Raw genomic sequence first — 112562 nt, forward strand, 5'->3', positions numbered from 1 at the left:
TGCCGACGACGCCGTGCTTGCGCAGCATCTCGGTGATGGTGAGCACCAGGTCGGTGGCGGTGGTGCCGGTGGGCAGCTCGCCGGTGAGCTTGAAGCCGACCACGCGCGGGATCAGCATGGAGACCGGCTGGCCGAGCATGGCGGCCTCGGCCTCGATGCCGCCGACGCCCCAGCCGAGCACACCGAGGCCGTTGACCATGGTGGTGTGCGAGTCGGTGCCGACCAGGGTGTCCGGGTAGGCCTGGCCGTTGCGGACCATCACCGTGCGGGCCAGGTGCTCGATGTTGACCTGGTGGACGATGCCGGTGCCCGGGGGGACGACCTTGAACTCGTCGAAGGCGGTCTGGCCCCAGCGCAGGAACTGGTAACGCTCCTTGTTGCGGCCGTACTCCAGCTCCACGTTCTGCGCGAAGGAGTCCGGGGTGCCGAACTTGTCGGCGATGACCGAGTGGTCGATGACCAGCTCGGCGGGGGCCAGCGGGTTGATCTTCGCCGGGTCGCCGCCGAGCTCCTTGACGGCCTCACGCATGGTGGCGAGGTCGACGACGCAGGGGACGCCGGTGAAGTCCTGCATGATCACGCGGGCCGGCGTGAACTGGATCTCCTGGCTGGGCTGGGCCTGGGAGTCCCAGTTGCCCAGGGCGCGGATGTGGTCGGCGGTGATATTGGCGCCGTCCTCGGTGCGGAGCAGGTTCTCCAGCAGCACCTTCAGGCTGTAGGGAAGGCGTGAAGAGCCCTCGACCTTGTCCAGCCGGAAGATCTCGTACGACTCGTCGCCCACTTGCAGCGTGCTGCGAGCGTCGAAGCTGTTCGCCGACACGACAGTCTCCTTCATGTGCATGAATGCGCGTACTACGGCAATGCTGCCGTCCCAAGGTCACGCCGATGCGTTAAGGTTCGCCTAAGTTAGGTGTGCCTTAGTGGCGCGACAGCGGTACGCCCTCTCGGCAGATATCTCGATGTCGAGATAACTCTAGTACATGGGCGCGGCCTGGTCATGCCCCGATAGGCCGTCCGGTGCACCGAAAATACTGAAAGCTGATCCCGCCGGCCTGCTAGCCTTCCAGCGGCCGTGCGAGAGATTGAGGAGGTGGTACCCGTGAACGTATCGACGTGGGTGCTCTCCTCCGGGGTCACGGTCGGGCGATAGGTCGTCCGGGAGCGCCGTTCCGTGCACTCCCGAAAGGCACGACCATGCACTTCACTTCTGAACAGCACCTCGACGACGGTGTCCTCGAGCGTGAGTTCACCCTCGGCGAGATCCCCGGCATCGTGTGGACGCCCGCATCCGCCTCCCCGTCCGCACCGGTGCCGCTGATCCTGCTCGGCCACCCCCCGCTCGGACTGCGCACGATGTACCCCCGGCTGGCGGGGCGGGCCCGGCGCGCCGCGGCGGATGGCTTCGCCGCGGCCACCATTGAGCTCCCCGGCAGCGGTGACCGGCCCCGTTGGGCCGCCCTCGAGCAGGCCCGCGCCGACCTGCGCCGGGCCATGGCGGCCGGCGAGCCGGTCGGCGACGAGATCATCGACGCCCTCGTCCTCCCGCTCGTCGACAAGTCGGTCCCGGAATGGCAGGCCGCCTTGGACGCCCTGCTGTCGCTGCCCGGGATCGGCGGCCCGGTCGGGTACTCGGGGGGAGTGATCTCCATCGGTATCCGGCTGGCGGTGGCCGAGCCGCGCATCGTGGCCGCCGGCTTCTTCGCCGGGAGTCTGGTGCCCGCCGCCATGTTCGAGGAGGCCCGCCGGGTCACCATTCCGCTGCACGTCCTGCTGCAGTGGGACGACGAGGGGAACGACCGGCAGGCGGCCCTGGACCTGTTCGACGCCTTTGGCTCCCAGGAGAAGACGCTGCACGCCAATATGGGCGGGCACACGGGCGTCCCGGGGTTCGCGGCGGAGGACGCGGCCGGGTTCTTCGCCCGGCATCTGCGCTAGCCAGGCCGCATATGCCGCTGCGGCCCCGCACACAGCTGTGTGCGGGGCCGCAGCGGTCCGGGGTTACGCGTGGGGAACGAGGTTCTCCTCGGTGCCCATGTGGTTGGCGGTGGTGTCCATGTACATGGTGGTCTCACCGTCGGACCAGCGGACCACGACGTCATCGGTGCGGCCGTTGGCGGTGAAGTTACCGGTGGTCATCACCGTGTTGTGGGTCCAGAGGGAGTTGGCGTCCTGGATACGGGCCTCATTGCCGAGGCCGGCGGTGGTGGTGCCGACGTAGTTGTCGAGCTCACCGTCCGACCACTGCACCATCAGGTCCCACTTCTGGTTGCCGGAGAACTCGCCGGCGGTGAGCAGAGTGGCGTGCTGCCAGGTGGTGTTGGAGTCCTTGAGCTTGTTCTCCTGGCCGAAGGAGCCGGCGCCCACATTGGTGTAGAGGGTGAGCTCACCGTCGGACCAGCGCACCATCAGGTCGGTGACGTACTGGGCGGCGTTGAAGCGGCCGGCCGCGATCTGGGTGGCGTGCTTCCAGGTCTCGTTGGGGCCGATCATCTGGGTACCGGACACATTGAGACCGTTGGAGCCGACGTCTCCGAAGAGGGTGACCTCGCCATCGGACCAGCGCACCATCAGGTCGAACTGGCTGGAGCCGGTGAAGTCGCCCGCGGTCATGGTCTCGGCGTGGGTCCAGGTCGAGTTGGCGGCCATCAGCCGGCGCTCACCGGTGAAGTGGCCCTTGCCGTCGCTGTAGTACATGGTGACCTCGCCGTCGGACCACACCACGATCATGTCGCTGTGGCCATTGCCGTTGAAGTCACCGGAAGCCATCAGCTTGGCGTGCTTCCAGGTGTCACCGCCGCCCATGGAGTACGGGAGGGAGGGCTGCTCATAGCTGCTGCCGTGGTTGACATGCTGGTTGGCCTTGGCCTCCTCGTAGAGGCGGAAGAACCAGTCGCCGTGCATGGGGCTGTAGGTCAGCCAGTCGTCGTCGGCGTCATCGCCGCCGCCGAAGTAGCCGCCGACATTGCCGATGATCTCGCCGGTGCCCGCGGTCCAGTCGACCTTGGAGAACCAGGGACCGCCCGAGACGCCGCCCCACATGCCGTGGCACAGGGCCTGGATCTGGTAGAAGCCGGGCAGCGCCGAGGTCTGGACCGGGCAGCGGACCGCGTGGTCCTCCGGATTGTGCGACGAGGGGTAGCCGACCATCCAGGCGCTGTTGTTGTAAGCCGGGGTGCGCACCAGGGTGTTGGCGCCCACCACGTCCTGGGCGTTCTTGCCGTTGGCGGAGACCTCAAGCCGGCCGAACGCGAAGTCCAGGTCGGAGATCTTCTCCTTGGTGTTGTGGACATACCGGTTGTCGTAGAACCAGTCGCCGACCCGGTAGAAACCATAGGTCTGCTTGTCCAGCGAGTACTCGCTGCGGTACCAGGGGACGAAGACAGCCTTGCCGCCGCTGCAGTGTCCCGCGGTGAGAACCAGGTTGTGCCCCGGGCTCTGCACCACGCTGGCCGAGCACTTGTGGGACTTCATCTCACCCGTGGTCGGGTCCTGCTTGTAACTGAAGATGGTGCCCACGGACTTCAGGCCCAGGATGTGCTCCGCGGTCGGCATGCTGTCGGCGGCCACCCCCTTGCCCTTGGGCGCCGCCCGCCGGGCCTTGGCGCTCGGCTTGACGGCGGGCCCGGCCGGGTCCACCGCCGCGGCCATGCGCTGTGGGGTCCAGAACCGGATGGCGTCCGCGTCGCTGAAGTTCTTGTCGGCGGGGCCGGGTTGAGGGGCGGCCTTGCTGCTGCTCGCGGTGGGGGCGGGCTTCTTGGGGGCCGGAGCCGTGCCCGGCTTGGTGCCGACCGGTGCTGTGGCCGGATGCGTCGCACCGGGCTTGGGCTTGCCGCCGTCCGCATGCGCGAACGCGGCTCCGCTCGTCAGGAACACCGCGGCGCCGATCGCCGAGACGGCGACACGGCGTATTCGTGTGCGTGAGGTTCGCAAGGAAGTCCTTCTTGCCGATGAGGAGTTGTCCCTTGGGCCTGGAGCGGCCGGGGGGACGGAATGAAGCGGGCGGGGCGCGCAGGACTGAGCCATGAGGGCGCGCCGCGCCGGAAGGACCACGCCGTGGGGGCGTGGATGTCAGGAGGAGGCGGCGGTCTTCCGCCGCCGGCGTACGGCCAGGCCGGCCGTCGCGAGCACCGCGAGCACGGCGGCGACGATGCCGCCGATGATCCAGGGGCTGGTGCCGCCGTCCGGGACGGGATCGCCGGTCACCTGGAACTGCCGGGTGGTGGTTTCCTTGCCGTGATGGCTGACCACGGTCATCGGATACCGGCCGGGCTTGAGGTCGTCGCGGAGCCTGGTGTGCCCGCCGTAGAGCGTGGCCCCGTCGTCGCATTTGCAGCCGGGGTCGTCCGCGCCCTGCTTCAGGGTCAACGGGTGCTCAAAGGCAGGGGACTTGACAGTGAGGGTGTCCTCGTCCGGGTCCGGCTGGCGATCGGTGAACACCACGACGGCCTCGGCGCCCGGGCGCACGGTGGCGGAGGTGTCACCGCCCGGGGCCGCGCCCTTCCGGCCGATGACAAACCGGCCGATGTCCGCCGAACCCTTGGCGGCCAGGGTGAGCGAGGCGGTGGCCAGGGTCTGGCCATGGCTGGTCGCGGTGACCTGGTACGTCCCGGGCCGCACATCGTCCCGGACCTGGTGCTCCGAAGCCGGTCCGGCGACCTGGCCGAACTGGGCGCCGCCCTTTTTCACCGGGGTGAGCGTGATCGGTTTGACCAGGGCGGACGAGCTGACGGTCACCTCGTCCGTACCGGCCGGCGCACCGTCGAGGGTGAACCAGACCTTGCCGCCCACCTCGATCCTGGGCAGCGGGCCGTAGTACGTCAGGCGCGGGGCGGATACGGAGGCGGAGGCGGACGGGGTGGGGCCGTCGGCGTTCTGCCGGGCAGCGCCCATGGCGACGCCGCCGGCGCCCGTGATCAGCATCAAGGCTCCGGCGGACGCGGTCAGGCACCTGGCCCACCGGCGCACCGGTCGTCCTCTCCCCCGCATGGTCTCTCCCCCGTCCCGCGATGGCTGGTCAGGCCATCACCCCCATCGCTCCCGGCGCCGCCGGGGTTGCTGGAACCACGGCCGGCGGGAGCGCTAGGGGGGAGCATGGCAAGAAGTAGGAGCGGAATCAACACATCCGGTTGTACTGAGCGCAAGGAGGAACGCGCAAATACGGTCAAGGCGGCCGTAGTTGGTTCACCGCACCGTGACCGAGGTGAACAAGGTCACGAAGATCGCGGACCTTTTTCAGACATCGCGCCGGTCCACCAGCACCACCGCGACCAGGACCGCCACCAGCGGCCATAGCGCGTACACCGTCCAGGACCCATCGATGGTGGCCCGGTGCAGGACCGACGGGTAGGAGGGCATGGTGTCCACCAGCCGCCGCCAGGCCGAGTACGGCATGGCATGGGTGATATCGGCCGACCAGCGGTGCCGCTCGGTGAACAGGGCGGGCAGCAGCAACAGGACGAAGGCCGAGGTGACCATGGTGGTGGCGCTGTGCCGGATGACCGCCCCCAGGCCCAGGCCGGCCAGCGCGGACAGCGGGGAGAGCAGCACCGACGCCGCCAGCACCCGCACCGCCCCGGGGGAGCCGAGCGAGGCATCGGCATGCCGCCCGGCGAGGATGAAGCCGCTGGCCAGGTAGGAGGCGGCGACGACCAGCAGGCCGAACACGGTGAACACCACGGTGACCACGGCCGTCTTGGCCAGCACCACCGAGCGGCGGTCGGGGACGGCCGCGAAGGTGGTCCGGATCAGCCCGGTGCCGTACTCCCCGACCAGGGTGATGGCCCCCATGCTGCCGGTGACCAGCATCAGCACCATGCCGGCCTGGTTGGTGAAGGAGTCCCGCAGCCCCCACATCCAGGCGTCGGCCCGCATCGCCGGGGAGTAGTGCGGCCAGTTGTTGTAGTCGGCCAGCGCGGCACTGGCGTTCATTCCGACCAGGGCCAGCCCGCCCAGCAGAAAGGCCCAGCGGATGGAGCGCAGCGACCAGAGCTTGAGCCACTCGGCACTCAGCAGATCGCGGAACCGGGCAGCGGGCTCCCGGGTGGTGGGCAGGGCGAGCAGGGTCATCGGGATTCTCCGGCGAGGAATTCGGCGCGGTCGGCGGTGAGCTCCATAAAGGCGCGCTCCAGCGAGGCGGCCTGGGTGGCCAGTTCATGGAGCAGCACCCGGTGCTGGAAGGCGAGTTCGCCGATCCGGCCGGCGGGCAGCCCGGTGACGGTGAGGGTCTGCCCGTCCTCCTGGCGCACCGTGGCGCCCTCGGCGGCCAGCAGCGGGGCCAGCCGCTCGGTGTCGGGGGTGCGCACGGTCACGCTCAGCCGGCTGCCCCGGGCGGAGAAGTCCGCCAGGCTCTCGTCGGCGATCAGTTCACCCCGGCCGATGACCACCAGATGGTCAGCGGTGTTCTCCATCTCGCTCATCAGATGGCTGGAGACAAACACGGTGCGCCCCTCGGCGGCCAGCCGCCGGAACAGGCCGCGCACCCACAACACCCCTTCCGGGTCGAGGCCGTTGAGCGGCTCGTCGAAGAGCAGCACCGGCGGGTCACCGAGCAGCGCGGTGGCGATGCCCAGCCGCTGCTTCATCCCCAGGGAGAACCCGCCGATCCGGCGGCGTGCCGCGCCGGCCAGCCCCACCTCCTCCAGCACCCGGGCCACCCGGCCGGCCGGGATGCGGTTGCTGCGGGCCAGCGCCGCCAGATGGGCGGCGGCGCTGCGCCCGCCGTGCACATCATGGGCGTCCAGCAGCGCGCCGACCTGCCGCAATCCGCGCGGCCGGTCCCGGAACACCTGGCCGCCCACCGTGACGGTGCCGCCGGTGGGCGCGTTGAGGCCCAGGATCATGCGCAGGGTGGTGGACTTGCCGGCGCCATTGGGGCCGAGGAACCCGGTGACCTGGCCCGGGCGCACGGTGAAGGTCAGACCATTGACGGCGGTGGTACGGCCGTAGCGTTTGGTCAGCTCTTGGACTTCGATCACGGCACCAACGGTGTCCGGCGGCGGGCCGGTACGGCATCCCACCACCGTGGGCAATCGGGGTGGCCCGGTGTCATCCCCGGGCATACATCCACGGTCCGATGCCCGCTGTTGATCACCCGGCTACCATGCGCCGTTATGCACCTCACGCCGCCCCTTCCCCTGATCAAGCGCGTGCCACCGGGCGCTTGGACGGCTCTCGCCTGGTGCGCCTGCACCGCGCTGACCTATCTGGCACGGGTCCGGCTGCCCGGGGAGTGGGGGGCGGAAGCCCGGCCGGCCGCGCAGCTCTACCGCTGGGACGGTCTGCTGTTCCTGGCGCTGGCCGCCGGTGCGGCGCTGTGGGCCTCGGTCCTGCTGCGACGACGGCCGCTGGCGGGCCTGTGGCTGCTGTTCTTCGCCGCCCTCCTGCTGACCAGCAATCTGGGCGTCGGCGGGTTCCCGCTGCTGCAGTGCCTGCCCGTGGATGTGGCGCTGTGCTTCCTCACCGCGGCCCAGCCGCGACGGACGGGGAACATCGCCGCCGCCACGGCCCTCGGTGTGCCGGCCGGCTATCTGGTGCTGCGGGTGCTGTGCGGCTGGCCCATCGCCCTCTCGAACGAGCTGGTGGTGGTGCTGTGCACCGTGGTGTCCTGGCTGATCGGCAACTCGCTTCGCCAGTCCCAGGAGCACGCCCGGCAGCTGGCCGAGCGCACCGCGGCCCAGGCGGTCACCGCCGAACGGCTGCGCATCGCCCGGGAGTTGCACGACATGGTGGCGCACAGCATAGGGATCATCGCCCTGCAGGCCGGTGCGGCCGGCCGGGTCATCGAGACCCAGCCGGCCCGGGCCCGGCAGGCACTGCGCGAGGTGGAGCTGACCGGCCGGGAGACCCTGTCCGGGCTGCGCCGGATGCTGGGCGCGCTCCGGCAGGCCGAACCGGACGGCGAGCAGGCCCCGTTGCGGCCCATGGCGGGCCTGGCGGATGTGGACCGGCTGGCCGAGAGCACCACGGCCGCCGGGGTCCGGGTCGAGGTGTGCTGGAACGGTGAACGGCGGCCGCTGCCACCGGAGATCGATCTGTCGGCGTTCCGGATCGTCCAGGAGTCGGTCACCAATGTGGTGCGGCACGCGGGCACCGGCTCCTGCCGGGTGTCCATCGACTGCCGGGACGAGGAGGTCGCCATCGAGGTGGTGGACGGCGGCAACCGGCGGCCGTCCACGACGGGTTCCGGGTATGGGCTGACCGGGATGCGCGAGCGGGTGGCCCTGCTGCACGGGGAGTTCTCCGCCGCGCCGTGCCCCGAGGGCGGTTTCCGGGTGGCGGCCCGGCTGCCGGTTCCGGCGGGGGTGCGATGACCATCCGGGTGCTGCTGGCCGACGACCAGACCCTGGTGCGCACCGCGCTCCAGATGGTGATCACCGACACCGAGGACCTGGAGGTGGTCGGGGAGGCCGCCGACGGTGCCGAGGCGGTCCGGCTGGCCGAGACCACCGGGCCGGATGTGGTGGTGATGGACATCCGTATGCCCGGCATGGACGGCATCGAGGCCACCCGGCTGATCGCCCGGGGCCCGGGCTCGGCTCGGGTGCTGATGCTGACCACCTTCGACGATGACGACTATGTCTATGCGGCGCTGCGCGCGGGTGCCAGTGGGTTCCTGGTCAAGGACATGGCCCTGGAGGCCATTCTGGAGGGGGTGCGGGTGGTGGCCGCCGGGGACGGCCTGATCGCCCCGGCCGTCACCGGGCGGCTGATCGCCGAGTTCGCCGACCGTCCCAGGTCCGCCCCCGACCGCCCGGCGCTCACCGGGATCACCCAGCGGGAGCGGGAGGTGCTGGTGCTGGTCGGGCGCGGGCTGACCAACTCCGAGATAGCCGAGGCCCTGTTCATCACCGTGGGCACCGTGAAGACCTATGTGAGCCGGCTGCTGACCAAGCTGGACGCCCGCGACCGGGTGCAACTGGTCATCCTGGCCTATGAGTCGGGGCTGGTGGCGCCGTCGGGCTGACGCTCGCGCCAGGTCCGCAGGACCTCATCGGCATCGAAGGGTCTGAGGTTCAGCGGCGGCCCGGCGGGCGGCATCCGCAGCGCCGCCTCGATCTTCTCGTTGATCTCGGCCAGGATCCGGCGCACCACCCGTTCCGAGGGCGCCCGGTGCGCCGCCTCCAGGGCGTCCTCCGCCTCCTTGCGCAGGGCGAGGGCGGGCGGCAGGAAGGAGATCTGCTCGCGGTGCATCTTCTCCTTGATCCACCAGTCCTCGTGGTAGGGGGTGGCCAGCCCGGGCAGCGGCTTGCCGAAGCCGGCCAGTTCCTTGAAGTCGCCGCGCTGCTCGGCCGCACGGATCTGCCGGTCGGCCCAGGTCTCGAAGTCCATCCCGGGCGGTTTGCGTTCGGTCATCGCGCCAACTCCCTCTCGGTGCTTCGCCAACTCCCTCTCGGTGCTTCCGAGTCCAGTGTGCGCCATGGGCGTCAGGTACCACTGAGGCCGGTGCGGACCAGGTCCAGGATCTCCTCGTCACCCAGGCCGAAGGACCGGGCCTCGGAGACCAGGCGGGCGGCGCCGGCCAGCAGGCGGGCCCGGGCCGGGCCGGTGTCGTCGGCGGTGACCACCGCGCCCCGGCCGCGCCGCAGCTCGATCAGGCCCTCCTCGCGCAGCCGCTGGTAGCCGCGCAGCACGGTGTGCACATTGACGCCAAGCGAGCCGGCCAGGGCGCGGGCGGCGGGCAGCCGTTCGCCGGGCCGTACCGAACCCTCGGCGATGGCCCCGCGCACCGCGGCGGCGATCTGGTCGCCGAGCGGCACCGGGGATCCCTGGTCAAGCCGGATGAGCATGTCAGCCTCCCTGGTCCGCGGGCCGGCCGTCCCGGACGACCAGCGCGTTCAGCAACTGGGCCGCGGTGGCGGCGTCATCGACGGTGATCACGAACTCACTGCCGTTGACCAGCCGGGCCACCAGGGCGTCGCCGGAGCGCAGCACCAGCCCGCTGGCGCCGCCACGTACCCGGTAGCCCCAGCCGCCGAAGCCCTGGAAGACCCGGATGTTCCGGCTGTCGGCCGAGGTGACGCGCTCCAGGGGGATGTGCAGGCGGGGGAAGGGGAGCCAGGCGGGTACCGCGGTGATGCCATGCCGGTCGACGGTGATCCGGGCGCCGGGGGCGGCCGCGATGCAGAGCACCCCGGAGACCAGCGTGATCACCCCCGCGGTCCACCCGGCGGCCGCGGACAGCCCGGCGCCGGCCCCGGCGATGGCGATGCCCAGGACCAGCAAGGGGCGGGAGCCCACCGTCCGGGTCCACACCGCGCTCTCCCGCTCCCCCAGGTCCAGCCGGGGCCGGAGCGCGGCGGCCGGGCCGGCCGGCTTCCGCTCGGCCGGGGCCAGCAGGGTGCCCAGCAGCAGCCCCAGGCCGCCGGCCAGGGCCGAGACCCCCAGGGCCGTTGCCAGCTCCCAGAGGGAGAGCCTCACCTGGTCGGCGGAATCCTTATGGCCCGCGTTGACCAGCACCACCGAGCAGTGCAGGTAGCCGAGGAAGCCGGCCATCAGATAGGCCAGGGCCATCAGGCCGCGCCAGCCGTTCCGGGTCACCTCAATGGCGTAAGCACAGGCACCGAACACCAATCCGGTCACCACAAGCAGGGCCAGGGCCGATATCAGCAGGGTGTTCGCCGAGCTGAAGCCGTCCGCATGCCCGGAGCCACTGAAGTGGGTGGCCAGCCGGTCCGGCAGACGCCCCCGATGGGCGGAGTACACCGCCGAGAACACCGCACAGCCCAGCAGATAGGGCACCACCACCAGCCCCACCCGCAACGGCCGGCCGGCCGTCAGTACGGGCACACCCATGACCCCACCCCCAGTTGTTCGCCTAGTAATAGAACAACTCTAGATCATGGTGAGGCGCGCACAAGATCTCATATCTGAGATACCGTCTGACTCATGACAGACGCCTACCTCGCCCGCATCGGCAAGCTCATCCGTGATGCCCGGCAGCACCGTGGATGGACGCAGTCCCAGCTTGCGGAGGCCCTCGGCACCAGCCAGAGCGCGGTCAACCGCATCGAGCGCGGAAATCAGAACATCAGCCTTGATATGATTGCCCGCATCGGGGAAGCGCTGGACAGCGAGATCGTCTCCCTGGGCTATGCCGGTCCCATGCATCTGAGGGTGGTCGGCGGCCGCCGGCTCTCCGGCTCCATCGACGTCAAGACCAGCAAGAACGCCTGTGTCGCCCTGCTGTGCGCCACCCTCCTCAACGCCGGCCGCACCACCCTGCGCCGGGTGGCCAGGATCGAGGAGGTCTACCGGATCCTGGAGGTGCTCGGCAGCATCGGGGTCCGTGCCCGCTGGATCAACGACGGCAACGACCTGGAGATCGTGCCCCCGGCCGAGCTGGACCTGGCGTCCATGGACACCGAGGCGGCCCGCCGCACCCGCAGCGTCATCATGTTCCTGGGGCCGCTGCTGCACCGCATGGACCGCTTTGGCATCCCCTACGCCGGCGGCTGCGACCTGGGCACCCGGACCGTACAGCCGCATATGACCGCGCTGCGCCACTTCGGCCTGGAGATCGCCGCCACCGACGGCACCTACCACGCCACGGTGGACCGCTCGGTCCGTCCCACCCGCGCCATTGTGCTCACCGAGCGCGGGGACACCGTCACCGAGAACGCGCTGCTGGCCGCCGCCCGGCATGACGGGGTGACCGTCATCCGCAACGCCAGCTCCAACTACATGGTCCAGGACCTGTGTTTCTTCCTGGAGGAGCTGGGCGTGAAGGTTGAGGGCGTGGGCACCACCACCCTCACCGTGCACGGTGTGGCCACCATCGACCGGGATGTGGACTACTCCCCCTCCGAGGACCCGGTGGAGGCGATGAGCCTGCTCGCGGCCGCCGTGATCACCGAGTCCGAACTGACCATCCGCCGGGTGCCGATCGAGTTCATGGAGGTCGAACTCGCGGTGCTGGAGGAGATGGGCCTGGACCATGAGCGCAGCCCCGAGTACCGGGCGAACAACGGCCGTACCCGCCTGCTGGACCTGACCGTGCGGCCCTCCAAACTGCGGGCGCCGATCGACAAGATCCACCCCATGCCGTTCCCCGGCCTCAACATCGACAATGTGCCGTTCTTCGCGGCCATCGCCGCCTTCGCCCAGGGCCAGACCCTCATCCATGACTGGGTCTATGACAACCGTGCCATCTACCTCACCGACCTCAACCGGCTGGGCGCGGACGTCAAACTCCTCGACCCGCACCGGGTGCTGGTCGAGGGCCCGACCCGCTGGCGCTCGGCGGAGATGATGTGCCCGCCGGCGCTGCGGCCGGCGGTGGTGGTGCTGCTGGCGATGATGGCGGCGGAGGGGACCTCGGTGCTGCGCAATGTCTATGTCATCAACCGGGGTTATGAGGATCTGGCGGAGCGGCTGAACTCGGTCGGCGCGCAGATCGAGACCTTCCGCGACATCTGACGAGCGAATGCCGCCGCACCCTGCCCCGGCCCGCGCGCATGCGGGCCGGCGGAGGTGCGGCGGCAACCCGGCCCGCGGCGGACCTCAGTCGCCCGGCTCGGCGACCGGCGGTCCAGCGCTGATGGTGCCCGTCATGCTCGGGTGGATCGCGCAGTGGTAGCCGAACTCCCCGCCCTCCGTGAATCCGAACGAGAAGCTCTGGCCCGGGGCGAGTTCGCCCGAATCCCAGATGCCGGTGTCCGAAGTCGTGGTGTGCGTGGCGGTGTCATTGTTGGTCCAGGTGACCACCTCACCCGGCAGGATGTTCAACACCTGTGGCTGGAAAGAGAAGTTCACCATAGAAACGGCACCCATGAGTCCGCCCCCTTGTCATGCGGAGTCCCGGCCGATTGCCGGTCGGATGGGACATTCCCGCCGTGAGGCTACTTATCCCTAAATTCACCTGAATAGTGGCAAGGTGGGTAACTCTACTTACTCCTGGGGCACATGGTGCTACCGCGCCCCGCCCATCGCACCCCGCAGCGCCCGGACGATCCGTTCGACATCCTCCGGGGTGGTGCGCCAGTTGCTGAACGCGGCCCGCAGCGCGGGCACCCCGGCGTATACGGTGGGGGTGAAGAAGACCTCGTCCGCCAACTCCTCGGCCAGCCGCGCCAGTCGGCCGGCGGAGGGCTCCCGGTCCAGGGTGAAGCAGACCACATTCAGCCGGACCGGGGCCAGCAGCCGCAGACCGTCGGTGTCCTCGACCGCCCGGCCCAGGGTCCGGGCACCGGCCACACAGCGCTCGACGATCTCCCGGTGGCCGTCCCGGCCGTAGGCGCGCAGGGTGAACCAGGCGGCCAGCGCCCGCAGTCGGTGGGAGTTCTCCGGGGTCAGATGGACCAGATCCGGGTTGTCGCCCAGCGGGCCCAGATAGGCGGCGGCATTGCGGAACACCCTGGACTGCAGGTCCTGGCGCCGGGTGAACTGCACCGCGCTGTCATAGGGGACATTGAGCCACTTGTGCAGGTCGATGCAGACCGAGTCGGCCAGGTCCAGGCCGTCGGCCAGGTGGGCGTGGTCCGGGGAGAGCGCGGCGAACGCCCCGAAGGCGCCGTCCACATGCAGCCAGAAGTCATGGCGCTCACGCAGGGCGGCGATGGCGCGCAGGTCGTCGAAGTCGGCGGTGTTGACGGTGCCCGCGTTGGCCACCACCACACAGGGGCCGTCAGCCGCGCGCAGCGCCTTCTCCAGGGCCGCCGGATCAACAGCCTCCCGCCCGGGCAGGGTTGCCACCGGGGTGAGGGCGGACCGGCCCAGGCCCAGTACGGAGAATGCCTTGGACACACTGGAGTGCGCGCTGCCGGACAGCACCCTGACCCGGCCCAGCGCGGCCACCCCGTCCTCGGACACCGAGACGCCCAGCCGCTCGCCCAGCCACTCCCGGGCGATGGCCAGACCCACCGTGTTGGACATGGTGGCGCCGCTGACAAAGGTGCCCCGGTGCCGGGCGGACAGGCCGAAGAGCCGGCGCAGCCAGTCCACCGTCTCCCGCTCCAGATGCTGGCCCGTGCCGTCCAGCGAGGAGTTGGAGTTCTGGTCGGCGGCCGCGGTCAGCCAGTCGCCCGCCAGCGCGGCGGGGGTGGCGCCGCCGGTGACAAATCCCAGATAGCGCGGCCCGGCACCGGCCGACAGCCCCGGCTCCCAGCGTTCACCGAACTCCGCCAGCGCGCCCTGGAGTCCCACACCGTGCTCGGGCAGCGGAACCTCCTCGGGAGCCTTCACCACCGGGACCACCGGGCGGTCGGGCAGCGCGTCCAGAAAGGCCGTGGCCCGCTGCCGGGTGAGCTCCAGCAGGGCGGGCAACCGGTCCAGATCGGCGGCGAGTCGGTGGTGCATGGCGGGCTCCGTTCCTCGGGTACGGAGCGAGGCTAGATCGCCCGGGGGCCGGGCCGACTGGTCCAATCATGAGAAAGTGGACCAGTGCGGATGGGAGACGAACAACTGGCCAGGGCGCTCGGCGCATGGCGCCGCCCGGACGTCCCGCTGGCCACGGCGCTGGCCTCGGCGGTGCGGGGCGCGGTGCTCGACGGCCGGGTGCGCAGCGGGAGCGCGCTGCCCGCGGAGCGCCGGATCGCCGCGGTGCTGGGCGTCAGCCGGGGCACGGTGACCGCCGCGCTGGCCGCGCTGCGCGAGGGCGGCTGGGTGCTCACCCGGCATGGCAGCGCCAGCACCCTCCGGCTGCCGCCCGCGGCGGCAGAGCGGATCGCGCCGCTGTCGGCCGGCGGGGAGGCCGGCTCGATCGACCTGCGCCGCGCGGTGCCCGCCGCGCCCAGGGCCGCCTATCTGGCGGCCACCGCCCGGGCCCTGGAGCGGTCCGCTCCGCTGCTGGCCGAGGCCGGGGAGACCGGGGCGGGCCTGCCCGTCCTGCGGTCCCTGATCGCCCGCCGGTACACCGAGCAGGGCCTGCCCACCCGGCCCGAACAGATCCTGGTGACCTCCGGGGCGCGGCCCGCGCTGGCCCTGCTCTGTGCCCAACTGCGCCCCCGGACGGCGGTGGTGGAGATCCCCACCTACTTCGACGCGCTGGCCCTGCTGCGCGGAGCCGGCGCCCGGCCGGCCGGCTGCCGGGTCACCGGCCGGGGCTGGGACCTGGACCAGCTGGCCGCCGCCTTCGCCGCCGCCGAGGGCCAACTCGCCTACCTCGTTCCCGATTTCCAGAACCCCACCGGCGCCCTGATGACCGCCGCCGCCCGCCGCACCGTCGCCGAACTGGCCGACCGGCACCGGGTCACCCTTGTCGTGGACGAGACCATGCGCGAGCTGGACCTGCGCGACGATCCCCGGCCACTGCCGCGGATCCGCCGGTCGGTGCTCATCGGTTCGGCCGGCAAGGCGGTGTGGAGCGGACTGCGGGTCGGCTGGATCCGGGCCTCGGCGTCCCTGGTCGCGGAGCTCGGCGCCCATCCGCTGTGTGCCCCGCTGTCGGCGGCGCCCATGCAGCAGCTGATCGCCGTGGAGCTGCTCACCGATCCGGGGGCGGTGCTGGAACGGCGCCGGGCGGAACTGCGCCGCCAGCGCGATCACCTCAGCGCCCTACTGGACGGCGACGAACGCTGGCACTTCACCGTGCCGCCGGGCGGGCTGGCCCTATGGCTCCGCCTCACCACCGCGCACGCCGAAACGGTCACCGAACGGGCCCACGCCGAGGGCCTGTCCCTCTCCCCCGGCCCCCGTTTCGCCGCCGACGCCACCCTGGCCCGGCATCTGCGGGTGCCGTTCACCCCGCCGCCGGAGGTGCTGGACCGGATCGCGGAGGTGCTGCGGGGGGCTTGCGGTCCGGTGCCTCGCCGGGAGGCGTAGGTTTCCCGGCAACCGCCGCGCCGGCCGCGGTTGATGTCGTGTGGTGTCCCGCCGGCGAGACACCACACGACATCGACGTCACGGGGACGGAACAGGTGGCAACGGACGTACCCGCAGGCAGATATTTGGCTTGCTGGAGGTGGAAGGTCCATCTCCGACGTGATCAGAGGTGATCGCTATGAGCGAGACGCTGAAGAGCATCGAGACCGCGGACGTCTACGAGCCGCCGCTGCTGGCCGAGGCGGGGGAGTACGCCGAGGTGACCCAGGGCGACGGAGGCTGGATCATTCCCGAAGGCATCGCCAACTACGCCTGGAACTGAGCCGCCCGCCGGTGCCGGCCCGGACCGCTGCGGTCCGGGCCGGCACCGGCCACGCCATCACTCACCCCCACCTTGGAGAAGTCGATGCGCGCCACGCCGGCCTGCTGGTTCGTCGTCCTTCCCGACCGGGATCTGTCCCCCAGCCTCCTCGATCGTCTGCGGACCCTCTCCTTCCGGTCCGAGTTGCGGGTCGTGCCGCACTTCTCCGGCCGGCCGTGGCTGGTCGGTTGCTGGTCCGACGCGGAGATGACCTACTGCGCGGTGGGTGACGTGCGGCTGGCCGTCGCCGGGACCTGCTCCCTGAGCGCCGCCGAACTGGCCGTACGCGCCCGGAAGATCAGCGCCACCGCGCACATCGAGGCGGCGCTGTCGGGTGCCCACGGCTGTTTCCACGTCCTGGCGTCCATGGCGGGCCGGTCGTATGTCCGTGGAAGCTTCTCCGGGCAGCGGCGGGTGTACCGGGCCGAGGCCGGCGGCGGCACGGTGTGCGCCGATCACGCCCGTGTCCTCGCCCGACTGACCGGTGCCGAGGTGGACACCGCGCAGCTGGCGCTGCGGCTCGCGGGTTACACCGTCCCGCATCCGCTCGCTGGTGGTGCGCTGTGGCGCGGGGTGGATGCCGTACCCCCCGGGGAGGCCGTGGAGTTGGCGCCGGAAGGCGGGGCGCGCACCCTGCGGTGGTGGCGCCCGCCCGCGGCCGAGCTGCCGTCGCGGGAGGCGGCGGCCGGGCTGCGGGAGGCGCTGCGGCAGGCAGTCGCGTTGCGGGTCCGGCCGCAGGAGGTGGTCGGCGCGGACCTGTCCGGCGGCATGGACTCGACCTCGCTGTGCTTCCTGGCGGCCGAGGCGGGGGCCCGGCTGGTCGCCGCGACTCTGGACTGGAGCGCGCCCAACAACGAGGACCGCATCCATGCCACCCGGGCCGCCCAACACCTGCCCCATGTCGAACATGTGGTGTTTCCGTCCGCCGGTCTGCCCGCCCACTTCACCGGGCTGGACGAGCGTCTGGACCCTGGCGACGGGCCGTCGCCGGTGCAGCGCGACCAGGTGCAACAGCGGTACCTGGCCGAGGAGATGCTTTCGCGGGGGGCCGGGCTGCGACTGTCCGGACACGGCGGAGATCACATCGTCCAGCCGCCGCCGGCATATGTGCACGGCCTGCTGCGCCGTTCTCCGGCGGCCGGCCTGCGGCACGCGGCCGGGCTGCGCGCGCGATATCGCCGGCCGCTCGGGGCGACCGTGGAAGCGTTGCTCGACCGCCGCTCGCACGCCTCCTGGCTCGCCGATGCGGCGGGCCGGCTACGCACGCCCACGGCCTGGGCGGACTTCGGCTGGGGCGTACAGCCGCGGCTTCCGCTCTGGGCGAGCGACCAGGCCGTGGAACTGTGCCGCGAGCAGCTGCGTACGGCGGCCCGTGACGGCGCCGAGCCGTTGCACCGCGAGCGCGGCAGGCATGCCTGGATCGCCGCCGCGCAGCGGGCGGGCCTGATCGCCGGGCACCTCGGCCACCACGCGGCGCTCGCCGGGCTGCCGCTGCACACTCCGTTCTGCGACGACGCCGTGATCGAGGCCGCGCTCGCCGCCCGCCCGCACGAGGCCGCGAGCCCTTGGTCGTACAAGCCGCTGCTCGCCGCCGCCATGGACGGCCTGGTGCCCGAGCACATCCTGCGCCGGACGACCAAGGACCACTGCGGGCACGAATGGCAGGAGGGCCTGCGTCTGCACCGACACACCCTTGCCGCCTGGGCCGAGGACTCCCGGCTGGTGGCGGCGGGCCTGGCCGACGAGGAGGCGATGCGCCGGGCTCTGCTCTCGCCCGGACTGCTGACCGGCGGGGCGGGCGAACTGGAGGCCACGCTGGCTGCGGAGGCGTGGCTGCGCGACCTCGAACATCAGGAAACCTCAACCACACAAGGGTGCGGCGAGGGGCCCGGCCCGCGCGGTATGAGGAGGCCCTGCGGGCGCGGCGGGAGGTGACGGCCGTCAGCACCCTCTGCGCGGGCCGCTCCTGTCTCCAACGCTCGCTGGCCACCACCCTGTTGTGCCGTATGCGAGGACGCCGGCCCACCTGGTGCAACGGGGTGCGCACCTCGCCCTTCGCGGCGCACGCCTGGGTGGCGGCCGAGGGCAGGCCCGTGGGCGAACCGGACGACACCGCCACCTACCGGGCGATGATCAAGGTACCGAGGCAGGGGCGAACCTGACCTCAGGTTTCGGAAGACAGCCGCAAGCTCAACAGGACCGGAGGTCACGGCAGCACCGCGATCCCGTCCACCTCCACCAGCGCCCCCTCGTCCCACAGCCGGGTCACCCCGATCAGTGCCATCGCCGGATAGTCGCGACCGGCCAACTCCCGCCATACCCGGCCCAGTTCCGCCGCGCGCGCCCGGTACTCCGGCACATCGGTGGTATAGACCGTCACCCGCACCAGATGCCCCGGCTCGCCGCCCGCTGCCCGCAGGGCGGACAGCAGATTGGTCAGGGCCTGCCGGAACTGGTCCACCAGGCCGCCCTCGATCAGCGCGCCGTTGCCGTCCAGGGCGGTCTGGCCGGCCAGGAAGACCAGGCGGCCGCCGGTGGCCGTCACCGCGTGGCTGAAGCCGCGGGGCGGCGGCAGGGCGGCGGGGTTGACGCGTTCCAGGGTCACCGGTACAACTCCTTGGCAATGACGGTGCGTTGGACTTCCGTCGCCCCCTCGTAGATCCGGGTGGCCCGCACCTCCCGGTAGAGGTGTTCCAGCGGGTGTCCGTGCTCCAGGGCGGAGGCACCGTGGATCTGGACGGCCGCGTCCACCACATACTGGGCGGTCTCGGTGGCGAACAGCTTGGCCATCGCGGAGCGGGCGGCACGGGCCGGGTCCCCGGTGTCCTGGGCCTCGGCGGCGGCATAGACCAGCAGGGCGGCGGCCTCGGTGCGGGTGGCCATCTCGGCCAGCTGGTGGGAGACCGCCTGGAGGTCCTTCAAGGCGCCGCCGAAGGCCCGGCGCCGGTCCGCGTGGGCCGTGGCGGCGCGCAGCGCGGCCCGGGCCATGCCGACCGCGAACGCGCCCACGCTGGGCCGGAACAGCTCCAGGGTCCGCATGGCGACACCGAAACCGCCGCCCACCTCGCCGATGACATCCTCGGCGCCCACCGGCACATCGTCGAAGGTCAGCGCGCCGATGGGATGCGGGGCCAGCATGGCCAGCGGCCGGCCGGACAGACCGGGGCGGCCGGCGGGGACCAGGAAGGCGGTGATGCCACGGGCGCCGGCGGCCGGCCCGGTGCGGGCGAAGACCGTGTAGAGGTCGGCGTCCGGCGCGTTGGAGATCCAGGTCTTGCCACCACACAGCAGCCAGCCGTCGCCGGCCGGTTCGGCCCGCAGCGCCAGCGCGGCCGCGTCCGAGCCCGCCCCGGCCTCGCTCAGCGCGAACGCCGCCACGGCCTGTCCGGCCACCACCCGGGGGAGCCAGGTCTTCCGCTGGGACTCGCTGCCCGCCAGCACCAGAGGGTGGGCGCCCAGCCCCTGGAGCGCCAGCGCCGTCTCGGCCTCGGTGCACTCCTGGGCCAGGGACTCGCGCAGCAGGCACAGATCCATGGCGGCCACCGAGCCGGCGGCGGGAAAGACCCGGGCCAGCAGGCCCAGTTCACCGAGGGCGGCGACCAGCGGCCGGTTGACGCGGCCGGGCCGGGCCGTCTCGGCCAGCGGGCGCAGCCGCCGTACGGCCAGCTCGCGCAGTTCCGTCGTCCAGCGGCGCTGCTGCGGATCCAGGGTGAACGCGGGAGCCACCGGCCGTCCTCCTCTGCCCCTCGTCCGCGATATCGCGGTCTGTTGACTGCCGTCACCAACTCGATACGCTGGCAGCGCATCCGTACGGCTGGCAAGACCCCGGTCCCCCATCCCCCTCCCGGCGCGAGGCCCGCCATGGAGCTCATGCCGTCGGCGCATGTCGACACCTTTCCGCGCGACCATCTCCCACCCGCCGGGCAATGGCCCGAGCTGTGCTCGGTGCCGGACTACCCCGCCCGTCTCAACTGCGGTGCGGAACTGCTGCGTTCGACCGCCGGAGACCGCCCCGCCTTCCTGGACCGGGAGGGCGGCCGCTGGTCGTACGGCGAGCTGCGGGCCCGGGCCGGCCGGATCGCCCATACCCTCACCGAGGACCTGGGCGTCGTCCCCGGCAACCGGGTGCTGCTGCGCGGCCCCAACTCCCCCGATCTGGCGGCATGCTGGCTGGCGGTGATGCTGGCCGGCGCGGTGGCGGTGACCGTGCCGGCCGGGCAGCGGGCCCATGAGCTGGCCGCCGTCTGCCGGCTGGCCCAGGCCGGGCACGCGCTGTGCGATATCCGGTCGACCGGGGACCTGGCCAAGGCGGCGGTACCGGGCCTGCGGATGACGGTCTTCGGCGGGGACGCCGGGGACGACCTGCTGCGGCGCGCGGCGGACCGGAACGCCTCATACACCCCGGTGGCCACCTCCGCCGATGACATCGCCCTGATCGCCTTCACCTCCGGAACCACCGGACGCCCCAAGGGATGCATGCACTTCCACCGCGATGTGCTGGCCATCGCCGACACCTTCTCCGCCCATGTCCTGCGGCCCCGGCCCGAGGATGTGTTCGCGGGCAGCCCGCCGCTGGGCTTCACCTTCGGCCTGGGCGGCCTGGTGGTGTTCCCGCTGCGCGCCGGGGCCTCGGCCCTGCTGGCCGACTGGTCGGGGCCCGGCCAACTGCTGGCCGACATCCAACGGCACCGGATCACGGTCCTGTTCACCGCGCCCACCGCCTACCGGGCCATGCTGGAGCTGCTGCCCGGCCATGACCTGTCCTCGCTGCGCCGCTGTGTCTCGGCGGGCGAGCATCTGCCCGCCCCGCTCTGGCACGCCTGGCGGCGGGCGACCGGGCTGGGACTGATCAACGGCATAGGCGCCACCGAGCTGTTGCACATCTTTATCTCCGCCGCGGACGAGGCCGTCCGCCCCGGCACCACCGGCCTGCCGGTGCCCGGATTCCAGGCCCGGGTGCTCGGCCCGGACGGACGGACGGTGCCGGACGGAGAGCCCGGACTGCTGGCGGTGCGCGGCCCGGTGGGCTGCCGCTATCTGGCCGACGAGCGGCAGCGTGAGTACGTCCGGGACGGCTGGAACATCACCGGTGACACCTATGTCCGCGACGCCGAGGGCTACTTCCGCTATGTGGCCCGCGCCGACGACATGATCGTCTCGGCCGGGTACAACATCGCCGGTCCCGAGGTCGAGGAGGCCCTGCTGCGCCACCCGGATGTGCTGGAGGCGGCCGTGGTCGGCGAGCCGGACGAGCGCCGCGGCACCGTGGTGGTGGCCCATCTGGTGCTGCGCGACGGAGTGCCCCGCGACCCGGAAACCGCCGAGGAGATACGCGAGTTCACCAAAAAGGAGATCGCCCCTTACAAGCGCCCTCGCAAGATCGAGTTCCATGACTCCCTGCCCCGCACCCCCACCGGCAAGTTGCAGCGATTCCGGCTGCGCCGGGGCCCTTTACAGTCTCCCCGTGACTGACCACCCTCCGTCCCCGTCCCCCACTCCCCGCTCACTGATCATCACCTTCTATGGCGCCTATGGCCGCGAACCGGCCGGCCCGGTGCCCATCGCCGCCCTGATCCGGCTGCTGGGCACGGTGGGCGTCGACTCCCCCTCGGTGCGCTCGGCCGTCTCCCGGCTCAAGCGCCGCGGGCTGCTGGTCGCGGAGCGCTCCGCGGACGGGGCCGCCGGGTACGGACTTTCCGCCGCCGCCCACCAGTTGCTGGCCGACGGCGACCGGCGCATCTACCACCGACCCACCCCTCGGCCGGGGCACGGCTGGCTGCTGGCGGTCTTCTCGGTCCCCGAACACGAGCGCCACAAGCGGCACTTGCTGCGCTCCCGCCTGTCCCGGCTGGGCTTCGGCACCGCCGCGCCCGGGGTGTGGATCGCCCCCGCCCATCTCCACGACGAGACCCGGCACACCCTGGACCGGCTGCAACTCAGCGGCTATGTGGACCTGTTCAAGGGCCGCCACCTGGGCTTCGAGCCCACCGCGGAATCGGTGGCCCGCTGGTGGGACCTGCCCGCGCTGGCCGCGCTGCACCATGCCTTCCTGGACGTCCACGAGCCCGTACTACGCCGCTGGGCCCGGCGGCGTCCGCGGCCGGCCGAGGACGCCTACCGGGACTACCTGCTGGCGCTGGACTCCTGGCGCCAACTGCCCTACGCCGACCCCGGCCTGCCGCCCGGCCTGCTGCCCCGGCAGTGGCCGGGGGCGCGTTCGGCGCGGGTGTTCGCGGGGCTGCATGGGCGGTTGCGGGAGGCGGGGGCGGAGTTTGTGGCGGGGGTGCTGGCGTAGCGGAGGCCCGCCGGGGCGGGCGCGTCCACCGCGCGTCCGCCTACCTCAGGTACGTACGCTGCCAGTCAGCCGACGTCATGCCTTGCGCGGCGTCCGCGAGCGCGATCGCCGACGGCGTCTTGAGCTTCGCCCGCGTGCTGTCGACCCACTCGCGCGCGTTGCTGTAACCCTGCTCCAGGTACTCGAGCCCCTGGATCACGCACTCCAGTTTGTCCGCGTCATGAGCGACCAGGACCTCGACCGAATCACCGTTCTCGTACTCGTCCACAATGGCCTGAACGCCTGCCGCGACAGCGGGGTGTGCGTCGGATACCTGATCGGCGGTGACTGCCTCGTTCTTGGCTGCGGTGAGGTAGCGCCGGCCGATCCATGGGATATCGCCGACACGGGTTTCCTGTGTGTCATGAAAGGTGCACAGCAAAGCCACCTTCGCCGGATCGGCGCCTTCCATCATGGCCAGGACGGCACCGATGACCGCGGTCCGGAAACTGTGCTCGGCGATGGTCTCCGGGTCTTTGACCCCGGCGATCCACCAGCCCGACCGCTTGGCGCGCTTGAGAGCGCCCATCTCCAAGAGGTAGCCGGCGGAACCCTTGGCGTATTGATCGTCAGTCATCGGCCTGTCCTTTCGAATGGATCAACGGTCGCGACGAGGGGACTGGCTACCGAGTTGCCGGCATGTTGCCGTTCCGCCAGTCGTCCACACGCTTCCGGATGCTCGGGACCATCGGCAACGCGTCAACCTCTCCTGGTTCGAACCAGCGGACATCCGTCGACTCCTCAGAGACCGCCAGTTGCCCGGCTACCGAGCGTGCCAGGAAGCAGATGGAGAACTCCTGGCGCACCTCGCCGTCGTCGTAGGCGAACACATGGTGGGGGTTGGTGTACGTGCCGACGATGCCGACGACCTCGACGTCCATGCCGGTCTCCTCCTTGGTCTCCCGGACGGCGCAGTCGGGCAGTGACTCGCCGATGTGCATCGCTCCACCAGGGAGCGCCCACATGCCGTTGTCGCTTCGGCGTTGGAGCAGGATGCGCCCGGCGTCGTCGACGACGACCACGGAGGCAGCCGGAACAAGGCTGTTCGCGGCCGGGGCGTTGGGATCGTCCTCGTAGTCGCGCCTACCCATCGTGTAGCTCTCCTCCCCAGACCGGAGTTCCCCGGTTCCACAGTTCCTCGACATGCGAGGCGAAGCGGTCGAACATGCCGTCGTCCTGGTGCCGGCGTAGATGCAGTGTGGGGGCGTCGTGCCCCACATGGTGGGTGAGCAGCGGCGTCACGATCATGTCGTCGTCGAAGCGGAACACGGAGAGGTATGCGTGCCCGTCGCTGTATCTGGCGCTGACGCCTGCCTGTCCCTTGATCTTCTCGAGTTCGGCCAGCGTCACGCGGATGCGGGTGGAGAGGGTCAGCGCAACCCCCTCGTCCTGCTCCCGGGCCCGTGTCAGGTCGCTCTCGGGATGGCCGAGCAGAAATCGCACCAGGCATCCCTGCGCGGCCTTGCGGCTCAGTGCCGTTCCAAAGCGTGCCTGCTCGAGCCAGAGAAAGTAGTTCGTGTATCCGGCGAAGGTGAGTTGCTGTTCCGCCTTGGTGATCAGAGAGCGCCACAGCGACGAGGGGCACGCAGAGCGGTACGGGTAGACCGAGACCACTTCGCGGTCCGGGCCGGCCTTGATTGCCTTCTTCACGGCGGCTGGCCACAACACGGCTTCGTCCTCTCCGACCGCTTCACAGATCGCCCAACGGTGCCGGGCGTGAGGCACGCGCCCGGGCTGAGTGATCCAGCGGCCGACCGTCTTGACATCGACGCCGCATTTCTCCGCCAACTGACGGTCGGTCACCCGTGCCTGGGCCATCGCGCGGCGCAGTGCTTCGTTCATGGGTACCCCTGGGACGTTTGGAACGCTTCGCAACGTACTCCGACTCCGTGTCCAACGTCCTAAGAAGGCAGTAGGAACGCCCCTCCCGGGTCGCAAGTGTGGGTTCTTGTCCGAAGAGACCCCCGCGACCGCTGCTGAGGGTGCGGCCCGGGGGCATGGCCAACGCTGACAAGGAGCGCTAGCGATGCACGACCATATCCTCCGGTGGCTCGCGTGGGCGAGAGCGGTCTTCTACCCCGCCACCTGCACCACGGCGCCGGCCCCGGCCGCCCCTTTGGCCTCAACTCCACAACAGCACCCGGCACTCAAGGTCCGGTGCCGGTGCGTGCATACTCCGCTGGTTAGCGGTGGCAGCGGGCCCATGCTGTGGGTGACGGCGCACGGGATCGACATCCGGCCGCGCACGGCACAGAGCAGGGAGGCATGCCGATGAGTGCCGACCGCAGCGCGCTGCCCAAGGCGGGTTCATTCGTGGTGGACGTGCCCCGGAACGTGATCGGGCAAGTGATGGACTACGACCCGGACACGAAATCGCTCCAACTCCGTCCGCCCAAGGGGGGCGTGGAGTGGGATGCCGCTCCGGGTGACGTGCGTCCGGCGACAGACAGGGAGCGGCTCAGCGCCAAGGTGCAGGCAGCCAACGCTGCTGGACGGTGGGGCTGTTGAGTGCGCACACCGTGATCCGGTTCGCAGACTGGGCAATCGGCCCCGACTCGGCACCGGAATCGCCGGCCATCCTGCACATGCTGGAGTGCACGACGTGCGACGCCGTGTCGCTGGTGGCCGAGGACTTCGAGGACGTGCGCTCCTGGGCTTTCCTGCACTCCGGCCGTAACCCGTCGCACACGGGCTACCGCGAGACTGTCCATCGGCTCTGGCGCGCCCGCCTGGTGAGGTGACCGGCACACCGTAGCCGCCTGCTCCGGCCGCTCCTGTGCCAGGCAGGGACGGCCGGCAGCAGGGGCAGGCCCCACCCACCTCGCCCTCGTCCGCCCCCGGCATGGGCTCAGACAATCAACAGCCGGTAGATGTCGGTGACTTCTCCTCTTGAAAGGATCAGGGCAGGGAACGCGCGGGCCTCGCTTGCGTTTTCCTGAAGGGTCCGCCGACGGCATGGGTCCCAGCATGCCCCGGGCCCTGGTCTTTGATGCATCCGAAGTCCCGCGGACAGCAGATGGGTTCGCGTACACCCGCCGATCGGCCTGGCAGCCAACGTTCGGTGCCGACAGGGACCCCGGACCCATCAGCCCTTGGCCGCCGGCCCTGCTGCCGGCGCCTGCCGTACCACCGAGGCCGCCGTCTGCTGTCCGTACCGACCCGGTGCGCGGCCGGTGCCGCCCACGGCGGTCCACCCGTGCACCCGCGCGGCGATCCAGCCGGATCCGCACCGCCGCCAACGGCCGTAGGCCACACGCCGAGCAGGTACGGTGGCTCACCGCACCCAGCCCCACCGCGCCAGCCGAGCGCGCAAGGCCCCTGGGCAGCGATGTTCGAGATCCGCTTCACCCAGGCCGTAGTCCTGCTGGACACCACCGCGGTCAACATCGCGGTGCCCGCACTGACATCGGGCCTGCACACCGGCGTCAACCAGGTCCTCTGGGTGATCAAGGCCTGCCAAGTGATCGCCTTCCAGGACATCCAGCCGGCCATGTCAGGTGCCACCTCTGGGCTGTTCAACACCACCCGTCCGTGCGAGAGCCTCATCGGCGGCGCGCTGGTGGGCGCACTTCTCCAAGTCCGGCTCCGCCATGGCGGCGTGACGGACGCCGTACTCGCCGTCGGCCCACTCGGGACGCTGCCCGTAAGACGGGAACGGACCCGCACGGAGACCGTCATCGCGGCGGAGAAGCTGCCCGAATCACAGCCGGCGAAGTCCTATCTGCGCCCTTCGGAGGTCAGCGGTGGCGACGGTAGTAGGAGACGGTCACGGCGGCGAGCAGCGGACCCCAGAGGACCAGGGGCTGGTAGAGGATGCCGACGATGGTGTGCCAGGACCCGAGCATCGCCGGAGTCTCGTCGGCGTTCCACCAGAACACCAGGTCGCTCCAGAGGAACACGAGGGCCAGCGAGCCGAGGGCGGCGGGGATGACGGCGGCGAGGGGGCGAACACGCCGGCCGCCGATGACCGGGATCCAGCGCGGCACCACCTCGCCCCAGGGCTGGACCAGGCCGAGCGTCAGCAGGGCGAAGGCCTCGGAGACCACGCTGAGCCCGATCACATAGGCCACGCCCCAGCCGGGGATGTGGAAGTCCTGACGGAGCACTTGGTCGCTGTAACCCACCGGAAACCCGAGACCCAGCGCGATCCGCCACAGCCCTGAGGGCACGGTGGTGAGGGCCGCGGCATGCGCGGCTCGAACCGCCCAGCGGGGCGCCGGAGCAGGGGTGTTCGGGAGAGTGGTCATGCGTCCAGGCTTGCCGATGGGCGGCGGCGGCACGTCCTCCTGGAGGGTGGCAAGCCTCCCCCCGACGAGGGAGGTCCGGACCCGTGAGCAGGGCTTCCTGGTGCGGCTCATCGACGGGCGGACCGGCGAGCGGGCAGCTAAGCCCCCCGCCCCGCAGGCGGCCGGCGGCTGCCCGCGCGGTAGGGCGTCGGCCAGGGCGCGCCCGGGCCCTCATAGCCCTGTTCGGCCGCCGCGTGCAGGGTCCAGTGCGGGTCGTAGAGGTGGGGGCGGGCCAGGGCGCACAGATCGGTGCGCCCGGCCAGGATCAGGGAGTTGGCGTCGTCCCAGGAGGAGATGGCGCCCACCGCGATGACCGGGACGCCCGCCCGGTGGCGGATCCGTTCGGCGAAGGGGGTCTGGTAGGAGCGGCCGAAGGCGGGGCGTTCCCAGGGCACCACCTGGCCGGTGGAGACATCGATGGCATCGGCGCCATGGTCGGCGAAGGCCCGGGCGATGGCCACCGCGTCGGCGTCGGTGGTGCCGCCCTCGGCCCAGTCGGTGGCGGAGATCCGCACCGTCATCGGGCGGTCGGCGGGCCAGACGGCCCGTACCGCGTCGAAGACCTCCAGGGGGTAGGCCAGCCGGCCGGCCAGGTCGCCGCCGTAGTGGTCACGGCGGTGGTTGGTGAGGGGGGAGAGGAAGGAGGAGAGAAGGTAGCCGTGGGCGCAGTGCAGCTCCAGCAGGTCGAAGCCGGCCCGGGCGGCGGCCCGGGCGGAGGAGGTGAAGTCCTCGCGGATGGCGGCCAGTTCGCCGGTGGTGGCCTCGCGCGGCACCTGGCTGGTGCCGGGCAGGTAGGGAAGGGGGGAGGGTGCCACCAGGGGCCAGTTGCCCTCGGGCAGCGGCTGGTCGATGCCCTCCCACATCAGGCGGGTGGAGCCCTTACGGCCGGAGTGGCCCAGCTGGATGCCGATGGCCGTGCCCGGCGCCCGGGTGTGGACGAAGCCGGTGATCCGCCGCCAGGCGGCCTCGTGCCCGGCGGTGTACAGCCCGGCGCAGCCGGGGGTGATCCGTCCCTGGGCGCTGACGCAGACCATCTCGGTCATCACCAGCGCGGCGCCGCCCAGCGCCCTGGCGCCCAGGTGCACCAGGTGGAAGTCGTCCGGGGTGCCGTCCATGGCCGAGTACATGTCCATCGGGGAGACCACCACCCGGTTGCGCAGGGTCAGTCCGCGCAGGGGGAAGGGGGTGAACATGGGCGGAGTGCCGGGGGTGATCCCGGCCTCGGTCTCCACCGCGGCCACAAAGCGGGCGTCGCGCAGCCGCAGGTTGTCATGGGTGACCCGGCGGCTGCGGGTGAGCAGGTTGAAGGCGAAGCGGTGCGGTGGCTGGCCGGTGCGGTCGGCGAGGTCCTCGAACCACTCCAGACTGGCCCGGGCGGCCCGTTGGGTGGATTCGACCAGTGGGCGCCGTTCGGCCTCATAGGCCGCCAGTGCCTCGGCCACGTCCGCCGCGCCGTCCAGTTGCCCGGCCAGGGCCAGGGCGTCCTCGACCGCGAGTTTGGTGCCGGAGCCGATGGAGAAGTGCGCGGTGTGCGCGGCGTCGCCCAGCAGCACGGTACGGCCGTGCGACCAGCGCTCGTTGACCACGGTGCGGAAGGCGGTCCAGGCGGAGCGGTTGGCGCGCAGCGGACGGCCGTCCAGGGCCTCGGCGAAGTGGGCGGCGCAGCGCCGAAGCGTTTCGGCTTCGTCGCACCGGTCCAGCCCGGCCCGCCGCCAGACCTCCTCCCGCATCTCCACGATGACCGTGCTGGCCTTGGACTCATAGGGATAGCCATGCAGTTGCATCACCCCGTGCGGGGTCTCGGCGATCTCGAAGCGGAAGGCGTCGAGGGCGAAGTCGGCGGCCAGCCAGATATAACGGCAGCGATGGGTGGTGAGGGAGGGACGGAAGTGGGAGCGGTGGGCCTGGCGGGTGGCGCTGTGCACCCCGTCGGCGGCTATCACCAGGTCATGGTCGCGGGCCAGTTGCGCGGCGGGCGGCGCCTCGGTGCCAAAACGCAGGGTGACGCCCAGTTCGCGGCAGCGGCGGTGGAGGACGGCCAGCAGGGTGCGGCGGCCGATGGCGGCGAAGCCATGGCCGCCGGAGCGCAGCCGGCGGCCGCGGTGGACCACATCGATGGCGTCCCAGCGGATGAACTCCCGGCGCAGTGCGGCATGGACCTGGGGGTCGGCGCTCTCGATGCCGCCCAGGGTCTCGTCGGAGAACACCACGCCGAAGCCGAAGGTGTCCTCGGGGGCGTTGCGCTCCCAGAGGGTGATCTCGCGGCGGGGGGCGCGGCGTTTGAGCAGGGCGGCGGCGTAGAGGCCGCCCGGTCCGCCACCGATCACCGCGATGCGCGTGGTCATCCGGTCACCGGCCTCATCGTCCCTGCCAGCGGGGCGGGCGTCCGGCGGTGAACGCGGCGTGGAACTCGGCGTAGTCGGCGCTGTTCATCAGCAACGCCTGGGTGGCCGCGTCCAGTTCGACGGCCGCGCCCAGCGGCATGTCCAGCTCGGCGGTGAGCAGGGCCTTGGTCTGGGCGTGGGCGAGTGCCGGGCCCTCGGCGAGCCGGCGGGCCAGCGCCCGTGCGGCGGCCGGCACCTGGCCCTCCTCGGTCAACTGGCTGATCAGGCCGATGCGTTCGGCCTCGGCGGCGGGTACCGGCTCGCCGAGCATCAGCAGCCGGGTGGCATGGCCCAGGCCGACCACCCGGGGCAGCAGATAGGCGGCTCCCATGTCGCCGCCGGACAGGCCGACCCGAGTGAACAGGAAGGCGAAGCGGGTGGTGGGGTCGGCGATCCGGAAGTCCGCGGCCAGCGCCAGCACCGCGCCCGCGCCGGCCGCGATGCCCTGGACGGCGGCGATCACCGGGAAGGGGCACTCGCGCAGGGCCCGGACGACCTGTCCGGTCATCCGGTTGAACTCCAGCAGCCGGCCGGTGTCCATGGCCAGGGTGGCGCCGATGATGTCCTCGACGTCCCCGCCGGAGCAGAAGCCCCGCCCCTCGCCGCCCAGCACCAGGGCCCGTACCGAGCCGTCGCGGGCGAGTTCGGGCAGCAGGTCGCGCAGGTCGGCATAGGCGCCGAAGGTGAGGGCGTTGAGTTTCTCCGGGCGGGCGAGGGTGACGGTGGCCACCCCGGAGTCAAGGGTCAGGCGCAGATGCCGCCATTCCCCGGTGGTGGACGCGGAGCCGGTGAACGGGCTCATAAACCTGGCCTCCTTCAGCCGGGCGAGGGCTGGTGCCTGCCCGGCGAAGTTATCACCGCGTCGTGACCGCCGTCACGAGGGCGATATAGCGGCCAACTCCGTTTGCGTGCCCCGTGGTTCACCGGGCCAGCGTCGCCACCAGCAGCGCCTTGATGGTGTGCATCCGGTTCTCGGCCTCGTCGAAGACCACCGAGTGCACCGATTCAAAGACCTCGTCGGTGACCTCCAGCGAGGTCAGGCCATGGCGCTCATGGATCTCCCGGGCCACCGTGGTGCCCAGGTCGTGGAAGGCGGGCAGGCAGTGCAGGAACTTCACGGCGGGGTTGCCGGTGGCCTTGAGCACATCCATGGTCACCGCATAGGGGGCCAGCAGCGCGATCCGGGCGTCCCACACCTCCTTGGGCTCGCCCATGGACACCCAGACATCGGTGGACACGAAGTCCGCGCCGGCCACGCCCTGCCGGACATCGGCGGTGAGGGTGATCCGGCCGCCGCTCCGGGCGGCCAGCCGCTGCGCCTGGGCCACCACCTCGGCGGCGGGCCACAGCTCCTCGGGCGCCACGATCCTTACGTCCATGCCCAGCAGCGCACCGGTGACCAGGTAGGAGTTGCCCATGTTGTAGCGGGCGTCGCCGAGGTAGGCGAGTGCCACATGCTCCAGGGGCTTGGCGGTGTGCTCGGTCATGGTGAGCACATCGGCCAGCATCTGGGTCGGGTGCCATTCGTCGGTGAGGCCGTTGAAGACCGGGACGCCGGCGTGGGCGGCCAGCTCCTCCACCACCTGCTGGCCATGGCCGCGGTACTGGATGGCGTCAAACATCCGGCCGAGCACCCGGGCGGTGTCCTTGACCGACTCCTTGTGGCCCACCTGGGATCCGGCCGGGTCCAGATAGGTGGTGCGCGCGCCCTGGTCGGCGGCGGCGACCTCGAAGGCGCAGCGGGTGCGGGTGGAGGTCTTCTCGAAGACCAGTGCGATATTGCGGCCCTGGAGCCGGGGCTGCTCGCTGCCCGCCCGCTTGGCGGCCTTGAGCTCGGCCGCGAGTTCGACGAGGCCGTGGAACTCCTCGGCGGTCAGGTCCGTTTCCTTCAGCAGGTGCCGGCCCTTGAGGCAGTCAGTGGCCATAACGGTGGACTCCCTGGATTTATATGCAATGAGTGGCAATATTATGCACTCCCGGGTACCGGGTCCCGCTCCACCGGGCAGCTCATACAGCGCGGCCCTCCCCTGCCCCGGCCCAGCTCGCTGCCGGGGATGGTGATCACTTCAATGCCGTTCTTGCGCAGATAGGTGTTGGTGGTGACATTGCGCTCATAGGCGACCACCACCCCCGGCTCTATGGCCAGCACATTGCAGCCGTCGTCCCACTGCTCGCGCTCGGCGGCGTGCACATCCTGGCGGGCGGTCAGCACTCGGATGGAGTCCAGCCCCAGGGCGGCCGCGATGGCGCGGTGCATATGCTCCGGCGGATGGTCGGTGACCTTCAGTTCCCGCCCGCCCACGCCCGGTTCGATGGTGTACGAGCGGAGCATGCCCAGCCCGGCGTACTGGGTGAAGGTGTCCCCGTCCACCATGGTCATCACCGTGTCCAGGTGCATAAAGGCCCGCCGCTTGGGCATGTCCAGGGCCACGATGGTACGGGCCGAGCCGGCGGCGAACAGCCGGTGGGCCAGCATCTCCACCGCCTGCGGGGTGGTCCGTTCGCTCATCCCGATCAGCACCGCGCCCCGCCCGATGACCAGGACATCGCCGCCCTCGATGGTGGACGGATAGGCGGCCTGCCCCTCGGACCAGACCTGGAAGCCGCCCGCGGCGAACAGCGGATGGTGCCGGTAGACCGCCTCGTAGTGCACCGTCTCATGCCAACGGGCGGGCCAGCGCATGGCGTTGACACACACCCCGTCGTATATCCAGGCCGAGGTGTCCCGGGTGAACAGATGGTTGGGCAGCGGGTTGAGCAGGAAGTCGTCCAGGTCCATCACATGGAAGCGGACCGAGACCGGCTCCGGGTGGCGCTCCAGGAACTCCCGCTTGGTCATGCCGCCGATCAGCCAGCCGGCCAGCTCCGCGGCGGGCATCGCCTCGAACGCCGCCCGGATATGGCCGGTGGCCAGCACCCCGTACTCCCGCTCGCAGAAGACCCGCTCCAGCACCAGGTCCCGGGCCCGGGGGACCCCCAGGGTCTCCGTCAGCAGGTCCCGGAACAGATGCACCTCCACCCCGCGCTCGCGCAGCACATCGGCGAAGCCGTCGTGCTCGGCACGGGCGCGGCGCACCCAGAGCACATCGTCGAAGAGGAGAGCGTCCTTGTTGGACGGCGTGAGCCGCTTCAGCTCCAGGTCGGGGCGGTGCAGGATGACGCGGCGCAGCCGCCCGGCCTCGGAATCGACATGGAATCCCATCCCCCCATCCTCACCTGAATCAGTCGTGATCACCCCGTGTACCGGGGCCGAAGGCCAGCGCGGCCACCACGGCCAGGGCGGAGGCGACGGCCGCGACCAGCCAGCCGTGGCGCAGCGCGCCCAGGGACGGGTGGTGCGCCCCGCCGCCCAGGGCGACCAGGACCGCCACCCCCAGGGCCGTGCCGCCCTGCCGGGAGACCATCAGCACACCGGAGCCGCTGGACATCCGGGCCTCCGGCAGCCGTCCGGCGGCGGCGAACATCACCGACTGGTACAGGCCGGTGCCGACGCCGGCGCACAGCAGTCCGGGCAGGAAGGCGGCCGGGTAGTGCGACTGCCCGCCCGCGGCGCACAGCCACCACACCGGGGCGGCCAGGAAGGCCAGTGCGCCCAGCAGGGCGGCACCCCGCTCCCCCAGCGGCCGCACGATGCGGCCGGAGAACACCGAGACCACCAGCACGGTGGCGGGCCAGGGCGCCAGGGCCAGGCCGGCGCGCTGGATCGGGTAGTGCCACACCCCCGTGAACAGCTGGGTCGCGGCCAGCGTCATGGCCCCGAAGGCCAGGAAGTAGGCGAGCAGGCCCAGGCCGGCGGCGGTGAAGCCACGGGTGGCGAACAGGGCGGGGTCGACCACCGGGGCGGCGGTCCGCCGGACGTGGACCGCGCAGAGCACGGCCGCCAGCACTCCGGAGGCAAGCACCCCCAGGGTGGCCGGGGAGCCATAGCCCCAGTCCTCGGCCTCGGCGAAGGCGGTCACCAGGCAGGCGATGGCGGCGAACACCAGGGCCGTGCCGGCCGGATCGAGGGACTGACGCCGGCCGGGGGCGGTACGGGGCAGCAGCCGTACGCCCGCCACCGCGGCCACCAGCACCACCGGCACATTGATCAGGAAGATCCAGCGCCAGTCATGGGCGGCGAGCAGACCGCCGAGCACCGGCCCGGAACCGGCCGCCACCGCGCTCACCGCGGTCCACACCCCCACCGCGGTGGGCCGTTCCCGGTCCGGGAAGGCGGGCAGCGCCAGCGAGAGCGAGGTGGGCACCAGGACGGCCGCGCCCACGCCCTGCACCACCCGGGCGGCGATCAGCCCCGTCAGGCCGGGGGCGGCGGCGCAGCCGGCCGAGGCCAGGCCGAACAGGCACAGGCCGAGCAGGAAGGAGCGGCGGCGGCCGGTCACATCGGCCACCCGGCCGGCCGGGATCAGCAGCGCGGCCAGCACCACCGTGTAGCCGTTGAGCACCCAGGACAGTTCGGCGGTGGGGGCGGAGTGGTACTCCCGGCCGATCATCGGGAAGGCGATATTGACCGCGATGGCGTCCAGCACGGCCAGGAACTGGGCGGCGGAGGCCACCGCGAGCACCAGCCAGCGGCGCGGGTCCGGGGCCGGGGCCGATAGCGCGGGCGCAGCGGGCCGGTTGGAGGAAAGGATCGTCATGACGGTCAAGCATCGGCATGGACGCCGCCGGCCACGAGTGGCAGGAATGACAATGCCCAGTACATTACTGCCATGCCCTCGATAGCCGTGGCGGTCACCGATGGACTGCCGTTCTTCGAACTGGCCATTCCCTGCCATATCTTCGGGGACGACCGGATCGACACTCCCGACGACTGGTACGAGCTCAAGGTCTGCGCCGTGGGGACCGCCCGGGACGGCGAGGCGGGCGCCATGCGCTGGTTCAGCGCCCAGACCCCTTATGGCGCCGAGGAGTTGGTGGCCGCCGACACGGTGCTGGTGCCGGGCGCCGCGGATGTGCGCGGCGACCCGCCCGGGGAACTGATCGAGGCCCTGCGGGCCGCGCACCGGCGGGGCGCGCGGCTGGTGTCGCTGTGCTCCGGCGCCTTTGTGCTGGCCGCCACCGGGCTGCTGGACGGGCGCGCCGCCACCACCCACTGGCGTTACGCCCGGCTGCTGACCGAGCGGTATCCGGCGGTGCGGGTGGATCCTTCGGTGCTCTATGTCGACCACGGCGATGTGGTGACCGGGGCCGGCTCCACCGCGAGCATCGATGTCTGTCTGCACCTCGTGCGCGAGGACTTCGGGATGGAGACGGCCAACGCGGTGGCCCGGCAGCTGGTGGCCCCCGCCCACCGGCCGGGCGGCCAGGCGCAGTTCATCGAGGCCCCGCTGCCGGAGCGGGCCGGTGACTCGCTGGCGCCGCTGCTGCAGTGGGCGACGCGGCGGCTCCAGGAGCCGCTGACGGTGGCGGACCTGGCCCGGCGGGCCCGGATGAGCCCGCGGACGCTGGCCCGCCGGTTCCAGGCGGCCACCGGCACCACGCCCATGCAGTGGCTCCAGGTGCAACGGGTCGCCCGGGCCCGGGAGTTGCTGGAGAGCAGCGATGAGTCGGTGGACCGGGTGGCCGAGTTGTGCGGCCTGGGCACAGCGGCGAACTTCCGGCGGCGGTTCGCGGGGGTGGTGGGGGTGCCGCCGAACGAGTACCGCCGCGCGTTCCGCCGGCGGGCGGGCTGAGGTGACGGCAGCGGGCGGGCAAGAGACCCGCACACCGCCCACCACCCCTACAGCCGGGGGTCGACCGGCTCCGACTCCAGCGCCAGCACCGCGAACACCGCCTCATGCACCCGCCACAGCGGTTCCCCCGCCGCCAGCCGGTCCAGCGCCTCCAGTCCCAGCGCGTACTCCCGCAGCGCCAGCGACCGCTTGTGCCCCAGGTGCCGTACCCGCAGCCGCGCCAGGTTCTCCGGGCGGGTGTACTCCGGGCCGTAGATGATCCGCAGGTACTCCCGGCCCCGGCACTTGACACCCGGCTGCACCAGCCGCCCGTTGGCCGTGCGGACCAGCGCCGCCAGGGGCTTGACCACCATGCCCTCTCCGCCCCCGGCGGTCAGGTCCAGCCACCACCGGATGCCCTCGGCGACCGACGCCTCGTCCTCGGTGTCCACGATCAGCCGGCGGGTGGGCGCCAGCAGACGGTTGATCCACTTGGGCCGGAAGGCGCATATGCCGTTGTTGGTGTCGGCGCGGAGGGCATCCTCCTCGACCATCCGGTCGATCATGGCCAGTTGCCGGTCGTGCGGAAGCGCGGCGAGGCTGCGCCCCTCGGCGGCCAGGATCTGGAACGGCGCCAGCCGGATGCCGTCCAGGCCGTCCGTGCCATGGCCGCCCACCCGGCGCGGCATGCCGGTCTCGGCGCGCTCGCCGGGCCAGCCGTGGGCGGGGTCGCCGACCGGCCAGCAGTACCGGCCGTAGGCCTCGGTGAACGCCCGTGCGTCCACCGCCCGTTCGCGCTGACGGCCCAGCAGCTCGGCGACGTCCACCCCGCGTGCCGCGGCCGTCTCCAGGGCGCCCAGCGCGGCGGGGAAGACCGCGCCGGCGGCGGCACCCACGGCCGCGTACTGGCTGCGCAGCAACCCGGCGGCCTTGAGCGACCACGGCATCAACTCGGCGTCCAGCACTAGCCAGTCGGTGTCCAGTTCCGCCCACAGTCCGGCGGCGTCGACCATGCGGCTCATCCGCTTCAGGATGCGGCCGGTCAGCTCCTGGTCGTCCAGGAACGGCCGCCCGGTACGGGTGTACACCGCGCCCGGCATCCCCGCGGGCGTGTGGAAGCGCTCCCGGGCCACCGTCTCGTCACGGCAGACCAGGACCACCGCCCGGGAACCCATGTGCTTCTCCTGGCAGATGACCTGCCGCACCCCTTCCTCCCGGTAGGCGGCGAACGCCTCCCGGGGGTGCTCCAGATAGCCCTCCTCGGCCGAGGTGGCCACCGGGGCCATGGTGGGCGGCAGATAGAGCACCTGCCGGGGGTCCAGGGCGAAGCGGCTCATCACCTCCAGCGCCGCCGCCGCGTTCTCCTCGCGTACCGCCAGCCGGCCCAGGTGCCGGGTCTCCACCACCCGGCGTCCGGTGACATCGGCCAGGTCCAGCGGGCGTCCCTCGGCACCGCCGGGGGCGGCGGAGAGCAGCGGGCGCACCGGCTCGTACCAGACCCGTTCGGCCGGCACATCCACCAGCTCCCGCTCCGGCCAGCGCAGCGCGGTCAGGCTGCCGCCGAACACGGCGCCGGTGTCCAGGCAGATGGTGTTGTTGAGCCAGCCGGCCTTGGGGGTGGGGGTGTGGCCGTAGACCACCGCGGCGCGGCCCCGGTACTCCTCCGCCCATGGGTAGCGCACCGGCAGGCCGAACTCATCGGTCTCCCCGGTGGTGTCGCCGTAGAGCGCGTGCGAGCGGACCCGGCCGGAGGTGCGGCCGTGGTACTTCTCCGGCAGACCGGCATGGCAGACCACCAGGTCGCCGCCGTCCAGGACATAGTGGCTGACCAGTTCGCGGATGAACGCCTGGACCCGCTCCCGGAACTCCGGTTCCTCGCGCTCCAGTTGTTCAATGGTCTCGGCCAGGCCATGGGTGGGCTGCACCTTGCGGCCGCCGAGGTGACGGCCCAGCTTGTTCTCGTGGTTGCCGGGGACGCACAGCGCGTGCCCGGCGGCGGTCATGCCCATCACCAGGCGCAGCACCCCGGGGCTGTCCGGGCCCCGGTCGACCAGGTCGCCGACGAAGACGGCGGTGCGGCCGTCGGGGTGCGCGGCGTCCACCGGGCGGCCGGCGGTGTCCCGGGTGAGGGTGTAGCCCAGCTTGGCCAGCAGGGTCTCCAGCTCGGAACGGCAGCCGTGGATATCGCCGATGATGTCGAAGGGGCCGGTGAGGTGGCGCAGGTCGTTGAACCGGCGCTCCCGGACCAGCTCGGCCGCCTCGGTCTGGGCCACTCCGCGCAGATGGTGCACCTTGCGGAAGCCCTCGCGCTCCAAGTGCTTGAGCGAGCGGCGCAGTTCGCGCTGGTGGCGCTGGATGACCCGGCGGGGCAGCGCGGCCCGGTCGGGGCGGGAGGCGTTGCGCCGGGCGCAGACCTCCTCGGGAACGTCCAGGACGATGGCGACCGGCAGCACATGGTGTTCGCGGGCCAGACCCACCAGCTGTTTACGTGCCTCGGGCTGGACATTGGTGGCGTCCACCACGGTGAGCCGGCCGGCGGCCAGCCGCTTGCCGACGATGTAGTGCAGGACGTCGAAGGCATCACCGCTGGCGCTCTGGTCGTTGGGGTCATCGCTGACCAGGCCACGGCAGAAGTCGCTGGAGACGGTCTCGGTGGGCTTGAAGTGCCGTGCGGCGAAGGTGGACTTGCCGGATCCGGTGGCGCCGACCAGGACCACCAGGCAGAGGTCGGGTATGCCCAGGACGCGGCGCTCCGGGGGCTCGGTGGTGGTGCTCATGCCGCGTCGGCCTCCTTGGCGTCGGTGGGGTGCTGTGCGGTGAAGACAGCCATCTGGGTGGGCGGGCCCACCTCGGGGTCGTCGGGGCCGACCGGGGTGAACTCCACGGTGTAGCCATGGCGCCGGGCCACCTCGCCGGCCCAGGCACGGAACTCCGCCCGGGTCCACTCGAAGCGGTGGTCGCCGTGCCGGACATGCCCGGCGGGCAACGACTCCCAGCGGACGTTGTACTCGGCATTGGGCGTGGTGACGATGACCGTCCTGGGGCGGGCGGCGCCGAACACCGCGTGTTCCAGGGCGGGCAGCCGGGGCAGGTCCAGGTGCTCGATGACCTCGCTGAGCACGGCCGCGTCATAGCCGGCCAGACGGCGGTCGGTATAGGCGAGCGAGCCCTGGAGCAGCCGGACCCGGGCCGCCTGCCGCTCTCCCATCCGGTCCAGGCGCAGCCGGCGGGCGGCCTCCTTGAGGGCGCGCATGGACACATCCACGCCGACGATCTCGGTGAAGCGGACGTCCTTGAGCAGCTCGGCCGTCAACTGGCCCTGCCCGCAGCCCAGATCGAGCACCCGGGCCGCGCCGGAGGCACGCAGCGCGGCCAGGATGGCCTCGCGCCGGCGGACGGCCAACGGCAGCGGCTTGTCCTCGGTGTCGGTCCGCTCGTCCACCGCGTTGTCGAGTTCACCGGCTTCGGTGTCATCGGCCTCGGCCAGCCGGGCCAGGGCCAGGCGTTCCAGGGCGTCCCTGGTGAGGGACCAGCGGCGGGTGAGGAACCGGCTGGTGATCAGGCGGTGTTCGGGGTGGTTCTCCAGCCAGCCCTCACCATGGCGCAGCAGCTTGTCCACCTCGTCGGCGGCCACCCAGTAGTGCTTGGCGTCATCCAGTACCGGCAGCAGCACATACAGCTGCCGCAGGGCCTCGGCCAGGGTGGACTCCCCCTCCAGCACCAGGGAGACATAGCGGGAGTCGCCCCACTCGGGGAACTTCTCGTCCAGCGCCACCGGCTGAACGGTCAGCTGCCAGCCGAGCGGTGCGAACAGCCGCTCCACCAGCGCCGCCCCGCCCCGGGCCGGCAGCGCGGGCACCTCGATGCGCAACGGCAGGCGGCGGGCGGGCAGTTCGGGCCGGGCATGGCACTGGCCCTTGAGCGCGCTGGAGAATACCCCGGCCAGCGCCACCGCCAGCAGTGAAGAGGCGGCATAGGGGCGGTCGTTGACATACTGGGCGAGCGCCGAGTCGGGCGCTCCCCCGCGGCCCTTGCCCTTGTTCCGCCGCACCAGCGCCACCGGGTCCACCTCCAGCAGCAGAGCCGCCGTGCACCGCTCGGGCGTGGCCTCGGGGTAGAACACATGGGCAGTGCCCTGCGCGGTGGAGAACCGCTGCGCCCGGCCGGGGTGTTTGTGCAGCAGAAAGCCGAGGTCGGTCGCCGGGCGGCCGGAATCACCGGTGGTGGAGATTGTCAAGAACACCCAACCGATTATCGAGCCCTGTTTATCTGCCCTCCTAATGGTTTTCCAGATCGTCTTCCAGCAGCGCCGCCAACTCCCCGATCAGCTCCGGCCCCACCCGGCAGCAGCCGCCGATCAGCCGGGCTCCGGCCGCGCGCCAGACACTCACCCGCGCCGGGTCGAAGGTGGCGCCCCCTCGCCAGTCCCCGGCCCGGGCGTCCCAGCCCTCCCCGCTGTTGGGGTAGACCACCACCGGTTTGCCGGTGACCCGGGCGGCGATCTCCACGGCCCGGTCCGCGTCCCGGGGATCGCAGCAGTTGACGCCCACCGCGATCACCTGGTCGTTCCCGGCGGCCGGGGCGAATGCCTCGGCCAGCGGCTGCCCGGCCCGGGTGTACTCACCGGCGCAGCTGTAGCTCAGCCACACCGGCACCCCGCACCCGTCGACGGCGCGCAGCAGCGCCCGGCCCTCCACCGCGTCCGGCACCGTCTCCAGCGCCAGCACATCGGGCCCGGCCCCGGCCAGCACTTCGATGCGGGGCCGGTGGAAGCGCTCCAATTCCCCCTCACTCAGGCCATATCGGCCCCGGTACTCGCTGCCGTCGGCGAGCATGGCGCCATAGGGCCCGACCGAGGCGGCGACCCAGACCTCCCGGGCGGCCGGGCGGGCCGCCCGCCGGGCCAGCTCCACGCTGGTGCGCAGCAGCGCCGCGGCCGCCTCCCGGTCCAGCCCGCGCCGGGCGAAGCCCTCGAAGGTGGCCTGGTAGCCGGCGGTGATCAACACCTGGGCGCCGGCCCGTACATAGGCGGTATGCGCCTGTTCGATCTGGCCGGGGTCGTCCGACAGCAGCCGGGCCGACCACAGTTCACCGGACAGGTCACAGCCCTGCGCCGCCAGCTGGTTGGACAGCCCGCCGTCCAGCACCAGCGTATGGTCCGCCAGCGCCCGGGCGAGCGGTGTGGCCGGTACGGCCATGGATCAGCCCTCTCCCTCGCTCCGCTGCCCGGCCCCAGCCGGTCAGCCCAGTTGGGACCGCACCTGAGCGGAGATCAGCTCCAGGTGGTCCAGGTCATACAGGTCCAGCAGCTGGAGGTAGATCCGGGAGGAGCCCACCGCGGCATAGCGCCCGATCTTGTCCACCACTTCGGCCGGCGAGCCGGCCAGGCCGTTCTCCCTGAGCTCGGCCACCTCACGGCCGATGGCCGCGGCCCGGCGGGCCACCTCGGCGTCGTTCCTGCCCACGCACACCACCAGGGCGTTGGAGTACACCAGCTCGTCGGCCCGGCGGCCCACCCGCTCGGCCGCCGCCCGCACCCGGCCGAACTGCTGCTCGCTGTCCCCGATGGAGGCGAAGGGCATATTGAACTCATCCGCGAACCGGGCGGCCAGTGCCGGGGTGCGCCTGGTACCCAGCCCGCCGATCAGCACCGGCACCTTGGCCTGGGCGGGCTTGGGCAGTGCCGGGCAGTCGGTGAGCCGGTAGTGGCCGCCCTCGAAGGAGAAGGTCTGACCGGTCTTGGCCGCCCACAGCCCGGTGACGACCTCCAGTTGCTCTTCCAGGCGGGCGAACCGGTCCTTGGGGAAGGGAATGCCATAGGCCCGGTGCTCCTCCTCGAACCAGCCCGCCCCCAGGCCGAGTTCGACCCGGCCGCCGGACATCTGGTCGACCTGGGCGACCTGGAGGGCCAGCACCCCCGGCAGCCGGAAGGTGGCGGCGGTCATCAGGGTGCCCAGCCGGATCCGCCTGGTCTCCCGGGCCAGACCGGCCAGGGTGATCCAGGCGTCGGTCGGACCGGGCAGGCCGTCACCGGAGCCCATGGCCAGATAGTGATCGGACCGGAAGAAGGCGTCAAAGCCCAGATCCTCGGTGGCCTTGGCGACGGTGAGCAGGGTGTCATAGCTCGCCCCCTGCTGGGGTTCGGTGAATACGCGCAGGTCCATGCCTCCATCCTGCACGCTCGAACACCCGTCAACCCGGCAACTGCCGCCCCGTCCTTCTCGCCTCCCCCGGGTGAAAAACCCCGGCCCGCTCCGGACGTCGAGGTATCGGCCAGTGTCCGGCGCGCCGGGAGATCGTTGGCCTCGGCGGAGCCGGACCGCCCGGCCCGCGCACCGGTGTCCGCTGCCGGAGGCGACGATCGCTATGCCGCCCTCCCGCGCCGGGAGGGCCGGGGCCGAGGAGGCCACCATGACCCAGGAAGCCGTGCCCGAAGAGGCGTTGCCCACCCAGGCCGCTTCCGCGCGACAGGGCGCGCCCAAGGGCCTGTTGCAGCAGATGGAGGAGTTGATGGCAGAGCTGAACGCCAATCTGTCGCAGCTCGACGCGGACCTTCAGTCGTCCGCCCAGCCACCCGCCCAGCCGTCCGCCCAGCGGCCGTCTCCGGACCGGCCGGACCCCGCCGCCGGCTGACCGCGCCGCCATCACGCGGCACCTCCCCGTTCTCGCAGGGCGATCCGTCTGAGCAGTCCGCTCACCCGGTCGCTGGTCTCATCGGCCGAGTCGATCGCCTCGATGCACTGCCAGTACAGCCCGTCCTCCTCGCAGGAACAGGCCACTCCCACCAGGGCGATGCCGATCTCGCCCAGCAGCACCCCCAGGTCGGTCAGTGCCTCCCAGGGCTCGCGCACCGTGGAAAGCTGAGCCGCCCGTAAGCCTCCGGCGCCCGGCGCGATCTGGCGCAGCGCGCCGGAGGCCCTGCTCCCGGCCTCGCTCAGCCCCCGGGCCGCCGACCGCACCTCATAGGCGCCATGTGCGGCCAGGTGTCCGCCGACGGCCTGCGCCAACGCCTGTGTCTGCCATGCCTCGGCCACGATCTCCGCCACTCCGGCCGCCCTCGCCAGGGCGAGCCGGGTCGCCTCGATCAAACGCACCGCGTCCATGCCCACTCCCCCATGTTTTCCGTCCGCCCGCTCTCACTACCCAGAGTGATGACTAACCGCCGGAAAAGCCAGGGGAATTCAGAAATCTGTGGATACCAAATCCGCTGTGGACAACTCAATCACTCCGGAGAGTGACGGTGGGATGGATTCCGCTCCTCCGCGGGGTGTTCGCCGGGTACCGGAAACCGCCGCTCATTGCGGTCGATCTTGGCGGACAGCGCGGCCGCCGGGTCGATCCCCAACACCTCGCAGAACTGCAGCAGATAGGCCAGGACGTCGGCGACCTCGTCCCGCACCCGGGCCGCGGCCGCCTCGTCCGTCATCACCCGGGCCGACTCCTCCGGGGTCAACCACTGGAAGATCTCCAGGAGTTCGGACGCCTCCACGCTCAGCGCGGCGGCCAGGTTCTTGGGCGTGTGGTATGGCTGCCAGGAGCGGGCGGCGGCGAACGCGGTCAGCCGCCGCCGCAAGGAGCCCAGGTCGGCGGGCGGTTCGGCGGGCGGTTCGGGGTGTCGGGGATCTTCGCTCATCCTCACAGATCTACCACCACCGCGCCCGGCACCCGCTCCGCCGCCCGCGCCGCCTCCCCGCGCACCGTGCCCACCAGCCGGATATGCCCTCGTTCGCACATCCGCGCCGCCAGCGCCAGCAACTCCCGTGCCTGCTCGCCGTCCAGGCAGCGGTCGAGGTCGTCCGCCAGCACGGTCAGCGCCTGCCGGGCGGGCAGCACCTCGGCCGCCCGGTCCACCGCCAGCACCTCCGGCCCGGTCAGCAGGACCAGGCAATGCGCCAGATAGCGCAGTTCCCCGTCGCCCAGCCGCTCCACCGGCGTGGGGGCACCGGTGCCGCGCGCCAGCAGGGCCCGTACCCGGCCGCCGTCCAGCTCCTGCACGGTCAGCCCCTCGACCGGGCCCCGGCAGCCCGCCGCGGCCGCCGCGACCAGGGCGGCGTGCCGGGTGACGCACTCATGGCGGGTACGGCCCAGCACCGCGGCAACGTTGTCACAGGCATTGCGCAGCCGGGTGTCCGCGGCCTCGGCCGGGGCACGCATCAGCTCCGGCCGGGGATCGCAGACGAAGACCGAGCGCAGCGCGATCACCACCTGCTCGGCGGCCTCCAGAACGAGGCGCTGCCCGGCCGTCTTCCCGGCCACCCGCAGCGGCAGCAGTGCCGTGCCCAGCCGGTCGTCGGGCAACGGCGCGCGGGTGACCGGCACCGCGCCGGCGGTGTGCCAGGCGGCCTCCACCCTGGGCAGTCCCGGGTCGCGCAGCGCCGTGCTGAGCAGGGTGCGCCCGGAGCCGGTCAGCCGCTCCCCCACCACCCGCAGTTCGGGCTCGGCCTGGACGGCCAGGTCCAGGTGCACCGGCCCGGCCGGGCCCTGGACGGTGCAGCCGATCCGGAAGCCCCGGCGGCCCTGGGCGTCCGGCCGGGCCTGCTGCGGCACACAGGCCTCGGGGCCACCCGCCACCGGGGCCAGCGCCGCGCGCAGCGACTCGCCGCCGGCCAGCCGGGCCAGGGTCTGGTACGCCTGCAGGGCACTGGACTTGCCGCTGCCGCTGGCCCCGCGGAACAGCGTCAGCGGGGCCAGCGGGAAGACGGCGTTGCGATGCGATTTAAAGGCGGACAGCCGCAGTTCGGTGACGGCGGGCCGGTGGGGCGGGGCGATGACGGCCATCGGGGCACGGCTGGTGTCCATGCCCGGACGGTAGGCGGCCGCTGGTCAGCCAAACCGTTTCACCGGGTCGCTCTTCCTACGATCGGGGTATGCCGCCGCCACCTGGGTACCTTCCGGGGCGAGCAGGAAGACATTGGTGTCCACCCGGTGCATGCCGCTGCCCAGGCCGAAGACGACCCCGCTGGAGAAGTCCAGGACGCGCTTGGCGACATCGATGTCGGCGCTGGTGAGGTCGAGCAGCACCGGCGTACCCGCGATCAGGTGCTCCGCCACCTCGCGGGCGTCCGCGAAGAACTGCACCCGGAGCACGACCAGTTTGCGCTGCTGCGCGGCCGGCTCCGGTTCACCCTCGGGCAGGGCCCGATGGTTGGCCCAGGACGGCCAGGTGTGGTAACCGCGCAGGGGAACCACCTCGGCCAGTCCCTCCCACTGCTCGTCGGTGGCCTCGGACCTGTTCACCGGATCACCCCTCCGGGGAACGTGCTGGATATGTACATCCCGCGATTTTAGGGAACCGGCTGCCCCCATTCGGCCGAATGACACGCGCCGTGCCCCGTTCGTGCGGAGAGCGGTGCCTTCTTGTGGTCATCGGCTGTGGTCATCGGCTGTGGTCACCGGTTGTGGTCACCGGCTGTGGTGGTCACCGGTTGTGGTCATCGCACCCCCAGCAGCCGCAGTCCCGCCGTGGTCGCCGCCGCCGCCAGGACCGCCACCAGGAAGGAGGCGCGGCGCAGCGCGAGGACGGCGCCGGCCAGCACGCCCGCCGGGCGGGACCAGCCGGCGAAGTCATGGCCGGTGGTGAAGGCGGAGGTGGCCGCCATGGTGCACAGCAGGACGACGCCGGAGCGGGTGAGCAGCGCGCGGGTGCGGTCGGAGAGGGTGAGGCGGCTGTGCAACAGCGGTCCGCACAGGCGCAGTCCATAGGTGCCGAGGGCGAGCAGCAGGATGGCCCAGAGAGTCATGAGCGGTCCGCCGTTCCCGGTGCGGTGGCCGGCCGGGTGCGGGTGACGCCGGCGGCGGCCAGGCCCAACAGGCCCAGGAGTACGGGCAGTCCGGCGGGCAGGAAGGGCACCGCGGCCAGGGCCAGCGCGGCGCCGGTCAGGGCACAGCGGCGGGCGGTGGCCTCGCGCAGGGCGGGCAGGACCAGGGCCAGGAAGACCATGGGTTCGGCCGCGTCCAGGCCCAGCGCCCGGGGATCGCCCACGACCCGGCCGGCCAGCACGCCCACCAGGGTGCCGAGGTTCCAGGTGAGGTAGAGCAGGGCGCCGCAGAGGAGGTAGGCCGCCCGGCGGCGGTGGGGATCGCGCTGGGCCTGGGCGAAGGCGGCCGCCTGGTCCACCAGCAGATGGCTGCCCAACAGCCGGGCCCGCCAGCTGGTTTGCAGGACGTCGGCGACCGACAGCCCGAAGACCAGGAGGCGGGCGTTGAGGATGAGGCCGGCCAGCACGGCGGCGGCCGTGGTGCCGCCGCCGGCCGCGATGCCCAGCATGGTGAACTGGGCTCCGCCCGCGAAGACGGTGGCGGACATGGTCAGCGGCACCCAGGGGGACTGTCCGGAGGTGACGGCGATGGCGCCGAAGGAGGCGCCCACCACCCCTATGGCGAGGCCCACGGCGCCTATGTCCCGGCGGAGTTGGCGGTCCAGCGTATTCCAGAGCGAACGCATGGCCGCTATGGTGAACGGGCCAGTAATCGTTCGTCAAGGAGAACAAGTGGAAGGACACAGCGAACGGGACGCCTCGGCGGCCCGCCCTCCGCTGGATCTGATAGCGGACCGGATCCGGCGTGAACGCCTGCGCACCGGGCTGTCGTTGAGCGAACTGGCCAAGCGGGCCGGGCTGGCCAAGTCCACGCTGTCCCAGCTGGAGTCCGGCACCGGCAATCCCAGTGTGGAGACCCTGTGGGCGCTGGGGGTGGCCCTGGATGTGCCGTTCAGCAGGCTGGTCGATCCGCCGCGGCCGCGGGTGACGGTGCTGCGGTCCGGGGAGGGCGTGACGGTGCCGTCCGAGCGGCCCGGGCACACCGCGACCCTGCTGAGCTCCTGTCCGCCGCACGCCCGGCGGGATCTGTATCTGCTGCGCCTGGAGCCGGGGGCGGCCCGGGAGTCCGAACCGCATATGGCCGGCGCGCTGGAGCATGCCGTGGTGGCCGCCGGGCGGGTGCTGCTGGGGCCGGCCGAGGAGCCGGTGGAGCTGGGCGCGGGGGACTACATCTGCTACCCCGGCGACGTCCGGCATGTGTTCCGGGCGCTGGCGGCGGGGACGGTGCTGTTCCTGGCGATGGAGCATGTCTGAGGGGGCAGGGCTGTTCCGGTGCGGGGTGGTGAGTCCGGCGCGGGGGATGTGAGCCTGGCCACCCCGGGCGCCGACGGGTGCGCCATGCCCATCGGCGACAATGGGGCGGGTCCCGAGCACGGCAGCCGGCCCGCTCCCCACCCGGCAGGAGATCAGCCGCCTTGTCCCAGCGCCAAGCCTCCGTCACCGACGACAGCCGTCCCGACCTCCAGGCCGACTGCGGCAGCTGCTTCGGGCTGTGCTGTGTGGCGCTGCCCTTCGCGGCCTCGGCGGACTTCGCGGTGAACAAGGACGCGGGCACCCCCTGCGCCAACCTCAAGGCCGACTTCAGCTGCGGCATCCACACGCGGCTGCGGCAGAGCGGCTTCTCCGGGTGCACCGTCTTCGACTGCTTCGGGGCCGGCCAGAAGGTCTCCCAGGTCACCTTCGGCGGGCGGGACTGGCGCCGGGAGCCGGGCAGCGCCCGGCAGATGTTCGAGGTCTTCCCGGTGATGCGGCAACTGCACGAGCTGCTGTGGTACGTGTCCGAGGCGCTCACCCTGCCCGCCGCCCGCCCGGTCCACGGCGAGCTGCGCCGGGCCCGTACCGAGATCGACGGCCTCACCCGGGGCAGCGCCGAGTCCCTGGCCGGACTGGACGTACCGGCCCTGCGGGGCCGGGTGAACACCCTGCTGCTGCGCACCAGCGAACTGGTGCGGGAGAAGGTCCCCGGCCGCACGAAGAACCACCGGGGCGCCGACCTGATGGGCGCCCGGCTGGCCGGGGCCAAGCTGCGCGGCGCCAATCTGCGCGGGGCGTATCTGATCGCGGCCGACCTCCGCAAGGCCGATCTTCGGGAGGCGGATGTGATCGGCGCCGACTTCCGGGACGCCGACCTCAGCGGGGCCGATCTGACCGGCAGCATCTTCCTCACCCAGGCGCAGCTCAACGCCGCACGGGGGGATGCCGCCACCCGGCTGCCCGCGGGGCTGGAGCGGCCCGCGCACTGGTGAGCGCGGCCGGAGACCGGCCCTGCCGCCGCTCCGGTGCCGGATCGCCTCGCCGAAGGCCCTGCTCCATCCCTCCGGCGCATCGGCGACGACCGGCCACAGCGAGTGCCGGCCCTCGTCTTTCACTCTCCGTACCCGGCCGGGCGGATCAGGCCCGTTTCATAGGCGAAGATGGCGGCCTGGGTCCGGTCCCGCAGGCCCGACTTGACCAGGATCCGGCCGACATGTGTCTTCACCGTCTGCTCGGCCACCACCAGCCGTTCGGCGATCTCGGCGTTGGTCAGCCCCTGGGCGATCAGCGACAGCACCTCGGTCTCGCGCTCGGTGAGGTTGCCGGTCCGGCCGCGCACCGGGGCGCGCGGGGCGTCGGTCACCCGGGAGAACTCGGCGATCAGCCGCTTGGTGATGTTCGGTGCCAGCAGCGCCTCACCGGCGGCCACCACCCTTACCGCATGGGCGAGTTCCCCGGCCGACGCGTCCTTGAGCAGGAACCCCGAGGCGCCCGCGCGCAGTGCCTCATACACATACTCGTCGACGTCAAAGGTGGTCAGCATCAGCACCTTGACGGTGGAGCCGGCGGGGGCGGTGAGGCGGCGGGTGGCCTCGATGCCGCCCAGCACCGGCATCCTGATGTCCATCAGGACGACATCCGGGGCGAGTTCGGCGACCTTGGCGATGGCGTCGGCCCCGTCCACGGCCTGGCCCACGACCTTGATGCCGGGCTGGGCGTCGAGCAGCACGGTGAAGCCCTCACGGACCATCATCTGGTCGTCGGCGATCAGCACGCGGAGGGTGGTCATGGGGTTACCTCAACCTGGTCGATGGACATGGCACGGCAGGGCCGAGCGGCGCTCGACAACCGGCCCGGGCCCGGCGGTACGGCGAGGCCCCCGGTGGAGGCACCCGCACCGCCACCGGTTCGGCATGCCCGCAGAACCAGGCCCCCTCCCCCCATGGCCCACACCCTAGACACGCCCCACCGGCCGGGATGCCACGGGACCGCCCGAGCGCACCACCGTCCCGCCACCCCTGGGCCGCCGCTGCTCATATCCGTGGAAGGCGGCCCAGCACACCAGCAGCGCCGCCGCGAACACCGGCAGCCAGGCCAGCCGGGCGAGTACCCAGCCGGCGCCGTCCGGCGCGGTGTGCAGACCCGTCAGACTGCGGCCGGCCAGCAGGCCGGTGGCGGTGACGGCCATCATGGCGGTCTGGTGCCAGAGGAAGACGGTCATCGCGGAGAGGTTGACCACCGCCACCGCCGCCCAGGCGGCGGGCCGGGCCAGCAGCCGCCGCAGCGGGCCGAGCAGCAGCAGGGCGCCGCCGCACTGGGCGAGACCGAAGCAGGCCGTGGCCAGGTTGGGCGGGTCCAGGTTGGAGACAGGGGCACCGGGCACACCGACCATGGCGGCCGGGTAGCCGCCCCAGTGGACCAGGACCGCGGTGGCGGCGGCACCGCCGAGGAACAGTGCCCAGCGGACCGTCCGGCCGCGCAGGCCGCCGCGGGCCCAGACCGCGCCCAGGCAGTACGGGACCAGCCAGCCGGCCAGTACGTTCAGCGAGTTCAGCCAACCGGGACCGTGCAGCACAAAACGGTTGAGGTCGACGAGCAGGACCACGGCGAGCGGCCATCCCGGACGCAGCCGGGCCGCCAGCGGGGTGGCCGCCGTGAGCACCGCGAAGACCAGCAGGAACCACAGCGGGGACAGGGCCAGCTTGCCCAGGGTGTGCAGGGTGCGCTGGTCCGCTCCGGCCGCCGTCATCGCGGCCATGGCGGCCGTCCACACCGTCAGCAGCGCGACCACCGGGCGGAACAGCCAGCGCAGCCGGGTGCCGGTCCAGCTCCAGTGGCCGGCCCCCCGGGCGCGGGCGGCGGCCTGGCTCCTGACCCCGACCATCCCGCCCACCATGAAGAACACGGCCAGGGTCTGGAACACCCAGGAGACCGGGGTGAGTTGCGGCAGATAGTGCAACGGGCTCTCGCTGTGCAGGGTGCCGCTGTCCTGGACCAGGGCGGTCACCAGCCAGTGGCCGAGCACCACGCCCGCGATGGCCAGGGCCCGCAGGCCGTCCACGGCCCGGTCGCGGTTGGCGGGGGTGGCCCGTTCCACCCTCCGGACGAAGTCACGCATGATCCCCTCCCAGGGGAGCTCTCCCGGCGACGATCCGGGCGATGTTCTTCAGGGCTGTGGACCCGGGCTTGAGGTAGTCGCTGTGCCCGCCGTCCCCGGCCGGGAAGCGGCGTGCGCCGAAGGCCGGGGACATCGGGTCGGTGCCGAACCCCAGGTCGGTGAAGGGCAGTCGGACGCTGTGGTGCGGTATCCGGCGGACCCAGTCGTGGCTGCCCCGGCCGGCCCAGACGGTGGCACCGGTGTGCAGCGCGGCGGCATCGCGGCAGCCGGTGCCGGGGCTGCCGTACAGCACCACATCGGCCAGGCGGAGGCCGTGCACCGCTCGGGCGCAGACCACGGATCCATAGGAGTGGCAGAGCAGCGAGATGCGGGCGGCGGGCCTGGCCGCCGTCAGCTCCCCCACAAAGGCGTGGAGCCGGCCGGCGGCCGCGTCGGCGCGGGCGGAGGTGATGGCCGCCAGGCTGGGTACGACCGGGGTGCGGTAGCCCAGCCAGGCGATCACGGCGCTCCGTCCGCCGCCGAGTTGCCGCCGCAGGGCGGTGGCACCCGCCCTCAGCCGCCAGTAGTCGTCCACGCTGGTCCCGGAGCCCGGGACCAGCACGGCGATCCGCCCGGCCGCGGCCAGATCGCCGAAGACCTCGGCGGCCGTACCCCCGTCACGGCCGTCGAAGAACAGGAACTGCCGCTCGGCATCGGCGAATCGGCGCAGCGCGGCGGCCCGCCTCGCGTCCCCGTGCCGCCCGGCCGTCCGCCCGGCCGCCTCGATATCACGGCGGGTCGCGGCATAACGCCCGGCCAGGGCGGCCGAGTTGGCGGCGGGCAGCCGCCCGTCCCGCACGGCCGGCGCGGGCGCCGGCACGCCGGCCGCACCGGCCAGGGCCGACACCGGCACCGCCACCGAGGCGGCCACCAGCACGGCGAGCAGGACACGGAATGCGCGAAGCGCCATGGCGGTGGGTTCCTTCCGTGCCGAAGCCGTGTGGTCTCTTCGGCACGGAGGTTATGGATCAGGCGGCGTCGTCCGCGTGCCACTGGGGAGCGAACTTGGGGGTAGCTCTGGGGTATTACGGGGTGGACATCGGGACCCTGGACAACGCGAAGGCGCCGCGCCCGTTGCCGGGCGCGGCGCCTTCCCATGGTGCCGGTGTGGCCTGCTCCGTTGGGCCGCCGATCAGGTCAGGAGCCCTGCGCCACCCGCTTCAGAATCGCCACACACTCCACATGGTGCGTGACCGGGAACAGGTCGAACGCCCGCAGCGTCACCGGCTGGTAGCCCTCGGCCGCGAAGTACTTGAGGTCGCGGGCCAGGGCGGCCGGGTCGCAGGCCACATAGGCGATGCGGCGGGCGCCCAGGGAGGACAGATGGCGGACGGTGTCGCGGCCGGCGCCCGCCCGGGGCGGGTCGAGGACGATGATGTCGGCCTCGGAGATCCGGGTGCGGGGCAGGATCTCCTCGACCTTGCCCTGCTCGATGCGGACCCGGTCGAGGTCGGCCAGGTTGTGGCGGGCGTCCTCGACGGCCCGCTTGTTGGACTCGATGCCCAGCACGGCGCCCTGGTCGCCGACCCGTTCGGCGAGCGCGCCGGCGAACAGGCCGACGCCGCAGTAGAGGTCCAGGGCCATATCGCCCTTGCGGGGCATCAGGCCCTGCATCACGGCTTCGACCAGCATGTCGGCGGCCTTGGGGTGGACCTGCCAGAAGCCGCCCTCGGCGACGCGCCAGGTGCGGCCGGCCGCGCGTTCGCGGACGAAGGGGCGGCCGTGGACACGGTGGATGCGCTGGTCCTTCTCCCCCACGCGGAGGACGGAGACCGGCTTGTCGAGTTCGACGATGGGCAGCCGGCCGCCGGGGCGGGGGGTGAGGACGACCTGGCGGTCGCTGGAGCCGGTGGCGGCGATGGCCTCCACGGAGGCGATCTGCGGCCACTCGCGGCCCTCGATGCCCAGCTCGCTGACCTCGGGGGCGGCGATCAGGCAGTGGTCAATGGGCTGGACCTCGTGGGAGCGGTGCTTGCGCAGGCCCGCGTGGCCCTCGGCGTCGACGGCGTACTGGACCCGGGTGCGCCAGGCGGGGACCTCGCCCTTGGCGACCTTGTCGCCGGGGGCGGGGACGACCGTGCCGTCCCAGCCGGCCTCCTCGGGGGTCAGTCCGGCCAGCCGGCTGAGCTGTTCGGCGATGACGGCGGCCTTGAGGCGGCGCTGGGCGCCGGGGGCCGCGTGCTGCCAGTCACAGCCGCCGCACTTGCCGGGGCCGGAGAAGGGGCAGGGGGCTTCGACGCGGTCCTTGGACGGGTCGAGGATCTCGACGGCGTCGGCGCGCAGGAAGCGGGAGGTTTCCTCGCCCTCGGTCACCCGGGCGACGACGCGCTCGCCGGGCAGGGCGTGACGGACGAACAGCACCCGGCCCGACTCGGTGCGGGCCACACAGTGGCCGCCGTGCGCGACCGGGCCGACCTCGACCTGGTACTCCTGGCCGACCAGCGACTTCGTCGGTTCGGTCTGCATGGGGATGGTGCTCCTGCTGGGGTGAGGGGGCGGCCGGACAACAGCCGCTCAGTCTACGTCCGGACCGGCCCCCACCCCGTCGGCGACTACTTCTTGGCCGCCTTCTCCTTCTTGGGCTGCGTCACCGGACCGCGGCGCACCGAACCCGGCGCGTTCCACTCGGCACGCTTACGGGCCCGGCGGCGGGCCGCCTCCGAGGAGTCCAGCTGCCAGGGGACGGAGGTGACCATCACGCCGGGGGTGAACAGCAGACGGCCCTTCAGGCGCAGGGCGCTCTGGTTGTGCAGCAGGTGCTCGTACCAGTGGCCGACCACATACTCCGGGATGTAGACGCTCACCGCGTCCCGCGGGCTCTCCTTGCGGAGGCTCTTGACGTAGTCGATGATCGGCCGGGTGATCTCGCGGTAGGGCGAGTCCAGCACCTTCAGCGGCACATCGATGCCATGCCGCTCCCACTCCTGCTGCAGCGCCTTGGTCTCCACCGGGTCCACATTGATGCTCAGCGCCTCCACCGGTCCGGAGGAGCGCATCAGCTTGGCGTAGGACAGGGCGCGCAGGGTGGGCTTGTGGACCTTGGAGACCAGGACGATGTTGTGCACCCGGGAGGGGCGCACGGTGTCGTCCGCCTCGCCCTCCTCGGCGGCGATCTCCTCGGCCACCCGGTCGTAGTGGCGCCGGATGAAGGTCATCACGGTGTACCAGCCGACCATGCCCAGCACGGCCAGCCAGGCGCCATGGGTGAACTTGGTGAGCAGCACGATGATCAGGACCAGCACCGAGAACACCATGCCGAAGGCGTTGATGAACCGGGCGCGGTGCATCTTGAGGCGGGCGGCCTTGTCGGTCTCGTTGGCCAGGTGGCGGTTCCAGTGCTTGACCATGCCGCCCTGGCTGAAGGTGAACGACACAAAGACGCCCACGATGTACAGCTGGATCAGCTTGGTGGAGTCCGCTCCGAAGGCATAGACCAGGGCGCCGGCCAGCAGGGCCAGCAGCACAATGCCGTTGGAGAAGGCCAGGCGGTCGCCGCGGGTGTGCAGCTGGCGCGGGAGGAAACGGTCCTGCGCGAGGATCGAGCCCAGCACCGGGAAGCCGTTGTAGGCGGTGTTGGCGGCCAGGAAGAGCACCAGGGCGGTGGCGGCGGCCAGGAAGACAAAGAGGAACGAGCCATGGCCGAAGACCGCGTCGGCGACCTGGGCGATCACCGGGTCCTGGTTGTAGCTCGCGCCGGCCGGCTTGCCGTTGATCAGCAGGTCGGTGGCCGGGTTCTCGGCCATCTTCACCTTGGTGGTCATGGCCAGGATCATGATGCCGATGAACATGGTGACCGCCAGCACACCCATCAGGGAGAGGGTGGCGGCGGCGTTCTTGCTCTTGGGCTTGCGGAAGGCGGGCACGCCGTTGCTGATCGCCTCCACGCCGGTGAGCGCGGCACAGCCGGAGGAGAAGGCGCGCAGCAGCAGGAAGACCAGGGCGAGCCCGGCCAGTCCGGCGTGCTCCGCGGTGATCTTGTAGTCGGCGGTGGGGGCGCGCATCACATCGCCGAAGGCCAGGCCGCGGACGCCGCCCCAGGCCACCATCAGCAGCACGCCGCCCACAAAGGCGTAGGTGGGGATGGCGAAGAGGGTGCCGGACTCCTTGACGCCGCGCAGGTTCATCAGCATCAGCAGGGCGATGATGACCAGCGCCACAAACACCTTGTGCTGGACGGCCCAGGGCATCGCCGAGCCGAGGTTCTCCACACCGGAGGCCACGGACACCGCGACGGTCAGGACATAGTCGACGAGCAGGGCGCTGGCCACCGAGAGCCCGGCGCGGCGGCCGAGGTTGACGGTGGCCACCTCATAGGCGCCACCGCCATTGGGGTAGGCGTGCACGGTCTGCCGGTAGGAGGCGACGACCGTGATCATCAGGGCCACGATGGCCAGGGTGATCCACAGGCTGTAGTGGTAGGCCGACACCCCCGCCACGGACAGGACGAGCAGCACCTCACCGGGCGCGTACGCCACGGAAGAGAGCGGGTCGGATGCGAAGACGGGGAGCGCGATGCGCTTGGAGAGAAGGGTCTCACCAAGTCGGTCGCTGCGCAGCGCCCGCCCGATGAGGATCCGTTTCGGGAGGTCGGTCAGTTTGGACACAACAGAGGATCGTAAGGGTTCCGTATGGAACACGCGTACCCGCCACCACCGGCGGGGTCGAACGGGTACGCGTCCGGACCTCAGCCGTGCAGCCGGACGGGCAGCGTGCGGTGCCCGTTGGAGATGAAGGAGTCCACCGGCTCCAGTTCCCCGGGGTCCACCGCCAGGGCCAGTTCGGGGAAGCGGGCGAACAGGGCGGGCAGCGCCACGGCGGCCTCCAGCCGGGCCAGCGGGGCGCCCAGGCAGAAGTGCACACCGTGTCCAAAGGCCAGGTGGTCCTTGGTGACACGGTTCACATCGAAGCGCTCGGGGTGCGGCCCGTGCAGTCCGGGGTCGCGGCCGGCGGCCGCGTAGGCGGCGAGGATGGCGTCGCCCTTGCGCAGGGTGACCCCGCCGTCGAGTTCGATGTCCTCCACCACGTAGCGCAGCGGCAGGCTGGCCACCGGGGCCTGGAAGCGCAGCGCCTCCTCTATGACGTCGTCCCAGCCGGCCTCTCCGGCCCGCACCAGGGCGAGCTGCCCGGGATGGGTGAGCAGCGCGTGGATGGCGTTGTCCAGCAGGTTGACGGTGGTCTCATGCCCGGCGCTGATCACCAGCAGCAGGGTGTCGGCCAGCTCCTGCTCAGTGAGCGCGGTGTCGCCCTCGTCGTCCCGGGCGGCGATCAGGGCGGAGGTCATGTCGTCGGCGGGGTGCCGCCGCTTGTCCGCGATCAGGGCGCCGAGCAGCTCATAGAGCTCGGCGTAGGTGGTGGTGACCTCCTCGGGGTCGGCGGAGGTGTGGAACAGCGAGTCCACACAGCGGCGCAGCCGCTCGCACAGTTCCTCGTCCCGGAGGCCGAAGAGTTCGCAGATCACCTGGATGGGGATGGGGTAGGCATAGCGCTCCCGGAGGTCCACCACGGCCCCGGCGGGCTCGGCGGCCAGCGAGTCCAGCAGCCCGGCGGCCAGCTCCTCGATGCGCGGGCGCAGCGCGGCGGTGCGGCGGGCGGTGAACGCCTTGGCCACCAGGGAGCGCAGCCGCCGGTGGTCACCGCCGTAGGCGGTGAACATATTGCGCACCGCGACCCAGGTGAACAGCGGCCACTCCGGGGAGATCTCGCCGTTGATCCAGCGGGGCCAGTGCTGCCGGGGGTCCTTGGAGACACGCGGGTCGGTCAGCAGCTTTCTGAGCAGCGGCTGGGTGGTTATCGCCCATGCCACCACGCCGCCAGGGAGTTCCACGGGCGTCGCCGCGCCGCGCTCGCGGAGGCGGGCGGCCTCGCCGTGGATGTCGCGGCCGGTGGGATCGATCCGTACGGCGTCGGGGCGGCTTTCCATCGGTTCTCTCCAGAGGTTGCGGATGCCTGGGGCGGTGCCTGTGCCGGCGTCTGACGGTGTGGCGGTGGTACGGGCGCGGTCACCGGGGGGAAGCGGACGGGCAGGGCGGTCAGGGCGCGGTGGAAGGGGCCGGGGCGCCAGACCAGCCGGGCGGCGGGCACGGCCAGCTCCATGTCGGGCAGCCGGTCCAGCAGCCGTTCCACCGCCACGGCGGCGATCAGCCGGGCGGGGTCCTTGGCCGGGCAGTGGTGCGGCCCGGCGCTCCAGGCGAGGTGGGCGCGGTTGCCGGTGCGCCGGCCGGAGTGCAGGGCGGGGTCGGTGTTGGCGGCGGCGAAGCTGATCACCAGCGGTTCGCCGGCGGCCAGCCGGGCACCCGCGAAGTCCATGTCCTCCAGCGGGTAGTGGACCGCGTAGTTGGCCATCGGCGGGTCCACCCAGAGCACTTCGTCCAGGGCGTCCTCGACCGGCATGCTGCCGCCGGCCAGGTCGCCGGCGAAGCGGTCGTCGGAGAGCAGCAGGCGCAGCGCGTTGGCGATCAGGTTCTGCTGGGGTTCGGTGCCGGCGCCCATGACGACGACCAGCTGGTGGATCATCTCCTCGTCGGTGAGCTGGGCGGGGTGGGCCATCAGCCAGGAGACCATGTCCGCGCCCGGCTGGGCCCTTTTGAGGCTGATGAGTTCGCCGAGGCTGATGGTGATCAGGGCGTTGGCCCGCTCGGCGTCGATGCCGTCGAAGATGGCGGAGAAGCCCTCCACCAGCCGGTCGCCCAGGGCGGGCGGGCAGCCGAAGAGCTGGTTGAACACCAGTAGCGGCAACTGCTTGGCGTAGCCGCCCAGCAGGTCGGCCTCGCCCTGGCCGGCGAACCGGTCGATCAGGGTGTCCGCGCTGCGTTCCACATAGCCGCGCAGCGAGTTGGGGTCGATGCGGTCCAGGCTGTCGGTGACCGCCTGGCGCAGCCGGCGGTGTTCCTCGCCATCGCTGAACAGGCAGTTGGGGCGGTAGGCCATCATCGGCACCACCGGATTGTCCGGGGCCACCCGCCCCTCGGCAAGGGCGCGCCAGCGGCGGGCGTCCTTGCCGAACTTCTCCGGGCTGCGCAGGACTTCGAGGGCGGCCCGGTAGTCGGTGACCAGGGTGGCGTACGCCCCCGGCGCCAACTCCACCGGAGCGAGCGGGCCTTGGGCGCGCAGGCCGCGGTAGACGGCGTGCGGGTCGGCGGCGAACTCCGGTCCGTGCAGCGGGACGGCGCCCCGGTGGGCGGGACAGCCCATGCGGTCGGTCACACGGTCTCCCGGGTCATCAGATGTTCCACCAGCGTGATCAGGGCCTTGGTGGCCGAGATCCGGTCCCTGGCGTCACAGGTGACCAAAGGCGTCTCCGGGAGCAGGTCCAGTGCCTCGCGGATCTCCTCCTCGGGGAAGAGCGGGGCGCCGTCGAAGTGGTTGACGGCCACCGCGTAGGGCAGGCCGTGCTCCTCCAGCAGGCCCATCACATCGAAGGACTGCTCCAGCCGCCGGGTGTCGGCGAGCACCAGGGCACCCAGCGCGCCCTGGGTCATGTCCCGCCACAGCCGGGTGAAGCGCTGCTGGCCGGGCGCGCCGAAGAGGTAGAGCACCAGGCTGTCGCTGAGCGTGATCCGGCCGAAGTCCATGGCGACCGTGGTGGTGGTCTTGCCCTCGATCCCGGACAGGTCGTCGAGGTGCGCGCCCGCCTGGGTCATGGTCTCCTCGGTGCGCAGCGGGCGGATCTCCGACAGCGCGCCGACGAAAGTGGTCTTGCCGACCGCGAAGTGGCCGACGACCAGCACCTTGGCGGCGGTCCGCACGCTCTGCCGTACATAGACGCCGCCGTCGCCGCCGACGCCGCTGTCGACACCACTGCCGGCGACACCACTGCCGGCGACACCGCTGTCGCCGTCACAGACGAGCGCGGAGTCCATCGAGCACCTCCTGCAGGATCTGGGCCTCGGGCAGCTGTGCCGAGGGGATGGGGGCCCTGGTCATCAGGTGGCCGCTGTCCACGAGATCGCCGAGCAGCACCTTGGTGACGCTGACGGGCAGCGCGAGGTGGCCGGCGATCTCGGCCACCGAGAGGGCGCCGCCGAGGCAGAGTTCCATCAGCCGCCGCTTCTCCGGGCTGAGCCCGTCCAGCGGCCGGTCGCCGTACGCCATGACCAGGGTGACCAGATCAAAGGTGTTGCGTGTCGGATGGGCGCGGCCGTCGGTGACGACATACGGCCGGACGAGACCCTGTTCGCGCCTCGGCGTCGCCGGGGTCATGCCGGACTGCCCGGTCCCTGCCACTCCGTGCCCTGCCGCGGCGGGCTGACCAGTTCCTTGCCCAGCCGGTCGACGGTCTTCTGCATCCGGTAGGTGACGGCCTCCATGTCCACGTTCTCGGTGGCCGACACGGCCAGGTAGGCGCCCGGCCCGGCCGCGATCAGGAAGACATAGCCATGCGCGAACTCGATCAGCGTCTGCTGCCAGGGCGTCTCCGTGCGCGCCGGGTGGGTACAGAAGTCGGCGGTGGACCGGCTGATGGACTGCAGACCGGACAGCGCGGCCGCCTGCCGTTCGGCCTCGTCCCGGTCGATCCCCTCGGAGTGCGCGCGCAGCATCCCGTCCGCGGAGAGCAGGATGGCGTGCCGGGCCTCGGGTATCTTCACGACCTCGTCGAGCATCCAGGCAAGCTCTTGGTTGATGTGGTCGTTCACGAGCGGGTGTTCCCTTCGTCTTCTCTGCGTTCTCTGCGGGCGTGGCGAGGGGGGTGGAATTCCGTGTTCCCGGCAGCGTGCCGGCCGCCGGGGGTGCGCCGGGGGACGCCGTCCGTACCGGCGGCGGCCGGGCTGCCGGGCATACCGGTTCCGCTTCCGCGGGCGTCTGCACCCGGGGTGCCCATAAGTCCCCGATCCCCTAGGACGGTTGGGGCCTGCGGGCCCGGGGTGCGCCAGGGGGCGGCGGGTGCGCCGCCGGGTACACCGTCCGCCTCGGGGCTGGCCGGCGCGGCGGGGGATGTCCGGGCCTGCGGACCGGGGGCACGGCGCGGGCCGGCGGGCGCGGCACCGGGAGCGGCGGGGCTGCCTGCGTTGCCTCCGGCGCTGGGGTCAGCGGGGACACCCGGAGCGGGGAATCCGCCCGACCCGGCTTCCGAGCCGCCCGCAACACCCGGCACACCGGGCGGAGTTACGGCATACGGACCAGGAGCACGGCGCGGGGCAGCGGACGCATCACCGGGTACACCGGAAGCGGCCGGGCCGCCGCCGTTGCCTCCGGCGCTGGGGTCAGCCGGGACACCCGGAGCGGGGAACCCGCCCGACCCGGCTTCCGGACCGCCCGCAACACCCGGCACACCGGGCGGAGTTACGGCATACGGACCAGGAGCACGGCGCGGGGCAGCGGGCGCATCACCGGGTACGCCGGAAGCGGCCGGGCCGGGCCGCCCGGGCCTGTGGGAGTCAACGCCCGGATGTCCAGGGCGGCTTGATGCCTGTGGACCGGGCACCGCCTGCCCATGACCGGCGGACGCGCCATCAGGCGATCCGGCAGCGACCGGGCTGCCGGAGGTGTCCTCGGCACCGGTGCCTGCCGGGCTTCCTGGAGCGTGTAAGGCGTCGGGTGCGGCGTCCGAGCCGCCCGCGAGGCCGGGCATGCCGGGGAAGCCTGGGGTACGCGGGCCGGCGGACGGGCGACCAGGGCCGCTGGAAATGGCCGGGCCGCCCGCAATGTCCGAGGTGTTGAAGGTCGTTGGTGCCTGCCGGCCGGGCGTGGCGGGTTCGCCGGCGGCGGTGGTCCGGTCGGCGGCGTCTTCCGGTGACTCCGGGGCCGTCGCGGACCGTTGGCCGGCGGTCTGCCAGGGGTCGGGGGCCGGGCCGCCGGAGTTGTCCGTGGTGGCGGGGGCGTGGAGGGCGGCATCCGAGGCCGGCGTGTGGGGCGCGGTGGAGTCGGTGGCTTCGCGGCCGTTGCCGGCGGTGACGGGAGCTCCGGGCGGAGCCGGCGTGCCGTCGGTGGTGGGCGTGCCGTAGGCCGGGGTCCGGCCCGCGCGGGTGCCCCGGGCGAAGGCGCCCATGCGGCGGGCGGTCTCCTCGGGGGTGCGCTGGGGGGTGGCCTCGGGCGGCAGCGGCTGGGCGGTCTGTGGGCGCGGGGCCTGACGGGCGGGCTGCCGGCGGCGGCGCTTGGGCAGGCCGCCGGCGGTGGTTCCGGTGGGGTTCTGCGGCGGCTGGGCGGCGGGGGTGGCCGGCGTGACGGGGGCGTCGTACCGGGCGTCATCCGGGTGGGAGGGGACGGCGGGGTACCCCGTGTCGTCCCGGTGGCGCGCGGGCGGGTAGGGAGCGGATTCGGCGGCGCCGGCCCGGGACGGGGCGGCCAGTGGTGTGGTGCTGGGGCCGTCCAGGTCCGGATTGACCAGCAGGGCGCTGGGCAGGAACAGCACGGCCCGGACTCCGCCGTAGGGCGAGCTGGTGTCCACCGAGACGCTGAAGCCGTAGCGGGTAGCGAGCACCCCGATGACGGGGAAGCCGAACTGCGGGGGGTCGCCCAGGCGGGAGACGTCCACGGCGCGGCGGCCGGCCAGCAGGGCGGCGGCCCGCTGGAGTTCCTGGCCGTCCATGCCGATGCCGGCGTCGTCGATGACCACACACGCCCCGTTGTGCACCGGCTGCAGGCTGACCTCGACAGCGGTGTTGGGCTGGGAGTGCCGGGCCGCGTTGTCGAGGAGCTCGGCCACGGCGAGCACCACGGGCTCCACCGCGCGGCTGACCACGGCCAGTTCACCGTGGCCCCGCACCCGCACCCGGCGGTAGTCGCGGATCCGTGAGGTCGCGCCGCGTACCACATCGGTCAGCTGGGAGGAGACGCGCTGCCGCCCGGGCCAGGAGCCGCAGAGCACCGCGATGGCCTGCGCCCGGCGCCCGAACTGGGAGTTGGCGTGGTCGATCTCCAACAGGTCCTGCAGCACGTCGGGGTTGTCGTGACGTTCCTGCATCCGCGAGATGGCCAGCTGCTGTTCATGGGCCAGCCCCTGCAGGGCCCGCATGGACGCCTTGAGCGCGGCCTTGGCGGACTGGTCGACGCGTTCCTGCGCCTTGTCCACGGCCCGGGCGAAGAGTTCCATCACCGACTGGAGGCTCTGGGCGAATTCGGTGCCGGTGAGGCGCTCGTCCTGCAGGCCCGGCAGCGGCGCGGCCTTGTGCACGGAGTCCGCCACGGACGGCAGCCGGACCGTCACCAGCCGGGCCGCCTCGTCATCACGGGCCTGTACGTTCTCCTCCAGGGCCGCGACCCGGGCGCGTACCGCCGTGGTGATACGGCGCTGGCGGATCAGCAGCACCGCCACCGCGGCCAGGGCGACGGCCAGGCACCACGTCACCGCCTCCGGTATGTGATGTGACATCAATTCCTCTTGGACCGTGGGGGCATGCGGGCGGCGGGACAGGTTACGGCGTCCTGACGTCCCGTCCAAAAGCGGAATACGCGGATCATCTAACCACGCCCGTGACCGAGTGTTCCGCCTCCGTCTCCATTGGCAAACAGCGGAATGCCCGAAACCGCGCTTGCGCAATACCGGGTCCGCACTTCGCGAATGCCGGTTGCCCTGGTCGCCCGGAGGGCGGGCGATGAAATCCGGCCAAGGCGGCGGGTGGAGCGCGCGGCCGTCATGGCCCAGCGCCATAAATGCCGACAAATGGCATGAAGGGGCGGTGAATTGACGCTCTATGGACGGTCCGCTGGACGGCGGGGCGAAGGGCTCTCTACGGTCGCCCGGAGCCGACCCGGCCAGGCGGCCAAGACCGTCCCGGCCACAAGAAGAGAGGGCAGCGCCGCCATGGCCGAGCAACTCCCCCAGCCTCCCGGCGGGCCGCTGGGCGCCCTGCTCGCCGAGGGGGTCTCGCCCTGGCTGGAGGGCCTGTCCCGGTCACGGCTCTCCTCCGGACTGCTGGCCCGCCTGGTGAGCGAGAACGGGCTGCGCGGCGCCACCTCCCACCCGCGCGCCCTGGCCGCCGACATGGCCGGGGACCCGGCCTGCCGGGAGCAGCTCTCCCATATGGCGCGCCGCTCGGTCTCCCCGGAGCGGGCGGTGGCCGCGGTGTGCGCCTATGACCTGCGGTCCGCCTGTGACGAGCTGTGGCCGGTGTTCGAGTCCACCCGGGGGCTGGACGGCCTGGTCTCGATGGACCTCGACCCGGCGCTGGCGCACCACGCCCGGGCCACCGTGACCGCCGCCGAGCAGCTGCACCGGGCGGCCTGCCGGGACAACGCCCTGGTGAAGATCCCGGCCACCGAGCAGGGCCTGGCGGCCATCGCCGCCTGCCTGGGCCGGGGCATCGGGGTCCATATCACCGAGATCTACTCGGTGCACCGCTACGGCCAGGTGCTGGACGCCTACTTCGAGGGGCTGGAGCGCGCCCTGGCGGCGGACCTGGGGCTGTCCTCGGTCGCCGCGGTGACCTCGCTGTCCGTGGGCCGGGTGGAGGCGGCGGCCGACGCCCGGCTGACCGCCCTGGGCACCGAGCGGGCGCTGGCCCTGCGCGGCACCGCCGCCACGGCCCTGGCCCGGCTGGCCTACCGGCTGTACGAGCAGCGGCTGGGCGGTGACCGCTGGCGGCGGCTGACGGCCGCCGGGGCCCGCCCGCCCCGGCCCATGTGGCAGCTGGACGCCCCGGCCGCCGCCCGGCAGTTGCCCGGCCTGGTCGCCTGGGGCACCGCGGCCGCCCTGCCGGCCGAGGCGCTGGCGGCGGGCCCGGACCTCGGCCGGCTGCGCGGCGACTCCCTGACCGGTGCCCACCCCCAGGCGCGGGCGACGCTGGACCGGCTGCAGCACCTGGGCTGCTGCACCGAGGCGGCCGCCCGGCGGCTGCAGTGCCAGAGCCTGGCACAACTGGAGGCCCACTGGCGGGAGTTACGGTCCGCGGCGACCGGCCAACTAGACTGACCAGCCGCGCATCGGCAGCCCCTCCCAGCCACTTGCAGCACTCCCGCACCTGACATAACTTGTGCGATCGCCGCTCCAGCAGGGACCGAAGCGCAGTAACGGGACAAACCGGGGTCAGGAAGAAGCAGGAGAGAGACCGTGCCGCTCAGTGGAGCCGAATCCGCCGTGTTCACCGTGCTGGACATGCTGGACGGCGGCGCACCCTCCCACCGGTTCCCGGCCCTGCTGGAAGAGCGGCGGCTGGCCGGAGCGTCACCCCAGGAACTGGCCGCGCTGGAGCGCGCCACCCGGCTGGGGCTGTCCATCCGGGCGCAGACCGAGGCCCAGCAGCAGCGCGAGGCCAACCTGGCCGCCCTGTTCGAGGCCGGCTTCGACCTGTCCGTTCCCCAGGACATGAGCACCCGGCTGAAGGTCATCCTGCGCCGGGCCCGGATACTGCTCTCCGCGGACATGGCCTGGATCGGCCTGTTCGACGAAGAGGCGGGCTGTCCCATCATCCGGGCCTCGGACGGCCACACCACCGACCGCAACATCGGGCTGCGGGTCGACCCCGGCACCGGCCTGGGCTCCGCCACCACCCGCAGCGACAACCCCGCCCCGTTCTGGACCCCCGACTACCTCCCCGACGAGCGTATCCACCACAGCCCGGACATCGACGGGGTGGTCAAGGCCGAACAGCTGCGGGCCATCCTGGCCGTACCGCTGTCCCGGGGCGCCCGCCCGGTGGGCACCCTCTATGTCGGCGACCGCACCGTGCGTCACTTCACCACCGAGGAGGTGGCGCTGATGAGCACCTTCGCCGACCTGGTGAGCGTCACCCTGGAACAGGTGCGGGTACTGGAGCACAACGCGGCGCTGATCGCCGAGCTGCGCGGCCGCACCGAGGGCTATGAGGCCGGGATACGCGGCGCCCGGGACACCGGCGAGACCCACCACCGGCTGGTCCAGCTGCTGCTGGACGAGGGGGACCTGGACGCCCTGGCCCAGGCGGCCGGGCGGGAACTGGCCGCCGCGGTACGGATCCTCGGGCCGGACGGCACCGTGCTGGCCTCGGCCGGGGAGATGCCGGAGCCCGACCCGGACACCGTGGTCCCGGCCAGCATGACGGCCCCGGCCGGCGGGCGGCCGGTCGCCCTGGACGATGGCGGCCGGGCCATTCCACTGGCCGCCGCCGGCGCGCATCTGGGCACCCTGGTGCTGCGGCCCGGGCGGCCCTGGACCGAGCACGACCGGCGACTCCTCGGGCTGACCGCCCAACTGGCCTGTCTGCAACTGCTGCTGGACAACCGCCGCGACGCCGCGACCGAGGGCCGGCTCCGGGAGAGCCTGCTGGGCGAGCTGCTGGACGGCACCCGGCGGCCGGCCGGGGAACTGCGGCAGCGGGCCCGCCGGCTGGGCGTCGACCTGGACGGCGAGCACATCCTGGTGGTGGCCCGGCCCGAGAGCGACGCCGGGAGCCGGCCCGCCGTCTGGGCCTCCTCCTATGCCCAACGGATGCGCGGGCTCAACAGCACCCACCAGGGCTCGGTGGTGCTGCTGCTGCCGGGCCGGGACCCCGGCCGGGCCGCCCGCGCGGTCCTGGCCGAACTGGGGCCGCTGCTCGGCCATCCGGTGACGGTCGGCGCGGCCGGCCCGGCCGGCGATCCGTCCGCCGTCCGGGACGGCTTCGCGGAGGCGCTGCGCTGCCTGGACGCCATGACCGCGCTGGGCGCCACCGGGCGCGCCGCCTCGCTGGGCGAACTGGGCTTTGTGGGCGTGCTGTTGGCGGACAACCGCGATGTGGACGGATTTATCGAGGCCGCCATCGGCCCGGTGATCGACTACGACCGGCAGCGGTTCACCGACCTGGTCCGCACCCTGGAGACCTATTTCGAGGCGGGCGGCAGCCCGACCAATGCCGCCAAGCGGCTCCATGTCCACGCCAACACGGTGGCCCGCCGGCTGGAGCGCATCGGTGAACTGCTGGGCGCCGCCTGGCAGGAGCCGGAGCGCGCGCTGGAGGTGCAGCTGGCGCTGCGGGTGCTGCGGGTCCGCGACGGCCTCGGCCGGGGCGACGGGCGGCAGCCCTGAGCCGGCACCGCGGGCCCGCGCTCAGCAGGCCTGGTCCAACTCCGCCGTCCGCCGCCGGGCCCGGTCCAGCGCGACCACCGCGTGGGCGGCCGAGGCCAGGGTGATGTGCCGGTGCCAGCCGCCGAAGGAGCGGCCGGTGAAGTCCCGCATCCCCACCCGGTCGGCGATCCCCTCGAAGTCGTCGTCCACCCGCCCGATCAGCCGGCTGAGCCGGACCAGCACGGCGGGCGGAACGTTCAGCAGATCGGTCAGCCACAGCTCGGCGGGCCAGCGGCCGCCGTGCTCCCCCACCGCCAGCAGCAACATGTCCCGGCCGCGGCCGGCCGGCGCGGGCAGCGCCACCCGTACCGCCGTGGTGAGCAGGGCGCGCACCGTGCCCTCGGGGGCGCGCCAGAGCACCGGGCGCCGCAGGTCCCGGGCCGTCGCCAGCACCTGCTGTGCCGTCAGCTCACCGGCCCGCCCGGCCGGCCCCTCGCCGGCCGCCAGCCGCAGCGAGCCGTCGACCCGGGCCAGCACCGGGACGCCCGCGGCCCGCAGCCGGGGCAGCGCGGCCAGGGTGTCCGGCCGCCGGGCGTCCAGCACCACCGGCCGCACCGGCAGCCCCCAGGTGCGCACCGTCCCCAGATACGCCTGGACCGCGCACTCCCCCGCGGTCTCGGCCGGTACCGTGTCCGGGATCAGCGCCTGCCGTCTGCGCAGCGGGTCGCCCAGCCATGCCTCGCCCAGGTGCAGCCGCCAGCTCACCGGAACCGCCTGCTCCGTGGTGGCCGCCCAGACCCCCACCGCCTGCTGGGCGTTGACCACCTGGCCCGCCTCCTGGCTGAAGCGGCGCTCCACACCGACCGAGTTCTCCCCGGCCTTGGGGATCAGCATGGGCCGCACCACCCATGCCTGGGGCGGTGCCATCCTCGCCAGATGGTGCGCCAGGGCGCGGCGCACCGGGCCCCAGTCCCAGGTGGAGCTGGAGACGAAGTGGTGCAGGCTCTGCTCCGCCGCCGGGCCGCCGGCCAGCGCGGCGATATTGCGGATGGACTTGCGGCCGTGGGCGGCCAGCAGCCCGCGCAGATAGGTCTCGCCCCGGCTGCGTTGGTCGCTGCGCGGCAGCGAGGCGAAGAGGGTGGCGCTCAGCTCGGCGAGCACCGCGTCCCGGTCCGCGGTGTCCCGCCGCCACCCGGTCCGTTCCTGCAGAGCCACTGCGCTCATCGTCTTCCCCCACCTCGGTCGCCTGGGTCGTACCACCACGGTGCTCCCGGGCGGCCCCGGCGGCCCAGGTGTCCCGTCCACCCCGTCCGGCGGGTGGCCAGTGGTCCGGCCACCAGATGCCCGGCGGGGCCATGGGGGCGCCGGGGCGGGGCGGCGCGGGGGGTGTGGTGGGACCACCACCGGACGGAATCCGGGGTCACCATTAAGCGGAGTTAAAGATTCCGTAGCAGATGGCTCCGGCGGCCAGTCGGCGGCCTGGGCGCCCGGCCGGAGCCGGGCCCGGATACGGTGGTGCCGTGCTTTTTCAGGTCAACACGGAATTCCGGAGTACGGGGCAGACGTCGTGCACATTGTGATCATGGGGTGCGGACGCGTGGGTTCGGCCCTCGCGCAGACCCTTGAGCAGCAAGGCCACACGGTCGCGGTGATCGATCAGGACCCGACGGCTTTCCGCCGCCTGGGCTCCGGATTCGGCGGACGGCGGGTGACCGGCGTCGGCTTCGACCAGGACACCCTGCGCGAGGCCGGCATCGAGGAGGCGGGCGCCTTCGCCGCGGTCAGCAGCGGCGACAACTCCAACATCATCGCGGCCCGGGTGGCCCGCGAGATGTTCGGGGTGGAGAACGTGGCCGCCCGTATCTACGACCCGCGCCGTGCCGAGGTCTACCAGCGGCTGGGCATCCCCACCGTGGCCACCGTCCGCTGGACGGCCGACCAGATGCTGCGGCGGCTGCTGCCGTCCGGGGCCGAACCCCTGTGGCGGGACCCCAGCGGCGGCGTCCAGCTCGCCGAGGTCCCGGTCTCCCCGGCCTGGGTCGGCCACAAGATCAGCCGGCTCCAGGACGAGACCGGGGTGCGGGTGGCCTTCCTCACCCGGCTGGGCGAGGCGATGCTGCCGAGCTCCGCCACGGTGCTGCAGGAGGGCGACCTGGTGCACGTGATGATGCGCACCGACGAGGTCGAGAAGGTCGAGGCCGCGTTTACGCAGGGACCTGAGGAGGGTCACCGATGAGGGTCGCTATCGCGGGAGCCGGTGCGGTCGGCCGCTCCATCGCCGGGGAACTGCTGGAGAACGGGCACGAGGTCCTGCTCATCGACAAGGCCCCCTCGGCCATCTCGGTGGAGCGGGTGCCGCTGGCCGAGTGGCTGCTGGCCGACGCCTGCGAGATCACCTCGCTGGACGAGGCCGCGCTCCAGCGCTGCAATGTGGTGATCGCCGCCACCGGTGACGACAAGGTCAACCTGGTGGTCTCGCTGCTCGCCAAGACGGAGTACGGGGTGCCGCGGGTGGTGGCCCGGGTGAACAACCCCAAGAACGAGTGGCTGTTCAACGAGTCCTGGGGCGTGGACGTCGCCGTCTCCACCCCGCGCCTGATGTCGGCGCTGGTCGAGGAGGCGGTGAGCGTCGGTGACCTGGTGCGCCTGCTGCGCTTCAGCCAGGGCGACGCCAACCTGGTCGAGCTGACCCTGCCGCCGGAGTCGGCGCTGGCCGGCACCCGGGTCGGCGATGTGGACTGGCCCGAGGACACCTCCCTGGTCACCATCATCCGCGGCAACCGGGTGCTCACCCCCAACAAGGAGGACGCCCTGGAGGCCGGTGACGAGCTGCTGTTCGTGGCCGCTCCGGCGCGCGAGGAGCAGCTGGAGGACCTGCTGTCGGTGCGCCGCGAGGAGAACGCGGGCTGAGGGCACCGGACATGCGGAAGGGCCCCCGGGAGCGTGCTCCCGGGGGCCCTTCCGCATACCGTCAACCGCCTTGCGCCGCGGCGGCCTTGGCCTTGGCCTCCGCCTCGGCCGCCTCCATCTCCGCGAACACATCGATCGGCGGCGGGGCCTTGGCCAGGAAGATCCAGGTCAGATAGACCGAGAGCAGCATGGGCGGGATGCCCAGCGCCACCTTCACCCAGCCCAACTGGGTGGCGTCGCCCCACCAGTAGAGCGGGAAGAGCACCGCCGACTTGGCCAGCAGGATCAGGCCCCAGGCCCAACTGGCCTTGGTGTACGCCTTCTTGCGGCCGGGGTTGCGGGTGCGCCAGGAGAGGTTCTCCTTGAAGATCGGCCCCAGGATCAGGCCCAGCAGCGGCACCCCGCACAGCGCGGTGACGATATACGCCACCGCCAGGCCCAGGGTGTAGAGCATGCCCGGCAGATAGAAATTCTTGGCGTCACCGGACATCATCGCGAAGACCGCGCCGAAGGCCACCCCGAAGACACCGCTGAAGGCATGCTTGAGGGTGTCCCTGCGCAGCAGCCGGGCGACGCCCAGCACCAGGGACAGGGCCAGCGCCGCGATCCCGGCGATATGCAGGTCACGATGGGCCGTGTAGACGGCCACGAACACCAGGCCCGGCACGGTGGTCTCCACCATGCCGCGCACCCCGCCGAAGGCTTCCAGCAGGGCGGCTTCGGTGGCCGCCCGGGAGTCGCCGTGGGAGCCGGGTTCGGCGGGCTTGTCGAGGGACGTCAACGGCTACTCCTGTCCGAGCGGTCGGAGTTCGTATCGGGGGTTGAAAAGCGTTCTCCGGCCGCGGCTCATGGCGATCCGGCCGGAGGCGATCAGCTTACGGCCGGGCTCTATGCCCGCTATGGAGCGGCGCCCCAGCCAGACCACGTCCAGGGCGGCCGACCCGTCGAACAGCTCCGCCTCCAGGGCGGGCACCCCGGCCCGCGGCCGGAGCGTGACCGTACGCAGGGTGCCGGTGACCTTCACTATCTGCCGGTCGTCGGCATCGCAGATCTTGGTGCAGCCCACCGCTTCCGCGTCCTGCTGCAGCTCCGCGTCGTCCAGCTCCTCCTGCGAGCTGGACAGCCGGTCGAGCATCCGGCGGAACCGGCCGGTCGGCTTCTCGGAACGGGGTACGGCACTCATGAATCCAGCCTACCGGGGCGCCCACCGCCGCTTCACACCTCGAACCGGTACCCCATCCCCGGCTCGGTAATGAAGTGCTTGGGGTGCGAGGGATCCTGCTCCAGCTTGCGCCGCAGCTGGGCCATATAGACCCGCAGGTAGTTGGTCTCGGTGCCGTAGGACGGGCCCCAGACCTCCTGCAGCAGCTGCTTCTGGCTGACCAGACGGCCGGTGTTGCGCACCAGCACCTCCAGCAGGTGCCACTCGGTGGGGGTCAGCCGGACGTCCCGGCCCTGGCGGTTGACCTTCTTGGCGGCCAGGTCGACGGTGAACGCCTCGGTCTCCACCGTGGCGTCGTCGCCGGCGGCCGCCGCGCCCGTCGGCTCCGCCCGGCGCACCGCCGCCCGCAGCCGGGCCAGCAGCTCGTCCATGCCGAAGGGCTTGGTGACATAGTCGTCGGCGCCGGCGTCCAGCGCCTCCACCTTCTCGTCCGAGGTCTGCCGCGCGGAGAGGACCAGGATCGGCACCCGGGTCCAGCCGCGCAGCCCCTTGATCACCTCGACGCCGTCCATGTCGGGCAGGCCGAGGTCGAGGATGACCACATCGGGGTGGCGGGCGGCGGCGAGCTGGAGGGCGGTGGCGCCGTCGGGGGCGGCGTCGACCTCGTACTTCCGCGCCTTGAGGTTGATCACCAGGGCACGGACGATCTGCGGCTCGTCATCCACCACGAGCACCCGGTTCATGCGGAACCACCTCTGTTGTTCTTCGGGGCCCCGCCATGGGACCCGGGACATCGGCTGGGAAAGTCTGGGCCGGCGCTCATGAGGTGAGCTCGGCCGGAAGGTCGGGACGCACCGGCGGCCGCCCGGCGGCGGCGCACAGGGTGAGCACCATGGTCATACCGCCGCCGGGGGTGTCCTCGGCGGCCAGGGTGCCGCCCATCGCCTCGGCGAAGCCGCGGGCCACGGCCAGGCCGAGGCCGACGCCCGCGCCGCGCGGGGCGTCGCCGTAGCGCTGGAAGGGCTCGAAGATGCGGTCCTTGGCGCTGTCCGGGACGCCGGGGCCGCGGTCGGCCACCCGGACCTCCACCCGGTCGCCCAGCGCGCTGGCGGCGACCAGCACGGGACGGCCGTCGGGGCTGTACTTGACCGCGTTCTCCACGATGTTGGCGACGGTGCGCTCCAGCAGGCCGGGGTCGACCGCGACCATCGGCAGCGACTCGGGGATATCCAGGGTGACGCTGCCCTCCGGGACGCCCACCAGCGCCATCGGGACCACCTCGTCCAGGTCGATCTCGCGGATCAGCGGGGTGACGGTGCCGGTCTGCAGCCGGGACATGTCCAGCAGGTTGCCCACCAGGTGGTCCAGCCGGTCCGCGCCCTCCTCGATGCCGGCCAGCAGCTCGGCCTCGTCCTCCTCGGACCAGGCCACGTCGTCCGAGCGCAGCGAGGTGACCGCGGCCTTGATGCCGGCCAGCGGGGTGCGCAGGTCATGGCTGACCGCGGCGAGCAGGGCGGTGCGGATGCGGTTGCCCTCGTCCAGCTGCCGGGCCCGCTCGGCCTCGCCGACCAGCCGCTGCCGGTCCAGCACCACGGCCGCCTGGGCGGCGAAGGCGGCCAGCACCCGGCGGTCCTCGGCGGGCAGCACCCGGCCGGAGAGGGCCAGCGCCATGTTGTCGCCCACCGGCATGTCCACATCGGCGTCCTCGGGGCGCAGCAGCGGCTTGCCCGAGTTGGTCACCACGCTGGCCACGCAGTTCCAGGGGTCCACCTCGCTGGGGCGCTCCAGCAGGGCCACCGACTCCATGGCGAAGGTCTCCCGGACCCGTTCCAGCAGGGCGTCCAGGCTGGTCTCGCCGCGCAGCACGCTGCCCGCCAGGAAGGAGAGGATCTCCGACTCGGCGCGCAGCCGGGCGGCCTGGTGGGTGCGGCGGGCGGCCTGGTCCACCACCGAGGCCACCGAGACCGCCACAAAGACGAAGATCGATATGGCGACGATGTTCTTGGGGTCGGTGATGGTGAGCTGGTGCAGCGGCTCGACGAAGTAGTAGTTGAGCAGCAGGGAGCCGAAGGCCGCGGAGAACAGGGCGGGCAGCAGTCCGCCCAGCAGGGCCGCGCCGACCGTGGCGCACAGGAACAGCAGCATCTCGTTGGCCAGGCCCAGGCTCACATCCAGCTGGGTGAGCACCAGGGTGAGCAGGGCCGGGACGACCGCGCCCACCAGCCAGCCGGCCAGGATGCGGCTGCGGCCCAGCCGGGCGCCACGGGCCACTGGCAGGCCCCGGCCCTTGGCCACCTCGTCATGGGTGACGATATGGACGTCCAGGTCGGGGCCGGAGTCCCGGGCGACGGTCTGGCCGACGCCGGGGCCGAAGATGTACTGCCAGGTCTTGCGGCGGCTGGAGCCCAGCACGATCTGGGTGGCGTTGACGCCCCGGGCGAACTCCAGCAGCGAGGCGGGCACATCGTCGCCTATGACGTGGTGGAAGGTACCGCCCAGGTCCTCCACCAGGGTGCGCTGGACGGCCAGTTCCTTGGGGGAGGCGGAGGTCAGCCCGTCGCTGCGGGCGATATAGACGGCCAGGATCTCGCTGCCGGAGCCCTTGGCGGCCATCCGGGCCGCGCGCCGGATCAGGGTGCGGCCCTCGGGGCCGCCGGTGAGGCCCACCACGATGCGCTCACGGGCGTGCCAGATGGTGGAGACATCGTGGTCGGTGCGGTACTGGCGCAGGTACTCGTCGACCCGGTCGGCGGTCCACAGCAGGGCCAGCTCGCGCAGGGCGGTCAGGTTGCCGGGCCGGAAGTAGTTGGAGAGCGCGGCGTCGACCTTGTCCGGCTTGTAGATGTTGCCGTGCGCCATCCGGCGGCGCAGGGCCTGCGGGGACATGTCGACCAGCTCGATCTGGTCGGCCCGCCGCACCACCTCGTCGGGCACCGTCTCGCGCTGGCGGACGCCCGTTATCGACTCCACCACATCGCCCAGCGACTCCAGGTGCTGGATGTTGACGGCGGAGATGACATCGATGCCGGCCTGCAGCAGTTCCTCGACGTCCTGCCAGCGCTTGGTGTTGCGGGAGCCGGGGACATTGGTGTGCGCCAGTTCGTCGACCAGGACGACCTTGGGGCGGCGTTCCAGCACCGCGTCCACATCCATCTCGGTGAAGACGCTGTCCCGGTAGACCAGTTCCTTGCGGGGGACGGTCTCCAGGCCGTGCAGCATCACCTCGGTACGCGGCCGGCCGTGCGCCTCGATAAAGCCCACCACCAGGTCGGTGCCGCGCTCCACGCGCCGGTGCGCCTCGGAGAGCATGGCGTAGGACTTGCCGACGCCCGGTGCCGCGCCCAGGTAGATTCGGAGATTGCCGCGTCCCATGGCCCCATTGTCTTTCACGATTCCGCGGCGGTGATCGGGGCGGTTCTCCGTCCTGAGGTGCAGCACTGCCGCGCAGGTCGAGCTTACGGCGGACGATCTGGACATTTAGGGCCTCCGGCGATCGCTGGACGGGTATTGACGCAGCTCTGACGCTTATGGCGGGCGAATACACACAAGGGCCGGGGCAGCTGCCCCGGCCCTCGCGCATGGTCTGCATCGCCTCAGCCCCTGGCCAGCTCCCGCAGCGCGATGTTGAGCTTCAGCACATTGACGTGCGGGTCGCCCATAAAGCCCAGCTGGCGGCCGTCGATGTGGTCCTCGACCAGCTGCTCGACCTTGTCCGCCGGCAGGTGGTTGGCCTCGGCCACCCGCTTGGCCTGGAGCCGGGCGTAGGCCGGGGAGATGTCCGGGTCCACGCCGGAACCGGAGGAGGTCAGCGCGTCCACCGGCACCGAGGACTGAGCGACCTTGTTGAACTCGGCCACCTGCGCCCGGCGTTGCTTGACGCTGTCCAGCAGCACCTTGCTGTCCGCGGCCAGGTTGGACGCCCCGGAGACCACCAGCTTGTACTGGGTGTTCTCGGTGTTGGGCCCGGCCGCCGAGGGCCGGGGCTGGAAGAACCTCGGGTCCGGCAGCGGGTTGCCGTCCTTGTCCTTCTTGTCCAAGTCAAAGCTCTGGCCCAGCAGTTCGGAGCCGACGGACTTGCCATCCGCCTTGACTTCCGAACCATTGGCCTTGTCGTGGAAGGCCGCCTGGGCGATGCCGGTGACGACCAGCGGGTAGATGACGCCGGTGACCAGAGTGAGGACGAGCATGGCTCGGAGCCCCGCCCAGACCAGCCGGGCCGTGCTGCGTACGGAGTTGTTCATGGTCGTCACCTGATGCCAGGGATGAGGGAGAGAAGCATGTCAATGATCTTGATGCCGATGAACGGGGAGATCAGGCCGCCCAGTCCATAGACCAGCAGGTTGCGCCGGAGCATACTGTCCGCGCTCATCGGCCGGTAGCGCACGCCCTTGAGGGCCAGCGGCACCAGCGCGATGATGATCAGCGCGTTGAAGATCACCGCGGACAGGATCGCGGACTGGGGCGAGTGCAGGCTCATGATGTTGAGCTTGTCCAGGCCCGGGTAGGCCACCGCGAACATCGCCGGGATGATGGCGAAGTACTTGGCCACATCGTTGGCGATGGAGAAGGTGGTCAACGCCCCGCGGGTGATGAGGAGTTGCTTGCCGATCTCGACGATCTCGATCAGCTTGGTGGGGTTGGAGTCCAGGTCCACCATGTTCCCGGCCTCCTTGGCGGCCGAGGTACCGGTGTTCATGGCCACGCCGACATCGGCCTGGGCCAGCGCCGGGGCGTCATTGGTGCCGTCACCGGTCATGGCGACCAGCTTGCCGCCGGCCTGCTCCCGCTTGATCAGCGCCATCTTGTCCTCGGGAGTGGCCTCCGCGAGGAAGTCGTCCACCCCCGCCTCCTCGGCGATGGCCTTGGCCGTCAGCGGGTTGTCACCCGTGATCATGACGGTCTTGATGCCCATGGCGCGCAGTTCGTCGAACCGCTCGCGCATGCCCTCCTTGACCACGTCCTTGAGGTGGATGACACCCAGGACGCGGGGGCCCTTGTCGTCCTCGACGGCGACCAGCAGCGGGGTGCCGCCGGCCTGGGAGATCTGGTCGTTGAGGCCACGGGCGTCCGGGGCGACCGTGCCGCCGCGCTCCTCGACCCAGGCGATGACCGAACCGGTGGCGCCCTTGCGGACCTTGCGGCCGTCCACATCCACACCCGACATCCGGGTCTGGGCGGTGAAGGGCACCCACTCGGCGCCGGTCAGGTCGCTTTGGCTGCGCTCCGCCAGGCCGTACTTCTCGCCGGCCAGGGCGACGACCGAGCGGCCCTCGGGGGTCTCGTCGGCGAGCGAGGAGAGCTGGGCGGCCTCCGCCAGCTCCTCCGGCTTGGCGCCCTTGACCGGAACGAACTCGGAGGCGCGGCGGTTGCCGTAGGTGATGGTGCCGGTCTTGTCCAGCAGCAGGGTGGAGACGTCGCCGGCGGCCTCCACGGCCCGTCCGGACATGGCCAGCACATTGCGCTGCACCAGGCGGTCCATGCCCGCGATGCCGATGGCCGAGAGCAGGGCGCCGATGGTGGTGGGAATCAGACAGACCAGCAGCGCGGTGAGGACGATCATCGTCTGCTCGGCGCCGGAGTAGATCGCGAACGGCTGGAGGGTGACCACGGCCAGCAGGAAGACGATGGTCAGCGAGGCCAGCAGGATGTTGAGCGCGATCTCGTTGGGCGTCTTCTGCCGGGCGGCGCCCTCCACCAGGTTGATCATCCGGTCGATAAAGGTCTCACCGGGCTTCGTCGTGATCTTGATGACGATGCGGTCGGAGAGCACCTTGGTGCCACCGGTGACCGCACAGCGGTCACCGCCGGACTCCCGGATGACCGGGGCCGACTCGCCGGTGATCGCCGACTCGTCCACGGAGGCCACACCCTCGACGACATCACCGTCGCCCGGGATGATGTCGCCCGCCTCACAGACCACCAGGTCACCGACGCGCAGCTCGGCACCCGGCACCGACTCCTCGGTGGCGCCGTTCAGGCGGCGGGCCACGGTGTCGGTCTTGGCCTTGCGCAGGGTGTCGGCCTGGGCCTTGCCGCGGCCCTCGGCCACCGCCTCGGCCAGGTTGGCGAAGACCACGGTCAGCCAGAGCCAGGCGGTGATGGTCCAGCCGAACCAGTCGCCCGGCTTCTTGAAGGCCAGGACGGTGGTCAGCACCGAACCGATCTCGACCACGAACATCACCGGGGACTTGACCATCACCCGGGGGTCGAGCTTGCGGAAGGCGTCCGGCAGCGACTTCACCAGCTGTGCCGGGTCGAAGAGGCCGCCGGAGACGCGCCCGCTCGACTCGTGTGCGGGCTCCTGCTTGTCCCCTTCGGGGGCCGTACGGACAGGGGTGGTCGTGCTCATGAGAGTCCCTCCGCCATCGGGCCAAGGGCCAGGGCCGGGAAGTAGGTCAAGCCGGTGATGATCAGGATGGTGCCCACCAGCAGGCCGGCGAAGAGCGGCTTCTCGGTGCGCAGGGTGCCCGCGGTCTCCGGCACCGGCTTCTGTTCGGCGAGCGAGCCGGCCAGGGCCAGGACGAAGACCATCGGCAGGAAACGGCCGAGCAGGATGGCGAGGCCGAGCGTGGTGTTGTACCAGGGGGTGTTGGCGTTCAGGCCGGCGAAGGCCGAACCGTTGTTGTTGGCCGCGGAGGTGAAGGCGTAGAGGACCTCGGAGAACCCGTGGGCGCCGCTGTGCGCGACCGAGCCGTCGGCCTTGTTGAGGATCTGTCCGGGCGGACCGGCCATCGCCATCGACACCGCGGTGAAGCCCAGCACCAGGGTCGGGGTGATCAGGATGTAGCAGGCCGCGAGCTTGATCTCCCGGGTGCCGATCTTCTTGCCCAGGTACTCGGGCGTACGGCCGACCATCAGGCCCGCGATGAACACGGCGATGATGGCCATGATCAGCATGCCGTAGAGGCCGGAACCCACACCACCGGGGGCGATCTCGCCAAGCATCATGCCCAGCATGGCGACGCCGCCGCCCAGACCGGTGAGGGAGGAGTGACCCGCGTCGACCGCGCCGGTGGAGGTGAGGGTGGTGGCGGTGGCGAAGATCGACGAGGCGCCGATGCCGAACCGCTGCTCCTTGCCCTCCATCGCGCTGCCCGCCGCCTGGAGCGCGGGGCCGTGGTGCGCGTACTCGGTCCACATCATCAGGGCGGTGAAGCCGACCCAGATCAGCACCATGGTGCCGAGGATCGCGTAGCCCTGCTTGACGTTGCCCACCATCTTGCCGAAGGTCCGGGTCAGCGCGAACGGGATGACCAGGATCAGAAAGACCTCGAAGAGGTTGGTGAAGGCGTTGGGGTTCTCGAACGGGTGGGCCGAGTTGGCGTTGAAGTAGCCGCCACCGTTGGTGCCCAGCTCCTTGATGGCCTCCTGCGAGGCCACGGCGCCGCCGTTGACCTGCTGGGTTCCGCCGGTGAGCTGACCGATCCCATGGATGCCCGAGAAGTTCTGGATGGCGCCGCAGGCCACCAGCACCACTGCCGCGACCACGGCGAGCGGCACCAGGATGCGGACGGTGCCGCGCACCAGGTCGGCCCAGAAGTTGCCGAGGTCGCTGGTGCGCGACCGGGCGAAGCCCCGGACCAGGGCGACGGCCACCGCGATGCCCACCGCGGCGGAGGCGAAGTTCTGCACCGCCAGGCCAAGCGTCTGGACCGCGTGGCCCATGGACTGCTCACCCGAGTAGGACTGCCAGTTGGTGTTGCCCACGAAGGACGCGGCGGTGTTGAACGCCTGGTCCGGGCTGATGGCGTGGAAGCCGAGCGAGAGCCGGTTCGGCAGCGCTCCCTGGACCCGCTGGAGCAGGTAGAGCAGGAGCAGGCCGACCACGGAGAACGCCAGCACGCCGCGCAGGTACGCGGGCCAGCGCATCTCGGCGTCGGGGTCGGCGCCTATCAGGCGGTAGATCCACTTCTCGACGCGCAGGTGCTTTTCGGAGTTGTACACGCGGGCCATGTAGTCGCCCAGCGGGCGGTAAACCAGCGCCAGTGCCGCGAAGAGCGCGACGAACTGCAGGACTCCGGAGAGGACGGGGCTCATATCTGTGCTCAGAACCTCTCCGGGAAGACGAGGGCGAGGATCAAGTAGCCCAGCAGAGCGACGGCCACGACCAGACCGACAACGTTCTCGGTGCTCACAGCTTCGCCACCCCCTTGGCGACGAGGACCACCAGCGCGAAGACCGCGATAGTGGTGGCGACGAAGGCCACGTCGGCCATCGCATGCTCCTAGAGGTTCGGATATGAACGGACCACTAGAGGAAACCGCCCACTCCCGCTCATTCGTAGTTCGTTGACGCCTCCCTTACGGCCATTAGCGCCCCCTTAACGAGATTCATACGTAAACATTCCTGACCTGCAAAAACGCCGTTGGGCCGGAACCCCGGCTAAGGGTTCCGGCCCAACGGAACGATGAAATCCGGCCGCTCGGGGCGGCCGGGATCAGCGGACCTCGGAGATCTCCGGGCCGCGCTGGAGGCGCTCCACACCGCCGGCGAACCGGGAGGTCTGGCCGTCCTCCTGGAGGCCCTCGGCGACCATCTGCGCGTCCTCCGGGAGCTTGAGGACGATCGGGTCACGCGGGGCCATCGGCGACTCGCCACGGACCACCACGGTGTCCCGGAAGATCTGCTCCAGCAGCCCGGCGGTCTGCGGCTGCACCGCGCCCTGCCCGGAGATCACCCCGCGCAGGAACCAGCGCGGACCGTCACAGCCGACGAAGCGCACCAGCTGCACCCCGTTGGTGCCGTCCGGCAGCGCCACCGGGACCTGGGCCCGCAGCTCCCAGCCCAGCGGGCCCTCGACCTCGTCCACCACACCGCCCTGCTGGGTGATGCCGGTGGCGATCTCCTCGCGCACCTCGGGCCAGATGCCCTCGCGCTTGGGCGCGGCGAACGCCTGCAACTGCACGGCGCTGTCGCGCAGCACCACGGTCGCGGCGACGATGGCGTCACCGGCGACCTCGACCCGCAGCTCCATACCGTCGACCCCGGGGACGAACAGGCCGCCCAGGTCGACCCGGCCCTCGGCGGGCTCCCGGACCTCGGAGGCGTCCCACGGTCCGTCGGGACGCGGCCCCGGCTCCAGCCGGACCCTCTCGGCCTCGGTGTCCGCTGCGGACCCCTCGCCCTCAACGGGCTCTTCGGAGATCACGTCGTCGACCTGGTCGACGGCGTCCTCGCGCTTGCGGCGACGACCGAACACGTCACTGTCCTTCCCGGTCGGCTACGACCGAAGCGAATCCATGCCCCACGGCAGCGTGGCCACCGGTGGACCCGAAGCCCCCATCACCCCGCGCCGAGCCGGGAAGCTCCGCCACCTCATGGAAGCGGACCTTCTCGACCTGCTGGACAACCAACTGGGCGATACGGTCGAACCTCTCGAACCGCACGGTCTCCCGCGGGTCCAGATTGACCACAATCACCTTGATCTCTCCACGGTACCCGGCATCGATGGTCCCTGGGGCATTCACCATGGAGACCCCGCACCGGGCGGCAAGCCCCGAACGCGGATGCACAAAGGCCGCATACCCATCGGGCAGCGCGATCGACACTCCGGTGGGCAGCACCATCCGCTCCCCCGGCGCCAGCTCGGCCGCCTCGGTGGTCACCAGGTCGCAGCCGGCGTCACCGGGGTGCCCGTAAGCCGGGATGGGCACCTCAGGATCGACCCGGCGGATCAGCACGTCAACAGGCATCAGGGATTCACCTCAAAAGCCCGGACCACCTTGACCTGATCCGGATCGGCCAGCGCCGCCTGGATCTCGGCCGGGCGGCCGTTCTGCAGGAAGTGCTCCACCTTGACCTCGATGAACACCGTGTCGGCGCGCACCGCCACCGGGCCCTCGGGGCCGCCGAGCCGGCCGGTGGCCGTGCAGTAGAGCTTGCGGCCGTGCACCGCCAGCGCCTCGGCCTCCAGATGGAGCACGGTGCCCACCGGCACCGGCCGGATGAAGTCCGTCTCCAGCCGCCCGGTCACCGCGATCACCCGGGTCAGCCAGTTCAGCGAGCCCAGCGTCTCGTCCAGCGCCGTGGCCAGCACCCCGCCGTGCGCCAGACCGGGGGCTCCCTGGTGGGCCTCCTTGACGCGGAACTCGGCGGTGACGCTGACACCCGCGCCGGCCCGTACCTCCAGGTGCAGGCCGTGCGGCACCGAGCCACCGCAGCCGAAGCAGTGCTCATAGTGCGACCCGATGCTCTCTCCGGGCGCGGGGGCTTCGGGATGCCGTACCGGGGGCCCGGCGTCGGCCGGCGGTGTCAGCGCTGTCGTTCGTCCACTCACAGGGGCTGACCTTACCCGCGACGGCGGCACCCGGTCCCCTCCGTGCCAAGCTTGGGCACATGCAGTCCTACGAAGAACGCCTGACCGCACCCCGTTCCTGGTGGGTGATCGCCGGGGCGCTGGGAGTCGCCATGGCCCTGGTCCTGCTGCCGCTGGGCACCCTGCCCATGCTCGGCGGCCTGGTCGGCGGCGGCGCCCTGGCCGCGGTGGCGGTCAGCTCGTACGGCTCGGTACGGATCCGGGTGATCCCCGGCGCCCTGGTCGCGGGCGATGCCAAGATCCCGCTGGAGGCCCTGGGCGAGGTGACGGTGCTGGAGGGCGAGGAGGCCCGGGCCTGGCGCACCTACAAGGCGGACACCCGCGCTTTTATGCTGCTGCGCGGCTATATCTCCAGCGCGGTACGGATCGAGGTCACCGACCCCGGTGACCCCACGCCCTACCTCTACCTCTCCACCCGCCGGCCGGAGCAGCTGGCCGCCGCGCTCAGCGGCGCGGTACGCAGCCGGTAGCGGCGCCAGGGGTCAGCGGGCCCAGAAGACTCAGAGGGCTTCCCAGGCGACCTGGCGGCCGCGCAGGTCCGCCCGGACCCGTTCGGCGAGCCGCCTGGTGTCCCGCCGGTTCATCACCGCGCCCACCGTGGCGCCGATCATAAACGGGGTGAGGCTGGGCAGCTTGCGGAAGGTGCGCTTGAGCACCCGCTGGCGCAGCTCGCGCCGCATCTGCACGCCCAGCGCGATATTGACGGTGCTCGGCGCGGTGACATCGATCCCGCGCTCGTCGGCCCAGGCCCGCAGATAGGCCATGGACCGCTGGTAGGCGTTGCCGGGCGCACGCAGCCCATAGACCTCGTGCAGCTCGGCGATCAGCTTGAGCTCCACGGTGGCGACGCCGACGATCTCGGCCGCCAGCTCGGCGGGCATGGCCGGCGGCACCGGCAGCATGGCCGCCGCGCCCACTCCGGCCCCCACCGTGGAGGTGCCGTAAGCGGCTCCGGCGACCAGCTTGTCGGCCAGCTCCTCCGGGCCCAGGCCCGGGAACTGACGGCGCAGGGTGGCCAGGTTGCGCACCTGCACCCGTGGGGCCACGGCGATGATGCGGTCGGCGACCGCGGTCAGCCCCGCGCCCATCCCCCGTTTCCCGGCGTGTACGAGACCGCGGCCGACCCCAGCGACGAGCGAGGCCCTGCGGCCCCGCTCGGCGTGTGTGTCGGCCGCGTCATCGGGCACCGGCCCGGACGGTCGTTTCCGGAACGGGTTCGAGCCTGCCATCGCAGACCCTTGCCTCAATCGCAGTCGCGGCAGATCGGCTGACCGTTCTTCTCACGGGCCAGCTGGCTGCGGTGGTGGACCAGGAAGCAGCTCATGCAGGTGAACTCATCGGCCTGCTTGGGCAGGACCCGGACGGCCAGCTCCTCGTTGGAGAGGTCCGCCCCGGGCAGTTCCATGCCCTCGGCCGCCTCGAAGTCATCCACGTCCACGGACGAGGCGGACTTGTCGTTCCGCCGTGCCTTCAGCTCTTCAAGGCTGTCGGAATCGACGTCGTCGTCGGTCTTGCGTGGGGTGTCGTAATCCGTTGCCATGTCGCTCTCCCCCTCTGGGTGTCTGCGGTGTCTCCAGCGCACGTAACGCGTGAGAGGCCGGACTTGTGCCCGACCCGAGGCGGAGATTTTGCCTCACATCAAGGTCTGTTACTCAATCGACACCCAACCGCACACCTGAAGAGGTGATCGGTAGCGGGTGGCGAACCGGACCGTCGTTGGTCCAATGCCGCGTGCGGCAGCGCCAATTCCTGTACTTCCCGTGATCAGGACCCCTGGAAACCCCCATTTTCCAGGGGCTCCGGCAATCCGTTCGATTACGGAGAGTGGATGGCCCAAAGCCATCGCATGTGATCGATCACACACGACAACAGCACCGCCCGGACCGGGAAAATTCCTCCCAAAGCGAAGCGGTGCCGCCGTATTGTCGCAGACTTCTCGCAGCGTGTCAGGTCGGCAGTACCACCCGCATCACCAGGCCGCCGCCCTCCCTGGGCTCCGCGGTGATCCGGCCGCCGTGTGCCCGGGCCACCGAACGCACGATGGACAGGCCCAGACCGACGCCCTTGTCGCTGCCGGTGCGCTCGGTGCGCAGCCGCCGGAAGGGTTCGAAGATGTTGTCCACCTCATAGGCGGGGACCACCGGGCCGGTGTTCTCCACCACCAGCACCGCCTGGCCCGGCAGCGCCTGGGTGGTCACCTCCACCCAGCCGTCCGGCACGTTGTAGCGCACCGCGTTCTGCACCAGGTTGAGCGCGATCCGCTCCAGCAGCACACCGTTGCCCTGGACCACCGCGGGCTGCCGGATGCCGCGCAGCTCCACGCCCTTGTCCTGGGCCTCGCTGCGGGTCTGGTCCAGCGCCTGGGAGGCGACCTCGGCCAGGTCCACCGGCTTGCGGTCCACGATCTCGTTGTCGCTGCGGGCGAGCAGCAGCAACCCCTCCACCAGCTGCTCGCTGCGCTCATTGGTGGCCAGCAGCGTCTTGCCCAGCTGCTGGAGCTCGGGGGACGCGCCGGGATCGGAGAGGTGCACCTCCAGCAGCGTGCGGTTGATCGCCAGCGGGGTGCGCAGCTCATGCGAGGCGTTGGCCACAAAGCGCTGCTGGGCGGTGAAGGCACGCTCCAGCCGGTCCAGCATCTCGTCGAAGGTGTCCGAGAGCTCCTTGAACTCGTCGTCCGGGCCGCCCAGCTCGATGCGCCGGGTCAGGTCGGTGGCGGCCACCCGGCGGGCGGTGCGGGTGATCTTGCCCAGCGGGGAGAGCACCCGGCCCGCCATGGCGTAGCCGAAGGCGAAGGCGATCACGGCCAGGCCGACAAGGGCGAACAGCGAGCGGCGCAGCAGGCTGCCGAGGGCCGCGGCGCGCTGCTGGTCCATGCACGCCTTGATGATGTGTTCCTTGTCGTAGCTGCCGCTCAGGGAGCTGCAACTGGGATTGAGCCGCACCACGGTGTCGTCGCCGCTGATGAAGCTGAACGGCAGCAGGCTGCCCTGCCGCAGCGCGTCCGCCGCCAGCAGATAGATGATCGTCAGCAGCAGGACACCGGCCATCAGGAACATCCCGCCGTAGAGCAGGGTGAGCCGTATCCGGATGGTGGGGCGCAGGTAGGGGAAGGGCCGGACCACCGGCTGGCGGGGATCCCAGGCCGGTCTCGGCGGCGCGGGCGGAGCGGGGGGCACGGACGGAGCGGGGGGTGTGGTGGCCATCGCCGGTCAGATCCGGTATCCGGAGCCGGGCACGGTGATGATCACCGCGGGCTCGCCGAGCTTGCGGCGCAGGGTCATCACGGTGACCCGGACCACATTGGTGAAGGGGTCGGTGTTCTCGTCCCAGGCCTTCTCCAGCAGCTGCTCCGCGGAGACCACGGCGCCCTCGCTGCGCATCAGCACCTCCAGCACCGCGAACTCCTTGGGCGCCAGCTGCACCTCACGGCCGTCGCGGAACACCTCCCGGCGGTTGGGATCGAGCCGGATACCGGCCCGCTCCAGCACCGGCGGCAGGGCCACCGTGGTGCGCCGGCCCAGGGCCCGCACCCGGGCGGTCAGCTCGGTGAAGGCGAAGGGCTTGGGCAGGTAGTCGTCGGCACCGAGCTCCAGGCCCTCCACCCGGTCGCTGACATCGCCGGAGGCCGTGAGCATCAGCACCCGGGTGGGCATGCCCAGCTCGACCACCTTGCGGCAGACATCGTCACCGTGCACCACCGGGAGGTCCCGGTCGAGAATGATCACGTCGTAGTCGTTGACGGCGATGCGCTCCAGGGCCGCGGCGCCGTCGTACACCACGTCGACGGCCATGGCTTCCCGGCGCAGCCCGGTCGCTACGGCATCGGCGAGCAGCTGCTCGTCCTCGACGACGAGTACGCGCACGGCGCTGGTCCTTTCTGTTGTGCCTGGTGGGCAGGGGGGTTTGCCCGCTGTGGGCAGAGTGGACGGGCCCGGCGGGCCCCCTCCATCCTGCCTCCAAGGCCGGTAAACCGGCTGTAAGGGGTTGTGGATGGCCGGGATGGGCAAGGATTGGGGATTCTTCGCGGAGTCCAGGTTTCCGCCCGGCCGAGGGTGGGGAAGACGTCTGCACACCCGCGATCACCTCCCTGTGGAGCCGTACGCAGCCGCACGCCATGCCGCGGCGGTATGCCGGGGGCATACGGGTGATCGTTTCGCCGTGGCACACCCCCGTGCCAACGACCCACGACGAGGGGGCGCAGCACATGGACGCGTTCACCGCTGGCATCCTGCAGCGCATAGAGAACACCCGGACCGATCTCGACCGAGCCCGCCGCAGCGGCGACGACTTTCTCGCCGAAGTGGAACAGGCCGAGCTGGACGATCTGCACCGGCTGGCCGCCGAGCACGGTGTCGAGGTCAGCGCCGCCTGACCCTTGACCCGGGCCCCGACGGAACACTGAGCCCCGGCACCTGTGTGGGTGCCGGGGCTCAGTGCGGCAGGGGCGCGAACAATCACAGACAGCCCGCGCCCGGAACGGGGCCTAGTCGTGCCAGGCGCCCAGCGCCTCCAGCCGGTCCCGCAGCGGCTCGAACAGCCCGGACGGCGCGGCCACCGTCAGCTCGCCGGAGGGTTCCGTTCCGGGGCGGCCGCCGACCAGCGCGCCGGCTTCCCGGGCGATCAGCGCGCCCGCCGCGAAGTCCCAGGGGTTGAGCCCGCGCTCGTAGTAGCCGTCCAGCCGGCCGCAGGCCACATCGCACAGGTCGATGGCGGCGGATCCGCCGCGGCGGATGTCGCGCACCTCGGGCAGCAGGGTGCGCAGCACCTCGGCCTGGGCCGCGCGGCGCTCGGTCAGATAGCCGAAGCCGGTGCCGATCAGCGCCTGGCCGAGGGAGGGCGCCGGGCGGACCCGCAGGGTGCGCTCGCCGCAGTACGCGCCCGCGCCCAGCACGGCGTGGTAGGTCTCGCCGCGCATCGGGGCGGCGACCACCCCGACCAGGGTCTGGCCGCCGGCCTCGGCGGCGATGGAGACGGCCCAGGAGGGCAGGCCGTAGAGGTAGTTCACGGTGCCGTCGATGGGGTCGATCACCCAGCGCACCCCGCTGGTGCCCTCGCTGCTGGCGCCCTCCTCCCCCAGCAGGCCGTCCCGGGGGCGCCGCTCGGCCAGGAAGCCGGTGATCAGCTTCTCGGCGGCCAGGTCCATCTCGGTGACCACATCGATGGGGCTGGTCTTGGTGGCGGCCACCGAGAGGTCGGCGGGCCGGCCGTCCCGGAGCAGGTCGCCGGCCAGCGCGGCCGCTTCCAGGGCGACCGCCAGGAGTTCGGTCTTGAGCGGGTCGTTCACGGGGGCTCCTCAGGCGTACGGGCTGTCGGCGCCGGCCGCGGCCGGGCGGGGGGTGCGGGCCGGGCAGCAGCCGGCCGGGCACAGGTCGTGGGAGGGCCCCAGCGCGCCCAGCGCACAGCGCGCGGGCTGCCGGCCGCGCTCGGTGGCGGCGCGTTCCAGCACCAGCTCGCGCACCGCGGCGGCGAACCGGGGGTCGGCGCCCACGGTGGCCGCCCGGGTCACCGGCAGGCCCAGTTCGGCGGCCTTGGCGGTGGCCTCGGTGTCGAGGTCGTACTTGACCTCCATGTGGTCGGAGACAAAGCCGATCGGCACCATCACCACCCCCGGCACCCCGGCCCGGTGCATTTCCTCCAGGTGGTCGCAGATGTCGGGCTCCAGCCACGGGATGTGCGGGGCACCGCTGCGGGACTGGTAGACGAGGTCCCAGGAGTGGTCCACGCCGGTGCGCGTCCGCACCTCGGCGGCGATGGTGCGGGCTACATCCAGGTGCTGGGCGACATAGGCCCCGCCGTCACCATGGCCCTCGGCGGGGCCGGAGGAGTCGGCGGCGGCGGTGGGGATGGAGTGGGTGGTGAAGGCCAGGCGGGCCTTGGCCCGTACCTCCTCGGGCAGGGCGGCCAGCGCCGTCAGCGTGGCGTCCACCATGGGCTCGATAAAGCCGGGGTGGTTGAAGTAGTGGCGCAGCTTGTCCACCCGGGGCACCGGCAGGCCCTCGGCGGCCAGCGCGGCCAGCGCGTCGGCCAGGTTCTCCCGGTACTGCCGGCAGCCCGAGTAGGAGGCGTAGGCGCTGGTGGTCAGGGTGAGCACCCGGCGGTGCCCGGCGGCCGCCAGCTCGCGCAGGGTGTCGGTCAGATAGGGCGCCCAGTTGCGGTTGCCCCAGTAGACGGGCAGGTCAAGGCCGTTGGCCGCGAAGTCCGTGCGCAGCGCGGCCAGCAGGGCGCGGTTCTGCTCGTTGATGGGGCTGACGCCGCCGAAGAGGAAGTAGTGCTGCCCGACCTCCTTGAGCCGCTCCCGGGGGATGCCCCGGCCGCGGGTCACGTTCTCCAGGAACGGAACGACATCGTCCGGGCCCTCCGGGCCGCCGAAGGAGAGCAGCAGCAGGGCGTCATAAGGGGCATGGGCTGGCTGATCCGACATGGCCCCGATCCTGCCACCCGGCACCGACAGCCGGGAAACCGCGGCGGGCCGCCGGCCGGGCGACGGGAAATATCCCTGCGCCGCACGAATGTTCACCCGTAAGCTGTATGAGCCACCCACATCCCTTACGGCGCACTCTCTTCTCGTCGTTTCGTCATTTCGTCGTTCCCAGCGCCATCCAGTGCGGAGCCGGTCTTGCCCAGTCCCTACAGCGCGATATTCGCGGCCCCCGGCAGCAAGGGCTTCGCGGCGGCCGGCTTTGTCGGCAGGCTGCCGCTGTCCATGATGGGCATCGGCATCGTCACCATGGTCTCCGAGCTCACCGGCCGCTATGGGCTGGCCGGCGCCCTGTCGGCGGTCTTCGCGCTGGCCGCGGCCGTGCTGGGCCCGCAGGTCTCCCGTCTGGTGGACCGGCACGGGCAGCGGCGGGTGCTGCGCCCGGCCACCGCGCTGGCGGTGACGGCGGTGGCCGGACTGCTGCTGAGCGCCCAACAGGGCTGGCCGGACTGGACGTTGTTCGTCTTCGCGGCCGGGGTGGGCTGTGTGCCCAGTGTGGGCTCGATGGTGCGGGCCCGCTGGGCGGCCATCTTCGACGGCTCACCGCGCGAACTGCACATCGCCTACTCGGCCGAGTCGGTGATCGACGAGATTGTCTTCATCGTCGGCCCCATCCTCTCCATCGGCCTGTCCACCAGCTGGTTCCCGGAGGCCGGTCCGCTGCTGTCCGGCTGCTTCCTGGCGGCCGGCGTCTTCTGGCTCACCGCCCAGCGGGCCACCGAGCCGGTTCCGCACCCGCGTGGCGCGGAGGCCGGGGGTTCGGCCCTGCGCTCGGCGGGACTGCGGGTGCTGGTGGTGACGTTCGTGGCCACCGGGGCGCTGTTCGGCTCGGTGGAGGTGGTGACGGTGGCCTTCGCCGAGGAGCGCGGCCACAAGGCCGCGGCCAGTCTGGTGCTGGCGGTGTACGCGCTGGGCTCCTGCCTGGCGGGCACCGTCTTCGGCCTGCTGCACTTCAAGGGCGACCCGGCACGTCGCTGGCTGCTGGGCGTCTGCGCCATGGCGGTGAGTATGATCCCGCTCCAACTGGCCTGGAATCTGCCGTTCTTGGCCGTGGCGCTCTTCTTCGCGGGCCTGGCCGTGGCGCCCACCATGGTGACCACCGTGGCCCTGGTCGAGCAGCACGTACCACGCGCGAACCTGACCGAGGGCATCACCTGGACCAGCACCGGGCTGGCGGTGGGAGTGGCGCTCGGCTCATCCGCCGCCGGCCTGGTGGTGGACGCCTCGGGGGCCGCGGCGGGGTACGCGGTGCCCGGCGCTGCGGGGGCGCTGGCGGCCCTGGCGGCGTTCCTCGGCTACCGCCGGCTGCGGCCGGCGCCGCAGGGGGTGGGGTCCTCCATCCCACGGGCAAGGGGAGGGGCTGGCGCACATGACGGAGACAGCGAGGGCGAGCGCGTGGCGTAACTGGGCGGGCAATGTCACCGCCCGCCCGGTACGGACGGTGGCCCCGGCCACCACCGAGGAGACGGCCCGGGCGGTGGCCCGGGCCGCCGGGGACGGGCTGCGGGTCAAGGCAGTGGGCACCGGGCACTCCTTCACCACCGCCGCCGTCACCGACGGCCTGCTGATACGCCCGGAGCGGCTGACCGGAATACGTGCCGCCGACCGGGCGGCCGGCACGGTGACCGTGGCGGCCGGCAGCACACTCAGAGCGCTCAACCACGCGCTGTCGGGGCGCGGCCTGTCGCTGACCAACATGGGCGACATCATGGCGCAGACCGTCTCCGGCGCGGTCAGTACCGGAACCCATGGCACCGGCCGCGACTCGGCCTCGATCTCCGCCCAGATCACCGGACTTGAGCTGGTGACGGCGGACGGCTCGGTGCTGCGCTGCTCGGCCGTGGAGCATCCCGAGGTGTTCGCGGCGGCCCGGGTCGGGCTGGGGGCGCTGGGGGTGATCACCGCCCTCACCTTCGCGGTGGAACCGGAGTTCCTGCTCCGGGCCCGTGAAGAGCCCATGTCCTTCAGCCGGGTTACCGAGGAGTTCGACCAACTCGTCGGCGAGAACGAGCACTTCGAGTTCTACTGGTTCCCGCACACCGAGTTCTGCACCACCAAGCGCAACAACCGCAGTCCCGGCCCCGCCGCCCCACTGGGCCGCCTCGGCGCCTGGGTGGAGGACGAGCTGCTGTCCAACGGGGTGTTCGCCGCGGTCTGCGCCCTGGGGCGCGCGGCGCCCGCCACCGTCCCCGGCCTGGCCCGGGTCACCGGCCGCGCGCTGTCCGCCCGCGGCTACACCGATGTCCCCTACAAGGTCTTCACCAGCCCGCGCCGGGTGCGCTTCCTGGAGATGGAGTACGCGCTGCCCCGCCAGGCGGCCATGGCGGCGCTGCGCGAGCTGCGGACCATGATCGAGCGGCGCGGCCTGCGGATCGGCTTCCCCGTGGAGGTGCGCACCGCGCCGGCCGATGACATCCCGCTGTCCACCGCCTACGGCCGGGACACCGCCTATATAGCCGTCCATATGTACCGCGGCACCCCCCACCGGGCGTATTTCACCGCCGCCGAGCAGATCATGACGGCCCATGGCGGACGGCCGCACTGGGGGAAGCTGCACAGCCGGGACGCGGCGTACCTGGCCGGGGTCTATCCGCGCTTCGCGGAGTTCACCGCGGTGCGGGACCGGCTGGACCCGCACCGCGTCTTCGGCAACGACTATCTGCGCCGGGTGCTAGGAGACTGAGCCCTGCGCCGCGGGCTGGGCCGGCGGGGTCTGCGCCCCGCCGCTGCTCTTACCACTGTCCGGCATGCCGGAGGGACCGGGCGTCTGCGAGGGGCTGGGCTTGGCGTCGCCGTTCGAGGGCGTGGCCGAGGGCGTGGGGGACTGCTTGCCGGTATCGCCGCCGGGCTGCGAGGCACCCGGCGAGGGGGTCGCCGGTCCGCCCGTCTGCCCGTTCCCGGTCTGCGAGTGCCGCGGCCCCGGCGAGTGGTCACCGCTATCCGGCCGCTGCTCCTGCTTCCTGGCCGGCTTGTCCCGCTGGATGATCTGCCCGATGGTGGTGCCGCCCCCGCCGTCCGCGCTGGCGCCGGAGGTCAGCTCGACCACCGTCAGGGTGCCCATGGCCAGAACGAACACCGCGCCGGCGGCCAGCAGTGAACGCTTCCAGCCGCGCACCCGGGTGCCGTGCAACGTGCCCTCGGAGTACGCCCCGGAGTGCGCCGGGCGCGCCGGCGGCTCGGCCGCCTGGGGCATCAGCCGCGTCCGGTCCTCCTCGGGGGCCGGCACCTGGCGTGTCCGGGGGCGTGCCGCCTGGACGGTCGCCTCCCGCATCTGCTCGCCCGTACGTCTGAACAGGTGCTGAAAGACCGTGCCACCGGTGGTGGCCACCACGCTGACGACGCCGGCGCCGATCACCGTGCCGTACACGCCGAGCTTACCGGCCAGCAATGCCGCGAGTGCCGCGGCCAGGGCACTGCCCGCCACCTGGGCGACGCTCAGCTCCAGGCGCTTGCCCTTGGCCTTTGCGCCGCTTTCGGCTTCTTTATCCATCTCCAGCCTCTGTCGGACCTTTCATTCCCTCTTGTGACCAGAAGAGACATTCGAGACTAACGAACAGTTCCGAATCCGGCGATTGTGTGAACCTCGCCACCCATGGGAAGGTCCTGGACGCACCAACCGCGCATCCAACTCCCTTGGTGGACGTGAGCATCCATGGCGCGCCAATCCACCCCCAGTGGCCCGAATGGAGTACTGTGGCGAGCCCTGGCCCCGGTAATCCCGTCCGGCTGCCCGGACCCGACGGGAGGGGCCCGGGCGGCTCTCGCCCCGTCAACTCGGCAATGTTGTGGCAGGCTGCAACCCGGGCAGGCCACACTCGACCAGCGGAAGCAGCGACGCACGTGACGTCGGCAGGCACCACCCGGGAGGTCCCCATGCCCGAACTGCGTGTCGTGGCCGTCTCCAACGACGGCACACGGCTGGTGCTCAAGGCTGCGGACAGTACGGAGTACACCCTCCCCATCGACGAGCGGCTCCGGGCCGCGGTGCGCAATGACCGCGCGCGTCTGGGCCAGATCGAGATCGAGGTGGAGAGTCACCTCCGGCCCCGCGACATCCAGGCCCGCATCCGGGCCGGGGCGTCCGCGGAAGAGGTCGCCCAGCTCGCGGGCATCCCCGTGGAACGGGTGCGGCGCTTCGAGGGCCCGGTGCTGGCCGAGCGCGCCTTTATGGCCGAGCGGGCCCGCAAGACACCGGTGCGCCGCCCCGGCGAGAGCACCGGCCCGCAGCTCGGTGAGGCGGTGGCGGAGCGGCTGCTGCTGCGCGGCGCCGAGAAGGACACCGCCCAGTGGGACTCCTGGCGCCGCGACGACGGCACCTGGGAGGTGCTGCTGGTCTACCGCGCGGCCGGCGAGCCCCGCGCCGCCAGCTGGAGCTACGACCCGCCGCGCCGGATCGTCTCTGCGCTGGACAACGAGGCACGGGCGCTGATCGGCGAGAGCGAGGACGCGCCGGAGCCCAGCTTCCCCTTTGTCCCGCGCATCGCCCGGCTCCCCCGCGACCGGCCGCTGGACCGCGGCCAGGACCGGCCCCCGGTGGCCACGGCGCCGGAGCCGGAGGCGCCCGCGGAGGAGGAGGGTGGCAAGGAGCGCGACTCGCTGACCAGCCTTCTGGAGGCGGTGCCCAGCTTCCGCGGCGACATGGTGGTGCCCGACACCGCCCCGGCCCCCGCCGAGCCTCCGGCCGAGCCCGCGGAGACCGTGGAACCCCCCGCCCCAGCGGCCAGCGCCGGCTCCGCCTACGCGGACGTACTGATGCCCCGCTCGGTCTCCGGCCACCGCGAGCGGCTGGTCGGCACCACGGACCGCCAGGCCGAAGCGGACGGAGTCCGTCCAGGCCGCCGGGCAGCGGTGCCCAGCTGGGACGAGATCGTCTTCGGCACCCGCCGCAAGAAGCAGGAGTAGCGGACCGGGCGCGGGCGCCCGCCCCGGGTCCACCGGGGTGCGGCGCGCCACCCGGGCTCGCATGGGAACGCGCGTGCGCGAGTGATGCGGTTGGCAGGGCCACCGCCCCCGCCGAAGCCACGGCCGGACGCGGGAACCCGGTCCCCCGGCACACCGGGCGCCGGCCACCACCCGTACGACCGCCGGAACGCCCGCGACTGATTCCACCAGCGAGGCCGGCGGCCGGACGCGGAGAACTGTCCCCGGTTCCCCGGTGCCCGTCCGGCACACCCGGCGCGGACGCGCCGCCCGGGCGCCCCTTCAGACACACACGGCCGGTTCCAGCGACGGGGCCCACGCCGGACGCGACGGACCCCGCCCCGGTGCCCGTCCGACGCGCCCGCCCGACGGATCCCGCCTCAGCCCGGCAGCGCCCCCGTGGCCACCGGGCGGGCCGGGTCCGCCGACCACTCGCTCCAGGAGCCCACGTACAGCGCCGCCTCGAAGCCCGCCACCGCCAGGGCCAGCACCTGGTGTGCCGCGGAGACCCCGGAGCCGCAGTAGACGCCCAGTTCGGTGGCGGGTGCGGCGCCCAGCGCCGTGAAGCGCCCGGCCAGTTCGCCGGCCGGGCGGAAGCGGCCGTCCTCGGCCACGTTCTCGCCGGTCGGGGCCGAGACCGCGCCGGGGATGTGCCCGGCCACCGGGTCGATCGGCTCGGTCTCGCCCCGGTAGCGGTCCCCCGCCCGGGCGTCCAGCAGCAGGCCGCGCCGGGCCAGCGCGGCCGCGCCGTCCGCGTCCAGCACCGGCAGCGCCCCCGGCCTGGGCCGGAAGTCGCCCTCCGGGACGGCCGGGACCTCGGTGCTCAGCTCCCCGCCGGCCGCGCGCCAGGCGGCCAGGCCGCCGTCCAGGACCCGTACCGAGGGGTGCCCCATAAAGCGCAACAGCCACCAGGCGCGGGCCGCCGCCCAGCCCTGGCCGCTGTCGTACACGACCACCGGGCGGTCCGCGCCGACCCCGGCCCGGCGCATGGCCGCCCCGAACTCCCCGCTCTCCGGCAGCGGATGACGGCCGCGTGGGCCGGGGGCGCCCGCCAGTTCCGCGTCCAGGTCGACGAAGACCGCGCCGGGCAGATGCCCCGCCGCGTACTGCTCGCGCCCCGAAGGAGCGGCCGACTGCTGACCGACACTCAGAAGGGTCGGCTGCCAGCGGATGTCCAGGAGGACCGGGGGCCGTTCCCCGGTCAGCTCGTCCGCCAGTTCCCGTGTGCTGATGATGGCATCCATGGCCGCCATCCTCGCGCAGTGTGCCGGGGCGGCCCAGAGGCACCCTGGCGAGCCGGCCCACGCCTCGTCGATACTGGGCGGCAATGGCTCCGAAACGGAAGCGAAACGCGAATTCCGGTCTCGTTTTGTGGTCACCCGCGGGAACCAGTGACATCCGGCGCGGCCGGGGGGCGAGTCCCGGCGCGTGGTGCAAACATCTGCTCAGGCACCGTCCCGCCCCACCCCCGAGCGCCGCGATCCGCACGGGACGCGCGGCCACCACGATGGTCCGAGGAGATAGCGACGATGACCGAGGTATCTGGGCCCGCCCCGCGGCCGAGCGACGGCAGGGCCCGGCCGGCACCGGGCACCCCGTGCTGGACCAGCCTCCTGGTGCACGACCTGGAGGCGATCAAGGACTTCTACCGGGGACTGTTCGGCTGGAGCTACTACAGCCCCGGCCCGCGCCAGCTGGGTCCCTATGCCCGGGCCACCCTGGACGGGCGGGATGTGGCCGGAATCTCCGAACTGACCCCCGATCGTCAACTCTCGTCCGCCTGGACCACCTATCTGGCGAGCGAAGATGCGGATGTCACCGCCGAGTGGATCCGCTGCTCCGGCGGCACCGTGGGCGTGGGGCCGCTGGCCGCCGCGCAGGCCGGGCGGCTGGTGCTGGCCAGCGACCCGGCCGGGGCACCGTTCGGCATCTGGCAGGGCCAGGATCTGATGGGCCCCCAGCTGACCGGAGTACCCGGCACTCCCGTCTGGCACGAGCTGGTCACCCATGACGCGCCGGCCGCGGTCAAGTTCTACCGGGCGCTGTTCGGTTATGAGACCAAGCCGGCCGGTTCGCTGGACGCCGAGGCCATCACCCTGCTGCTGGACGGGCGCCCGGTGGCCGCCGTGCGCGGCATCGGAGCGGCGCTGCTGCGCCCGCACTGGATGACCTACTTCGAGGTGGCCGACCCGGACGCGGCCGGCGAGCGGGTGGGGGAACTGGGCGGCCGGGTGCTGGGCCCGCCGCAGGAGGTGCCGGCCGGGCGGATCCTGTGCGCGGAGGATCCGGAGGGGGCGGTGTTCACCCTGCTGCGGACGGAGGGTTAGCGGCGCCCGGCCGTGGCGCGGGTGCGGTCGGCCATGGTCTCCCAGAAGCCGTGCAGCTTCCGGACCGGAGTGCCGACCCAGGGCGGGGTATGGCGGTTCACCGCGAACAGCCGCAAGTGCGACTGGGGGTGCAGCAGCGCCTGCTGCTGCCGGCAGAACGGCTCCTCGATCTCGGCCTGCGGCTGACGGCCCCTGGGCGGGTAAGGGCACAGCCGGAACCGGCAGTTGGGCAGGCACATGCTGCCCGGTTCATCGGCCTCCGCCTTGCCGACGGTGAACTCGGGGTGCAGCGGATAGCGGTCCCTGGTGAGGCATGGTGGGAGCGCCTCCTGGTTCGCCAGCTTCAGCCGCTCCTCCACCTCGTCGAACTTCCCGTTCCGCTGGGTGAGGTTGAGCATGATGAGGACATCGGCGATAAGCCGTTGGGCACGCGGGTGAAGGATGCTCCAGCCCACGGACGGGGCGATCCACAGATTGTGCTTGCGATAGCGCTCCGGATCGGCCGGCCGGGATCCCACATTGCCGATGGCGCCCTTCTCGTCGATCCAGATGAACAGTTCGGGGTGCCCGGTCTCCAGGGCCAGAGTCACCAGATCGCCGGTTTCGGCCACAAAGGGATGGAGCAGCTGGTCATGACCGTTCTGGCCGGTGGCCGCCGTGTGTTCGCTCCCTATCAGGGAAAGCCAGTGCGCCACGGACTGCCCGGGGTCGGTGGTGCCGAGAACCCTCCGGCCATCCCCGTTGGACGCCGCCCGGTGCGACCGGTGTGACCGTCGCCGTTCCGCGGCGCCCGCCCCGGCACCGAGCCCAATGGCGTCCGGCAGCTCCCAAAGGCACAGCGCCTGGAGCAGGTTGAGCTGGGCGAACCAGTAACGGCTGCGGGTCAGCATCTTCTCGGCCTGCTTGACCAGGTAAGTCCGCGTCTTCTCCGAGGCGTTGGGGTGCCGCCGCCTCCGGTTGGCCGCGCTCTTGAAGCCCTGGGCCAGGGCGCTCTCCAGGGAGAGCGGAAGATCGGCCACACCGCCGGCGGGGTCCAGGTGCTGAAGCCAGTAGCCGAGCCGTTCCTTGGCCTCGTCCCGGTACCGCTCGCTGACCGAACCCACCAGCATCGGGATCATCCAGGCACGCATGACGAATTCGCGCCAGAGCTGCTCTTTCTCGTCCTTCGTCTGGTCTATCTGCCGGCGCAGATCCGTGAGCTGCGAATCCATGGTGGCGCTCAGCAGAGCCGTGTACAGATTCTCCCGTTGGATCTCGAGCCGCTCCATCTCTTCCAGGAACTGCGCCACCGGATCCTGTCCGGAGTGATACTTCTCTATCAGCGCACGGTAGGCGTCATCACCGCCGGACCCCAACTCCTGGGCTATCGCCAGCCGGATGGGGTGGCACTCCTCTTTGCGGCCGATCTCGAAGAGCGCGTGATAGTCCGGCCCGTCCCGCCGGTCGGATTCCCGCAGGAGCTCGCCATAGCGGCGCACCAGCCGGAGCTTCGCCTCGTCCAGCGTGCGCTGGTCATCATGGATCTTCGGCCAATGCTTCACCAGGCCGTGCGGCTTGTTCCCTCCCGGGCTCCCCGCGACCTGCGCCAGGCAAGCGGGATCGGGAGCCACCGCACTGATTTCCAGAGCCGCGGCGTAGAGATCAAGGGACTTGGCGTCATGACGTGCGTCCGCGGCCCCGCACAGCACATCGACCAGTTCCGGGGCCGCTTCCCAGCAGGTGGACGACGTTCCGTCACCCTCCTGCCGGCCGGACAGCCGGCAGCCCGCCTTACTGCGTGACAGAAGGACCAGCGCTATCAGCAACTCGCGCCCGGGGCCGGGGAGTTTCAGCGAGGGCTCGACCAGCTCGCGAACCTGGACATCGGACAGGCCGCTCAGGAAATGGAAACCCAGATAGGCCTGGATGATGCTGTGCGGGAAGCGCACCTTGTTCTCATAGCTCATCGTCAGGCCGAGTTGCTGCCCATAGGCCGCGTACCGGGCCAGCTCCTTGTGGCAGCGGTACTCCTCCTTCCGCATCTCCTCGCCATTCGCGCCGATCGTGACACAGGTTTGGTTCCGGATCAGCTCCAGTTGCTCCGGCGCGACGACCGGACGGGACTCACGATGCCGGTCCCCCGCCGCCCGAGGCTCACCGCGCCTGGTGAACTCGTCGAACGTGACTTCCAGGCTGTCCTGCAGCAGCCCCACGCATGCCAGCCCCGCTATGACCTGGATGGTGCGTCTCCGTTCCTCCGGGGTCATCACCAGCTCTTCCTTGAGCCGCCCTTCCACCAGCGCCTGCCGCCAGGTCTCCAGGAGCAGCAGTCGCAGCCCCGAGCAGTCATGGCTGCGGGTGTCCAGCCGGTCCGGATGACGGCGGAGCGCCAAATGCTCAAGGCAGTCGTGCTGTTGCAGCATTCTGGCGATCTGCATGTAGATCGGAGATTCGGCGACATTGGCCGTCTCCACGATCCAGTCCAGGCGGCGCTCATCAACCTCCGCCGTGTCCCTCAACAGGAATTCCAGCGCCGCCTCCTCGCTCAGCGGCTCGAGTTCCATGATGGCCGCGGGGGCGCTCTCCAGCGGGGTGTGCGGGCGGGACGCGATGACCAGCGGCAGTTCCTGGCGACAGGCACGGTCGATGGCCCGGCGGATGATGTTGTCGCGGTCGTCCCGGTGCTGCTCGTCCTGAACGGCCTCCTCCAGGCCGTCCGCTATGACGACCACCTTGTCGTCCAGCCGCAGTTGCCGCCAGGTCCGTTCCGCCTGTGCGCTGGAAAGAACGCTCTGATCCGCCTCGTCCATAAAGCGGCGCTTGGCTATCTGCTCGAAGTTCAGCTCGCCATCGGTGGCGGCATCACGCAACTGGATGGGAACGGGGACCGCCGACTGCTCCGCCAGCAACTGCGTCAACTCCACAAGAACGGCGGTCTTTCCGACCCCCACGCCGCCGATCAGCAGATAGGGCTTACGGGTCTTCCGGTCGCGCAGCGTCTCGGCGATGACCTGTGCCAGCTCCCGGCGCCCCACGACCTGGTCGACGATCGTCCCCGAAGTGGGGACCAGACTGTGCGGATCCTTCTTGGCCTTCTCCACGATCGGTTTCTTGGTCTTGCGGTACCAGAAGATCAGGAACAGCCCCAGTACAAAGGCGGTCACCAGGAAGGGCCCGATAAACCGGCTGACCGTCTGGAACCACTGCTCCCCCTGAAGCCGGATGAACCCAGGAGCGGAACGGATGCCTTCCTCGAGCCACAGCAGCAGCGCGAGGGTGCCCACAATGGCATAGGCATGCACCAGCCAGGTGAACGACGGCCGCCACCGGCGCCAGCTGCGATTGGGGACAATGCTGCGCCGTGCTTCCCACCTGGTCCTGGCAGTGCGCCAGCGATACCTGGTGCCCTGGGCCAGGCGGGCCACACCCCGCCGGGGATACAGCGTGTACCAAGGGGCGTTATGCGGTCGCTTCTTGCCTTCCGGATGCCGGACGACCTTGATCATCGCTCCGCTCCCTCATGCTTGCGCCTGGGACGGGGGGAGCGCTGCCGCGCATTTCCATGGAAACACGGCGCTGAGTGACCGCAACCCGGCGGCGCCGGCTACTCGGTGACGTCCACGCGTTGTGGGTGGCCGGGCGCCGCACCAGCACAGCGCCTCAGCCTGGAGCGTTGAACGCGGTCAACCCGGCTGAGGGTGCGGCGCTTCGGGGCGTTCGGCTCCCCGGCGGGAGGTGCCGACGGGCCCGCGCCCGCGGCCTTGCCCACGAAGCGCTGCTGGACGGCCTCGCGCAGCAGTCGGCTCGCCCCGGCGACGGTGGCCGGGCACGGCCCGGGCACTGATGGCAGACGTCTCTCAGGCTCGCATGCCGCCGTCGACCCGCAGGACCGTGCCGGTGACATAGGAGGAGCGGTCGCTGAGGAGCCAGGCGGCGGCCTGGGCTATCTCTTCCGGATCGGCGGCGCGGCCCAACGGGGTGTGCGCGTTGAGCTGTTCGATGATGCCGGGTGACTTCTCATCCCACTCGTGCAGCATCTCGGTGAGCGTGGTGCCGGGCGCGATGGCGTTGACACGGATGCCCTCCGGGCCGTATGTGGCGGCTGCCGACGCGGTGAGGCTGTTGACTGCCCGCTTCACCGCGCCGTAGACGGGCAGTTGGGGATTGGCCATCAGGCTGCCGACGCTGGATGTGTTGACAATGGCTCCCCGCTTCGCGGTGGCGCGGATGGCCGCGATCTCGGCGGTCATGGCCAGCCATGGGCCCTTGAGGTTGACGGCGCAGACATGGTCGAAGTCGGCCTCCGCCAGCCGGTCCATCGGGCCCGGCGGCTGACCCGTCGCACCGTTGTTGAAGGCCACGTCGAGCCGGCCGTACAGCTCCACGCTCCGGTCGACGGCGGCACGGATGCCGGCCGGGTCGGCCAGGTCGCACACCACATAGTCCGCGGTGCCGCCGGCCGTCCGGATCTCCTCGACCACTGCTGTGAGACTGGCCTCCGTGCGGGCCGCCAGGAGAACCCGGGCGCCTTCCCGGGCGAACAGCCGCGCTGCCGCGGCGCCGATGCCCCGGCTGGCGCCGGCGATAAAGGCGACCTTGTCGGTCAGCAGCCCTGAGGTCGGGATGGACGTGATCGCTGTGTTGTTCATGCCGACCAGCCTGGGCCCGGAAGTCCCGCTCAGCCAGGCCCCGGCAGTACCTGGCTGAGCACCTCGGCGCCCGCGCACACTGGGGAGGTGGATCGACGAATGCGACGAGAGCTTGGCGACTTCCTGCGCAGCAGGCGCGAACGCATCACCCCCGCCGACGTGGGGCTGCCCGCCGGAGCGCGCCGCCGCACTCCGGGACTGCGTCGCGAGGAGGTGGCACAGCTGGCCTTTATCTCGCCCGACTACTACACGCGACTGGAGCAGGCCCGCGCGCCACACCCCTCCCGGGAGGTGCTGGCCCAACTCGCCCGCGCGCTGCGCCTGTCGGACGCCGAGCGCGACCACCTTCACCTCCTCGCCGGTGCCCCGCCCTGCCCTGCCCCCGGACCTTCGCGGGAGGTACGGCAGAGCATCATCGACCTGCTGCAGCGGCTGCCGGAGGCCGCGGCGATCGTCATGTCCGCGACGTACGAGGTCATTGCCTGGAACGACCTGGCCGCCGCCCTGATGGAGGACTTCTCCGCCCTGTCACGCCGGGACCGGAACCTCGTCCGACGCGCCTTCCTCGGCCCGTACCGGCACAGCCGACGGCTGTACGGCGTCTCGGACGCGGACGAGTTCGCCCGGACCTCGGCCCAGCACCTGCGCGCGGCCGCGGCCCGCTACCCCAACGACCCGGAGGTGACCGGTCTGGTCGAGGAACTCCTCGCCGGCAGCGAAGAGTTCGCCCGGCTCTGGGCCACCCATGATGTGACCGCCCGGCCCACCCTCTGCAAGACCTTCGAGCACCCCCTCGTCGGCCCCGTCGCCGTCAGCTGCGACGTCCTGGATATCGCCGACCGGGACCAGCAAGTCGTCATTTACACCGCCACCCCCGGTTCGCCGTCGGCAGAGGCGCTGCGGCTGCTGTCCGTCATCGGCACCCAGCGGATGGACGTTCCCGACCGCTGTGGCGGGGCAGCGCCTGATCCACTCTCCCCTGGGCGAGTACCCGGCGGACAGGCATCGCCGAAAGCCGGTCCGGCCAAGGTGGCCCGCCACGCGAGATACGGCATCCCCGCCGGCGTCGGCCGTCTCGAGCCGCCGACGGCGGATACCCCCGGCCAGGCTAGGCGTGGTTGACCGGGAGGACGTCCGGGGAGAGAGCGCCGGCATGGGCGGAGGCGGACGTCATATGGCGGCGGTGGTGGCGGCGGCAGAGGACCTCGTAACCGACCTCGGCGACGGCCTGGTTGACGTCGCCGACGACGACCTGTTCACCCTCGACGACCATCGCGCCCCCGACCGTGCGGGCGTTGTGGGTGGCGCGGGCGCCGCACCAGCACAGGGCCTCGACCTGGAGCTGCTCGAGCCGGTCGGCCAGCTCGATCAGCCGCTGTGAGCCAGGAAAGAGCTTGGTGCGGAAGTCGGTGGTGATACCGAAGGCGAAGACGTCCATTTCAAGGTCGTCGACGATGCGGGCGAGCTGGTCGATCTGGTCCGGGGCCAGGAACTGGGCCTCGTCCACGATCACGTAATCCGCCTTGCCGCCCGCCGAGAGTTCCCGGACCAGGTACGCGTACACGTCCATGGTGTCGGTGACCTCGACCGCTTCCGTGACCAGGCCCAGCCGGGACGAGAGCCTGCCCTCGCCCGCCCGGTCCTGCCGGGTGAAGATCACACCCACCAGACCACGAGCCGAGCGGTTGTGCGCGATTTGAAGCGCCAGAGTTGACTTTCCGCAGTCCATGGTTCCGGAAAAGAACACCAGCTCGGGCATGGGAAGGCCAACGCCTTTCGTACAGAGGGGAATTGGGACCGCTTCAGGAGCGTACTTCGAGCAGGGGCACCAGTTGCTCGACGGGGGTCATCGAACCGTGCAGTCCGACCATGGCCGACTCATTGGGCTCGGTCTCGGTGGCCACGATGGCGATGTCGTCCCGCGCAGCGGCGACCACATCGCCGATCCTGCCGTGCACCCGGTCGTCGACGCCCTGGCCGGGCGGCCCGAACCAGCCCGCCTCGATGGCCTCGTCCCGCCCCGCGACCCACATTTGCTCGCCGAGCACCTCGCGCCACACGGTCAGCACATCCTCGGCGGCCCCGGGCACGGCGTACACATGACGGGCCCGCGCCTCCCCGCCCAGCAGGGCGACCCCGGCACGCAACTCCCAGTCCTCGTCGAAGTCGATGCGCGCCTCGGGAGTGAAGGGAATGTCGATCATGCCGTGGTCGGCGGTGATGTACAGCGCGGAACGGGGCGGCAGTTGCTCGGCCAGCCGTCGGGCGAGCAGGTCCACATACATCAACTGCCCGCGCCATTCCTCGGAGTTCACGCCGAAGCGGTGGCCCTTGCCGTCGACCTCGCTGTAGTAGGTGTAGACCAGGGTGCGGTCGGCGGCACCCAGCCGCTCGGCGGCCAGGTCCATCCGTTCCTCGCCGGAGAGCCGGCCGTGGAAGGTGCCGCCGCTGAGCGCGATCTTCGTCAGCGGGGTGTGCTGGAAGTCGGGCGCGGAGACCTGGCAGGTGCTGACCCCGGCGGCGTCCGCCAGCTGGAAGACGGTCGGGTAGGGCTGCCAGACATGCGGATCGGTCCACGGCCGCCAGCGCAGCTGGTTCATCAGCGCCCCGGTGGCCGGGTCGGCGACGGTATAGCCGGGCAGGCCGTGCACCCCCGGCGGCAGCCCGGTGCCCACCGAGGCCAGTGAGGTCGCGGTGGTGGAGGGGAAACCGGCGGTCAGTGGTGCTCCGGTGCCGTTGAGCGAGCTGCCCAGCAGCGAGTGCAGGAACGGCGCCTCGGCCGGGTGGGCGCGCAGCAGCTCCCAGCCCAGGCCGTCGATCAGAAAGACGCAGACCCGGTCGGCGGGCGCCAGCTCCAGGCCGGAGGCCAGACCGGGGACGCCCAGGCCGGCCGCCACCGAGGGCAGCAGATCGGCCAGCGAGCCGGTGCCATAGCGCGGCAGCGGCGCGGAGCGGGGGTCCAGCGGAGCGGGCTCGGGCCAGGCCGAACCCGCGGTGAGGGGATGGGACATCAGCGGGCGGTCGCCTCGGAGAGCGCCTGGGCGAAGGCCAGGGACTGCCGGACGCTGTCCGGGCCGTCGCCCGCCTCGCTCACCCGGAGGCTGAGGTCATCGGCGGTGGAGGAGCCGGTGTAGCCGTGGTCCGCGTCGCAGTTGGGGTCGCCGCAGGCGGCCGGCTCCAGGTCGATCCGGGACACCGCGCCCCAGCCGATGGTCAGCACCACCTCACGGGGCAGGGTGCCCGGGGTGTAGGACTCGGGGTTGGCCACCACCCGGCTGAGCACCACGGAGGAGATCCGGTCCAGCTTCACCGACTCGGTGGAGGTGGTGGCGTACGGGGAGGGAGAGGTGTTGTCGGCCGCCTGCTCATCGGTGTGGCTGACGATGAACCGGGTGCCGGTGAGCACCAGGACCGTCACATGGCGGCGGACCTCGTTGGAGTCGAAGGTGGTCTCCTGGTGGACCAGGTACGACGCGACCGGCTCGCCGCCCACGGCCGCCTCCACGGCCTCGGCCACGAGGGCCGGGTAGTAGCCGCTGCGCTCGATCGCCGCGCGCAGCCCCTGGGTCGTCGTACCGGTCTTCGCCATACGCCCATCCTACGGGGCGTACGGAGTCCGGCCGCCGCCCGTGCCATGCCCGGACGGCCTCGGTGGACGGCCGGTGGACGCTCAGTGGACGGGCCGGGGCGGACGGACTCGGGCGGACGGGCCCGGCAGGAGGGCCTGGGCAGGACGGCCTCAGTAGGAGGGCAGGCTGCGCGGGCCCAGGTCGCTGCGCGGCGGGGGCGGTGCCAGCCGGATGGCGGCGCCCAGCACATGGACGCCATGCTGGGCGACGATCACCGGCTCCAGGTCCGCGCCCACCACCTCGGGGTGGTCGTCCACCAGCCGGGAGACGCGCAGCAGCAGCTCCTCCAGCGCCGGGGTGTCCACCGGGGCGGAGCCGCGCCAGCCGAACAGCAGCGGTGCGGTGCGCACGGCGCGCACCATCTCGGCGGCGTCCTGGTCGGTGGCCGGGATCAGACGGTGCGCGGTGTCGCCCAGCAGCAGGGAAGGGGCTCCGGCCAGCCCGAAGGTGAGCACCGCCCCGGCCGCCGGGTCGATCGCGGCCCGTACCACCGTGTCCACCCCGCGCGGCGCCATCGACTGGACCACCAGCCGGGTCTCCGAGGGCTTGCCCAGCAGCTCGGTCAACTCGGTGTAGGCACGCAGCAGTTCGGCCTCGCCGCCCAGGTCCAGGCGGACGCCGCCGAGGTCGGCGCGGTGGCGCAGGTGCGGCGCGGTGGGCTTGAGGGCCACCGGGAAGCCCAGGCGGTGGGCGGCGGCCAGCGCGGCGTCCGGGTCGGGGGCCGGCAGGGCGGGCAGCACGGCGATGCCATAGCGGGCCAGCAGGCGCTGGGTGTCGGCGGCGGAGAGGGTGACCGCGCTGGGCCCGGTGGCGCCATGCGCCCGGAGCAGGACCTCGATGTCCTCGGCGGCGCCCGCCCGGTCGATGTCGGGGAACTCGGGGACCCGGCCGGGGTTCTCCTCGGTGTGGCGGCGCCAGGCGGCATACCGGACGGCCTCGCCGAGCGCGCGCACCGCCCGTTCGGCGGCCGGATAGGCGGGCAGCCGGACGGCGGGGCCGGGGGCGGCCAATGCCTCGGCCAGGCCGGGGGTCTCCAGGTGCACCACACAGACCGGCTTGGCGGTGCCGGCCTCGGCGACCGCCCCGCGCAGCGCGGCCGCCAGCTCCGCGGGAGGGGATCCGTCCACCCAGGGGATGGCGGTGACCACCACGGCGTCACAGCCCTGGTCGGCCAGGGCCCGGCCGACGGCGGTGCGGAACTCGTCCGGACTGGCGGCGGTGGTCAGGTCCTGCGGCCGCAGCGGGCGCAGGCCGCCGGAGAGACAGGCGTCATAGCTGAGCAGGTTGAGGGACTCGGAGTTGCCCAGGATGGCGATCCGGCCGCCGGCCGGCAGCGGCTGGGTGGCCAACAGCAGCCCGGTGTCGGCGAGTTCGGTGACCGTGTCCACCCGGCTGACGCCGGCCTGGCGCAGCAGGTCCGAGACGGTGGCGTCGGGGATGCGGATGGTGGGCACGGCGTGCCCGGCGGGGGCGGCGCCGCCGTGCCGGGCGCCCTTGACCACCACCACCGGCTTGCGTGCGGCGGTGCGTTTGGCGAGGCGGGTGAACTTCCTTGGGTTGCCGATGGATTCGAGGTACATCAGCACCACATCGGTGGCCGGGTCGTCATGCCAGTGCTGGAGGAAGTCATTGCCGGAGACATCGGCGCGGTTGCCGGTCGATACAAAGGTGGACACTCCGGCCAGTCCGGCGCCGCGGCGGTGCAGTTCGGACAGCAGGGCTATGCCGATGGCGCCGGACTGGCTGAACAGGCCGATCGGTCCGGGGGCGGGCAACTGGGGGGAGAGCGAGGCGTTGAGGCGGATGCCCCGGTCGGTGTTGATCAGTCCAAAGGAGTTGGGGCCGATGACCCGCATGCCGTGCGAGCGGGCCTGGCGGACCAGTTCGCGCTGGCGCTCGCGCCCGCCGGGTCCGCTCTCGGCGTAACCGGCGGTGAGCACCACCAGCCCCTGGACGCCGTGTTCGCCGCAGTCGGCGACCACCGAGGGCACCTGGGCGGCCGGGACGGCCAGCACGGCCAGGTCGATGGGCCCGTCGATGTCGCGGACCGAGCGGTGGGCGGGCACACCCTCCGGGTCGAGTACCGAAGTGCCTTCGGGGAAGGCGTGGTTGACGGCGTGCACCCGTCCGGTGAAGCCGCCCGCGAGCAGATTGCGCAGCACCGTGCGCCCCATGCCGCCCTCCCGGCGGCCGGTGCCGATCACGGCCACCGAGCCGGGGGTGATCAGGCGCTGTACGGAACGGGCCTCGGCGCGTTGCTCGCGGGCCCGCTGAACGTCCAGGGATCGGCCGGTGGGCTCCAGGTCGAGCTCCAGGCGGACCACGCCGTCCTCGAAGCTGCGCTTCTGGGTGTAGCCGGCATCCGTGAACACCTTGATCATCTTGGTGTTCGCGGGCAGCACCTCGGCGGCGAACCGCCGGATGCCGCGCTCCCGGGCCACGGCCGCGATGTGTTCCAGCAGCACCGAGGCCACGCCGCGGCCCTGATGGGCGTCCTGCACCAGAAAGGCCACCTCGGCCTCCTCGGGACCCACCCGGTCGTAGCGCACGGTGGCGATGAACTCGCCGCCCACGGTGGCGGCCAGCCCGACCCGGTCGACGTAGTCGTGGTGGGTGAAGCGGTGCAGGTCACGGTCGGAGAGCCGGGGGTAGGGGGCGAAGAAGCGGTAGTACTTCGACTCGTCCGAGACCTGCTCATAGAAGTCGGCCAGCCGCCGGACATCCTCGGCGGTGATGGGACGGATCTGCGCGGTGCCGCCGTCGCGCAGGACGACATCGGCTTCCCAGTGGGCCGGGTAGGCATGCTCGGGCGGCGTCTGCATGGGGTCAGCGTACGGCCGGGCGCCGACACCCGCGCCGGGCCGTACGGCCCTTCGCCGAGCACCATCCGGCCCATGCAACAATGGTCTAGACAACCAATGACGACTTGAAGGGCACCACCATGGTTGAGCGCCGCGTAAACGTCGGCTGGACCGAGGGCCTGCACGCCCGCCCGGCGTCGATCTTCGTCCGTGCGGCGACGGCCGCCGGCGTTCCGGTGACGATCGCCAAGGCCGGCGGCAACCCGGTCAACGCCGCCTCCATGCTGGCCGTGCTGGGCCTGGGCGCCCAGGGTGGCGAGGAGATCGTGCTGGCCAGCGAGTCGGACGACGCCGAGGCCGCGCTCGACCGCCTGGCGAAGCTGGTCGCCGAGGGGCTGGAGGAGCTCCCGGAGACCGTCTGAACCACCGCGGACGACATGACGAGGCCGCGGCGGCCCGGAATGAACAGGGCCGCGGCGGCCTCGCTGTTTTCCTCCGGCCGGAGCGGCCGCCCGGCCGGGAACCGCCACAATTCCCGGCCGGTCTGCTCCAAGGAATAGCGCCCGTTTGTTAAGGGCGAGCGCTCACTGTGTTTACGGGGCGTTTCCGGTGTGAATCTCCGTGCGGGCCGGCCGGCGGCACCGGGCGCCACAGCCGGAATTCACCGGGAAAGCGTCCGGCCCGTGCGGCGGCGAGTTCCCGGGCGCGTTCCGCGTCTCTTCTGACCACCGCGTCCACCAGTGCCCCGTGCGTCTCCCAAGTCTCCACCGGACGGGCCGGCGGCTCCGCGGCGTACACCCAGGCGATCTTGCGCCGGAGCTGGGTGAGCAGCGCCGCCAGGCTGGGGCTGCCACAGGCCTGGGCCAGGGTCTCGTCGAACCAGTCGGCCAGCTGACACAGCTCGCCGGTGCGTCCCGTGCGGGCCCGCTCCCGGCCGATCCTCACCAGCCCCCGCAGCACCTTCAGATGCGCCTCGGTGCGGCGCTGGGCGGCCCGGGCGGCGCCCAGCGGCTCCAGCAGGGCGCGCACCTCCAGCAGATCGGCCGCCTCGGCCCGGGTGGGCTCGGCCACCCAGGCGCCGGCGTGCCGGCGGGTGACCACAAAGCCCTCCGAGGCCAGGGTGCGCAGGGCCTCGCGTACCGGCACCCGGGAGACCCCGTATCGGCGGGCCAGCAGGTCCTCGATCAGCCTGCTGCCGGGCGGGAAAGCGCCGGAGACGATGTCATCGCGGATGGCCGTGCACACCGCCTGCGAGGAAATGCCGCGGCCGTCGTGCACCGCTTCGCCGGCACCGCTCACCTACGGTCTCGCATGGACGTACCTCCGAATTGCCCTGGCCGAATGCGATCGACTCTATGGCAATGCGGAGTGATTTCCGATGGCTCCGCGGATTCCGGGGCGTCTTTTCGGCCAACGGCCGGGCCGGGCAGGCTAGATGGCCACGCCGTGGGCGCGCAGATAGGCCACCGGGTCGATGTCCGAACCGTAGTTGGGGGTGGTCCGGGCCTCGAAGTGCAGGTGCGGGCCGGTGACATTGCCGGTGGCACCGGACAGGCCGATCTGCTGGCCCGGGGTCACCGTCTGGCCGACCGTCACATCGATGGAGGAGAGGTGGCCGTACTGGGTGTAGGTGCCATCGGCCATCTGGATGACGATGTTGTTGCCGTAGGCGCCGCCCCAGCCGGCCTCGACCACGGTGCCGGCGCCCACCGCGTGCACCGAGGTGCCGCTCTCGGCGTGGAAGTCCACGCCGGTGTGGCTGCCGGAGGACCACAGGCCGCTGCTGGCCTTGTAGCCGGTGGAGACATACGAGCCCTCGATGGGCAGCACAAAGGTGTTGAGGCGCTTGCGCTCCTCGTCGCGGGCGGCGCGCTCCTTGACGGCACGCTCGGCCTCCGCCTTGCGCTTGGCCTCGTCCGCATGCTTCTTGATCTGGGCGGCCTGCCGCTTGGCGTCCGCGGCGGCCTGGTCCTTGGCGGCGTCGGCGTGCTGGGTGGCGGCCTGGGCGCCCAGGTTGTCCGCCATGTCGTCGGTCATCACCACGGCCTTGGTCAGGCCGGTGTCCTCCAGCTGGTGGGCGTCACCGGCGGAGGCGAAGGCGGGGGCGGCGACCCCGGCCACCACACCGGTGGCGGCGAGGGTGGCTATGCCCGCCGCGTTGGCGCCGGCTCGCACGGCACGGCTGGGACGACGGTGCTTCCCGGTGGGGCGGGTGAACGCCATGGGTGCGGGGTGTTCCTTTCCTTCCCTCTCGCCTACCGGGTTAGCTGACGGGTTCGGAGCAGGAAGGTCTCCTACGGAACCCTCCGGAGAGGGGCCCGATTCACCCCAGGGAACGGTGGTTCCCCGGCTCCCCTGGCTCGCGCCGTACGGGGACTCGGCGATGGCTGCCCGGGGCCGCGGGTGCGGCTCCATGCGACGGACTGCCGCCTTGAAGCTAATCGGCGTCAGATTCGATGGGCAAACGGAAGGACGTTTTCGTGACGCACGCCACAGTCACCAAGCGCAACCGCGGCGGTGAAACGGACATAGGTGAGGTGCGCCGGCCCAACCGGCCGCACGCACCTCACCTTTGACCGCCTTCTGACGCTTCATCAGGAAGCGAGCACGGTCACCTCTCCGATGCCCAGCGCCCGGACCGGCTCGGCGATCTCCGAGGCGTCACCCACCAGCACGGTCACCAGGCGGTCCGACGGGAAGGCGCTGACCACGGCCGCGGTGGCCTCCACGGTGCCGGTCTGCGCCAGGCGTTCGTAGAGGTGCCCCTGGAAGTCGTCGGGCAGGTGCTGCTCGACCTGGTCGGCCAGGGTGCCGGCCACGGCGGCCGCCGTCTCGTACTTCAGCGGGGCCACGCCCACCAGGTTCTGCACCGCGACATCCCGCTCGGCGTCGGTGAGGCCCTCGGCGGCCAGGGTGCGCAGCACCGTCCACAGATCGGCCAGTGCCGGGCCGGTGTTGGGGGTGTCCACCGAGCCGCTGATGGCGAGCATCGAGGCGCCGGTGGCACCCTCCGCGGGCGGCGCGGAGCGCAGCACCTGGGCGAAGGCTCGCACCCCGTAGGTGTAGCCCTTCTCCTCGCGCAGCACCTTGTCCAGCCGGGAGGTCAGGGTGCCGCCCAGGCAGTAGGTGCCCAGCACCTGGGCCGGCCAGACGCTGTCGTGCCGGTCGGCGCCGATGCGGCCGATGAGCAGCTGGGTCTGCACCGCGCCGGGGCGGTCGACGATCAGCACCCGGCCGGTGTCGTCGGCGGTGACAGGCGGGACCGGCCGGGGCTCGGCGCCGGCGCCGGTCCAGGCGCCCAGCGAGTCGGCCAGCGCCTGGTCCAGGTCGACGCCGGTGAAGTCACCGACCACCACCACGGTGGTGGTGGCGGGGCGGACATGGGCCTCGTAGAAGGCCCGTACCGAGGCGGCGTCGATGCGGGCCACGGTCTCCTCGGTGCCCTGGCGCGGCCGGGACATCCGGGAGTCGGCGGGGAACAGCTCGGCGGACAGCGCCATGGCCGCCCGGCGGGCGGGGTTGGCCAGCTCGTGCGGGATCTCGTCCAGCCGGTTGTTGACCAGGCGCTCGATCTCGTTGTCCGGGAAGGCGGGAGCGCGCAGGGCGTCGGCGAGCAGGCCGAGCGCCTTGGACAGCCGGGAGGCCGGCACCTCCAGCGAGACCCGCACCGCCGGGTGGTCGGCATGCGCGTCCAGGGTGGCGCCGCAGCGCTCCAGCTCGGCGGTGAAGTCCTCGGCGCTGAGCTTGTCGGTGCCCTCGGAGAAGGCCCGCGCCATGATGGTGGCCACGCCCTCCAGGCCCTGGGGCTCGGCGTCCAGCGGGGCCGCCAGGCTGACCTCGACCGCGATCACCTGCTGGCCGGGGCGGTGGCAGCGCAGCACGGTCAGCCCATTGGACAGCGTGCCGCGCTCGGGGGCCGGGAAGTCCCACGGGGTGGCGGTGCCCGGCTGCGGCTGGGGGTGGAACTCCATCGAGGGGCCGGCGGTGTTCTCGGCTACGGCGTCGCTCACTGGGCCGTCTCCTCTTCCTCTGCGTTCTCGTCGGCGGCGTCTTCGGGGGCGACCGGCTCGTACACCAGCACGGCGCGGTTCTCGGGGTGCAGCCGGGCCTTGGCGACCGCCCGCACCTCCTCCGGGGTGATCTCCAGGATCCGCTGGACGGCGGTCAGCGCCAGCTGGGGGTCGCCGAACAGCACCGCGTACCGGCACAGTTCATCGGCCCGGCCACTGACCGTGGCCAGCCGGTCCAGCCACTCGCGCTCCAACTGGGCCTGGGCGCGCTCCATTTCCTGCGAGCTGGGGCCCTCCAGGGCGAAGCGGGCCAGCTCCTCGTCGACCGCGGCCTCGATCCGCTCCACCTCGGCCCCGGCCGAGGCCTTGACATCCAGCCAGCCCAGCGAGGGGGCGCCGGCCAGGCGCAGCATCCCGAAACCGGCCGCCACGGCGGTGCGGTCATGGCGGACCAGGCGGTTGTGCAGCCGGGAGGACTCCCCGCCGCCCAGGATGGTCAGCGCCAGATCGGCGGCGTCGGCCTCACGGCCGCCGTCGTGCGGCAGCCGGTAGGCGGCCATCAGCGCGCGGGAGGGCACCTCCTCGCGCACCACCTCGCGCAGCTGCTCGCCGATGGTCTCCGGCAGGCTGCCGTCGCGCGGCGGCAGCTTGCGCTCATGCGCCGGGATGGAGCCGAAGTACTTCTCGATCCAGGCCAGGGTCTGCTCGGGGTCGATGTCACCGACCACGGCGAGCACGGCGTTGCCCGGCGCGTAGTAGGTGCGGAAGAACTCGCGGGCGTCCTCGAGCGAGGTGGCGTCCAGGTCGGCCATGGAGCCGATCGGGGTGTGATGGTAGGGGTGACCGTCCGGGTAGGCCAGGCCGGTCAGCCGCTCGAAGGCCGTGCCGTAGGGGACGTTGTCATAGCGCTGGCGGCGCTCGTTCTTCACCACATCGCGCTGGTTCTCCATGGACTCCTCGTCCAGCGCGGTCAGCAGCGAGCCCATCCGGTCGGCCTCCAGCCAGAGGGCCAGTTCCAGCTGGTGGGCGGGCATGGTCTCGAAGTAGTTGGTGCGCTCGAAGCTGGTGGTGCCGTTGAGCGAACCGCCGGCGCCCTGCACCAGCTCGAAATGGCCATTGCCCTTGACCTGCGCCGAGCCCTGGAACATCAGGTGCTCGAAGAGGTGGGCCAGGCCGGTGCGGCCCTTGACCTCGTGCCGCGAACCGACGTCGTACCAGAGGCAGACCGCGGCGACCGGCGTCTGGTGGTCTTCGGAGAGCACCACCCGCAGGCCATTGGCCAGGCGGTGCTCAGTCGCTTTCAGGCCGCCGGTGCCGGCCTGTTGCGTGGCCGTGTGACCCATGGGCATGTACGTCCCTTCGATCGCTGGTGTCCCGTGATGACGCGCGCATGGCGCGCGAGAGGAGAACTGCTGTCACTGTATGCAAGCGCACTGACATCCCGCGAAGTTCCCGGGGGCCCCGGGCGGCCCGGTGGACGGGTCAGTGGTCGGTGTTGTCGGTGGGGCGGTCCACAATGGTCCGCGTCAGTCCCCCCACTCTGGCAATCGAATCGAAGGAGCAGCAGCCGCGATGGCCCGCCGCAGCACGAAGACCCCGCCGCCGGAAGAGTTCGAGGAGCGCATCCTCGACATCGACGTCGTCGACGAGATGCAGGGCTCCTTCCTCGAGTACGCCTACTCGGTCATCTACTCGCGTGCCCTGCCCGACGCCCGGGACGGCCTCAAGCCCGTTCAGCGCCGGATCATCTACCAGATGAACGAGATGGGGCTGCGCCCCGACCGGGGCTATGTGAAGTGCGCCCGGGTGGTCGGCGAGGTGATGGGCAAGCTCCACCCGCACGGCGACGCCTCGATCTACGACGCCCTGGTGCGCATGGCGCAGCCCTTCTCCATGCGAGTGCCGCTGGTGGACGGGCACGGCAACTTCGGCTCGCTGGGCAATGACGACCCGCCCGCGGCCATGCGGTACACCGAGGCCCGGATGGACGCGGCGACCTCGCTGATGACCGAGTCCATCGACGAGGACACGGTCGACTTCACCCCCAACTACGACGGCAGCGAGCAGGAGCCGGTGGCCCTGCCGGCCGCCTACCCCAACCTGCTGGTCAACGGCTCCTCCGGGATCGCGGTGGGCATGGCGACCAATATGCCGCCGCACAACCTGGGCGAGGTCATCGCCGCCGCCCGGCACCTGATCAAGCACCCGGCCGCCGACCTCGACACCCTGATGCGGTTCATCCCGGGCCCCGACCTGCCCACCGGCGGCCGGATCGTGGGACTGAGCGGCATCCGGGACGCCTATGAGACGGGCCGTGGCACCTTCAAGATCCGTGCCACCGTCTCGGTGGAGAACGTCACCGCCCGCCGCAAGGGCCTGGTGGTCACCGAACTGCCCTTCACGGTCGGTCCGGAGAAGGTGATCTCCAAGATCAAGGACCTGGTCGGCGCCAAGAAGCTGCAGGGCATCGCCGATGTGAAGGACCTCACCGACCGTGCCCATGGCCTGCGCCTGGTCATCGAGGTGAAGAACGGCTTCAACCCGGAGGCCGTGCTGGAGCAGCTCTACAAGCTGACGCCGATGGAGGAGTCCTTCGGCATCAACAATGTGGCGCTGGTGGACGGACAGCCGCTGACCCTGGGCCTGAAGGAGCTGCTGGAGGTCTATGTCGACCACCGCTTCGAGGTGGTGCGGCGGCGCAGCGAGTTCCGGCGCGGCAAGCGGCGCAACCGGCTGCACCTGGTCGAGGGTCTGCTGGTGGCACTGGTGGACATCGACGAGGTCATCAGAATCATTCGATCGAGTGAGAACGCGGCGGCCGCCAAGGAGTCACTCGTCGAGCGGTTCTCGCTCTCGGAGGTGCAGACCCAGTACATCCTCGACACCCCGCTGCGCCGGCTCACCAAGTTCGACCGGCTGGAGCTGGAGTCGGAGCGGGACAAGCTCAACCAGGAGATCGAGGAGCTGACCCGGATCCTGGAGTCCGACGCGGAGCTGCGCAAGCTGGTCTCCGGCGAACTGGCCGCGGTCGCCAAGCAGTTCGGTACCGAGCGGCGCACGGTACTGCTGGAGTCGGCCCCCGCCACGGTCTCCGCTGTGCCGCTGAAGGTGGCCGACGACCCCTGCCGGGTGCTGCTCTCCTCCACCGGGCTGCTGGCGCGTACCGCCGGGGTGGAGCCCTTCGACTACGCCACCGAGGCCAGGCGCGCCAAGCATGATGTGATCGTCTCGGCGGTGCCGGCCACCGCGCTGGGCGAGGTGGGCGTGGTGACCTCGGCCGGGCGGCTGCTGCGGCTGCGGGTGATCGACCTGCCGCAGCTTCCGGAGACGGCGTCCGCGCCCAATCTGACCGGCGGCGCGCCCGCTCTGGAGTTCCTCTCGCTGACCGAGGGCGAGCGGGTGGTCTGCCTGACCACCCTGGATGAGTCCTCACCGGGCCTGGCGATCGGCACCGAGCAGGGCGTGGTCAAGCGGGTGGTCCCGGACTACCCAGCCAACAAGGACGAGTTGGAGGTCATCGCCCTCAAGTCCGGTGACTCCATCGTGGGCGCGGTGGAGCTGCGCACCGGCGAGGAGGACCTGGTCTTCATCACCGATGACGCCCAGCTGCTGCGCTACCAGGCAGCACAGGTGCGGCCGCAGGGCCGCCCGGCGGGCGGCATGGCGGGCATCAAGCTGTCAGCCGGGGCCAAGGTGATCTCCTTCGCCGCCGTCGACCCGGCCCAGGACGCCATGGTGTTCACCGTCGCCGGTGCGGCCGGCGGACTGCCGGGCGCGGCCTCCCAGGGCTCGGCGAAGCTGACCCCCTTCGACCAGTACCCGCGCAAGGGGCGGGCCACCGGCGGGGTGCGCTGCCAGCGCTTCCTCAAGGGCGAGGACTGCCTGGTGCTGGCCTGGACCGGCGCCACTCCGGCCCGTGCCGCCAATGCCACCGGTGCCCCCACCGAGCTCCCGGAGCCCGACCCGCGCCGTGACGGTTCGGGCACGGCACTGCCGAAGCCGGTGTCCGTGGTGGCCGGCCCGGTGTAGTCCCGGCTCCTGGTGTGGGGGCTCGCGCCCTCACACCAGGCGGCCGACGCCCACGCGGCGAAGCCGTACCAGCCCCCGCGCCCCTTATGCGGCGCGATCACCCCTGCGCATACCGCAGCACCCCCCACATGCCGCGCTCATCCGCCTCCCCGGCCTCCTCCGCCCGGCAGGCCGCCAGCCCCTCCCGCAAAGCGGAGGCGTCAACTCCGCTGCCGATCAGCACCAGTTGGGTACAGCGCCGCTCGGAACGCCCCCACGCCGAGGGGTAGAACCGCAGGAAGTCCCCCACCGCGTGCAGCGCGAACTTCTGCCGGTGCCCGGCTATGCCGAAATGAACAAAGCCCTTGATCCGGTAGAGCCCCCCGGGCCGGCGGTCGAGAAAGTCCATCAGCCGCCGTGGGTGCATCGGCTCCTCGGAGACGAACTCCACACTCTGGTACGCCGCGTGCAGATGCCCCTCATGCTCCCGCCGCTCCACGCACAGATCCTCGAAGGACAACTGCCGTACTGCCGCGAGCCGTTCCTCCCTGGGCCGCCGGTCGAAGAGCAGCTCGGGATCGACGCGGCCGTACTCCGCGGCGACCACCGGTGTCCCGGGTGCCAGCCGGGCGAGCGTGCCCAGCAGCGCGGCCCGCTGCTCCTCCCCCACCCGGTCCGCCTTGTTGAGCACCACCAGGTCGGCGATGCCCAGATGCCGGTCGAGCTCCGGATGGCGGGACCGGGTGTCCGGGAACTCGGCCGCGTCCACCACCTCGATCAGCCCGCCGTAGACGATCCGCCGGTTCTCGCTGGCGAGGATCATCCGCACCAGCTCCTGCGGCTCGGCCAGCCCGCTGGCCTCCACCACGATCACATCGATGCGCGCCGCCGGACGCGCCAACCGCTCCAGGAATCCGTCCAGTTCGCCGGCGTCCACGGCGCAGCACAGGCAGCCATTGCCCAGCGACACCATGGAGTCCACCTGGCCGGCCACGCTCATGGCGTCGATCTCGATGCTGCCGAAGTCATTGACGACCACCCCGACGCGGCTGCCCCCGCTGTTGCCCAGCAGATGGTTGAGCAGCGTGGTCTTGCCCGACCCGAGGAATCCCGCCAGCACGATGACCGGGATCTGTCGCTTGGCCAAGGGGGCGCCTCCTTCGTCCGTCGAGCGTGCTCAAGGATAGGCGGCACCCCTGACAACAAGGCGGCGTATGCCGGGGCCCCCGGGTCAGGTTAGGCTCGCCTATGTGAGCATGTGCGCGACCGCTTCCCGAGAGCTGACCGAGCCCGTGGCGGGCACCGCCGCCACCGCGCGGACCTGGCTGCTGATCGAACAGCCCGGGCCCTGGGGCGCCGACGCGCTCGCCTCCAGTCATATCGACCCGGAGACCGCCCGGGCGCTGGACGCCGGGACCAAGGGCACGGGCGTCCGGGTCGCCCTGATCCGCCGCCCCGGGCGGCATGCCGACTGCCA

102 protein-coding genes, 2 pseudogenes and 1 riboswitch (2 of these 105 cut by a window edge) are annotated in these 112562 nt (G+C 71.8%); of the genes and pseudogenes, 30 read left to right on the forward strand and 74 right to left on the reverse strand.

Translation table 11 applies throughout. The features are described 5' to 3' along the window. Positions 1–820 carry the beginning of an aconitate hydratase AcnA gene (acnA, locus tag ACIHFE_RS10180; RefSeq protein ID WP_400105380.1) on the reverse strand. It extends 1898 nt beyond the left edge of the window, so 820 of the gene's 2718 nt are visible here — the first part of the coding sequence; the start codon lies at positions 818–820; its stop codon lies beyond the left edge, outside the window. 374 nt (positions 821–1194) lie between these two features. Here acnA and ACIHFE_RS10185 point away from each other — a divergent pair, with 374 nt between their 5' ends. Next, complete coding sequence (locus ACIHFE_RS10185; protein WP_400105381.1) at positions 1195–1935, forward strand: alpha/beta hydrolase; 741 nt, start codon at positions 1195–1197, stop codon at positions 1933–1935. Positions 1936–1998: 63 nt separating this feature from the next. On the opposite strand, the gene ACIHFE_RS10190 is transcribed toward ACIHFE_RS10185, so the two are convergent. From ACIHFE_RS10190 to ACIHFE_RS10205, 4 genes are all read right to left on the reverse strand, one after another. Continuing rightward, on the reverse strand, positions 1999–3930 hold the full coding sequence (locus tag ACIHFE_RS10190) for an FG-GAP-like repeat-containing protein (protein ID WP_400105382.1): 1932 nt from the start codon (positions 3928–3930) through the stop codon (positions 1999–2001). 138 nt (positions 3931–4068) lie between these two features. Continuing rightward, a complete protein-coding gene (locus tag ACIHFE_RS10195; RefSeq protein WP_400105383.1) occupies positions 4069–4920 on the reverse strand; it encodes a hypothetical protein in 852 nt (283 codons plus the stop codon). Positions 4921–5232: 312 nt separating this feature from the next. Then, positions 5233–6066: an ABC transporter permease gene (locus ACIHFE_RS10200; protein ID WP_400105384.1), complete on the reverse strand. Its 834-nt coding sequence runs from the start codon at positions 6064–6066 to the stop codon at positions 5233–5235. Continuing rightward, positions 6063–6974, reverse strand: a complete 912-nt coding sequence (locus tag ACIHFE_RS10205; protein WP_400105385.1) for an ABC transporter ATP-binding protein — start codon at positions 6972–6974, stop codon at positions 6063–6065. Before ACIHFE_RS10205 ends, ACIHFE_RS10200 begins: the two co-directional genes overlap by 4 nt. Positions 6975–7109: 135 nt before the next feature. Between ACIHFE_RS10205 and ACIHFE_RS10210 the strand changes: the two genes are divergently transcribed. Together ACIHFE_RS10210 and ACIHFE_RS10215 are read left to right on the forward strand one after the other, a co-directional pair. Further along, the gene (locus ACIHFE_RS10210) at positions 7110–8309 is read left to right on the forward strand and encodes a sensor histidine kinase (RefSeq protein WP_400105386.1); all 1200 of its coding nucleotides are present in this window, start codon (positions 7110–7112) and stop codon (positions 8307–8309) included. Continuing rightward, positions 8306–8962, forward strand: coding sequence for a response regulator (locus ACIHFE_RS10215; protein ID WP_400105387.1), 657 nt, complete (start codon positions 8306–8308; stop codon positions 8960–8962). The genes ACIHFE_RS10210 and ACIHFE_RS10215 overlap by 4 nt, the downstream gene beginning before the upstream one ends. Here ACIHFE_RS10215 and ACIHFE_RS10220 read toward each other — a convergent pair. The 3 genes from ACIHFE_RS10220 to ACIHFE_RS10230 form a co-directional block, all read right to left on the reverse strand. After that, entirely contained in the window at positions 8929–9351 is a 423-nt protein-coding gene (locus ACIHFE_RS10220) for a DUF1992 domain-containing protein (protein WP_400105388.1), read from the reverse strand. The two genes, ACIHFE_RS10215 and ACIHFE_RS10220, sit on opposite strands and share 34 nt — an antisense overlap. A gap of 71 nt (positions 9352–9422) precedes the next feature. After that, positions 9423–9785 carry a GntR family transcriptional regulator gene (locus tag ACIHFE_RS10225; RefSeq protein WP_400105389.1) on the reverse strand — a complete coding sequence of 121 codons (363 nt, stop codon included), beginning with the start codon at positions 9783–9785 and terminating at the stop codon, positions 9423–9425. A gap of 1 nt (position 9786) precedes the next feature. Then, on the reverse strand, positions 9787–10791 hold the full coding sequence (locus ACIHFE_RS10230; protein WP_400105390.1) for a hypothetical protein: 1005 nt from the start codon (positions 10789–10791) through the stop codon (positions 9787–9789). Between the two features lie 93 nt (positions 10792–10884). On the opposite strand from ACIHFE_RS10230, the gene ACIHFE_RS10235 reads away from it, so the two are divergent. Then, on the forward strand, positions 10885–12414 hold the full coding sequence (locus ACIHFE_RS10235) for a helix-turn-helix domain-containing protein (protein WP_400105391.1): 1530 nt from the start codon (positions 10885–10887) through the stop codon (positions 12412–12414). Between the two features lie 84 nt (positions 12415–12498). On the opposite strand, the gene ACIHFE_RS10240 is transcribed toward ACIHFE_RS10235, so the two are convergent. Beyond that, on the reverse strand, positions 12499–12768 hold the full coding sequence (locus ACIHFE_RS10240; protein WP_400105392.1) for a plastocyanin/azurin family copper-binding protein: 270 nt from the start codon (positions 12766–12768) through the stop codon (positions 12499–12501). 138 nt (positions 12769–12906) lie between these two features. Beyond that, a complete protein-coding gene (locus ACIHFE_RS10245) occupies positions 12907–14292 on the reverse strand; it encodes a pyridoxal phosphate-dependent decarboxylase family protein (protein ID WP_400105393.1) in 1386 nt (461 codons plus the stop codon). 90 nt (positions 14293–14382) lie between these two features. Here ACIHFE_RS10245 and ACIHFE_RS10250 point away from each other — a divergent pair, with 90 nt between their 5' ends. The 4 genes from ACIHFE_RS10250 (at position 14383) to ACIHFE_RS10265 (ending at position 18279) form a co-directional block, all read left to right on the forward strand. After that, a complete protein-coding gene (locus ACIHFE_RS10250) occupies positions 14383–15756 on the forward strand; it encodes a PLP-dependent aminotransferase family protein (protein WP_400105394.1) in 1374 nt (457 codons plus the stop codon). Between the two features lie 178 nt (positions 15757–15934). Then, complete coding sequence (locus tag ACIHFE_RS10255) at positions 15935–16078, forward strand: lasso RiPP family leader peptide-containing protein (RefSeq protein ID WP_400105395.1); 144 nt, start codon at positions 15935–15937, stop codon at positions 16076–16078. 84 nt (positions 16079–16162) lie between these two features. Continuing rightward, on the forward strand, positions 16163–18052 hold the full coding sequence (locus ACIHFE_RS10260; RefSeq protein WP_400105396.1) for an asparagine synthase-related protein: 1890 nt from the start codon (positions 16163–16165) through the stop codon (positions 18050–18052). Beyond that, the gene (locus ACIHFE_RS10265; RefSeq protein WP_400105397.1) at positions 17992–18279 is read left to right on the forward strand and encodes a lasso peptide biosynthesis B2 protein; all 288 of its coding nucleotides are present in this window, start codon (positions 17992–17994) and stop codon (positions 18277–18279) included. Before ACIHFE_RS10260 ends, ACIHFE_RS10265 begins: the two co-directional genes overlap by 61 nt. A gap of 44 nt (positions 18280–18323) precedes the next feature. On the opposite strand, the gene ACIHFE_RS10270 is transcribed toward ACIHFE_RS10265, so the two are convergent. Then, complete coding sequence (locus tag ACIHFE_RS10270; protein ID WP_400105398.1) at positions 18324–18722, reverse strand: RidA family protein; 399 nt, start codon at positions 18720–18722, stop codon at positions 18324–18326. Beyond that, positions 18719–19843, reverse strand: coding sequence for an acyl-CoA dehydrogenase family protein (locus ACIHFE_RS10275; protein WP_400105399.1), 1125 nt, complete (start codon positions 19841–19843; stop codon positions 18719–18721). The genes ACIHFE_RS10270 and ACIHFE_RS10275 overlap by 4 nt, the downstream gene beginning before the upstream one ends. A gap of 135 nt (positions 19844–19978) precedes the next feature. Here ACIHFE_RS10275 and ACIHFE_RS10280 point away from each other — a divergent pair, with 135 nt between their 5' ends. Continuing rightward, positions 19979–21589, forward strand: a complete 1611-nt coding sequence (locus ACIHFE_RS10280; RefSeq protein WP_400105400.1) for an AMP-binding protein — start codon at positions 19979–19981, stop codon at positions 21587–21589. Then, entirely contained in the window at positions 21582–22412 is an 831-nt protein-coding gene (locus ACIHFE_RS10285) for a PaaX family transcriptional regulator C-terminal domain-containing protein (protein ID WP_400105401.1), read from the forward strand. The genes ACIHFE_RS10280 and ACIHFE_RS10285 overlap by 8 nt, the downstream gene beginning before the upstream one ends. 40 nt (positions 22413–22452) lie before the next feature. On the opposite strand, the gene ACIHFE_RS10290 is transcribed toward ACIHFE_RS10285, so the two are convergent. The 3 genes from ACIHFE_RS10290 to ACIHFE_RS10300 are packed head-to-tail and all read right to left on the reverse strand — an operon-like array spanning position 22453 to position 24293. Continuing rightward, entirely contained in the window at positions 22453–23028 is a 576-nt protein-coding gene (locus ACIHFE_RS10290; protein ID WP_400105402.1) for an HD family hydrolase, read from the reverse strand. Positions 23029–23074: 46 nt separating this feature from the next. Continuing rightward, positions 23075–23542, reverse strand: coding sequence for an NUDIX domain-containing protein (locus ACIHFE_RS10295; protein WP_400105403.1), 468 nt, complete (start codon positions 23540–23542; stop codon positions 23075–23077). Continuing rightward, complete coding sequence (locus ACIHFE_RS10300; protein ID WP_400105404.1) at positions 23535–24293, reverse strand: DUF5919 domain-containing protein; 759 nt, start codon at positions 24291–24293, stop codon at positions 23535–23537. The genes ACIHFE_RS10295 and ACIHFE_RS10300 overlap by 8 nt, the downstream gene beginning before the upstream one ends. Before the next feature lie 429 nt (positions 24294–24722). Here ACIHFE_RS10300 and ACIHFE_RS10305 point away from each other — a divergent pair, with 429 nt between their 5' ends. Both ACIHFE_RS10305 and ACIHFE_RS10310 read left to right on the forward strand, forming a co-directional pair. Continuing rightward, on the forward strand, positions 24723–24959 hold the full coding sequence (locus tag ACIHFE_RS10305; protein ID WP_400105405.1) for a hypothetical protein: 237 nt from the start codon (positions 24723–24725) through the stop codon (positions 24957–24959). Continuing rightward, positions 24947–25192: a hypothetical protein gene (locus ACIHFE_RS10310; RefSeq protein WP_400105406.1), complete on the forward strand. Its 246-nt coding sequence runs from the start codon at positions 24947–24949 to the stop codon at positions 25190–25192. The genes ACIHFE_RS10305 and ACIHFE_RS10310 overlap by 13 nt, the downstream gene beginning before the upstream one ends. A gap of 996 nt (positions 25193–26188) precedes the next feature. On the opposite strand, the gene ACIHFE_RS10315 is transcribed toward ACIHFE_RS10310, so the two are convergent. The 6 genes from ACIHFE_RS10315 to ACIHFE_RS10340 all read right to left on the reverse strand — a co-directional run bounded on the left by ACIHFE_RS10315 (position 26189) and on the right by ACIHFE_RS10340 (position 33758). Further along, positions 26189–26698 (reverse strand): hypothetical protein, encoded by a 510-nt coding sequence (locus ACIHFE_RS10315; RefSeq protein ID WP_400105407.1) that lies wholly within the window; start codon positions 26696–26698, stop codon positions 26189–26191. Between the two features lie 137 nt (positions 26699–26835). Further along, the gene (locus ACIHFE_RS10320; protein ID WP_400105408.1) at positions 26836–29082 is read right to left on the reverse strand and encodes a bifunctional salicylyl-CoA 5-hydroxylase/oxidoreductase; all 2247 of its coding nucleotides are present in this window, start codon (positions 29080–29082) and stop codon (positions 26836–26838) included. 13 nt (positions 29083–29095) lie between these two features. Further along, positions 29096–29923, reverse strand: coding sequence for an enoyl-CoA hydratase family protein (locus tag ACIHFE_RS10325; protein WP_400105409.1), 828 nt, complete (start codon positions 29921–29923; stop codon positions 29096–29098). A gap of 118 nt (positions 29924–30041) precedes the next feature. Then, positions 30042–31046, reverse strand: coding sequence for an ornithine carbamoyltransferase (gene argF, locus ACIHFE_RS10330; protein WP_400105410.1), 1005 nt, complete (start codon positions 31044–31046; stop codon positions 30042–30044). A gap of 41 nt (positions 31047–31087) precedes the next feature. Then, a complete protein-coding gene (locus ACIHFE_RS10335; RefSeq protein ID WP_400105411.1) occupies positions 31088–32323 on the reverse strand; it encodes an arginine deiminase in 1236 nt (411 codons plus the stop codon). 19 nt (positions 32324–32342) lie between these two features. Beyond that, positions 32343–33758, reverse strand: coding sequence for an MFS transporter (locus ACIHFE_RS10340; RefSeq protein WP_400105412.1), 1416 nt, complete (start codon positions 33756–33758; stop codon positions 32343–32345). A 72-nt stretch (positions 33759–33830) separates the two neighbouring features. On the opposite strand from ACIHFE_RS10340, the gene ACIHFE_RS10345 reads away from it, so the two are divergent. Further along, positions 33831–34793, forward strand: coding sequence for a helix-turn-helix domain-containing protein (locus tag ACIHFE_RS10345; protein WP_400105413.1), 963 nt, complete (start codon positions 33831–33833; stop codon positions 34791–34793). Between the two features lie 47 nt (positions 34794–34840). On the opposite strand, the gene ACIHFE_RS10350 is transcribed toward ACIHFE_RS10345, so the two are convergent. From ACIHFE_RS10350 to ACIHFE_RS10365, 4 genes are read right to left on the reverse strand one after another with little or no spacing between them, the layout of a single operon-like run. Continuing rightward, a complete protein-coding gene (locus ACIHFE_RS10350) occupies positions 34841–37549 on the reverse strand; it encodes a polynucleotide kinase-phosphatase (protein ID WP_400105414.1) in 2709 nt (902 codons plus the stop codon). Further along, positions 37546–39015, reverse strand: coding sequence for a 3' terminal RNA ribose 2'-O-methyltransferase Hen1 (locus tag ACIHFE_RS10355; protein WP_400105415.1), 1470 nt, complete (start codon positions 39013–39015; stop codon positions 37546–37548). The genes ACIHFE_RS10350 and ACIHFE_RS10355 overlap by 4 nt, the downstream gene beginning before the upstream one ends. A 34-nt stretch (positions 39016–39049) precedes the next feature. Beyond that, positions 39050–39970 carry a homocysteine S-methyltransferase gene (gene mmuM / locus ACIHFE_RS10360; RefSeq protein WP_400105416.1) on the reverse strand — a complete coding sequence of 307 codons (921 nt, stop codon included), beginning with the start codon at positions 39968–39970 and terminating at the stop codon, positions 39050–39052. 42 nt (positions 39971–40012) lie between these two features. Further along, entirely contained in the window at positions 40013–40936 is a 924-nt protein-coding gene (locus tag ACIHFE_RS10365) for an LLM class F420-dependent oxidoreductase (protein WP_400105417.1), read from the reverse strand. Positions 40937–41183: 247 nt separating this feature from the next. Between ACIHFE_RS10365 and ACIHFE_RS10370 the strand changes: the two genes are divergently transcribed. Continuing rightward, entirely contained in the window at positions 41184–41405 is a 222-nt protein-coding gene (locus ACIHFE_RS10370; protein WP_400105418.1) for a hypothetical protein, read from the forward strand. An 11-nt stretch (positions 41406–41416) separates the two neighbouring features. Here the strand turns inward: ACIHFE_RS10370 and ACIHFE_RS10375 are convergent, their stop codons facing one another. From ACIHFE_RS10375 to ACIHFE_RS10400, 6 genes are all read right to left on the reverse strand, one after another. Beyond that, positions 41417–41875 (reverse strand): DUF6099 family protein, encoded by a 459-nt coding sequence (locus ACIHFE_RS10375; protein WP_400105419.1) that lies wholly within the window; start codon positions 41873–41875, stop codon positions 41417–41419. Between the two features lie 119 nt (positions 41876–41994). Beyond that, the gene (locus ACIHFE_RS10380; protein WP_400105420.1) at positions 41995–42405 is read right to left on the reverse strand and encodes a nucleotide pyrophosphohydrolase; all 411 of its coding nucleotides are present in this window, start codon (positions 42403–42405) and stop codon (positions 41995–41997) included. 2 nt (positions 42406–42407) lie between these two features. Then, positions 42408–43571 (reverse strand): AAA family ATPase, encoded by a 1164-nt coding sequence (locus tag ACIHFE_RS10385; protein WP_400105421.1) that lies wholly within the window; start codon positions 43569–43571, stop codon positions 42408–42410. A 24-nt stretch (positions 43572–43595) separates the two neighbouring features. After that, complete coding sequence (locus ACIHFE_RS10390; protein ID WP_400105422.1) at positions 43596–44009, reverse strand: cell division protein SepF; 414 nt, start codon at positions 44007–44009, stop codon at positions 43596–43598. Between the two features lie 194 nt (positions 44010–44203). After that, positions 44204–44512, reverse strand: coding sequence for an AzlD domain-containing protein (locus tag ACIHFE_RS10395; protein ID WP_400105423.1), 309 nt, complete (start codon positions 44510–44512; stop codon positions 44204–44206). After that, the gene (locus ACIHFE_RS10400; RefSeq protein WP_400105424.1) at positions 44509–45216 is read right to left on the reverse strand and encodes an AzlC family ABC transporter permease; all 708 of its coding nucleotides are present in this window, start codon (positions 45214–45216) and stop codon (positions 44509–44511) included. The genes ACIHFE_RS10395 and ACIHFE_RS10400 overlap by 4 nt, the downstream gene beginning before the upstream one ends. A 46-nt stretch (positions 45217–45262) precedes the next feature. Here ACIHFE_RS10400 and ACIHFE_RS10405 point away from each other — a divergent pair, with 46 nt between their 5' ends. Next, positions 45263–45844, forward strand: a complete 582-nt coding sequence (locus ACIHFE_RS10405; protein ID WP_400105425.1) for a helix-turn-helix domain-containing protein — start codon at positions 45263–45265, stop codon at positions 45842–45844. Positions 45845–46005: 161 nt separating this feature from the next. After that, positions 46006–46836 carry a pentapeptide repeat-containing protein gene (locus ACIHFE_RS10410; RefSeq protein ID WP_400105426.1) on the forward strand — a complete coding sequence of 277 codons (831 nt, stop codon included), beginning with the start codon at positions 46006–46008 and terminating at the stop codon, positions 46834–46836. A gap of 45 nt (positions 46837–46881) precedes the next feature. Here ACIHFE_RS10410 and ACIHFE_RS10415 read toward each other — a convergent pair. The 12 genes and pseudogenes from ACIHFE_RS10415 to ACIHFE_RS10470 form a co-directional block, all read right to left on the reverse strand. Then, positions 46882–46959, reverse strand: a pseudogene (locus ACIHFE_RS10415) (MbtH family NRPS accessory protein); the annotation flags it as partial. Further along, entirely contained in the window at positions 46956–47633 is a 678-nt protein-coding gene (locus ACIHFE_RS10420) for a response regulator (protein ID WP_400105427.1), read from the reverse strand. The gene ACIHFE_RS10420 and the pseudogene ACIHFE_RS10415, both read right to left, overlap by 4 nt. 165 nt (positions 47634–47798) lie before the next feature. Next, on the reverse strand, positions 47799–48962 hold the full coding sequence (locus tag ACIHFE_RS10425; protein ID WP_400105428.1) for an acyltransferase: 1164 nt from the start codon (positions 48960–48962) through the stop codon (positions 47799–47801). Further along, entirely contained in the window at positions 48955–49911 is a 957-nt protein-coding gene (locus ACIHFE_RS10430; protein ID WP_400105429.1) for an alpha/beta hydrolase, read from the reverse strand. Before ACIHFE_RS10430 ends, ACIHFE_RS10425 begins: the two co-directional genes overlap by 8 nt. A 227-nt stretch (positions 49912–50138) precedes the next feature. Then, positions 50139–51467, reverse strand: coding sequence for a class I SAM-dependent RNA methyltransferase (locus ACIHFE_RS10435; RefSeq protein WP_400105430.1), 1329 nt, complete (start codon positions 51465–51467; stop codon positions 50139–50141). Positions 51468–51553: 86 nt separating this feature from the next. Further along, entirely contained in the window at positions 51554–53605 is a 2052-nt protein-coding gene (locus tag ACIHFE_RS10440; protein ID WP_400105431.1) for an APC family permease, read from the reverse strand. An 80-nt stretch (positions 53606–53685) separates the two neighbouring features. Beyond that, positions 53686–54807, reverse strand: a complete 1122-nt coding sequence (locus tag ACIHFE_RS10445; RefSeq protein ID WP_400105590.1) for a cytochrome P450 — start codon at positions 54805–54807, stop codon at positions 53686–53688. After that, positions 54789–56192 (reverse strand): cytochrome P450, encoded by a 1404-nt coding sequence (locus ACIHFE_RS10450; protein WP_400105591.1) that lies wholly within the window; start codon positions 56190–56192, stop codon positions 54789–54791. Before ACIHFE_RS10450 ends, ACIHFE_RS10445 begins: the two co-directional genes overlap by 19 nt. An 8-nt stretch (positions 56193–56200) precedes the next feature. Next, a complete protein-coding gene (locus tag ACIHFE_RS10455; protein WP_400105432.1) occupies positions 56201–56860 on the reverse strand; it encodes a GTP-binding protein in 660 nt (219 codons plus the stop codon). Then, positions 56838–57200, reverse strand: coding sequence for a DUF742 domain-containing protein (locus tag ACIHFE_RS10460; protein ID WP_400105433.1), 363 nt, complete (start codon positions 57198–57200; stop codon positions 56838–56840). Before ACIHFE_RS10460 ends, ACIHFE_RS10455 begins: the two co-directional genes overlap by 23 nt. Further along, the gene (locus ACIHFE_RS10465; RefSeq protein ID WP_400105592.1) at positions 57197–57601 is read right to left on the reverse strand and encodes a roadblock/LC7 domain-containing protein; all 405 of its coding nucleotides are present in this window, start codon (positions 57599–57601) and stop codon (positions 57197–57199) included. The genes ACIHFE_RS10460 and ACIHFE_RS10465 overlap by 4 nt, the downstream gene beginning before the upstream one ends. Positions 57602–57630: 29 nt before the next feature. After that, positions 57631–60309, reverse strand: a complete 2679-nt coding sequence (locus ACIHFE_RS10470) for an ATP-binding protein (RefSeq protein WP_400105434.1) — start codon at positions 60307–60309, stop codon at positions 57631–57633. Between the two features lie 432 nt (positions 60310–60741). Here ACIHFE_RS10470 and ACIHFE_RS10475 point away from each other — a divergent pair, with 432 nt between their 5' ends. Both ACIHFE_RS10475 and ACIHFE_RS10480 read left to right on the forward strand, forming a co-directional pair. Continuing rightward, on the forward strand, positions 60742–61848 hold the full coding sequence (locus tag ACIHFE_RS10475; RefSeq protein WP_400105435.1) for a transaldolase family protein: 1107 nt from the start codon (positions 60742–60744) through the stop codon (positions 61846–61848). Between the two features lie 138 nt (positions 61849–61986). Next, positions 61987–63918 (forward strand): helix-turn-helix domain-containing protein, encoded by a 1932-nt coding sequence (locus ACIHFE_RS10480; protein WP_400105436.1) that lies wholly within the window; start codon positions 61987–61989, stop codon positions 63916–63918. 21 nt (positions 63919–63939) lie between these two features. Here the strand turns inward: ACIHFE_RS10480 and ACIHFE_RS10485 are convergent, their stop codons facing one another. Further along, positions 63940–65121, reverse strand: coding sequence for an IS701 family transposase (locus ACIHFE_RS10485; RefSeq protein WP_400105437.1), 1182 nt, complete (start codon positions 65119–65121; stop codon positions 63940–63942). A gap of 343 nt (positions 65122–65464) precedes the next feature. Here ACIHFE_RS10485 and ACIHFE_RS10490 point away from each other — a divergent pair, with 343 nt between their 5' ends. Together ACIHFE_RS10490 and ACIHFE_RS10495 are read left to right on the forward strand one after the other, a co-directional pair. Further along, positions 65465–66133, forward strand: coding sequence for a potassium channel family protein (locus ACIHFE_RS10490; RefSeq protein WP_400105438.1), 669 nt, complete (start codon positions 65465–65467; stop codon positions 66131–66133). Next, entirely contained in the window at positions 66130–66807 is a 678-nt protein-coding gene (locus ACIHFE_RS10495; RefSeq protein WP_400105439.1) for a potassium channel family protein, read from the forward strand. The genes ACIHFE_RS10490 and ACIHFE_RS10495 overlap by 4 nt, the downstream gene beginning before the upstream one ends. A 61-nt stretch (positions 66808–66868) precedes the next feature. Here the strand turns inward: ACIHFE_RS10495 and ACIHFE_RS10500 are convergent, their stop codons facing one another. From ACIHFE_RS10500 to ACIHFE_RS10550, 11 genes are all read right to left on the reverse strand, one after another. Next, complete coding sequence (locus tag ACIHFE_RS10500; RefSeq protein ID WP_400105440.1) at positions 66869–67588, reverse strand: DUF3159 domain-containing protein; 720 nt, start codon at positions 67586–67588, stop codon at positions 66869–66871. Between the two features lie 3 nt (positions 67589–67591). Further along, positions 67592–67990 (reverse strand): OB-fold nucleic acid binding domain-containing protein, encoded by a 399-nt coding sequence (locus ACIHFE_RS10505; RefSeq protein ID WP_400105441.1) that lies wholly within the window; start codon positions 67988–67990, stop codon positions 67592–67594. A gap of 32 nt (positions 67991–68022) precedes the next feature. Further along, a complete protein-coding gene (locus tag ACIHFE_RS10510; RefSeq protein ID WP_400105442.1) occupies positions 68023–68712 on the reverse strand; it encodes a response regulator in 690 nt (229 codons plus the stop codon). A gap of 76 nt (positions 68713–68788) precedes the next feature. Next, positions 68789–71341 (reverse strand): DUF4118 domain-containing protein, encoded by a 2553-nt coding sequence (locus ACIHFE_RS10515; RefSeq protein ID WP_400105443.1) that lies wholly within the window; start codon positions 71339–71341, stop codon positions 68789–68791. 221 nt (positions 71342–71562) lie between these two features. Continuing rightward, positions 71563–72210 carry a potassium-transporting ATPase subunit KdpC gene (gene kdpC / locus ACIHFE_RS10520; protein WP_400105444.1) on the reverse strand — a complete coding sequence of 216 codons (648 nt, stop codon included), beginning with the start codon at positions 72208–72210 and terminating at the stop codon, positions 71563–71565. A 5-nt stretch (positions 72211–72215) separates the two neighbouring features. Then, entirely contained in the window at positions 72216–74318 is a 2103-nt protein-coding gene (gene kdpB, locus ACIHFE_RS10525; protein WP_400105445.1) for a potassium-transporting ATPase subunit KdpB, read from the reverse strand. Then, on the reverse strand, positions 74315–76006 hold the full coding sequence (kdpA, locus tag ACIHFE_RS10530; protein WP_400105446.1) for a potassium-transporting ATPase subunit KdpA: 1692 nt from the start codon (positions 76004–76006) through the stop codon (positions 74315–74317). The genes kdpB and kdpA overlap by 4 nt, the downstream gene beginning before the upstream one ends. Positions 76007–76014: 8 nt before the next feature. Continuing rightward, a complete protein-coding gene (kdpF, locus tag ACIHFE_RS10535; RefSeq protein ID WP_109284084.1) occupies positions 76015–76104 on the reverse strand; it encodes a K(+)-transporting ATPase subunit F in 90 nt (29 codons plus the stop codon). Positions 76105–76406: 302 nt separating this feature from the next. Next, positions 76407–77168: a DUF3710 domain-containing protein gene (locus tag ACIHFE_RS10540; protein WP_400105447.1), complete on the reverse strand. Its 762-nt coding sequence runs from the start codon at positions 77166–77168 to the stop codon at positions 76407–76409. Between the two features lies 1 nt (position 77169). Next, positions 77170–77661, reverse strand: coding sequence for a dUTP diphosphatase (dut, locus tag ACIHFE_RS10545; RefSeq protein WP_400105448.1), 492 nt, complete (start codon positions 77659–77661; stop codon positions 77170–77172). Further along, the gene (locus ACIHFE_RS10550) at positions 77661–78245 is read right to left on the reverse strand and encodes a PaaI family thioesterase (protein ID WP_400105449.1); all 585 of its coding nucleotides are present in this window, start codon (positions 78243–78245) and stop codon (positions 77661–77663) included. Before ACIHFE_RS10550 ends, dut begins: the two co-directional genes overlap by 1 nt. A 59-nt stretch (positions 78246–78304) precedes the next feature. On the opposite strand from ACIHFE_RS10550, the gene ACIHFE_RS10555 reads away from it, so the two are divergent. Continuing rightward, a complete protein-coding gene (locus tag ACIHFE_RS10555; protein WP_400105450.1) occupies positions 78305–78754 on the forward strand; it encodes a DUF3093 domain-containing protein in 450 nt (149 codons plus the stop codon). 30 nt (positions 78755–78784) lie between these two features. Here the strand turns inward: ACIHFE_RS10555 and ACIHFE_RS10560 are convergent, their stop codons facing one another. The 4 genes from ACIHFE_RS10560 to ACIHFE_RS10575 all read right to left on the reverse strand — a co-directional run bounded on the left by ACIHFE_RS10560 (position 78785) and on the right by ACIHFE_RS10575 (position 82147). Then, positions 78785–79513 carry a hypothetical protein gene (locus ACIHFE_RS10560; RefSeq protein WP_400105451.1) on the reverse strand — a complete coding sequence of 243 codons (729 nt, stop codon included), beginning with the start codon at positions 79511–79513 and terminating at the stop codon, positions 78785–78787. A 14-nt stretch (positions 79514–79527) separates the two neighbouring features. Continuing rightward, a complete protein-coding gene (locus tag ACIHFE_RS10565) occupies positions 79528–79824 on the reverse strand; it encodes a DUF4193 domain-containing protein (RefSeq protein ID WP_109284094.1) in 297 nt (98 codons plus the stop codon). A gap of 406 nt (positions 79825–80230) precedes the next feature. Further along, positions 80231–81487, reverse strand: a complete 1257-nt coding sequence (locus tag ACIHFE_RS10570; protein ID WP_400105452.1) for a sensor histidine kinase — start codon at positions 81485–81487, stop codon at positions 80231–80233. 6 nt (positions 81488–81493) lie between these two features. Continuing rightward, positions 81494–82147, reverse strand: a complete 654-nt coding sequence (locus ACIHFE_RS10575; protein WP_109284098.1) for a response regulator transcription factor — start codon at positions 82145–82147, stop codon at positions 81494–81496. A gap of 308 nt (positions 82148–82455) precedes the next feature. On the opposite strand from ACIHFE_RS10575, the gene ACIHFE_RS10580 reads away from it, so the two are divergent. Beyond that, positions 82456–82656 carry a hypothetical protein gene (locus ACIHFE_RS10580; RefSeq protein WP_400105600.1) on the forward strand — a complete coding sequence of 67 codons (201 nt, stop codon included), beginning with the start codon at positions 82456–82458 and terminating at the stop codon, positions 82654–82656. A 111-nt stretch (positions 82657–82767) separates the two neighbouring features. On the opposite strand, the gene ACIHFE_RS10585 is transcribed toward ACIHFE_RS10580, so the two are convergent. Then, entirely contained in the window at positions 82768–83568 is an 801-nt protein-coding gene (locus ACIHFE_RS10585) for an inositol monophosphatase family protein (protein WP_400105453.1), read from the reverse strand. 9 nt (positions 83569–83577) lie between these two features. Further along, positions 83578–84705, reverse strand: coding sequence for a ferrochelatase (locus ACIHFE_RS10590; protein WP_400105454.1), 1128 nt, complete (start codon positions 84703–84705; stop codon positions 83578–83580). 195 nt (positions 84706–84900) lie between these two features. On the opposite strand from ACIHFE_RS10590, the gene ACIHFE_RS10595 reads away from it, so the two are divergent. Further along, a complete protein-coding gene (locus ACIHFE_RS10595; protein ID WP_400105455.1) occupies positions 84901–86166 on the forward strand; it encodes an MFS transporter in 1266 nt (421 codons plus the stop codon). Continuing rightward, entirely contained in the window at positions 86132–87445 is a 1314-nt protein-coding gene (locus ACIHFE_RS10600) for a D-arabinono-1,4-lactone oxidase (RefSeq protein WP_400105456.1), read from the forward strand. Before ACIHFE_RS10595 ends, ACIHFE_RS10600 begins: the two co-directional genes overlap by 35 nt. Here the strand turns inward: ACIHFE_RS10600 and ACIHFE_RS10605 are convergent. Then, the gene (locus ACIHFE_RS10605; protein WP_400105457.1) at positions 87434–88252 is read right to left on the reverse strand and encodes a hypothetical protein; all 819 of its coding nucleotides are present in this window, start codon (positions 88250–88252) and stop codon (positions 87434–87436) included. The two genes, ACIHFE_RS10600 and ACIHFE_RS10605, sit on opposite strands and share 12 nt — an antisense overlap. A 350-nt stretch (positions 88253–88602) precedes the next feature. Between ACIHFE_RS10605 and sepH the strand changes: the two genes are divergently transcribed. Beyond that, positions 88603–89664, forward strand: a complete 1062-nt coding sequence (gene sepH / locus ACIHFE_RS10610) for a septation protein SepH (RefSeq protein WP_400105458.1) — start codon at positions 88603–88605, stop codon at positions 89662–89664. Between the two features lie 398 nt (positions 89665–90062). Here the strand turns inward: sepH and ACIHFE_RS10615 are convergent, their stop codons facing one another. Next, positions 90063–90926 (reverse strand): sulfurtransferase, encoded by an 864-nt coding sequence (locus ACIHFE_RS10615; RefSeq protein WP_400105459.1) that lies wholly within the window; start codon positions 90924–90926, stop codon positions 90063–90065. 285 nt (positions 90927–91211) lie between these two features. On the opposite strand from ACIHFE_RS10615, the gene ACIHFE_RS10620 reads away from it, so the two are divergent. Continuing rightward, the gene (locus ACIHFE_RS10620) at positions 91212–92009 is read left to right on the forward strand and encodes a VOC family protein (protein ID WP_400105460.1); all 798 of its coding nucleotides are present in this window, start codon (positions 91212–91214) and stop codon (positions 92007–92009) included. On the opposite strand, the gene ACIHFE_RS10625 is transcribed toward ACIHFE_RS10620, so the two are convergent. Further along, complete coding sequence (locus ACIHFE_RS10625; RefSeq protein WP_400105461.1) at positions 92006–95494, reverse strand: NACHT domain-containing protein; 3489 nt, start codon at positions 95492–95494, stop codon at positions 92006–92008. The genes ACIHFE_RS10620 and ACIHFE_RS10625 overlap by 4 nt on opposite strands. A gap of 351 nt (positions 95495–95845) precedes the next feature. Continuing rightward, a complete protein-coding gene (locus tag ACIHFE_RS10630; protein WP_400105462.1) occupies positions 95846–96637 on the reverse strand; it encodes an SDR family NAD(P)-dependent oxidoreductase in 792 nt (263 codons plus the stop codon). A gap of 99 nt (positions 96638–96736) precedes the next feature. On the opposite strand from ACIHFE_RS10630, the pseudogene ACIHFE_RS10635 reads away from it, so the two are divergent. Beyond that, positions 96737–97579: pseudogene (locus ACIHFE_RS10635) on the forward strand (helix-turn-helix transcriptional regulator); the annotation flags it as partial. Positions 97580–97745: 166 nt separating this feature from the next. Here the strand turns inward: ACIHFE_RS10635 and ACIHFE_RS10640 are convergent. From ACIHFE_RS10640 to ACIHFE_RS10655, 4 genes are all read right to left on the reverse strand, one after another. Next, on the reverse strand, positions 97746–98396 hold the full coding sequence (locus tag ACIHFE_RS10640; RefSeq protein ID WP_400105463.1) for a thymidine kinase: 651 nt from the start codon (positions 98394–98396) through the stop codon (positions 97746–97748). 43 nt (positions 98397–98439) lie between these two features. Beyond that, positions 98440–99648: an alkaline phosphatase family protein gene (locus ACIHFE_RS10645; protein ID WP_400105464.1), complete on the reverse strand. Its 1209-nt coding sequence runs from the start codon at positions 99646–99648 to the stop codon at positions 98440–98442. After that, positions 99648–100226 carry a DUF5998 family protein gene (locus tag ACIHFE_RS10650; RefSeq protein WP_400105465.1) on the reverse strand — a complete coding sequence of 193 codons (579 nt, stop codon included), beginning with the start codon at positions 100224–100226 and terminating at the stop codon, positions 99648–99650. The genes ACIHFE_RS10645 and ACIHFE_RS10650 overlap by 1 nt, the downstream gene beginning before the upstream one ends. 150 nt (positions 100227–100376) lie before the next feature. After that, the gene (locus tag ACIHFE_RS10655) at positions 100377–103088 is read right to left on the reverse strand and encodes a GNAT family N-acetyltransferase (RefSeq protein ID WP_400105466.1); all 2712 of its coding nucleotides are present in this window, start codon (positions 103086–103088) and stop codon (positions 100377–100379) included. Between the two features lie 119 nt (positions 103089–103207). On the opposite strand from ACIHFE_RS10655, the gene ACIHFE_RS10660 reads away from it, so the two are divergent. Next, positions 103208–103489, forward strand: a complete 282-nt coding sequence (locus ACIHFE_RS10660; protein ID WP_400105467.1) for an HPr family phosphocarrier protein — start codon at positions 103208–103210, stop codon at positions 103487–103489. A gap of 148 nt (positions 103490–103637) precedes the next feature. Here ACIHFE_RS10660 and ACIHFE_RS10665 read toward each other — a convergent pair whose 3' ends face one another. From ACIHFE_RS10665 to ACIHFE_RS10680, 4 genes are all read right to left on the reverse strand, one after another. Beyond that, complete coding sequence (locus tag ACIHFE_RS10665; RefSeq protein ID WP_400105468.1) at positions 103638–104366, reverse strand: GntR family transcriptional regulator; 729 nt, start codon at positions 104364–104366, stop codon at positions 103638–103640. A 132-nt stretch (positions 104367–104498) separates the two neighbouring features. Continuing rightward, entirely contained in the window at positions 104499–105290 is a 792-nt protein-coding gene (locus tag ACIHFE_RS10670; RefSeq protein WP_400105469.1) for a M23 family metallopeptidase, read from the reverse strand. A 14-nt stretch (positions 105291–105304) separates the two neighbouring features. Then, positions 105305–105460, reverse strand: a riboswitch (cyclic di-AMP (ydaO/yuaA leader). Between the two features lie 201 nt (positions 105461–105661). Next, a complete protein-coding gene (locus tag ACIHFE_RS10675) occupies positions 105662–107038 on the reverse strand; it encodes a M16 family metallopeptidase (RefSeq protein WP_400105593.1) in 1377 nt (458 codons plus the stop codon). Positions 107039–107073: 35 nt separating this feature from the next. Then, positions 107074–108420, reverse strand: coding sequence for a M16 family metallopeptidase (locus ACIHFE_RS10680; RefSeq protein ID WP_400105594.1), 1347 nt, complete (start codon positions 108418–108420; stop codon positions 107074–107076). Positions 108421–108649: 229 nt separating this feature from the next. Here ACIHFE_RS10680 and ACIHFE_RS10685 point away from each other — a divergent pair, with 229 nt between their 5' ends. After that, entirely contained in the window at positions 108650–111106 is a 2457-nt protein-coding gene (locus ACIHFE_RS10685) for a DNA topoisomerase (ATP-hydrolyzing) subunit A (RefSeq protein WP_400105470.1), read from the forward strand. A 97-nt stretch (positions 111107–111203) separates the two neighbouring features. On the opposite strand, the gene ACIHFE_RS10690 is transcribed toward ACIHFE_RS10685, so the two are convergent. Then, positions 111204–112232 (reverse strand): CobW family GTP-binding protein, encoded by a 1029-nt coding sequence (locus ACIHFE_RS10690; protein ID WP_400105471.1) that lies wholly within the window; start codon positions 112230–112232, stop codon positions 111204–111206. Positions 112233–112335: 103 nt separating this feature from the next. On the opposite strand from ACIHFE_RS10690, the gene ACIHFE_RS10695 reads away from it, so the two are divergent. Then, on the forward strand, positions 112336–112562 hold the start of the coding sequence (locus tag ACIHFE_RS10695) for a sucrase ferredoxin (protein WP_400105472.1). It continues 679 nt past the right edge of the window; the window shows 227 of its 906 coding nt (coding positions 1–227); it begins with the start codon at positions 112336–112338; its stop codon lies off the right edge, out of view.

The sequence above is a fragment of the Streptomyces sp. NPDC052396 genome (assembly GCF_044593195.1).
Taxonomy (GTDB): Bacteria; Actinomycetota; Actinomycetes; order Streptomycetales; family Streptomycetaceae; genus Streptomyces.

Bases quoted from the DNA above. Each gene is read 5' to 3' on its own strand.
- ACIHFE_RS10185 (WP_400105381.1), top strand. From the start codon at position 1,195: ATGCACTTCACTTCTGAACAGCACCTCGACGACGGTGTCCTCGAGCGT.
- ACIHFE_RS10195 (WP_400105383.1), bottom strand. From the start codon at position 4,920: ATGCTGATCACGGGCGCCGGCGGCGTCGCCATGGGCGCTGCCCGGCAG.
- ACIHFE_RS10200 (WP_400105384.1), bottom strand. From the start codon at position 6,066: ATGACCCTGCTCGCCCTGCCCACCACCCGGGAGCCCGCTGCCCGGTTC.
- ACIHFE_RS10210 (WP_400105386.1), top strand. From the start codon at position 7,110: ATGCACCTCACGCCGCCCCTTCCCCTGATCAAGCGCGTGCCACCGGGC.
- ACIHFE_RS10215 (WP_400105387.1), top strand. From the start codon at position 8,306: ATGACCATCCGGGTGCTGCTGGCCGACGACCAGACCCTGGTGCGCACC.
- ACIHFE_RS10220 (WP_400105388.1), bottom strand. From the start codon at position 9,351: ATGACCGAACGCAAACCGCCCGGGATGGACTTCGAGACCTGGGCCGAC.
- ACIHFE_RS10225 (WP_400105389.1), bottom strand. From the start codon at position 9,785: ATGCTCATCCGGCTTGACCAGGGATCCCCGGTGCCGCTCGGCGACCAG.
- ACIHFE_RS10230 (WP_400105390.1), bottom strand. From the start codon at position 10,791: ATGGGTGTGCCCGTACTGACGGCCGGCCGGCCGTTGCGGGTGGGGCTG.
- ACIHFE_RS10235 (WP_400105391.1), top strand. From the start codon at position 10,885: ATGACAGACGCCTACCTCGCCCGCATCGGCAAGCTCATCCGTGATGCC.
- ACIHFE_RS10240 (WP_400105392.1), bottom strand. From the start codon at position 12,768: ATGGGTGCCGTTTCTATGGTGAACTTCTCTTTCCAGCCACAGGTGTTG.
- ACIHFE_RS10245 (WP_400105393.1), bottom strand. From the start codon at position 14,292: ATGCACCACCGACTCGCCGCCGATCTGGACCGGTTGCCCGCCCTGCTG.
- ACIHFE_RS10250 (WP_400105394.1), top strand. From the start codon at position 14,383: ATGGGAGACGAACAACTGGCCAGGGCGCTCGGCGCATGGCGCCGCCCG.
- ACIHFE_RS10255 (WP_400105395.1), top strand. From the start codon at position 15,935: ATGAGCGAGACGCTGAAGAGCATCGAGACCGCGGACGTCTACGAGCCG.
- ACIHFE_RS10260 (WP_400105396.1), top strand. From the start codon at position 16,163: ATGCGCGCCACGCCGGCCTGCTGGTTCGTCGTCCTTCCCGACCGGGAT.
- ACIHFE_RS10280 (WP_400105400.1), top strand. From the start codon at position 19,979: ATGGAGCTCATGCCGTCGGCGCATGTCGACACCTTTCCGCGCGACCAT.
- ACIHFE_RS10290 (WP_400105402.1), bottom strand. From the start codon at position 23,028: ATGACTGACGATCAATACGCCAAGGGTTCCGCCGGCTACCTCTTGGAG.
- ACIHFE_RS10295 (WP_400105403.1), bottom strand. From the start codon at position 23,542: ATGGGTAGGCGCGACTACGAGGACGATCCCAACGCCCCGGCCGCGAAC.
- ACIHFE_RS10300 (WP_400105404.1), bottom strand. From the start codon at position 24,293: ATGAACGAAGCACTGCGCCGCGCGATGGCCCAGGCACGGGTGACCGAC.
- ACIHFE_RS10305 (WP_400105405.1), top strand. From the start codon at position 24,723: ATGAGTGCCGACCGCAGCGCGCTGCCCAAGGCGGGTTCATTCGTGGTG.
- ACIHFE_RS10315 (WP_400105407.1), bottom strand. From the start codon at position 26,698: ATGACCACTCTCCCGAACACCCCTGCTCCGGCGCCCCGCTGGGCGGTT.
- ACIHFE_RS10320 (WP_400105408.1), bottom strand. From the start codon at position 29,082: ATGACCACGCGCATCGCGGTGATCGGTGGCGGACCGGGCGGCCTCTAC.
- ACIHFE_RS10325 (WP_400105409.1), bottom strand. From the start codon at position 29,923: ATGAGCCCGTTCACCGGCTCCGCGTCCACCACCGGGGAATGGCGGCAT.
- argF (WP_400105410.1), bottom strand. From the start codon at position 31,046: ATGGCCACTGACTGCCTCAAGGGCCGGCACCTGCTGAAGGAAACGGAC.
- ACIHFE_RS10335 (WP_400105411.1), bottom strand. From the start codon at position 32,323: ATGGGATTCCATGTCGATTCCGAGGCCGGGCGGCTGCGCCGCGTCATC.
- ACIHFE_RS10340 (WP_400105412.1), bottom strand. From the start codon at position 33,758: ATGACGATCCTTTCCTCCAACCGGCCCGCTGCGCCCGCGCTATCGGCC.
- ACIHFE_RS10345 (WP_400105413.1), top strand. From the start codon at position 33,831: ATGCCCTCGATAGCCGTGGCGGTCACCGATGGACTGCCGTTCTTCGAA.
- ACIHFE_RS10350 (WP_400105414.1), bottom strand. From the start codon at position 37,549: ATGAGCACCACCACCGAGCCCCCGGAGCGCCGCGTCCTGGGCATACCC.
- mmuM (WP_400105416.1), bottom strand. From the start codon at position 39,970: ATGGCCGTACCGGCCACACCGCTCGCCCGGGCGCTGGCGGACCATACG.
- ACIHFE_RS10365 (WP_400105417.1), bottom strand. From the start codon at position 40,936: ATGGACCTGCGCGTATTCACCGAACCCCAGCAGGGGGCGAGCTATGAC.
- ACIHFE_RS10370 (WP_400105418.1), top strand. From the start codon at position 41,184: ATGACCCAGGAAGCCGTGCCCGAAGAGGCGTTGCCCACCCAGGCCGCT.
- ACIHFE_RS10375 (WP_400105419.1), bottom strand. From the start codon at position 41,875: ATGGACGCGGTGCGTTTGATCGAGGCGACCCGGCTCGCCCTGGCGAGG.
- ACIHFE_RS10380 (WP_400105420.1), bottom strand. From the start codon at position 42,405: ATGAGCGAAGATCCCCGACACCCCGAACCGCCCGCCGAACCGCCCGCC.
- ACIHFE_RS10385 (WP_400105421.1), bottom strand. From the start codon at position 43,571: ATGGACACCAGCCGTGCCCCGATGGCCGTCATCGCCCCGCCCCACCGG.
- ACIHFE_RS10395 (WP_400105423.1), bottom strand. From the start codon at position 44,512: ATGACTCTCTGGGCCATCCTGCTGCTCGCCCTCGGCACCTATGGACTG.
- ACIHFE_RS10400 (WP_400105424.1), bottom strand. From the start codon at position 45,216: ATGCGTTCGCTCTGGAATACGCTGGACCGCCAACTCCGCCGGGACATA.
- ACIHFE_RS10420 (WP_400105427.1), bottom strand. From the start codon at position 47,633: ATGACCACCCTCCGCGTGCTGATCGCCGACGACCAGATGATGGTCCGT.
- ACIHFE_RS10425 (WP_400105428.1), bottom strand. From the start codon at position 48,962: ATGCGTGACTTCGTCCGGAGGGTGGAACGGGCCACCCCCGCCAACCGC.
- ACIHFE_RS10430 (WP_400105429.1), bottom strand. From the start codon at position 49,911: ATGGCGCTTCGCGCATTCCGTGTCCTGCTCGCCGTGCTGGTGGCCGCC.
- ACIHFE_RS10435 (WP_400105430.1), bottom strand. From the start codon at position 51,467: ATGCAGACCGAACCGACGAAGTCGCTGGTCGGCCAGGAGTACCAGGTC.
- ACIHFE_RS10450 (WP_400105591.1), bottom strand. From the start codon at position 56,192: ATGGGCTGTCCCGCCCACCGGGGCGCCGTCCCGCTGCACGGACCGGAG.
- ACIHFE_RS10455 (WP_400105432.1), bottom strand. From the start codon at position 56,860: ATGGACTCCGCGCTCGTCTGTGACGGCGACAGCGGTGTCGCCGGCAGT.
- ACIHFE_RS10460 (WP_400105433.1), bottom strand. From the start codon at position 57,200: ATGACCCCGGCGACGCCGAGGCGCGAACAGGGTCTCGTCCGGCCGTAT.
- ACIHFE_RS10465 (WP_400105592.1), bottom strand. From the start codon at position 57,601: ATGCTCGACGAGGTCGTGAAGATACCCGAGGCCCGGCACGCCATCCTG.
- ACIHFE_RS10470 (WP_400105434.1), bottom strand. From the start codon at position 60,309: ATGTCACATCACATACCGGAGGCGGTGACGTGGTGCCTGGCCGTCGCC.
- ACIHFE_RS10475 (WP_400105435.1), top strand. From the start codon at position 60,742: ATGGCCGAGCAACTCCCCCAGCCTCCCGGCGGGCCGCTGGGCGCCCTG.
- ACIHFE_RS10485 (WP_400105437.1), bottom strand. From the start codon at position 65,121: ATGAGCGCAGTGGCTCTGCAGGAACGGACCGGGTGGCGGCGGGACACC.
- ACIHFE_RS10495 (WP_400105439.1), top strand. From the start codon at position 66,130: ATGAGGGTCGCTATCGCGGGAGCCGGTGCGGTCGGCCGCTCCATCGCC.
- ACIHFE_RS10505 (WP_400105441.1), bottom strand. From the start codon at position 67,990: ATGAGTGCCGTACCCCGTTCCGAGAAGCCGACCGGCCGGTTCCGCCGG.
- ACIHFE_RS10510 (WP_400105442.1), bottom strand. From the start codon at position 68,712: ATGAACCGGGTGCTCGTGGTGGATGACGAGCCGCAGATCGTCCGTGCC.
- ACIHFE_RS10515 (WP_400105443.1), bottom strand. From the start codon at position 71,341: ATGGGACGCGGCAATCTCCGAATCTACCTGGGCGCGGCACCGGGCGTC.
- kdpC (WP_400105444.1), bottom strand. From the start codon at position 72,210: ATGAACAACTCCGTACGCAGCACGGCCCGGCTGGTCTGGGCGGGGCTC.
- kdpB (WP_400105445.1), bottom strand. From the start codon at position 74,318: ATGAGCACGACCACCCCTGTCCGTACGGCCCCCGAAGGGGACAAGCAG.
- kdpA (WP_400105446.1), bottom strand. From the start codon at position 76,006: ATGAGCCCCGTCCTCTCCGGAGTCCTGCAGTTCGTCGCGCTCTTCGCG.
- dut (WP_400105448.1), bottom strand. From the start codon at position 77,661: ATGCCTGTTGACGTGCTGATCCGCCGGGTCGATCCTGAGGTGCCCATC.
- ACIHFE_RS10555 (WP_400105450.1), top strand. From the start codon at position 78,305: ATGCAGTCCTACGAAGAACGCCTGACCGCACCCCGTTCCTGGTGGGTG.
- ACIHFE_RS10560 (WP_400105451.1), bottom strand. From the start codon at position 79,513: ATGGCAGGCTCGAACCCGTTCCGGAAACGACCGTCCGGGCCGGTGCCC.
- ACIHFE_RS10565 (WP_109284094.1), bottom strand. From the start codon at position 79,824: ATGGCAACGGATTACGACACCCCACGCAAGACCGACGACGACGTCGAT.
- ACIHFE_RS10570 (WP_400105452.1), bottom strand. From the start codon at position 81,487: ATGGCCACCACACCCCCCGCTCCGTCCGTGCCCCCCGCTCCGCCCGCG.
- ACIHFE_RS10590 (WP_400105454.1), bottom strand. From the start codon at position 84,705: ATGTCGGATCAGCCAGCCCATGCCCCTTATGACGCCCTGCTGCTGCTC.
- ACIHFE_RS10600 (WP_400105456.1), top strand. From the start codon at position 86,132: ATGACGGAGACAGCGAGGGCGAGCGCGTGGCGTAACTGGGCGGGCAAT.
- ACIHFE_RS10605 (WP_400105457.1), bottom strand. From the start codon at position 88,252: ATGGATAAAGAAGCCGAAAGCGGCGCAAAGGCCAAGGGCAAGCGCCTG.
- ACIHFE_RS10615 (WP_400105459.1), bottom strand. From the start codon at position 90,926: ATGGATGCCATCATCAGCACACGGGAACTGGCGGACGAGCTGACCGGG.
- ACIHFE_RS10620 (WP_400105460.1), top strand. From the start codon at position 91,212: ATGACCGAGGTATCTGGGCCCGCCCCGCGGCCGAGCGACGGCAGGGCC.
- ACIHFE_RS10625 (WP_400105461.1), bottom strand. From the start codon at position 95,494: ATGATCAAGGTCGTCCGGCATCCGGAAGGCAAGAAGCGACCGCATAAC.
- ACIHFE_RS10630 (WP_400105462.1), bottom strand. From the start codon at position 96,637: ATGAACAACACAGCGATCACGTCCATCCCGACCTCAGGGCTGCTGACC.
- ACIHFE_RS10640 (WP_400105463.1), bottom strand. From the start codon at position 98,396: ATGCCCGAGCTGGTGTTCTTTTCCGGAACCATGGACTGCGGAAAGTCA.
- ACIHFE_RS10645 (WP_400105464.1), bottom strand. From the start codon at position 99,648: ATGTCCCATCCCCTCACCGCGGGTTCGGCCTGGCCCGAGCCCGCTCCG.
- ACIHFE_RS10650 (WP_400105465.1), bottom strand. From the start codon at position 100,226: ATGGCGAAGACCGGTACGACGACCCAGGGGCTGCGCGCGGCGATCGAG.
- ACIHFE_RS10655 (WP_400105466.1), bottom strand. From the start codon at position 103,088: ATGCAGACGCCGCCCGAGCATGCCTACCCGGCCCACTGGGAAGCCGAT.
- ACIHFE_RS10660 (WP_400105467.1), top strand. From the start codon at position 103,208: ATGGTTGAGCGCCGCGTAAACGTCGGCTGGACCGAGGGCCTGCACGCC.
- ACIHFE_RS10670 (WP_400105469.1), bottom strand. From the start codon at position 105,290: ATGGCGTTCACCCGCCCCACCGGGAAGCACCGTCGTCCCAGCCGTGCC.
- ACIHFE_RS10675 (WP_400105593.1), bottom strand. From the start codon at position 107,038: ATGGAGTTCCACCCCCAGCCGCAGCCGGGCACCGCCACCCCGTGGGAC.
- ACIHFE_RS10680 (WP_400105594.1), bottom strand. From the start codon at position 108,420: ATGGGTCACACGGCCACGCAACAGGCCGGCACCGGCGGCCTGAAAGCG.
- ACIHFE_RS10685 (WP_400105470.1), top strand. From the start codon at position 108,650: ATGGCCCGCCGCAGCACGAAGACCCCGCCGCCGGAAGAGTTCGAGGAG.